This window comes from Azospira oryzae (assembly GCF_004217225.1).
Classification (GTDB): Bacteria; Pseudomonadota; Gammaproteobacteria; order Burkholderiales; family Rhodocyclaceae; genus Azospira; species Azospira oryzae.
In genome coordinates, this window is sequence record NZ_SHKM01000001.1 from 906137 (window position 1) to 1021479 (window position 115343).

Genomic DNA, 115343 nt, shown 5'->3' on the forward strand with positions numbered 1-115343 from the left:
CCGCCCCCGCCCCCCGACGGCTCCGTTGTGGCGCGCCTAAGCTGCCGCCACCTGCAGGTGCAGCCCTACACCGTCATCTCCAGCGCTTCAAGTACGGATATCCCCGCTCCGGCGGGGCTGCGGCGGGGCGTAGAATTCAAGCCTTCGCCGCCGTCCCTGCCGGCGCCGGGCCGCCCCGGAACCCGGCTTCCACTCGCTGACCATGACCCCCACGTCTTCCACCGCTGCAGCCGCCGATAGCGGAGGGCTGCAAGCCGGCACCCCCGCCTTCCGTCGCGCCAACCTGGCCCTGGCCACCGGCGGCTTCACCTGCTTCGCCCTACTCTACGGCACCCAGCCGGTGCTGCCCCAGCTCACCCACGAGTTCGGCATCTCTCCGGCCAGCGCCAGTTTCAGCGTCGCCGCCGGCACCCTTTCCATGGCCCTGCTGCTCATCCCCTTGAGCCTCATCGCCGACCGCTATGGCCGGGAGCGGCTGATGCGCCTGGGGCTGCTGGGGGCCGCCCTGTTCGCCTGCGCCTCTGCCTTCATGCCGGACTTCCACCTGCTGGTGCTGTGCCGGGCCCTGCTGGGCGCCTGCATCGCCGGGGTGCCCGCCGCCGCCATGGCCTACCTGGGGGAAGAGATCGCCCCCAACGCCCGGGGCCGGGCCATGGGCCTCTACATCGCCGCCAACGCCCTGGGCGGCATGTCCGGGCGCTTTCTCTCGGCCCTGGTGACGGGCTGGTGGGACTGGCGCCACGGCCTGGGAGCCCTGGGCCTGCTGGGGCTATTGGCGGCCTTCGCCTTCTGGCGCCTGCTGCCGCCGGCCCGGCACTTCAGGCCCCGCTCCCTGGAGCCCCGCCTGCTGCTGGCGGACGTGGGCCGCATCTACGCCGACCCGGGCCTGCCCTGGCTGTTCGTCACCGCCTTCCTCATCATGGGCAGCTTCGTCGGCATCTACAACTACCTGGGCTTCCGCCTCAGCCTGCCGCCCTACGGCCTGGGCCCGGCGGCCATCGGCGCCATCTTCCTGCTCTACGCCGTGGGCAGCGCCTCCTCGGCCCTGGCCGGCCACCTGGCGGACCGCATCGGACGCAGCCGCATCGTGCTGCTGATGAGCCTGACCATGGCCGCCGGCATCGGCCTCACCCTGGCCGCCGCCCTGCCCCTGATCATCCTCGGCCTGGCCGTGTTCACCTTCGGCTATTTCGCCGTGCATGCGGTGGCCAGCGGCTGGGTGGGACGCCGGGCCGGGCCGCGGCGGGGGCTGGTATCGGCCCTGTACCTGTCCAGCTACTACCTGGGCGGCAGCGTCATCGGCAGCGCCACGGGCTGGCCCTGGATCCACGGCGGCTGGCCGGGAGTGGTGGCCACCCTGCTGGCCTGCGTGGCGGTGGTGCTGGGCATCGCCCTCTCCCTGCGGCGCCTGGGAGACGGCTGAGGAACCCGGAAAACACCCAGGCCCCAAAGGCAGAAGGGACGCCACTTTCCACCATGGCACGGTGGAGAATGGCGTCCCTTCTGCCTTGCCGGGGTGCTTGTTTTGCGGCTAGTCCGCCGGATAGAGGTGGCAGCGCACCACCACGCCGCCGGCCTGGGTGCTGGGGGCCGGGTATTCCTGGCGGCAGCGCTCGCTGGCCTGGGCGCAGCGGGGATGGAAATGGCAGCCCTGGGGCGGCCGCGCCGGGGACGGCGTTTCGCCGGGCAGGCGCACCATTTCCCGCTGACCCGCCAGACGGGGCTCGGGCACGGCCGAGAGCAGGGCCCGGGTATAGGGATGGCAGGGAGCCGCCAGCACCTGCTGCACCGGCCCCTGCTCGACGATGCGGCCCAGGTACATCACCGCCACGTCGTGGGCCAGGTATTCCACCACGGCGAAGTTGTGGGTGATGAAAAGATAGGCCAGCCCCAGTTCCTCCTGCAGGCGGCGCAGCAGGTTGAGAATCTGGGCCTGCACGGAAACGTCCAGGGCCGAGGTGGGCTCGTCGCACACCAGCAGCTCCGGCTGCACCGCCAGGGCCCGGGCGATGGCGATGCGCTGGCGCTGGCCGCCGGAAAATTCGTGGGGATAGCGGCCCAGGGCCTCCGCCGGCAGGCCCACCGATTCCAGCAGGGCGGCCAGGGCCGCCCGCCGTTCGTCCCGGCTGGCGGCCACCCGCAGGGCGGTCATGCCTTCCTCGATGATCTCCCCCACGGTGAGGCGGGGGTTGAGGGAGGCGAAGGGATCCTGGAACACCATCTGCATGCGCCGGCGCAGGGGCTTCAGTTCCCGCTCCGGCAGAGCCAGCAGTTCCCGGCCATCGAGCCGCACCGAGCCGCTGGCCGGCAGCAGGCGCAGCACGGCCTTGCCGGCGGTGGTCTTGCCGCAGCCGGATTCGCCCACCAGGGCCAGGGTGCGGCCCCGCTGCAATTCCAGGGACACCCCGTCCACCGCCTTGACGTGGCCCACGGTGCGCTTGAAGAGGCCCTTGCGGATGGGGAAATGGACCTTCAGTTCGCCCACGGCCAGCAGGTTTTCCCGGGCGGCGTCGGCGGCAGCGGCAGCAGTCGGTGGCGCGGCAGGCAGGTCCGGCAGGCGCTGCTCGCCGCCCGGCAGCTGCTGGGCCACCCAATGGCAGCGCACTTGGTGCCCCGCCTCCAGCTCGGTCCAGCCCGGGCTTTCCAGCCGGCAGCGGTCCATGGCCACCGGGCAGCGGGGGGCGAAGCGGCAGCCGGCGGGCATGGCGGCCAGGCCCGGCACCTGGCCGGGAATGGTGGCCAGCTGGGCGCCCCGCTGGCCCAGGTCCGGCAGGGCAGCGAAGAGCTTTTGCGTATAGGGGTGGCGCGGGCTGGTGAAGAACTCCTGCCGGGGCGCCGTCTCGACGATTTCGCCGGCGTACATGACGCCGACCCGGTGGGCGCTGCGGGCCACCACCCCCAGGTCGTGGGTGATGAGCAGCATGCCCATGGCCCGTTCCGCCTGCAGCCTGGCCAGCAGGTCGAGAATCTGGGCCTGGATGGTCACGTCCAGGGCCGTGGTCGGCTCGTCGGCGATGAGCAGCCGCGGCTCCCCGGCCAGGGCGATGGCGATCATGGCCCGCTGCTTCATGCCGCCGGATAGCTGGAAGGGATATTCCTCCAGCCGCCGCTCCGGGTCGGCGATGCCGACGGCGGTGAGCAGGGCCAGCGCTTCCCGGCGGGCCGCCTCGCCCTTCATGCCCCGATGCCGTTCCAGGGATTCGCCGATCTGGCGGCCGATGGTCAGCACCGGATTGAGGCTGGTGGCCGGTTCCTGGAAGATCATGGCGGCGGCGCTGCCGCGGCGGTCGCGCATGGCCGCTTCGGGCAGGGCGAGAATCTCCTCCCCTTCCAGCCACACCTCGCCGCCCTGGATGCGCCCGGCGTTGGGCAGCAGGCGCAACAGGGCCAGGGCGGTGGCGGACTTGCCGCAACCGGATTCGCCGAGCAGGGCGAAGGTCTCACCGGGGGCCACGGCGAAGGAGACGCCGTCCACGGCGGTGAGCACCCGGCCGCCGGCGAGGAAGCCGGCCTTGAGGTTGCGGACGGAAAGCAGGTCGGACATCAGGCGGCCCTCGGATCGAAAGCGTCCCGCACCACGTCGGCGAAGAGGTTGGCGGCCAGGACCAGGATGAACATGAAAACGAAGGCGGCGGCCAGGGACCACCACACCATGGGCTCCCGGGCCAGTTCCATGCGGGCGTTGTTGATCATGGTGCCGAAGCTGATCATGGTCGGGTCCACGCCGATGCCGACGTAGGAGAGCACGGCCTCGGCCAGCACCAGCCCGGAGAAATCCATGACCAGGGCGATCAGCACGATGTGCATGACGTTGGGCAGGATGTGACGCAGCAGGATGCGCCAGGAGGAAACGCCGAAGGCCTGGGCCGCCTGGATGTATTCGAGCTGGGACAGCTTCAGGGTCTCGCCCCGCAGCAGGCGGGCCAGGCCGGTCCAGCTGGTCATGCCGAGGATGAAGCAGAGGGCCAAGAGGCGCAGGTCGGCCCGCTCGGCGGCGGTGGCGAACCACTCCGGATGGGTGTCGATCACCACCTGCATCATCAGCACGGCGGCGGCGATGAGCAGCACCCCGGGAATGGAACTCAAGGTGGTGTAGAGATACTGGATCAGGTCGTCCACCCAGCCGCGGAAATAGCCGGCGGCGATGCCCAGCAACACCCCCACCGGCAGGGTCACCAGGGTGGTGACGAGGCCGATGACCAGGGCGGTGCGGATGCTCTTGAGGATCTGGTAGAGCACGTCCTGGCCCACCTTGTCGGTGCCCAGCACATGGTATTCCGGCGCCAGGGCCAGCAGGGGCGTGAGCAGCAGGAAGAGCCCGGCCAGGGTCAGCAGCAGGGCATCCCAGGCCGGCGCCGTGCTGGTGGGCGGCCGCCGCCACAGTTCCCGCCAGGACTGCCGGAAGGAACACTGCCGGCGCCGGGCCAGACGGCCGGCGAGAAAAATCGCCAGGGCCGCCCACAGCAGGATCGCCAGACCGTACCCCTGCAGCAGGCGCCGGGCCACGTCGCCGGCCCAGGCGGATTCCTCCGACCCCAGGTGGGCGCCGCCGAACTTGAGGCGGGGAAAGTCCCGCTGCTGCACCAGGCTGCCGTCGGGCTGGCGGACTTCCTGCATTTCCTTGGCGTAGGCCCGGGTGGCCAGGGGCGCCGAATAGGTCTTTTCCACCTGGGTGCGCAGGGGCGTCAGGAGGGCGTCCAGGAGCGAGAGGACTTCGACCCCGTAGGCCGGTGCCGCCCCGGCGCCGCTACCCTGGCCGTTCTGCGGGGCATCGGCCAGGCGGGGCCGGTAATGGGCGGAGTCCAGCAACCCCACCGCCACGAACAGCGCCAGTACTGCCAGAGAGGCCATGCCGGTACGGCTGTGCAGCACCCGGCCCCAGGCGGCGCCCAGGGGCGGCGTGCGGGCCACGCCCCAGGCCAGCAGGCCCAGGGCCGCCACCAGCAGCCAGATGACCAGGTCGGACCAGAGGAAGACGGGAAGGAAGGCCATGTCAGTCGAAGCGAATCCGCGGGTCCACCAGGGTGTAGGAAATGTCGGTCAGGATCAGGCCGGCGATGTACAGCACGGAGCCGATGAAGACCATGGAGCGGACCACGGCGAAGTCCTGGGCGTTGATGGCGTCGATGGTGTAGCTGCCCAGGCCGGGAATGCCGAAGAAGGATTCGGTGAGCAGGGAGCCCATGAAGAGCAGGGGAATCACCACCACCACCCCGGTGAGGATGGGGATCATGGCGTTGCGCAGCACGTGGCGGAACATCACGACGCTTTCCGAGAGGCCCTTGGCCCGGGCGGTGCGCACGTAGTCCTTGCCCATTTCCTCGAGGAAGATGGTGCGGTACCAGCGGGCGCTGCTGCCGATGCCGGCGACGACGCCGATGGCCACCGGCAGGAGCAGGAATTTCCAGGCGTCCAGGCCCTCCACGTAACCGGAGATGGGCACCAGCCGCCACACCTTGGAGATGAGCCACTGGCCGCCGATGATGTAGAACAGGCCGGAGATGGACATCATGGCGACGCAGGCGACGACGCCCCAGAAATCCAGGGCCGTGGCGCGGAAAAAGGCCAGCAGCAGGGCCAGGGAAACGGTCACCAGCAGGCCCAGGATGAAGGTGGGGATGGCGATGGCCAGGGAGGGCCCCATGCGGGTGCGGATTTCGGTGGCGATGTCGCGGCCGTCCTCCGCCGCGCCGAAGTCGCCGACGAAGAGCCGGGCCGACTTGGTGAAGAAAATGGTACGGGTCGCCTTTTCCAGGCCGGCGGCCTCGCCGTTCCAGAAGAGGGGGGCATCGTAGCCCCGCTCCGCCTTCCACTTGGCGATGGCTTCCGGGGTCACCCGTTTCACGCCCAGCTGCATGCGTGCCATGTCGTCCGGCGTATTGACGACGAAGAAGAGGGCGAAGGTGAGCAGGTTCACCCCGATGAGAATGGGGATGGCGTAGAGGAGGCGACGCAGGAGGTAGGCAAGCATGACCCCGCGACTATACCAAGGCCGCCCCGCCCCTGACCACCAAAGCGCTTTGCCCGGACCCGGCGCCGGCCCTAGAATGGCGGCCGGTTTGCCTTCTTTTGCTCCTGCCCGAGTCCAGCCCATGACCCCCATGCCCTCCCCTCCTCCCCACGTCGCCGTCATCGGCGGCGGCCCGGCCGGGCTCATGGCGGCGGAAGTGCTGGCCCGGGACGGCGCCCAGGTCACCGTCTACGAGGCCATGCCCTCGGTGGGACGCAAGTTCCTCATGGCCGGCAAGGGCGGCATGAACATCACCCACAGCGAGGACTTCGCCGCCTTCCAGGAACGCTACGGCAGCGCCCGGGAACGGCTGGCGCCCCTGCTGCAGGAATTCGGCCCGGAGGCCCTGCGGGCCTGGATCCACGGCCTGGGCGTCGACACCTTCGTCGGCACCTCGGGCCGGGTCTTCCCCACCGAGATGAAGGCGGCGCCCCTGCTGCGGGCCTGGCTGCACCGGCTGCGCCAGGACGGCGTCGCCTTCCAGGTGCGGCACCGCTGGCTCGGCTGGAGCGCCGACGGCGCCCTGCGCTTTGCCACGCCGGCAGGGGAAATTGAAGTAAAGCCCGCCGCCACGGTGCTGGCCCTGGGCGGCGGCAGCTGGGCCAAGCTGGGCTCGGACGGCGCCTGGGTGCCCACCCTGACCCGGGCCGGCATCGCCGTGGCGCCCCTGCGGCCGGCCAACTGCGGCTTCGACGCCGCCTGGAGCCCCCATTTCCGGGAGCACTTCGCCGGCCAGCCGGTGAAGCCGGTGGTGGCCGCCTGCAGCGGCCCCGACGGCCGGGCCTGGCGCCGCCAGGGGGAATTCGTGGTCAGTGCCGACGGCGTCGAAGGCGGCCTCATCTACGCCCTCTCCGCCCCCCTGCGGGACCTCATCGAGCGGGACGGCAGCGCCACCCTGAGCCTGGACCTGCTGCCCGGCCACAGCGCCGAGCGGGTGCTGGCCGAGGTGCGCCATCCCCGGGGCTCCCGTTCCCTCTCCAGCCACCTGCAAAGCCGCCTGGGCCTGAAGGGGGTGAAGATGGGCCTGCTGCGGGAATGCCTGGACAAGGAGCGCTTCCAGGACGAGACCGCCCTGACCGCCGCCATCAAGGCCCTGCCCCTGCGGCTGGTGGCTCCCCGTCCCCTGGACGAAGCCATCAGCAGCGCCGGCGGCGTGCGCCTGGAGGAGCTGGACGAGCAGCTCATGCTGCGGCAGCGGCCCGGCCTCTTCTGCGCCGGCGAAATGCTGGACTGGGAGGCGCCCACCGGCGGCTATCTGCTCACCGCCTGCTTCTGCACCGGCCGAAAAGCTGGCATGGGAGCCGGGCAATGGTTAAAGTTGAGGCAACGGGCGGCCAGCACAACAACATAAGGGCCGCCCCAACGCCAGACGCCGCTCCCGGCCGCCCCTGCGCCATTCCCGGGAGTCTCCCGTCGCCATCAAGGAGGGACTTATGCTGCACGAAGATGTCGAACAGTTCGGGAATTTCCTGTTCACCCTGGAATGGCTGCTGGAAGTCTCCGCCCGCTACGACAGCAATATCCACTTCCACCTGGTGCATGTCGACTTCGGCTCCCCCCACATCCTGGGCGAGACCTACGGCGCCCAGGCAGCCAGCCTCAAGCTGCACGAAGTCCAGGACGCCCTCGGCCAGACCCTGCGCAAGACCGACCTGGTGGCCCGGCACGGCGTCGATTTCTGGATCATCATGCCCAGCGACCCCAGCATCGACCCCCTCTCCACCCGCCTGCGGGAGATCATCGAGGTCGCCTCCCAGTGCGGCCTGGAGATCGTGGGCCGGGACATTTCCTTCTTCTCCCTGAAACAGGGCCATCCGGAACTGGGCCTCAACTGTTCCGGCATGGATTTTCTCGCCTACCTCAAACACAACCACAGCCGCCTGGCCCTGCACGAGCTGGAATTGCCGGCCCAGAACTGAAAAAGGGCGCCGCCGGCGCCCTTTTTCTTCCGCCCCTCCGCTTCAGGTGGTGGCGATCACGTAGCGGCCGCGGCCGCTTTCCTTGGCCCGGTACATGGCCTGGTCCGCCTGCAGCAACAGGGTATTGGCGGCGCTCTCGCCGTCACCCAGGGCGATACCGATGGAAACCCCGAGACGGCAGCTCTGATCCTGGACCGGGAACGGCTCCGCCAGAGCTTCGATGCACTTGGCGGCGACCCGGGCCGCGGCCTGCTCCGCCTGGCTATCCAGATCGCCCATGAGGATGACGAATTCGTCGCCGCCGACCCGGGCCAGGGTGTCGCTGGCCCGCACGCAGCCGCTGAGGCGGCCGGCCACCAGGCGCAGCACCTCGTCCCCGGCCTCGTGACCCAGGCTGTCGTTGATCGGCTTGAAGCCGTCCAGGTCGAGGAACAGCAGGGCGATGCGGCTGCCCTTGCGCTGGGCCAGGACCCGGGCCTGGCTCAGGCGGTCGGCCAGCAGCATGCGGTTGGGCAGGCCGGTGAGGGCGTCGTGGTGCGCCGCCTGGGCCAGGGCCGCCTGGCTCTCGCTGAGCTTGCGCAGGAGCCGGTTGAAGGCGGCGGTGAGATGGCCCACCTCGTCGTTGCGCAGCACCGGCAGGGGTTCCAGGGGGCACTCGCCGCGGGTCATGCGGTCGGCGTGCTCCGCCGTGCGCCGCAGGGGGCGGAAGACGTGGGCCAGGCCCAGGGAAGCCAGCACCAGGAAGACCAGGGACACCACCACGCTGTTGCGCAGGATGTACTGCTGCACCCGGGTCACCGGCTCGAAGGCTTCCGCGGTGGGCAGGCGGGCCACCACGAACCACTCGGCGCTGGGCACGGAGACGATGGCCACCGCCTCTTCCACGCCCTTGGCGTTGACGGTGATGCCGGTGCCCCGGTAGCCGGCCATGGCCCGGTCGTGCAGGGGATTGACGCCGGCCGGCGGCGTCGGCTTGAGCACCAGTTCCGGCTCGGTGGCGGCGACGAAGACCCGGTCCCGCGGAGAAATGAGGAGGAAGCCGCCGCTGCGGCCGATCCGGCTCTGCAGCAGCAGGTTGAGGAAGCCCGGGGTGGCCAGGGGCGTCAGGCCCACCAGGGCCGCCTGCACCCGGCCCTGCTCGTCCCGCACCGGGGCCGCCATGGGCAGCACCGGCTCCCGGTCCAGCCAGTCCGGCGCCGGCCGGCCCAGGCTGGCTTCGCCGGCCAGGGCGGCCTGCACATATTCCCGATCCGCCAGGTTGATCCTGGCCTGCAAGGGCCGCTCGGGGAAATCGGCCAGGATGGCACCCCGGGAATCCACCAGCAGCAGCCCCTGGTTGAACAGGGGATGCAGTTCATGCCGCTCCTGCAGCCAGGCCCGCAACTGCCGGGGCTGGCCCAGCAACTGCCGCGGCAGGCTGGCCGCCAGGCGCTGCAGCAGGTCGCGCCGCTCGACCAGCTTGCTGTCCACGTCCCGGGCCACATAGCTGGCCAGGGCCTGCTGCTGGGACGCCACCACCTTGTCCAGATCCTCGCGCAGGAACTGGCTGAGGATGAAATAGCGGGCCGTCGTGCCGACGACCACGATCCCCAGCCCCAGGAGCAGGATGCGCAGGATGATGCTGTGGGAAAGCTGGCGCAGTCTCATGGTGCCCATCATAGCGGAAGGCGGCGGACCGCAATCTGACTTGAAGTCCCCATCAGGCTGCCGCCGCCGCAAAACGGCCGCGTCCCCAGCGGTTCAACCAGAGGGAGACGAGGATGACGCTGCCGCCCAGAGCGATGCGTTGCAGGTCCGCGTCCCGGTTCCAGATCAGCAGATTGACCACCAGCCCCAGGGGCACGTGCAGCTCGTTCATCACCGCCAGGGTGCCGCCATCCACCCGGGTGCTGCCCTTGACCCACCAGAACATGCCCAGGGCCGTGGCGAACAGGCCCATCCACAGCAGCACGCCCCACTGTACGGCGGTCGTGGGCAGCCGGGCCGGATTGCCAAAGATGAGGAAGGACGGCAGGGCCAGCACCAGGGCGCCGAGGAAGAAATGGCCAAAACAGCGGGACAGGGGGAACTGCAGCGGATAGCGGGCCAGCAGGTGGCGGCACAGCACCTGCCCGGCGGCAAAGGTGGCGTTGGCCAGCTGCAGCAGCAGGAAGCCCGCCAGGTATTCCCCCGCCACCAGCTGGAAGCGGATCACCACCCCGCCCCCCACCGCCACCAGGGCGGCCACCAGGGCCCAGGGATTGAAGCGCCGGGCCAGGGCGTCGTCGAGCATGGTGACGTAGATGGGGGTGAGCACGGTGAACAGCAGTACCTCGGGCACCGTCAGCACGGTGAAGCTGCGGTAGAGGCAGAGGTAGGTGACACCGAACTGCAGGGCCCCGGCCAGCCACAGCCCGGCCACCAGGCGCCCGGGCAGGCCGCGCCAGCGGGTGAAGGGAATGAACACCAGGGCGGCGATGGCCACCCGCACCAGCACGGCGAAATCGCTGTCCACCCGCCCCGCCAGGTATTCGCCGATGAGGCTGAAGGAAAAGGCCCAGAGCAGGTTGACGGTGATCAGGTAAGGCATGGGAGAAAACGACGGCCCGGGGCCATCCGGCTAATGGAGGCGGGAGTATGCCATCACCGGGGCGCGCTGGCAGCCTCGGTCCCCTCCTCCGGCCTGGGCTTGGCCTCGATGGGCAGCCAGACGGTGAAGGTGCTGCCCCGGCCCGGCTCGCTCTCCACCTCCAGGCGGCCCTGATGCTTCTGCACGATGCTGTAGGCCAGGGAGAGGCCCAGGCCGGTGCCCTTGCCCACGGGCTTGGTGGTGAAAAAGGGCTCGAACAGGCGGTGCAGGTACTCCGGGGCGATGCCGCAGCCGCTGTCGCTCACGGCCACGAACACCTCGTCGCCGCGGCGGCCGGTGCGCAGCCAGATGTCGCCCTTCTTGGGAATGGCCTGGGCCGCATTGACCAGCAGGTTCATGAAGACCTGGTTGATCTGGGACGGCTCGCACCACACCAGGGGCAGTTCGCCGTATTCCTTGTGCACGGCGCACTTGTACTTGAGCTCGTTCCAGACGATGTTGAGGGTGGAATCCAGGCCCTGGTGCAGGTCGGCCCACTGGCTCTCGGCCTCGCCGGCCCGGGAGAAGTCCTTCAGGTCCCGGGCGATCTTGGCCACCCGCTCCAGCCCGTCCCGGGACTCGGCCAGAAGCTGGACGATGTCGCTGCGGAGGAAATCGAAGTCCTTCTCCTGCTTCAGCTGGCGGGCGCTTTCCAGCTGCCGGCAATCGCGGCAGGGACCGCTGTCCGCCGCCTCATAGGCGGCGATGATGGCGAAGATCTCCCGCAGGTAGTGGTCCAGGGTGCCCAGGTTGGAATAGACGAAGCCGATGGGGTTGTTCATCTCGTGGGCCACCCCGGCCGCCAGCTGGCCGATGGAGGCCATCTTCTCCGACTGCAGCAGCTGGCTCTGGGCCTCGGCCAGCCGCTGGTTGAGGGCCTTGGCCTCGGCCAGGGCCTGCTGCAGTTCCTGTTCCGCCCGCTTGCGCCCGTCGATGTCCCGCACCACGGCCAGTACCCGCTGGCCGCCGGAGAGACGGAATATCTGCAGGTTCACCAGGACCCAGAACTGCCGCCCCGAACTGCCCCGGGCCATCCACTCGAAGGACTGGGGCCCCTCCTCCCGCACCCGCCGCATGTAGTCCCGGGCCGCCTGGGGCGGGAAAGCCGGGTCGTCGGCGGTGATGCCCTGCACATCCAGGGACAGCAGCTCCTCCCGGCTGTAGCCGTACATGCGGCAGGCGCCGCCATTGACGTCCAGGATGCTGCCGCTGGCGACGTCGTGCACGAAAATGGCATCGCCGATGGTGTCGTAGATGGTGCGGAACTTGTCCTCGCTCTCGGCCAGGGCCGCCTCGGTGGCCCGGCGCTCGGTGATGTCCTCCTTCACCGCCAGGTAATGGGTGATGCTGCCGTCGGGCTGGCGGATGGGGTTGATGCTGGCGTCTTCCAGGTACTCGCTGCCATCCTTGCGCCGGTTGAACAACTCGCCGCGCCAGCCCTCGCCCCGGGACAGGCAGCGCCACATCTCATCGTAGCTGGAGCGTGGCGTGCGCCCGGACTGCAGGATGCGCGGATTCTGCCCCAGCACCTCCTCCCGGCTGTAGCCGGCGGTGCGCACGAAGGCCTCGTTCACGTATTCGATTTCTGCCGCCAGGTTGGTGATGACGATGCTCACCGGGCTCTGCTCCGCCGACAGCAGGAACTTGTGCAGCTCGGCCTCGGCCCGCTTGCGTTCTGTGATGTCCCGGGAAATGCCCTGGATGTGGGTGACCCGTCCCTGGGCATCGGTGATCAGGGTCATCACCGCCTCGGTCTGGATCAGGGAACCGTCCTTCCTCGGCTGCACCAGTTCGTAGTGGCGTGAGGCGGCAGCCTCCTGGCCCGTATCCACGGCGGCGATCCAGCGCCCCAGCTCCCCGTCCAGGTGCTGGTGGCACTCCGGCGTCAGCAGGTCCGCCATGGTCTGCTGCAGGGCCTCGTCCACGGTGATGCCGCGCATGGCCTGCACCGAGGGGCTGACATAGGCGAAGCGGCGGGAAGCCAGTTCGTACAGCCACACCACGTCGCTGCCGCTCTCTGCCAGCAGGCGGAAACGGGCTTCCTGCTCCCGGGCCTGCAGGGCGGCGCTGAAGACCCGCCCCAGCAGCAGCAGCACGGCCATCAGCACGACGCCCGCCGCCGTCAGCCAGGCGAAGTTGCGCCGGGCCTCGCGATAGATTTCGCTGTCGTCCATTTTCGCCACCAGCAGCCAGTCGGTCTGGCCCACCGGCAGCACCACGCCCAGCACCGCCAGGCCCCGGTAATCCCGCCCCGCCAGCACCTCGCCGACGCCATGCAGGGCCATGCCCGAGATCAGCCCCGGCGTGTCCAGGGGCAGGCGCAGCTTGAGGGGAGCCCCGGCCTGCCGCCCCAGGGGAGAAAGAAACAGTACCTCGTCCCCGTCCCGCCGCACCAGCAGGCTTTCCCCGGTGGCGCTGGGGACGGGCCACTGGCTGACCATGGGATAGAGCACCCTGGCCGGGTCGATCTCGAACAGGGCGTAGCCGATGAGGCGCCCCGTCTCCCCCTCGGCGAAGAGGGGCACCAGCAGGTCGAGGACCACCTCGCCCTCGCGTCCGGCCTTGCGATGGAAGTCCACCAGGCGCGGCCTGCGGCTCTCCAACAGGGCCTGCACCGCTTCCTGGTGCAGGGTGTCGTCCCGCAGATGATCGTCCGCCGGGTCGGCCAGATAGCTGCGGCCGGCCAGGTCATGCAGGCCGATGGCGGAGATTTCGGGAATGGTCTGCTGCAGGTAGCGGAAACGCTGACGCAGGCCGGCCGCGGCCCGGGCGTCGCCCGGTTGCTGCAGGAGGCGGGCGAAATGCTGGGACATGACGCTGCCCGGCGGCTGGCTGAGAAAGATCAGGCGATCCTCGATCCAGCGCTGGATTTCCTGGGACTTGAGGGCCGCCACCGCCTGTAGCTGCTGTTCCGCCGTCTCCCGGGCGGCGCCGAACAGCACCTGGTGGCTGCGGTAGAGCCCGCCCGCCAGGAGCAGGACGAAGCCGATGATGGCCACCAGCCAGTGCCTTGCGGTCGGCACGAAGGCCGTCTCAACCCTATCACCTGCGGACATGGCGTTCACTCTCTCCCCTGCCTGTGCGGCGCCAGGCCCCGGCCGGCGAATCTCCGGCCATGGGGCATCCTACCGCGGCAGGGCCGGGAAAGTCCCGGCTGCAGGACATTTCCGGCCCTGTCGGGCCCGTTCAGGCGGCCTGCCAGACCGGCTTGCGCTTTTCGATGAAGGCGTCGATGCCCTCGGCGGCATCGCCGGCCATCATGTTGCAGGCCATGACCTCGCCGGCATACTGGTAGGCGGCTTCGATGCCCATTTCCAGCTGCTTGTAGAACATCTGCTTGCCCGTGGCCACGGCCACCGGGCTCTTGGCCAGGATGGACTGCACCAGGTGCTCCACCGCCTCGTCCAGATCGCCCAGGGCCACCACCCGGTTCACCAGGCCCCGGCGCTGGGCTTCCCCGGCATTGATGAACTCGCCGGTGAGCAGCATTTCCAGGGCCTCCTTGCGCCCCATGTTGCGCGCCAGGCCGACGGCGGGGGTGGAGCAGAAGAGGCCCACGTTGATGCCGGAAACGGCGAACTTGGCCACGTCGGCGGCCACCGCCAGGTCGCACATGGACACCAGCTGGCAGCCGGCAGCGGTGGCGATGCCGTGGATGCGGGCAATCACCGGCTGGGGCATTTCCTGGATGGTCAGCATGACCTTGGCACACAGCTTGAACAGGGCCTGCATGAAGGCCTTGTCGTGGTTGCTGCGCATCTCCTTGAGGTCGTGGCCGGCACAGAAGGCCTTGCCGGCGCCCTGCAGCACCACGACGCGGACCGTCTTGTCGGCGGCGATGCTCTGCAGTTCGGCCAGCAGGGTTTCCAGCATGGCGTTGGAGAGGGAATTGAACTGGGCCGGACGGTTCAGCACCAGGGTGGTACGGCCGTCGGGGCGGTCTTCACGCAGCAGGATGGGTTCCTGGTTTGTCATTTTTTGTCTCCTACAGAAAAAAGCCGGAGGCTGTGCTGTCTGCCCCCGGCTTGGTTATGGATGCGGCTGGTTTACTCGATGGCGGCGGTGGACTTGGCCATTTCCCGCAGCACGTACTTCTGGATCTTGCCCGTGGAAGTCTTGGGCAGGGGTCCGAAGATGACCTTCTTCGGCACCTTGAAGCGGGCCATGTGCTCGCGGCAGAACTCGATGATTTCCACCTCGGTGATGCTGACGCCGTCCTTCAGTTCGATGAAGGCGGCCGGCACCTCGCCCCACTTGGGATCGGGGGTGGCCACCACGGCCGCAGCCATCACCGCCGGATGGCGGTAGAGGGTGTCTTCCACCTCGATGGAGGAGATGTTCTCGCCGCCGGAGATGATCACGTCCTTGGAACGGTCCTTGATCTTCACGTAGCCGTCGGCCTGCATCACCGCCAGGTCGCCGGTGTGGTAGTAACCGCCGGCGAAGGACTCTTCCGTGGCCTTGGGGTTCTTCAGGTAGCCCTTCATCACCAGGTTGCCGCGGAACATGATCTCGCCCATGGTCTCGTTATCCCAGGGCACCGCCTCCATGGTGGCCGGGTCGAGCACGGTGATGGCTTCCTGGGCGTGGTAGCGCACGCCCTGGCGGCCGTTCAGGTTCACCTGCTCGCCCACCGGCAGGTCGAACCACTCGGGCTGCTGGGCGCAGACGGAAGCGGGACCATAGGTCTCGGTGAGGCCATAGACGTGGGTAATCTTGAAGCCGATCTTGGCCATGCCTTCGATGACGGCGGCGGGGGGCGGCGCGGCGGCGATGAGGCCGGACACGCCGTGGTTGATGCCTTCACGCCATTCGGCCGGCGCATTGGCCAGCATGGAATGGACGATGGGGGCGCCGCAGTAGTGGGTCACCTTGTTTTCCCGGATGGACTGCAGGATCAGCTTGGGATCGACCCGGCGCAGACAGACGTTGGTGCCGGCATTGGCCGCCATGGTCCAGGGGAAGCACCAGCCGTTGCAGTGGAACATGGGCAGGGTCCACAGGTACACCGAGTGGGGCGGCATGCCCCAGGAGACGATGTTGGACATGGCGTTGAGGTAGGCGCCCCGGTGGTGATAGACCACGCCCTTGGGGTTGCCGGTGGTGCCGGAGGTGTAGTTGAGGGAGATGGCGTCCCATTCGTCCTGGGGGCCCTTCCACTCGTAGTCCGGGGTGCCTTCGGCCAGCAGGGCCTCGTAGTCCTTCTCTCCCAGCAGGTCGCCGGGGCCGGTGTATTCGCTGTCGTTCACATCGATGACGACGATGCTGCGGCCCAGTTTTTCCAGGGCCGGCCCGACGATGTGGGAATACTCCTTGTCGGTGATGAGGATCTTGGCCTCGCCGTGGTTCAGCATGAAGGCCACGGCTTCGGGATCGAGACGGGTGTTGAGGGTGTTGAGCACGGCCCCGGTGACGGGCACGCCGAAGTGGCATTCGTACATTTCCGGCGTGTTGTTGAGCATCACGGCGACGGTGTCGCCTTCCTTGATGCCCCGGGCTTCCAGGGCGGAGGCCAGGCGCCTGGCGCGGTTGAAGGTTTCCAGCCAGGTATAGCGGCGCTGGCCGTGGATCACGGACACCCGGTCCGGGTAGATGTAGGCGGAACGGGCAATGAAGGTTAGCGGCGACAGCGGCACATAGTTAGCCGCATTCTTTTCCAGACCCTGCTTGTAGATGTTGCTGCTGTTGTCGTTATGACCTGCCATGAATATCCCTCTTATGTGTTTGCGTTGGTATTTTTCATGAACTCCCTGCCCCCGGACTGCTAACGGCAGGGAGCCAGTCTGGCCTCCCGCTCCAGGTCGGCCAGCCGACGTCCGATTTCCTGGCCGAAGGCATCGGCAGCCAGGCTCAGCGCAACCACCCCACCCCGCGCATCGGGGCTAGGAGCGGGCTTCTCCACGCTGAACGGACGCTCGAATATGAGTTTGCGCTGTTTGTCGAACAATGTCATGCGGCCCTGCAACACGCCGCGGCTCTGGGTCGGGCTGTCGAAGACCTGGGTGAATTCATCCACCTCCAGGCGCAGGGCGCAACCGCCGTTGCCGCCGCCCAGCTGCTGACGCAGGCGCAGGTTGAGCAACTGCCCCGCCGGCGCCGCCCAGCGGCTCTGGCTGTAGGCCATGAGGCGGCTGGCGTCGTCGTAGGCCAGACGGTAATTCACTGCCGGCGTATCGAGCCAGGGGACCAGGCGCAGCTCCAGGCTGACGGGCCTGGCCACGGCGCTGGCGGCGCCATCGACGCCGGCCTCGGCCGGGCGCGGCCCGAAATCGTAGGTGGCGGCCGGCGGGGCGCCGCGGCCGCCGGCGCAGGCGGCCAGGGTCAGCAGCAGGGAACAGGCGGCGAGGCGCCCGGTGGTGGCGAAGGTCATGGATTTCTCCCGGGATGGGGCAGGAAGCCGGGCTCCCCGGGGCCGGGCACGGGGGCCGGGGCGCCGAAGATGAGGCTTTGGGGGTCCCGTTCCACCTGGTTCAGGACCCGGTTGAGCTGGCGCGTGCTGGCGGCGATGTCGCCGGCCAGGTCGCCCCAGCGCGGCGACAGCAGCCCGGCGCCGGATTCGCCGCCGCCGGACTGTTCCAGCCGCTCCGACAGGCGGCGCAGGCTGGCCACCAGTTCCTTGGCTTCCCTGGCGGTGCCGGCGCTGCCTTCGAGGGCGCTGCTGAGGTGTTTCAGGTTGTCGTCGGCCAGGGCCTTGCGCAGCTGCACCAGGGTCGGCCCCAGCTCCTGGGCGGCGGGTTTCAGGCCGGCGGAGATGCTTTCCAGGTTGGCCAGGGTGTTGCCGACCCGGCGCTGGTTCTCCTCCCCCACCAGCTGGTTGGCGGAAGTCAGCAGTTCCCGCGCCTGGCGCAGGGTCTCGGCGCCGGCATCGGAAAGCTCCTGGATCAGGGAAGGCTGCATGGGAATGCGCGGCAGGCCGTCGCCGGCCGCCAGGGGACGGTCGTCGTCGCCCCGCTCCTCCAGCTGCACCTGGGCCAGGCCGGTGACGCCCTGGTAGTTGAGCAGGGCCACGGTGCTGCGGGTCACCGGCACCTCGTCGAGGATGCTGATGCGGATGAGGATGTCGTCCGGCTGGTTCTTGTCCAGGCGGATATCCTCCACCCGGCCGACGCGGATGCCCCGGTAGCGCACCTGGGCCTGCAGGTTGAGGCCGGTGACGTTGCCCTGGGTCACCACCAGGTAGTCCCGGGTGACGTCGTGCTTGCCGCCGAACCACCACACGGAGAACAGGACGGCCGCTGCCAGGAGCAGGGTGAACAGTCCGGCAACGAGGGCATGGGCGCGGTTTTCCATAAACGACTCCTGCTGATGCCTAGAGGGGCGCGGGGGCGGCCGGGCCTGGGGCCGCGGCGGCGCCGCCGAAAAAACTCGAAATGAAGGGATGCTCCACCCGGCGCACCTCCTCCGGCGTGCCGAAGGCGACGATGCGCTGGTCGGCCAGTACGGCGATATGGGTGGACAGGCCGGTCAGGGTGGCCAGGTCGTGGGTCACCATGATCACGGTGAAGCCCAGCTCGGCCTGCAGTTCCCGGATCAGGCGCACGAAGCCTTCGCTGCGGTCCGGATCCAGGCCGGCGGTGGGCTCGTCCAGGATCAGCAGTTCCGGCTCCAGGGCCAGGGCCCGGGCCAGGGCCACCCGCTTGACCATGCCGCCGGAGAGTTCCGCCGGCTTGAGCAGGCCGTGGCGCGGGTCCAGTTCCACCATGGCCAGCTTCAGGTGCACCAGGTCCCGGATCAGGCTCTCGTCCTCCAGGCCGAATTCCCGCAACGGGAAGGCCAGGTTGTCGAAAACGGAGAGGGCCGAATACAGGGCGCCCTGCTGGAACAGCATGCCGAAGCGCTGGCGCAGGGCCCGGTCCACGCCCGGGTCCCCCGAATAGAGGGGGCAGTCGAAGAGATGGACCCGCCCCTTCCACGGTCGCAGCAGCCCCACCACCTCCCGCAGCAGGGTGGTCTTGCCGCTGCCGGAGCCGCCCACCAGGCCCACCATCTGGCCCTGCTCCACCACCAGGTCCAGCTCCCGGTGGATCACCGTGTCGCCGTAGCGGCTCCACAGGCCATGGACTTCGATGACCGGCCGGCTCATTTGGGCAGCCCGATCTCGCGGGTGGCGATGGCGAACAGGGCATCCACCAGGATGACGATGGTGATGGCGGTGACCACGGCGGCGGTGGTGCGGGCCGAGAGGCTCTCGGTGTTGGGTTTGACGTGGAGGCCGAAGTGGCAGGCCACCAGGGAAATGAGCAGGCCGAAGACCCAGCCCTTGGCCAGGCCGATCCACAGGTTGGCCAGGGGCACGGCCTTGGGCAGCTGGTCGAGGAAGAAGCCGTAGGACAGCCCCAGCTGCAGGTTGGCCGAGACCATGCCGCCCAGGATGCCGGCGGCGGAGGTCCACAGCACCAGCAGGGGCAAGGCGGTGGTGAGGGCGGCGATTTTCGGCAGCACCAGGCGCTGGGTGCGGGAGATGCCCATGGTGGCCAGGGCGTCGATTTCCTCGGTGACCCGCATGACGCCGATCTGGGCCGTCATGGCCGAGCCGGAACGGCCCGCCACCAGCACCGCCACCAGCACCGGCCCCAGTTCCCGGATGATGCTGATGCCCAGGATGTTCACGATGAAGATGTCGGCGCCGAACATCTTCAGTTGCAGGGCCGACAGGTAGCTCATCACCACGCCGATGAGAAAGCCCACCAGGGCCGTCACCGGCAGGGCCTTGGCGCCGCTCTTGTAGAGGGTGGCCGAGTACTCGACCCAGGGCAGTTCCCGGGGATGGCGCAGCAGGTAGGCCAGGTCCAGCACCAGCTGGCCCAGCAGGGCCACCAGGCCGAGCAGGTTGTGGCTGAACTTGAGGACGAAGACGCCGAGGGCTTCCACCGCTTCGAAGGGGCGGGCCGGCGGCAGGGCCGCAGCCGCCGGCGGCAGGGCCGCCACCCGTTCCAGGGCGCGCCGGTGATCAGCTGCCAGGGCCACGCCGGGCGGCCACTGGCGGCCCCAGGCGCGCCACAGGAGGAGCGCCCCCAGGCTGTCGAGACGCCCCAGGGCAGTCAGGTCCCAGCCGGCACCGGCGGCGGCCAGGGCGGCCAGGCGATCTTCCAGCTCGGCCAGGGAACGGGGCAGGGAGGCCAGGGTCCAGTCCCCGCTGATGCGGGCGATGGGGCCCGCGTCGCCCTGTACCGTTTCCAGGCCGCCCGCGTTCATGGCTTCAGGCCGCCTGCCTGCCGCCGCCCTTGGCGGCGTTGAGGCGCTTCAGGCGGAATTCCAGGCCGGCCCGCTGCCAGGCCTGGATTTCTTCGGCGAAGGCCGCCGCCGTCAGGGGATTGGCGGCCAGCCAGTCTGCCGGCAGTTCCAGGGTGGCGCCCTTGTCGCCCATGGCGATGCTGTAGGGCGGCCGCCCCTGGTCGCTGCGGGAGCGGTGGAAGAGTACGGCCAGGCGCAGGGAGAGGATCAGCAGCCAGTTCACGTCGCCCTTGGGCAGCACAGCCACCTTGTCCAGCTTGCCCCGGTGCCCCAGCACCAGCATGGCCAGGCGGGCCTGGTCCTTCTTGGAGAAGCCGGGCATGTCGGCGAAGGTGAGGATGTAGGCGCCGTGCTTGTGGTAGCCGTTGTGGGCGATGGAAATGCCGATCTCGTGCAGCTTGGCGGCCCAGCGCAGGAAATGCTCCGCATTGTCCCGGTCCGTGCTGTCGCCGCCGCAGCCGCCCGCATCCAGGTGGCTGAAGATTTCCCCGGCGGTCTGCTCCACCCGCTGGGCCTGCCACAGATCCACCTGGTAGCGGCGCATGAAGCTGGCCACGGTGGCGTCGCGCATGTCGTGGTGGTGGAAGCGGCCCAGCAGGTCGTAGAGCACCCCCAGGCGCAGGGCGCCGTCACCGTAGGTCATGTGCTCCAGCTGCAGGGTCTCGAAGATGGCGCCCATGATGGCGATGCCGCCGGAAAGCACCGGCGTGCGGTCGTTGCGCAGGCCTTCCAGGGGCATGGCCTCGGCGGAGCCGGCCTTGAGCAGGATGGCGCGCAGCTTCTGCAGGCCCTCCCGGGTGATGCCGGCGACGCCGCCCGGATTGAGGTTGTTCAGCTCCAGCACGTCGGCGATGGCCCGGGCCGTGCCGGAGGAGCCGACTGCCTCGTTCCAGCCCAGGCGCTGGTAGTCGTGGGCAATGGTCTGGATTTCCTTGCCCGCCGCCACTTCGGCTTCCCGCAGGCGCTTCTTGTCCACCTTGCCGTCGGGGAAGAAGCGCACCGTGTAGCTGACGCAGCCCATGTACAGGGATTCCAGCAGCAGGGGCTCGGCGCCGCGGCCGATGATGAATTCGGTGGAGCCGCCGCCGATGTCGAAGACCAGGCGCTTGTGCTCCGCCGGCGGCAGGGAATGGGCGGCACCGATGTAGATCAGGCGTGCCTCTTCGCGGCCGGCGATGATTTCGATGGGGAAGCCCAGGGCCTCCTCCAGCCGGGGCAGCAGTTCGGGAGCGTTCTTCGCCACCCGCAGGGTGTTGGTGGCCACCACCCGCACGGCGTCGGGGGCGAAACCCCGCAGGCGCTCGCCGAACAGGCGCAGGGCGGCGATGGCCCGATCCTGGGCGGCTTCGTTGAGGTATTTGTCGGGGGACAGGCCGGAAGCGAGCCGGACCGGCTCCTTGAGGGAATCCAGGGGATAGATCTGGTCGTCCACCACCCGCCCGACCTGCAGGCGGAAGCTGTTGGAGCCCAGATCGACGGCGGCAATCAATTCATAGCGCATGCAGCGGGCAGCCTTTTCAGTGGCTCTTGTTCTGTCGGAGAGCCGTCATTCTAGCACCCGCAATGTGGGCGTCTCGTGACAGCGACCCGGAGCGCCCCGCACGGCACCAACCGTGGGAAAGGGCGCATACTGGTCGTTTGCGGTCATATTCCCTTAACATTAACGTAACAAAATGGCGTTTGTCCGTAATCCGGCAATCACGCCACTCCCCTGCCCCGCGCCACCGCCGCCATGAACCTGAACCGATCCCACATCTACCGCCGCTTCCCCCCGGAAAATTTCATCAACCGGGAACTGGGCCTGCTGGCCTTCAACCGCCGCGTCTTCGCCCAGGCCCAGGACGTCTCCATGCCGCTGCTGGAGCGCCTGCGCTACCTGTGCATCGTCTCCTCCAACCTGGACGAGTTCTTCGAGATCCGGGTCGCCGGCCTCAAGGAGCAGCTCAAGCTCGGCTCCAACACCCGCACCACCGACGGCAAGACGCCCCAGGAGGTGTACCGCCAGGTATCCGCCGAAGCCCACCGCCTGATGCACGAGCAGTACGAGCTGCTCAACGCCGACGTGCTGCCGGCCCTGGAAAAGGAGGGTATCCAGTTCCTGCGCCGCACCCGCTGGACCGACGCCCAGCGCGAATGGGTGCGGGACTACTTCTTCCGCGAAGTGATGCCGGTGCTCACCCCCATCGGCCTGGACCCTTCCCACCCCTTCCCCCGGGTGCTCAACAAGAGCCTCAACTTCGCCGTGGAACTGGAGGGGCGCGACGCCTTCGGCCGCAACTCCGGCGCTGCCATCGTCCAGGCGCCCCGGGTGCTGCCCCGGGTCATCCGCCTGCCCCAGGAACTGAGCGAGGGCGAATACAGCTTCGTCTTCCTCTCCTCCATCCTCCATGCCTTCGTCGGCGAGCTGTTCGCCGGCATGAACGTGCTCGGCTGCTACCAGTTCCGCGTCACCCGCAATTCCGACCTGTTCGTGGACGAGGAAGAGGTGAAGAACCTGCGCACCAAGATCCAGGGCGAACTGCCGCAACGCCACTTCGGCGACGCGGTGCGCCTGGAGGTGGCGGACAACTGCTCGCCCACCATGAGCGAATTCCTCCTCGGCCAGTTCAACCTCTCGGAAAGCGACCTGTACCGGGTCAACGGCCCGGTGAACCTGGTGCGCCTGATGCAGATTCCCGACCAGGTGGACCGGCCCGACCTGAAGTTCGCCCCCTTCCCCCCGGGCATGCCCAAGACCCTGGAGAAGCGCACCAGCATCTTCGCCAGCATCCGCAAGAACGACATCCTGCTGCACCACCCCTACCAGAGCTTCACCCCGGTGATCGACCTGCTCAACCAGGCAGCCACGGACCCGGCGGTGGTGGCCATCAAGATGACCGTGTACCGCACCGGCACCGACTCGGTGCTGATGGAGTCCCTCATCCGCGCCGCCGAGAACGGCAAGGAAGTGACCGCCGTGGTGGAACTGATGGCCCGCTTCGACGAGGAGGCCAACATCAACTGGGCCACCAAGCTGGAAGAGGTGGGGGCCCACGTGGTGTACGGCGTGGTCGGCCACAAGACCCACGCCAAGATGATCATGATCGTGCGCCGGGAGGAGGATAAGTCCGGCCAGAGCCGCCTGCGCCGCTACGTGCACCTGGGCACCGGCAACTACCATCCGCGCACCGCCCGCCTGTACACCGACTTCGGCCTGCTCACCGCCGACGAGGAAATGGGCGCCGACGTGAACGAGGTCTTCAAGCAGCTCACCGGCCTGGGCCGGGCCCAGGCCCTGCACCACCTGTGGCAGGCGCCCTTCACCCTGCACTCCAACATCATCGCCGCCATCCGCCAGGAGACGGAGAACGCCAAGGCCGGCCTGCCCGCCACCATCATCGCCAAGATGAACTCCCTGCTGGAGCCGGAAACCATCATGGCCCTCTACGAAGCCTCCCAGGCCGGGGTCAAGATCGACCTCGTGGTGCGCGGCGTCTGCGCCCTGCGCCCCGGGGTGCCGGGGCTGTCGGAGAACATCCGGGTGCGCTCCATCATCGGCCGCTTCCTGGAGCACCACCGCATCTTCTACTTCCACGCCGGCGGCGCCGAGAACGTCTATCTCTCCTCCGCCGACTGGATGGAGCGCAACTTCTTCCGCCGCATCGAGCTGTGCTTCCCGGTGCTGGACCCGAAGCTGAAAAAGCGGGTCATCAGCGAAGGCCTGCGTCCCTATCTGGTGGACAACCAGCAGGCCTGGGAGATGGACGGTTCCAGCGGCACCTACACGCGCAAGAAGAACGCCCGGGCCAAGCCCCGCTGCGCCCAGAGCGAACTGCTGCACGGGCTTTCCAGCGGGGTCTGAGCCGTCACACCACCCCTGCCAGGAAGTAGAAGGGACGCCACTTTCCAGCCACTGCCGGCCGGTAACGGCGTCCCTTCTGCCTTCCAGGGCAGCACCATGGAGCGACGCTGCGCCATCTTTTCCCGTTCCGGACTTGCGCTGCCGCGCCGGGGGAACGAAGCTGTGACTTTCCTTGCCTCACCCTGGGCAAACGCCCCATCCACCGTTGCACCGAACTCAAGGAGAAGAGCAAATGAGCACCGCCACTCCGCTGCGCCTCGTCACCCTGGTCGGCAGCCTGCGCCAGGCTTCCTATAACCGCATGGTCGCCAACACCCTGCCGGAACTGGCCCCGGCCGGCGTCGGCATCAACACCCTGCCCGCCCTGCACGACATTCCCCTCTACGACGGCGACGTCGAGGCCAAGGGCATTCCCCCGGCCGTGACTGCCCTGGCCGAAGCCATCCGGACCGCCGACGGCCTCATCATCGTCACCCCCGAATACAACTACTCCGTGCCCGGAGTGCTGAAGAACGCCATCGACTGGCTCTCCCGGGTGCCCAACCAGCCCTTCGCCGGCAAGCCCGTGCTGCTGCAGTCAGCCTCCATGGGCCCCTTCGGCGGCGCCCGGGCCCAGTACCACCTGCGCCAGGTGCTGATCTATCTCAACCCGCGGGTCTTCAACGTGCCCGAGGTGATGGTGGGCGGCGTGCAGAACAAGGTGGATGCCGCCGCCGGCAAGCTCAACGACGCCAGCACCCGGGACCACATCGCCGGCCAGCTGGCCAGATTCGCCGACTTCATCCGCGCCGGCGCCTGAGCGGGCAGTCGGCGGCACCAACGAAAACGCCCTCCGAGGAGGGCGTTTTTTCTTGCCGCCGGGACGAGCGGCCGGGGGATTGGCGGACGTCAGCCGCGCCGCGCCCCCACCACGCCCTGGACCTCGTGGATCAGCTTCAGGGTACGGGTCAGCTGGGGCAGGTTGAGAATTTCCACGGTGAAGCCCATGTGGGCCTGGCCCTGCTTGGAGAGGGTCTGCACGCCGATGACGTTGATCTTCTCCCGGGCGAAGACGTCGGAGATGTCCCGCAGCAGGCCCTGGCGGTCGTGGGCGTCCACCGTGATGTCCACCGGGAAGATGCCGTGGGGATGGCCGCCCCACTCGGTCTCGATCACCCGCTCCGGGTGCAGGGCCTGGAGGTTGGCAAAGTCCGGGCAGTCGGCCCGGTGGATGGAGACGCCCTTGCCCCGGGTGACGAAGCCCTGGATCGGGTCCGGCGGCGCCGGCTTGCAGCAGCGGGCCAGCTGGGTCAATAGCTTGTCCACGCCGACGATGAGAATGCCCCGGTCGCCGGCGCCCTCCCCTTCGGCCGGCTTGGGCCGGCGCACCGGCATGGGCTCGGCACCCCGCTCGTCCACCGGCGGCTCGGTGCCACGCACGGCAGCCTGGAACAGGCGCAGATTGAGTTCGTTGCGGGCGGCGGCGATGTAGAGATCGTCCGCCTTGGCGTAGCCCAGCTTGCCCGCCAGTTCTTCGAGGTTGGTGCCGCCGCCGCCGACCCGCTGGATTTCCTTGGCCACGATGCCCCGGCCTTCGGCCAGGGATTCTTCCAGGGCCAGGTTGGAGAACCAGGCCCGGGCCTTGGTCCGTGCCGTCTTGGTGGCGATGTAGCCGAGGGAGGGATTGAGCCAGTCCCGGGAGGGGCCGCCCTGCTTGGCGGCGACGATCTCCACCCGCTGCCCGGTCTTCAGGGCCGTGTCCAGGGGCACCAGGGCCCCGTCCACCTTGGCGCCGCGGCAGCGGTGGCCCAGGTCGGTGTGCAGGCGGTAGGCGAAGTCCACCGGGGTGGCGCCCTGCGGCAGGTCCACCACCTTGCCCTGGGGCGTCATGACGTAGATGGTCTCGTCCAGGGCGGCCTGCTTGTAGTGGTTCACCCAGTCGGAGGAGTCGGAGACTTCGTCCTTCCAGGTCAGCAGCTGGCGCAGCCAGGCGATCTTGTCGTCGTAGTTGTCCTCGGAGCTGTGCTTGGTGCCTTCCTTGTAGCGCCAGTGGGCGGCCACGCCCAGCTCGGCGTGGCGGTGCATTTCCCAGGTGCGGATCTGCACTTCCAGGCTGCGCCCGTCGGGGCAGCGCACGGCGGTGTGCAGGGAGCGGTAGTTGTTGCCCTTGGGATTGGAGATGTAGTCGTCGAATTCCTTGGGGATCGGCGTCCAGATGTTGTGCACGATGCCCAGCACCGTGTAGCAGTCCTTGACCTCGTCCACGATGACGCGCAGGGCCCGGATGTCGTAAACCTCGGAGAAATCCACGCCCTTCTTGCGCATCTTGTTCCAGATGGAATAGATGTGCTTGGGCCGGCCGTAGATTTCCGCCTTGTGGATGCCCACCGCCGCCAGTTCGGACTTGACCCGGTCCACCGCGTCAATGATGAACTGCTCCCGCTCCAGACGCTTCTCGTCGAGCATCTTGGCGATTTTCTTGTAGGTGTCCGGGTGGATGAAGCGGAAGGAGAGGTCCTCCAGCTCCCACTTCAGCTCCCACACCCCCAGGCGGTTGGCCAGGGGCGAATACAGTTCCAGGGTTTCCCGGGCCACGTGCACCCGCAGGTCGTCCGGCTCGGCGGCGTAGTAGCGCAGGGTCTGGGTACGGGAGGCGAGGCGCAGCAGCACCACCCGGATGTCTTCCACCATGGCCAGGAACATCTTGCGCAGGACTTCCACCTGGGCCTTCATTTCCTGGGGATTCTGGGTGGTGTCGGCGACGAAGCCGCGGGAGATGGGGCGCAGCCGGTTGAGGCGGGAGATGCCGCCCACCAGGTGGGCGACGCCGCCGCCGAAGCGTTCGTTGAGGGTTTCCAGGCCCTTCTCGTCGTAGGTGGCCACGGCGAAGAGCAGGGCCGCAGCGCGGGAGTCCGCGTCCAGCTTCAGGCCGGCGATGATGAGGGCCATCCCCAGGGCGTGGGAGAGGATGCCCTCGCCGCTGCCCAGGGTGTTGTCGCCATAGGCGTCACGGGCGAAGAGGGCCGCCTCCCGGATAAAGGCCGTCTCGTTTTCGGAGAGACCATCGGTGAGGGTCAGGAGGGACTGTTCGAAGTCGCTCTGGGCGGCGACGGAATGGACGACGGAAACCATGGCGCGGATTATACGCCCCTGGCGGCAAATACGCCGGGACCCGCGCCGGGCCGCCTCCCGGGGCCGGCAGTGCCGCCAACCCAGGCCCGCCGCGGCCCCGGGCACTGGCCCGCCGTTGGGGCATAATCCACGCTCCAGCCAAAGACAAAGGCCGCGCCCCCAGGTAGCGGCCGGACAGAGAGACATGAACCCCAACACACCCCTTTACCGGCATCCCTACCTGCTGCTGACCCTGACCGCCCTCTTCTGGTCCGGCAACATGGTCCTGGGCCGCGGCATCCGCGCCGACGTGCCGCCCATCGCCCTGGCTTTCTGGCGCTGGGTCATCGCCCTGGCCCTGATCGCGCCCCTGGCCCTGCCCCACCTGAAGGAACAGTGGCCCCTGCTGAAAAAGGGCTGGAAGCCGGTGCTGCTGCTGGGCATCCTCGGCGTCGGCTGCTACAACACCTTCGCCTACGTGGCCCTGCAGTACACCGCCGCCACCAACGCGGTGCTGCTCAACTCCTTCATTCCCATCGTCACCATCGCCCTCTCCTGGCTGTTCCTGGGCAAGCGCCTCAAACCCATCGAAGCGGTGGGCGTGGCCATTTCCTTCCTCGGCGCCACCACCATCATCGCCCGGGGCGACCTGGCGGTGCTGCTGGGCCTTTCCCTCAACCTGGGGGACGTGTGGATGCTGGGGGCAGTGCTGACCTGGGCCATCTACACCGTAGGTCTGCAGTGGCGCCCGGCCGGGGTGCATCCCATGCTCATGCTGGGCGCCCTGACCCTGGTGGGGGTGCTGGCCCTGGCGCCCATCTACGCCCACGAGCTGGGGGCCTTCGGCGGCCCGGCCCGGCACATCAACCTGCACTGGGGCTCCCTGGCCGGCATCGCCTACGTCGGCGTCCTGCCCAGCTTCGTCGGCTACATCTTCTACAACCGGGGCGTGGCCGAGGTGGGGGCCAACAAGGCCAGCCTCTTCATCCACCTCATGCCGGTCTTCGGCACCCTGCTCTCCGCCCTCTTCCTGGGCGAACTGCCCCACCTCTACCACTTCGTCGGCATCGGCCTCATTTTCAGCGGCATCTACCTGACCATGGCCCGCCTGCCCCGTCTCAAGGGCGCCTGATGGGCTGGCTCGACCGACTGCTGGGACGCCGCCGGCCCCGCCCCATTCCGCCGCCCCTGTGGCAGCAGACCGTGGCCCGCCTGCCCTTTCTGCAATGGCTTCCGGCGGCGGACCTGGCGCGCCTGCAGAGCCTCAGCGAAGCCTTCCTGGCGGCCAAGCAGTTTTCCGGCGCCGCCGGCCTGGAGGTGGACGATGCCATGGGCGTGCACATCGCCGCCCAGGGCTGCCTGCCCATCCTCAACCTGGGCCTGGAGTGGTACGACGACTGGGTCGAGATCATCGTCTATCCGGACGAGTTCGTGGTGCCCCGCCAGGAGATGGACCCGGACGGGGTGGTGCACGAATACGACGAGGTGGCGGCGGGCCAGGCCTGGGACGGCGGCCCCCTGATTCTCTCCTGGCAGGACAGCCAGATGGCGGGGGACGGCTACAACGTGGTGATCCACGAATTCGCCCACAAGCTGGACATGATCAACGGCGCCCCGGACGGCCTGCCGCCCCTGCATCCGGGCATGGACCGGGAAGCCTGGGTGGCCGCCCTGGACGGGGCCTACGACGATTTCCTGGCCCGGGTGGAGCGGGCCGAAGCCAGGGGCGAAGAAGCCCTCGAGCAGTTGCCCATCGACCCCTACGGCGCCGAGCATCCGGGGGAGTTCTTCGCCGTGGTTTCGGAGAGCTTCTTCGAACAGCCCCAGGTAGTCGCCGCCGAGTATCCGGCCCTCTACGCCCAGCTGGCCCTGTTCTACCGCCAGGATCCCCTGGCCCGGGCTCAGGCCGCCGGTTCCAGCCGCTCCAGGTAGCGCACCAGGGCCTCCAGCACCGCCTCCGGCTGGTCCCGGTGGGGCGAGTGGCGGCAGTCCGCCAGTTCCAGCAGTTCCACCTCCGCCGGCACCTGCTCGGCGATGACCTCGATCTGGCGCAGGGTGGCGTATTCGTCGTCCTTGCCCTGGATGGCCAGCACCGGCACCCGGATGCCCGACAGGTAGGACTCGATGTTCCAGTCGCGGAACTGGGGCGAGAGCCAGGTATCGTGCCAGTCGTGGAAGACCCGGAAGGCATCCCGGTGGTAGCGCCCCAGGCGGGAGGGCCAGTCGGTCTGGCGCCACGCTTCGCCGGCCTGGCGGATGCCGGCCAGGGCCTCCTCCTCCACCCAGGCGTGGGGCGCCAGCACCACCAGGCCGGAGACGGCCTCGGGATAGGTGCCGGCGTGGATCAGGGCGATGGAGCCGCCGTCGGAATGGCCCACCAGCACGGGCCGTTCGATGTCCAGGGCGGCCAGGGTGGCGGGCAGCATCTCCAGAGCCTCGTCGTGCATGTAGCGGGGCGTGCGCGGTGACGGCGCCGGGTCCGAATCGCCGTAGCCCTGGCGGGAAAAGACCAGGGTGCGGCAGCCCGTGGCCTGGGCCACCTTGTGCGGGAAGTCGCGCCAGAAGCCGACGCAGCCCAGGCCCTCGTGCAGGAACACCAGGGTCGGGCGATAGATCTGGTGGGCGCTGATCAGCTCGTATTCCAGCTCGCGCCCGAGCACATTCACTTTGGCCACATCAGGCTCCCAGCAGGAATTCCCGGACCACCGCCACCTGGGCCGGGTCCTGGAACATGGGGGCGTGGCCGACGCCGGGGATTTCCCGGGTCCACGCCTGGGGACCGCGCCGGGCCATCTCGGCCAGGGCCTCCCGGGGCAGCAGGTCCGACTCGGCGCCGCGGATGACCAGGGTCGGACAGCGGATGGCGTCGTAGTAGGGCCACAGGATGACATCCTGGTGCATGACGAAGCCGAGCTGGAAGGCCTCGGCGATGGCCGGGTCGTAACGCATCTCCCACTGGCCGTCGTCGGCCTGGCGCACGCTAGTCTCGGTCAGGTGGCGCCATTGGGCATCCGTCAGCGAGCCGAAGGGGGCCGAGACCTGGCGGATGAACTGCTCCGCCGCCTCCAGGCTGGGGAAGCGGGGCGCCTTGCCCACGTATTCGCCGATGCGGCGCAGGGATTCGTTGGTGATCACCGGCCCCACGTCGTTGAGGATGAGACGGGTGATGGGGCTGCGCTCCATGGCGGCGATGCACATGCCGATGAGGCCGCCCATGGAGGTGCCGAGCCAGTGCACTTCGGCCACGTCGAGGCGGGCGATGAGGCTCACCATGTCCGCCACGTACTGGGGAAAACCGTAGCCGGACGCCTTTTTCAGCCAGTCGCTGCGGCCCCGGCCGACCACGTCCGGGCACACCACCCGGTAGTGCCGGCTCAGCTGGCGGGCGAGGAAATCGAAGTCGCGGCCGTTGCGGGTGAGGCCGTGCACGCACACCAGGACCCGGGGATTGGCGGGATCGCCCCACTGGGTATAGGCCATGCGGTGCAGGCCGGAGCCGTCCAGGGCGGCGCAGAGCACCCGCTTCTCGACCATGGCCGGCGCGGGGGAAAACAGGCGGCGCAGACTGTTGCAGATATTCATGGGCCTCGTCTCCTGGCAGAGGGTATGGCCCAAAGTCTAGCACTCCCGCGGGGGAGCGCCCCGCCGCCTAGCCGATCATTTCCAGCAGGGAGGCTTCCAGCTCCTGTCGCCCCAGGGCCGAGGCCATGGCGACGATGACGTAGCCGGGCTTCAGTTCGTAGTCCTTGGGCGGGTTGAAGACCCAGTCCAGCTTTTCCCGCACCGCCAGCAAGACGTACTCGTTGCTGCGCAGCTTCAGGTTGCCCAGGGGCGTCGGCGGGAAATGGCCGGGCACCGCCACCTCTTCCACCCGCAGCCGCTTTTCCGACTTCAGCATCTCGTCGAGGAAGGAGACCACGTGGGGCCGCACCATGAGGGAGGCCAGGCGCATGCCGCCGGTCAGGTCCGGGGAGAAGATGGCGTCGGCGCCGGCCTTCTTCATCTTCTCCACGTTGCGCGACTCCTGGCAGCGGGCCACCACCCGGATGGCCGGATTGAGCTGCTTCACCGTGATGGTGATCATCAGGTTGCGCGAATCGTCGCCGGTGACGGCGAAGACGCCCCGGGCCGATTCCAGCCCGGCGCCCAGCAGCACGTCGTCGTCGGAGGCGTCGCCGTGCAGGTAGAGCAGGCCCGGGCTTTTTTCCCGCTGGGCCTCCAGTCCTTCCAGGTTTTCCTCGATGGCGACGAAGTGCCGGTTGGTGGCTTCCAGCTCCCGCGCCACGTTGCGGCCCACCCGTCCGAAACCGCAGACGATGTAATGGCCGGTGAGCTTCTTGATCATCTTTTCCATGCGCCGTCTCCGCAGCGTGCCGTTGAGATCCGATTCCACCAGGGTCACCGTGACCGTGGAGAAGAGAAAGGACAGGGTGCCTGCCCCGAGAATGCCGATGAACACCGTGAACATCCGGGCCGCCGGATTCTGGGTCATCTCGATGATTTCGCCGTAGCCGATGGTGGCCACGGTGATGAAGGTCATGTAGAAGCAGTCGAACCAGGTGTAGCGCCCCCCGGTCAGCAGGTGGTAACCGAAGGTGCCGATGACATGCACGGCCACCAGCATGATCAGGGCTCCATAGAGGTAACGCTGGACCTGGAGCGGCTGATTGCTGGTGCTGGCACTCATGGGGATGGATTCGGGGGCGGCGGCGGTGGTTGGCGATAGCGGCGGCGGCGCCATGCGTAGAGCAGGTATGCGCGCCATGCCGTACGGACAATACCATATCCCGCCAGGGCCAGCAGCAGGCCCAGGCACACCAGGCCTAGGGCCAGGGGCTCGCCCAGGGCCAGCAGCCAGTCGCCCAGGGCGCCGATCCAGGCCAGCATGCCCCCATCCCCCGGCTCCGGCGGCGCCACGAAGGCGCCTCCTTCCCGCAGCAGCACCAGCCGGCCAAGATGGTAGGCGACGAAGTAGAGCGGCACGATGGTCAGGGGATTGGTGTACAGGGTGGTCACCAGGGCCAGGGGCAGATTGACCCGGAACAGGGTGGCCAGGATGGCCGCCCCCAGCATCTGGAAGGGCCCGGGAATGAGGCCGCAGAAAAGGCCCACGGCCACGCCGCCGGCGGCGGAATGGCGGTTCAGGTGCCACAGGCGGGGATGCAGCAGGGTGCCGGCAAAGGGCGCCAGCCAGCGGTTGCCGATCAGGGCCTGGTGGTCGGGCAGAAAACGCTTCAGATGTTTGCGCACCATGGATTCATTCTACTGCGCCGGCCCCCGGACGGCCCAGGGCCAGCCCGGGGGCGAAAGTGGCTATGCTATTGCCATGAACTGGCCCCTCTATTCCTTCGCCCTGGGCATCGTCATGCTGCAACAGCAGCCGGCCCTGCCGCCCTGGCCCTGGCTGCCCCTGGGGGCGGCGGCGGCCCTCGGGCTGCTGGCACTGGGACGGCGGCCCGGCGCCCTGCCCCGCCTGGGAACAATCCTGCTGGCCGCGGCCCTGGGTTTCCTGTGGGCCGGCTGGCGGGCCGAGACCCGCCTTGCCGAACGGCTGGCGCCGGCCCTGGAAGGGCAGGATCTGCAGCTGCAGGGCCGCATCGCCGCCCTGCCCCAGGACTTTGGCCGGGGCCAGCGCTTCGAGTTCGCCGTGGCGCCCGGGGCCGGAGTGAGCCTGCCGCCGACCCTCCTGCTCTCCTGGTACGACCGGCCGGAAACGCCCCGGCCGCGCCTGGAGCCGGGCCAGGAATGGCAGCTGACGGTGCGCCTGAAGCGCCCCCACGGCCACGCCAACGGCGCCGGCTTCGACTACGAGGCCTGGCTCCTGGAACGGGGCATCGGCGCCACCGGCTATGTGCGCGAAGCTGCGGACAACCGCCTGCTGGGCCGCAGCGACGGCTTCTTCAGCCGCATTGAGCGGCTGCGCCAGGCGGTGCGGGAGGACTTCCAGGCCCGCCTGCCGGAAGCCGACTATCCCTACGCCGGCATCCTCACCGCCCTGGCGGTGGGGGACCAGAAGGCCATTCCCGGCGACCAGTGGAAGGTCTTCGCCGGCACCGGCACCACCCACCTGATGAGCATTTCCGGGCTCCACGTGACCATGATGGCGGCCCTTGCCGCCGCCCTGGCCGGCGGCCTGTGGCGCCGCTCGCCAGCCCTCATGGCGCGCTGGCCGGCCCAGCGGGCGGCGCTCCTGGCCGGCTGGCTGGCGGCAGCCGGCTACACCTTGCTGGCCGGTGCCGGGGTGCCGGCCCTGCGCACCCTGGCCATGCTCGGCGCCGCCGCCCTGGCCCTGGCCAGCGGCCGCCGGGTGGCGCCCGGCAACGTCCTCGCCTTCGCCCTGCTGGCGGTGCTGCTGCTGGACCCCTGGGCCGTCCTGGCGCCGGGCTTCTGGCTGTCCTTCGTCGCCGTCGGTGCCCTGCTGCTGGCCGCCCGCCCCCTGGCGGAGGAGCCGCCACGCCAGTCCTGGCGCCGCCGCCTGGGGCGGCACCTGGAACACTGGAGCCTGACCCAGTGGGTCGCCACCCTGGGCACCCTGCCTCTGCTGCTGCTCTTCTTCCAGCAGTTCTCCCTGGTCTCGCCCCTGGCCAACGCCCTCGCCATTCCCCTGGTCAGCCTGGCGGTGACGCCCCTGGCCCTGGCGGCGGCCCTGCTGCCCCTGCCCGGGCTGGCTGCCGCTGCCCACGCCCTGCTGCACGGACTGATGCTCTGCCTGCAGTGGCTGGCGGCCCTGCCCGGGGCCCTGTGGACGCCGCCGGCGCCCACCCTGCCGGCCCTGTTCCTGGCCGCCCTCGGCTGCGTCTGTGTGCTCCTGCCCCGGGGCTTTCCCGGCCGCTGGCTGGGGCTGCTGATGCTGCTGCCCCTGCTGACCACGCCCCAGCCCCGGCCGCCGCCGGGCCAGGCCTGGGTGACCCTGCTCGACGTGGGCCAGGGGCTGGCAGTGGCGGTGCGCACGCAAAAGCACACCCTTCTTTACGACGCCGGGCCTTACTACAGCCCGGAATCGGATGCGGGGGAGCGGCTGGTGCTGCCCTGGCTGCGGTCCGTCGGCGTGGATCGGCTCGACACCCTGGTGGTGACCCACCGGGACTGGGACCACTCCGGCGGCGCCCGCTCGGTGCTGGAAAGCCTGCCGGTGACGCTGCTGCTCGATTCCCTGCCCCCGGCGTCCCCCGAGGCCAGGGACCTGCAGCCCCTGGCCCAGGAACGGCGGGCCTGCGCCGAGGGGCAAGGCTGGGAATGGGACGGGGTGCGCTTCTCCATGCTGCATCCGCCAGCAGGCAGGGTGGATGCGCCCCAGGGCAGGAGCAACCACCAGAGCTGCGTCCTGCTGGTGCAAGCGGAGGGGCAACGGCTGCTGCTCACCGCCGACATCGAGGCCGCCGACGAAGCCTGGCTGCTGGCCCGTCACCGTGCGGAACTGGCGAGCCAGGTGTTACTGGTGCCCCACCACGGCAGCCGCAGCTCATCCACGGCGCCCTTCGTCGCCGCCATCGGCGCCCGGGAGGTGCTGTATCCGGTGGGCTACCGCAACCGCTTCGGCCATCCCCGGCAGGAGGTCGTGCAGCGCTATGCCGCCAGCGGCGCCCGGGCCTGGCGCACGGACCGGGACGGGGCCATCGGCCTGGTCCTGGGCGCAGCCACGGCCAACGGCAAGCCGGAACTCTGGGCCGAACGGCAGCGCCGGCCCCGCTACTGGTACGACCGCTACGCCTGGAAGGAGAGCGGCCAGGGTGGGCCGGACGAAGAAGAGAACGGTAACGACGGCAAGGCCCCGGCACCAACGACAACGGCCCCGCAGGGCCGTTGAAGAAGGCGGGCCGGCAGGCCGGCGGGGCAGGATCAGCCGGCCTGGAAGCGGGCCGCCTCGGTCTGCAGGGCCTCGGCCAGTTGCTCCAGCTGCCCGGCGGTATTGGCGTTTTCGCTGACGGCGGCGCTGTTCTCCTCCGCCATCTGGGCGATGCGCTCCACGTTCTTGGCGATCTCGGTGCTGGCGGCGCTCTGTTCCCGCAGGGAGGAGGAAATGTCGCTCACCATGTCCACCACCTGCTGGGCCCCGGCCTGGATCTGGCCCATGGCGTCGCCGGCCTCCCGGGCCAGTTCGACGCCCTGGGAAACCCGCTCGACACCGTGCTTCATGCTGACCACGGCCTCCTGGGTGCCGCCCTGGATGGCGGCCACCATGTCGGTGATCTCCTGGGTGGAATGGGCGGTGCGTTCGGCCAGCTTGCGCACCTCGTCGGCCACCACGGCGAAGCCCCGACCTGCCTCGCCGGCCCGGGCCGCCTCGATGGCGGCATTGAGGGCCAGCAGGTTGGTCTGGTCGGCGATTTCCTTGATGACGCCGACGATGGTGGAAATCTTCTCCGAATGCTGGCCCAGGTCCTCCACGATGCAGGCGGACTGGTTCACGGCGCTGGCGATCTGCTCGATCTCCTGCACCACGTTGCCGACGATCTGGGCGCCCCGGGCCGACAGGTCGCCGGACTGGGACGAAAGGGCGTGGGCGTCCTGGGCGTTCTTGCTGATGTGGTCCACGCCCACGGTCATCTGCTCGATGGCGGCCGCCATGGAGGAGGCGGCCTCGCTCTGCTGCTGGGTGGACAGGGTGATCTGCTCGCTGGCGTCGGCCATGCTGCGGGCCGAGGCGGAGAGCTGGTTCACGCTCTGCTGTACGCTGGTGGTGAGGCTGGCGAAAGCGCCGGCCACCTCGTTGAAGCTGCCGGCCACCTGCTGCAGTTCATCCTTGGACTGGAGCTGGATGCGGGCCGTCAGGTCGCCCTGGGCGATGCGGTGGGCGCTGGCGGAAAAGCCGGTGATGCAGGAAACGATGGCCAGGTAGGCGCCGGCGGAAAGGTAGATGAAGACCAGCACCATCACCAGGGACAGGCCCAGGTTGAGCAGCAGGCCCCGTTCGGCCTTGGCCTTGCGCTCGCCGATGAGCTGCTTGGCGGTGGGCAGCAGGGTGTCGTATAGCTGGGCGTAGCCCTTGTCGATGACGGCGGTGGACTGCTTGAAGAAGTCGCCGGAATCGGTGACGAACATGCCGGCGATGATGTCCTGGTTCACGATATTCACCAGTCCGCTCACCGCCTCGTTGAGATCCTTGGAGGAAGTACCCAGGGTGTCGCGGATGGCCGGGTTGTGGCGGGCCGTCTTCTGCAGGTTCACATTGAGGGCAGCCAGGGTGTCGGAAACCTGGGCCATGAGGATGCCGATATCGACCCGCTGGTGATCGTTGATGCTCTTCTTGGCCAGGATGCCGGTGCCCTTGGCCCGGGTCTGGCCGAGACGCTCCAGCATGGAGGGCAGCTTGACCACGGCGGTTTCCAGCAGATAGTAGGAATCCATGTTGGGGTCGATGGTGAGGCCGCTCTCGTCGGCCACGTCCACCTTCAGCTGCAGGATGGCGGCGATCAGCCGGGTGTGGGCCGCAAAGCTCTCCGTGGCGGTCCAGGAAAGGCCGTCGGCGGCAATCAGGTTCCACTCCTCGTTGATCTTCTTCCACTCTTCGGAAGCGGCAACGGAGGCCGGCAGGATCGGACCCAGGCCCTGCAGGGCGGTCTTCACTTCGCCGGTCTTGGCCTCTCTCTTGGGCAGCAGGCTGGCGTCGCCATTGATGACGCCGGAGGAGAGGCCCCGGTGTTGCTGGGCCGCCTGCACCAGGCGGTCCATGGGCACGATCACCTCCAGGGCCGCCAGTTCGTCGTTGGCCAGGTGGATCTGGCTCTGCAACTGGCGCGACAGATTGACGAAGAGCACGGCGATGGCGATCAGGGCCACCAGGCCGATGAGGGCGAATTTCTTCGGATAGGTCAGCCGATGCATCAAGGCAATGGCCGGTGCAAACAGGATTTGCATCATTTTTTTAGGCTCCAGGTTGAACAGCGTCTTGCGGTCTGCGCCGCCTTTCTCCCTCGGGTCTTTTTTTAGTATTTGCTACGGGCAATGCCAAAACAGGTCGCTTACCGGGGCTCCTCCAGGAACATGCCGTCGGCCAGGTGCACCGTGCGGTCGGCCCGGGCCGCCAGGGCCGGATCGTGGGTGACGATGACGAAGGCGGTGCCCTGCTCCCGGCTCACTTCCAGCATCAGGTCGAACACCTGCTCCGCCGTATGACGGTCCAGGTTGCCCGTCGGTTCATCGGCCAGCACGCAGGCCGGGCGGGTCACCAGGGCCCGGGCGATGGCCGCCCGCTGCCGCTCGCCGCCGGACAGTTCCGACGGCAGGTGGTGCAGGCGATGGCCCAGCCCGACTTTCTGCAGCATGGCCTCGGCCTGGCTTTCCGCCTCGGCCCGGGGCAGGCGGCGGATGAGCAGGGGCATGGCCACGTTCTCCAGGGCCGTGAATTCCGCCAGCAGGTGGTGGAACTGGTACACGAAGCCCAGGTAGCGGTTGCGCCACTCGCCCCGGGCCGCCTCGGACAGGCTGAAGGGATCGGCGCCCTTGAGCCTCACCGTGCCGGCGGTGGGCCGGTCCAGCCCGCCCAAGAGGTGCAGCAGGGTGCTCTTGCCCGAGCCGGAGGAACCCACCACCGCCAGGCGCTCGCCGGGCTGCAGGGAAAGGTCGATGCGGGTCAGCACCGGCACTTCCAGGTCGCCCTGGCGATAGACCTTGGACAGGCCCTGGCAGGCCAGTACGGCCGCATCGCTGGCCGTATCGCCGGCCCTATTCTCCATCGCACTTTCCGCTACTGCTGCCGCACTTGCCATCGCTGCCTCATTCATAACGCAGGGCCTCCGCCGGATTGACGCGGGAAGCGCGCCAGCTCGGGTAGAGGGTTGCCGCCAGGGCCAGCACGAAGGCGATGGCGGTGATACCGGTGACGTCGCCCCACTGCAGTTCCGACGGCAGCTGGGAGATGTAATACACGTCCTTGGCCAGGAACTGGGTGCCCAGCACCCGCTCGATGAAGGGCACCACCACGTCGATGTTCAGGGCCAGGGCGACGCCGCCGACCACCCCCAGACCCAGGCCGATGACGCCGATGAGGGCGCCCTGGACCACGAAGACCGCCATGATGCTGCGGGGGCTGGCCCCCAGGGTGCGCAGGATGGCGATGTCCGCCTGCTTGTCGGTGACGGCCATGACCAGGGTGGAGACGATGTTGAATGCTGCCACGGCCACAATCAGGGAAAGAATGATGAACATCATGTTTTTCTCGATTTGCACGGCGCGAAAGAAGTTGGCGTGGCTGCGGGTCCAGTCGGAGATGTAGGCATCCTCCTGGATCAGGGGCACCAGTTCCCGGGCCACCCGGGGAGCGCGGAACAGGTCGTCCAGTTTCAGGCGCACGCCGGAGACGCCGTCGCCCAGGCGGTACAGCAGCTGGGCGTCGCTCATGTCGATGAGGGCCAGGCCCGAGTCGTATTCATACATGCCGGCCTCGAAGATGCCGACCACGGTGAAGGAGCGCAGCCGGGGCACCACCCCGGCCGGGGTCACGGTGCCCTGGGGCGCGATCAGGGTCACCTTGTCCTCCAGGGTGACGCCCATGGCATTGGCCAGGTCGCTGCCGAGGACGATGCCGAAACCGCCGGGCTGCAGGTTCTCCAGCTTGCCCGCCTTCATGAAGCGGCCAAAGTCCGCCACCTTGTCCTCCAGCTCGGGAATGACGCCCCGCACCAGGGTGCCGCGCACCGTCTCGTCCCGGGAGAGCATGGCCTGGGCCTGGACGAAGGGCGCCGCCGCCTTCACTTCCGGATGCTGCAGGGTCTGCCGCCCCACCTCCAGCCAGTTGTGCAGCTCGCCGTTGATGGCGGTGACCTGGATGTGGGAAGCCACCCCCAGGATGCGGGTGCGCAGTTCCTTCTGGAAGCCGTTCATCACCGACAGCACCACGATCAGGGCCGCCACGCCGAGGGCGATGCCGGCCATGGAAATGAGGGAAATGAAGGAGATGAAATGGTTGCGGCGCTTGGCCCGGGTATAACGCAGGCCGACCAGGAGTTCGTAGGGCAGTTTCATGCCGAGGGGAGGCCCGCGGGAACGGGCTGAAAAGCAAAGGCGCTATGCTACACTTTTGCCCGCTTTTGGCCACTTGCGGCAATACGCAGCGGGCAGGTGCCGGCGGCCCCGGACCCGGCTCAAAGGCTGGCCGCAGCTCCCGGACCAGCACCAAATGTCGCCTCGATCGGCCCCGCCGCATTCTCCTTGTTTTCCCCCATATTCTTCTTTTCCAGCCAGGCTTTGCCCATGCGCCTCACCCTCCTCGTTCCCGAACTGCTGTGGCCCGAACCGGAAGACGACCTGGCCTGGCAGGCCCTGGATTGCCCGGCCCTGGACACCCTGCTGCAACGGAGCGAACTGCAGCGCCGCCCGGCCCTGGCCGCCGAGGCCCAGGCGGCCCGCTGGCTGGGACCGACACCGCAACCCCTGGGCGCCCTGCGCCTGCTGGGAGAGGACGGTGCCGCCCTGGCACCGGACGCAGGCGTCTGGCTCTGTGCCGACCCCATCCACCTGCGCCTGCACCAGGAAGAGATCATCGTCGCCGACAGCCGGGAACTGGACCTGGAAGCCGCCGAAGTCGAAACCCTGGCCGCCAGCCTCAACGCCCACTATGCGGGCGAGGCCAGCTTCCACCCGGTGACGGCCAGCCGCTGGTATGTGCGCCTGGAGACGCCCTGGGCGGCCGAACTGCCCGGGGACACCTTGCCGCCCCTTTCCGCCGCCGCCGGCCGCCGCCTCAACCTGCCGACCCCGGCGGACCTGCCGTCGCGCCGCCTGCTGGCCCTGATGAACGAAATCCAGATGCTGCTGCACAGCCACCCGGTGAACGAAGCCCGGGGCGAACGGGGCCTGCCCGCCGTGAACGGCCTCTGGCTGTGGGGCGCCGGCAGCCTGGGGCCGGCGGCAGCGGCCCCGGAGGCAGGCGCCATCTGGAGCAACCAGCCCCTGCCCCGGGGACTGGCCCGGGCCGCCGGTCTGCAGCACCACCCCCTCCCCGCCTCCGCCCACTCCCTGTTGCAGGCCGGGCCGGCTGAAGAACGCCATCTGGTGTGCCTCGACGACCTGCTGCAGGCGGCCCAGGACCAGGATGCCCAGGCCTGGCGCGACGCCCTGGCAGACCTGGAAAACCGCTGGTTCGCTCCCCTCAAGACAGCCCTGGCCAGGGGGCGCCTCAGCCAGCTGGAAGTGGTGGCCGGCACCAGCTACGGCGACCTCACCTGGCAGGCGAGCCCGCGCCAGATCAAGGGCGGCCTCTTTTCCTTCCTCGCCGGCAAGCCCGAAGCCCTGCAGCAGCTGGCCCGCCGCCTGGCCGCCGCCTAGGCCCCGACCGCCCCCAATTTCCCCAAAGTCACTGTCATGACCCAGCTCATCGCCCGCCCCGTCCCGCCCCGCCCCCAGTGGCAACTGGAGCAGGAAGGCCTGCACCCGCTCCTAGCCCGCATCTATGCCGCCCGGGGCATCAAGCACAAGGCCGAACTGGATTACGACCTGAAAAGCCTGATTCCCCCGAGCCAGCTCACCGGCACCGAAGAGGCCGCCATCCTCCTGGCCGATGCCATCGAAGCCGAGGCCCGCATTCTCGTCGTCGGCGACTACGACTGCGACGGCGCCACCGCCACCGCCGTGGCCGTGCGCGCCCTGCGCCTCCTGGGCGGCACGGTGGACTACCTGGTGCCCGACCGCTTCGTCCACGGCTACGGCCTCTCGCCCCAGATCGTCGAACTGGCGGCAGAGCGCCAGCCGGACCTGCTGGTCACCGTGGACAACGGCATCGCCAGCATCGAAGGGGTGGAAGCGGCGCGCCAGCTGGGCATCGCCACCCTCATCACCGACCACCACCTGCCGGCCGAGACCCTGCCGGAGGCGGACTGCATCGTCAATCCCAACCAGCCCGGCTGCACCTTTCCCAGCAAGGCCCTGGCAGGAGTCGGCGTCATGTTCTACGTGGCTCTGGCCCTGCGCGCCGAGATGCGCCGTCGCGGCGCCTTCGGCCCGGAGCGCCCGGAGCCCAACTTCTCCTGCCTGCTGGACCTGGTGGCCCTGGGCACGGTGGCCGACGTGGTCAAGCTGGACCACAACAACCGCATCCTGGTGGCCCAGGGTCTGAAGCGCATGCGCGAAGGCAAGCTGACGCCGGGCATCCGCGCCCTCTTCCGCGCCGCCGGACGCAATCTGCAGACCGCCTCCGCCTTCGACCTGGGCTTCACCGTCGGCCCCCGCCTCAACGCCGCCGGCCGCCTCTCGGACATGAGCTTAGGCATCGAATGCCTCATCACCGACGACGAGGCCCGGGCCGCCAACATCGCCCAGCAGCTGGACCAGCTCAACCGGGAACGGCGCGAAATCGAGGCCGGCATGCAGGAGCAGGCCCTCATCCACCTGGAAAACTTCGACCTGGAAGCCAGCGGCGCCGGCGTCGCCCTTTTCGACCCGGACTGGCACCAGGGCGTGGTCGGCATCCTGGCCTCCCGCATCAAGGAAAAGCTGCACCGCCCGGTGTTCGCCTTCGCCCGGGGCGACGACGGCCAGATCAAGGGTTCCGGCCGCTCCATTCCCGGCCTGCACCTGCGGGATGCCCTGGATCTCGTCTCCAAGCGGGCCCCCGGCATCCTGCTGCGCTTCGGCGGCCACGCCATGGCCGCCGGCGCCACCTTGATGGAAGAACGCTTCGAGGAATTCAAGAGCCTCTTCGCCCAGGTGGCCGACGAACTGCTCAACCCGGCGGACCTGACCCGCACCCTGGAGACGGACGGCGCCCTGGAGGCCGGCTACATCTCCCTGCAGGTGGCGGAAATGCTGGCCGGCGAAGTGTGGGGCCAGGGCTTCCCGGCACCGTTGTTCGAGGACGTGTTCGAGGTGGAAAGCCAACGGGTGCTGAAGGACAAGCACCTCAAGCTGCGCCTGAAGAAGGAGCGGTCGTTGCTGGAGGCGATCCAGTTCAACGCCACGGAAAATCCCGGCCCCCGGGCCCGCCTGGCCTACCGCCTGACCATCAACGACTACAACGGGGTGCAGACGCCCCAGCTGGTGGTGGAGCACTGCGCCCCGGCCTGAGGGGCATAAGGGACGGGCCTTTCCAGGCAGCCTACCGGGAAAGTCGCATGAATGCTGGCTCCCAGGGTAGGTGATTTCCAGCCTTCGCCCCGGGCCGCGACGCCTGCCCGGGCGCCGGTCGCCGTCTAGCTGCGCTTCAGGGACACCGCCCCCACCGCCGCCAGGATCAACAGGGCCGCCACCCCTTCCCGCCAGCCGGGCTGCTCCCCCAGTATCAGGGCGCCGCCGAGGACGCCGATGAGGGGCGTCACCAGGGAGGACAGGGAGGACACCGCCACCGGCACCATCAGCACGATGCGGTTCCAGGCCCAGTAGCAGAACATGAAGGCGACGAAGACGTTGTAGGAGACGCCGAAGGCCGGCCAGAACGAGGGCCAGGCCAGGCGCGAAGTTTCCAGGGGAAGCGCCACCGCCAGCATGGGCAGGCCGCCCAGGACCATCATCCAGCCCGTCAGGGCGGTGGTGGACAGCCCCACCGGCAGACGCTTCAGCAGCACCACCCCGAGGGCCCAGCTCCACGCCGCGCCAACCATGCAGGCCACCCCCACCGGCGCCCGCAGCATACCTTCCAGGCTGTCGCCCATGAGCACCCCGACCCCGGCCAGGCCCAGCAGCAGGGCCACGATGCGGCCCGCCGTCAGCCGCTCGCCGAGAAGCCACACCGACAGCAGCACGCTCCACAGGGGCATGGTGTAACCCAAGAGGGCCGCCCGTCCCGAGGGCAGCAGGCCGACGCCGTAGATGGCGAGGACATTCCAGCCGACGATGTTGGTCAGGGTCACCAGGGCCAGGCGGCCCCAGCGGCTGCGGGGCACCCGGATGCTGCCGCCGCCGGCCCGGGCGATGGCCAGGATGCCGAGGCCGCCCAGCAGCAGGCAGCTGCCGCGGAAATAGAGGGGCGGCACTTCGGACAGCACCACTTTCATCACCGGCCAGTTGAAGCCCCAGCCCAGGGCCAGGGCGGCCAGCAGCAGGAGCCCCTGGCGGGGCAGACGTTCGAAACTGGAGGTGGGGAGGGACACCGGCGGCAACCCGGAAGAAAAGGGGCTACGGAGTTTACTCCTTTGCCCGCCTTCCTTGCATCGTCGCGGCCACCGGGAGCCCGGTGCAAAGTGTATAATTGCCGGTTTTCCCAGCAGAACAGCCAAGAACATGGAAGCGGAACAGCTCAACGCCATCGCCAACAAGCTTGCCGACCTGGAATCCCGGTCGGCGGAACTTCGGAGGTATCTTTGACTACGACACCAAGGAAGTCCGTCTAGTCGAAGTCTCCCGCGAACTGGAAAGTCCCGACGTCTGGGACGACGCCAAGCGCGCCCAGGACCTGGGCCGGGAAAAGAAGGCCCTGGAAGGCGTGGTGGTGACCCTGCAGGAAGTGGCCCAGGGTCTGGCCGACGGCAAGGAGCTGTTCGAGATCGCCCGTGAAGAAGGCGACTTCGACACCGTGGCCGCCGTGGCCGCCGACAACGAGGCCATCGAGGCCAAGGTGGCGGCCCTGGAATTCCGCCGCATGTTCAACAATCCCCAGGACCCGAACCCCTGCTTCCTGGAAATCCAGGCCGGCGCCGGCGGTACCGAGGCCCAGGACTGGGCTTCCATGCTGCTGCGCATGTACCTGCGCTACACCGAGCGCAAGGGTTTCGACGTGCAGGTGCTGGAAGAATCCGAAGGCGACGTGGCCGGCATCAAGAGCGCCACCCTGCGCATCGCCGGCGACTACGCCTACGGCATGCTGCGCACCGAAACCGGCATCCACCGCCTGGTGCGCAAGAGCCCCTTCGACTCCAACGCCCGCCGCCACACCTCCTTCACTTCCGTGTTCGTCTATCCGGAAGTGGACGACTCCATCGAGATCGACATCAACCCGGCGGACGTGCGCACCGATACCTACCGCGCCTCCGGCGCCGGCGGTCAGCACATCAACAAGACCGACTCCGCCGTGCGTCTGACCCACGTGCCCACGGGCATCGTGGTGCAGTGCCAGAACGACCGTTCCCAGCACCGCAACCGGGACGAAGCCTGGCAGATGCTGCGGGCCCGCCTCTACGAATTCGAACTGCGCAAGCAGCAGGCCGAGCAGCAGAAGCTGGAAGACGCCAAGTCCGACATCGGCTGGGGCCACCAGATCCGCTCCTACGTGCTGGACCAGTCCCGCATCAAGGACCTGCGCACCAACTTCGAAACGGGTAACACCCAGGCCGTACTCGACGGCGACCTCGACGACTTCATCCAGGCCAGCCTCAAGCAAGGCGTGTAAGCGAATAAAACATCAGGCAGACGACCATGACCGAACAGACCGCACAACCCCAGGACGAGAATCAGCTCATCGCCGAGCGCCGGGCCAAGCTGGCCAAGTGGCGCGAGAGCGGCAAGGCCTACCCCAACGATTTCCGCCGCGAAAACACCGCCGGCCGCCTCGACGAGCTGTACAGCGAGAAAACCGCCGAGGAACTGGAAGCGGCCCCCATCAGCGTCAAGGTTGCCGGCCGCATCATGCTGCGCCGCCTCATGGGCAAGGCCAGCTTCGCCACCATCCAGGACGTTTCCGGCCGCATCCAGCTCTACGTCAAGGTGGACCTGGTGGGCGCCGAAGCCTATGACGACTTCAAGCACTGGGACATCGGCGACATCGTCGGTGCCGAAGGCACCCTGTTCAAGACCCGCACCGGCGAACTGACCATCCAGGTCTCCGAGATCCGCCTGCTGTCCAAGGCCCTGCGCCCCCTGCCGGAGAAGTTCCACGGTCTGACCGACATGGAACAGCGCCACCGCCAGCGCTATCTCGACCTGATCATGAACGAGTCCTCCCGGTTCACCTTCGTAGCCCGCAGCCGGATGATCCAGTCCATCCGCAACTACATGATCAGCCACCACTTCCTGGAAGTGGAAACGCCCATGATGCACCCCATCCCCGGCGGTGCCTCGGCCAAGCCCTTCATCACCCACCACAACGCCCTGGACATGGAACTGTTCCTGCGCATCGCGCCGGAGCTGTACCTGAAGCGCCTGGTGGTGGGCGGCTTCGAGAAGGTGTTCGAAGTTAACCGCAACTTCCGCAACGAAGGCCTTTCCACCCGCCACAACCCCGAATTCACCATGATGGAGTTCTACGAGGCCTATGCCGACTACAAGCTCCTCATGGACTTCACCGAAGGCCTGCTGCGCCACGCCGCCCGGGACGCCCTGGGCACCGAGGTGTTCCAGTACCAGGGCCGGGAGCTGGACCTGTCCAAGCCCTTCGCCCGCCTGACCATGGTCCAGGCCGTGCGTGCCCAGTGCCCCGGCTACTCCGAAGCCGAACTGAACGACGCCGAGTGGCTGAAGAAGAAGCTGGGCGAGATGAAGGTCGCGGTGAAGCCCGGCATGGGCCTGGGCGCCCTGCAGCTGCTGATGTTCGAGGAAGTGGCCGAAGCCAACCTGTGGGACCCCACCTTCATCATCGACTACCCGGTGGAAGTCTCCCCCCTGGCCCGGGCCTCCGACAGCAATCCGGAAATCACCGAGCGTTTCGAGCTGTTCATCGTCGGCCGGGAAATCGCCAACGGCTTCTCCGAGCTGAACGATCCGGAAGACCAGGCCGCCCGCTTCCTGGAGCAGGCCAAGGCCAAGGATGCCGGCGACGAGGAAGCCATGTTCTACGACGCCGACTACATCAAGGCCCTGGAATTCGGCCTGCCCCCCACCGGCGGCTGCGGCATCGGCATCGACCGTCTGGTCATGCTGCTCACCGACACCGCCAACATCCGGGACGTCATCCTCTTCCCCCAGATGCGCAAGGAAGACTGAACACCGAACCCTATCGACTCCGCCCGGAGTCGATAAAAAAGGCGCGGTGGCCGCAAGGCCCCGCGCCTTTTTTCTTGCCTGCAGCCGCGGCCCGGACTCCGGCCCGGCAGGCGCTCCGCCGCCCTAGTGGCCGCCCTGCTCCATGTAGCGTTCCAGGGCACTGCGGGTATCGGCCAGGAGTTGGGGCAGGCTCTCGCCCAGGCGCCGCACTTCGGCCGCCTGCCCTTCCCGGGCGGCCGCCTCGACCCGGGCCGCCAGTTCGGACAGGGGCCGGGCACCGATGCTGGCAGCGGCAGACTTGAGGCTGTGGGCCGCCTCCCGGGCCGCCGCCAGGTCGTCCTGGGCCATGTTCTGCAGGGCCTGGCTGGCCTGGGCAAGGAAGGTGAAAACGAAGCGGGCCAGGAAGATGCTGCGCACCTCCCCCGCCTCTTCCTGGCGCGCGGCAATGGCGTCCAGCACCGCCGCGTCCAGCAGGGCTCCCGCCTCCCGCTCCGGCCGGGCCTGGACCCGCACCTGGGCGCCGCCTTCCGGCGGTCCCAGCCAGTCGGTGAGCAGGGCCACCAGGGCCAGCTCGTCGAAGGGTTTGGGCAGGAAGCCGTTCATGCCGGCGGCCAGGCAGCGCTGCCGGTCCTCGGCGAAGGAATTGGCGGTGAGGGCGATGATGGCGGTGGGCAGCCGGCCCGCCTGGATCTCCCGCTGGCGCAGCTCCCGGGAGGCGGTGAGGCCGTCCATGACCGGCATCTGGCAATCCATGAGGATCAGGTCGAAATCCCGCTCGGCCCATTTTTCCAGGGCCTCCCGGCCGTGGTTGGCCACCTCCACCTGGCAGCCGAAGACCTGCAGCAGGCCCCGGGTCACCTCCTGGTTGGTCAGGTTGTCCTCCACCAGCAGCACCTTGCCGTGGAAGCGGGGCCGGTTCGGCACCGCAGCGGCGGCCGGGCGCCAGGCGGCCCCCTGCCAGCCGGCAGCCGGCGGCAGGTCGGCACCCCGGGGCGCCACCATGAAGGCCTGGCCGATGCTGCGCACGAATTCCTTGCGCGACACCGGCTTCGACAGGCGCTGGGCAAAGACCTGGGCCAGTTCCCCTTCCAGGGTGCTGGCGCCGAAGTCGGAGAGGGCGATCCACACGCCGCCGCAGCGGCGGTGCCAGTCCTGCCAGGTGGCCTCGGGCAGTTGCAGGTAGCACAGGTCGGCCAGCACCGCCTGGGCCGCGCCCTCGCCCAGGAGCCGTTCCGCCTCGGCGGCATTGCGGGCCAGACGGCAGTCCAGGCCCAGGCTCTGGGCGTAGTCCTGCAGGATCAGGGCCAGGGTAGGCTGGGGTTCCAGCAGTACCAGGCGGAAGCCCGGATAGTGGATGCCGGTGGGGTTGTCCCGCACCACATGGAAAGGCAGCTCGAAACTGAATTCGCAGCCCTCGCCGGGACGGCTGGAGACGGTCAGGTCCCTGGCCCCCATCAGACGCACCAGCTCCCGGCTGATGGCCAGGCCCAGACCCGTGCCTTCGGCCCGCCGGCTGGCGGCTTCCTCGATCTCGGCCGGGGTCTGGGAGGCGGCGCTGGTCTGGGAGTAGGCCTGGAACAGCTTGCCCTGCTCCGATTCGGGAATGCCGGGCCCGGTGTCGCGCACGGTGAAGCGCAGCAGGATCACGTCGCCCCGCTCCCGGCTGTCGCCGGCGGCCCCCGGACTGCGCTCCACCCGCAGGCAGACTTCGCCCTGCTCGGTGAATTTGACCGCATTGCCGAGCAGGTTGAAGAGCACCTGCTTGAGCCGGTTGGGGTCCCCCGCCAGGGTCACGGGCAGTTCGCCCTTGAGATGCACCGCCAGCTCCAGGCCCTTTTCCCGGGCATTGGGCGCCAGCAGCAGGGCGGCGCTCTCCACGGTGTCGGCCAGGTCGAAGGGCACCGCATCCACGGTCAGCTTGCCGGCCTCGATCTTGGAAAAGTCGAGCACGTCGTTGAGCACGTTGAGCAGGGTTTCGCCGGAACGCAGGGCGGCCTCGGTCATGCGCCGCTGGTCGCCGGAGAGGGCCGTGGTCTGCAACAGGCGGATCATGCCCAGCACGCCGTTGAGGGGGGTGCGGATCTCGTGGCTCATGGTGGCGAGGAAGCGGCTCTTGACCCGGCTTGCCTCCTCCGCCGCATCCCGGGAATGGGTCAGTTCCTCGGTGCGGGAGGCCACCATTTCCTCCAGGGATTCCCGATAGCGGGCCAGACGTTCGTCCCGCTGCTCGATCTCCGCCAGCATGGCATTGAAACTGTCGATGAGGCGGCCCACCTCGTCCTCGCTGCCGCTCTCCTCCCGCTCCACCCGCAGGGAAAAGCGCTTGTGCCGGGTGATGTCCCGGGTGGCCTGCTCCAGGCGCACCACCGGGGCGGCGATGATGTGCTGCAGGCGGCGTGCCGCCAGCACCGCGGCGAGCATGGAAAGCACCGTCACCAGCAGCCAGATGAGGGCGCCCCGGCCCACCGCATCCCAATAGCCGTCGCGGCTGGCCAGCAGCTCGATGTGGCCGACCACGCCGCTGCGGAAGACGATTTCCCGGCTCTCCCGGATGCGGTTCCAGGAGGCCGGCAGCCAGGCCAGGCGCTCCTGCTGCAGGGGGTTGCCGCGCAGGTAGCGGGCGAAGAGCTGGCCCTGGGCATCGCTGACCAGCACCTCGATCACCGCCGGGTCGGCGGAGAGGGCTCGCAGGGTATCCTGGGCCGCCTTGCCGTCGTTGAAGACCAGGGGCGCCTCCAGGTTGCGGGCGGTGACGTCGAGCAGGGCCTGCAGGTTTTCCCGGTTGAACTGCTCCACCTCGCGCAGGCCGTGGATCAGGGTCAGGCTGGCATAGACCAGCAGGGCCGAGGCGGCCACCAGCATGAGGACCAGGCGCAGCTTTTCGCCGATGGGCAGGGAGCGGAATCTACGGCGCATCATCGTGGCCTTCCGTAAATGGTGCGGGCCAGGCGCAGGAGATGGGCGCTGAGCCGGATGTTGGCGCGGCGCAGGGCCGCAAGATTGACGTCGAAGGCGACCTGGGTGCCTTCCCGGGCCAGGCCCACCATGCAGCCCTGGCTGACCAGGTCCTCGCCTTCGCACACCGTCAGCACCGGCGCCGTCGCCAGGGCCTGGGTCCACTCCAGGTCCCAGTCCCCCTGGCTGCGCCCGGGGGCGTCGCCGAGGAACAGCACCTGGCAGTCCCGGGCCTCGGCCGGGCGGCTGCGGGGAGAGACGCCGATGCGCCGCCCGAGCAGGGTCTGGCTGTCCAGGGCGAGCAGGGAATCGACCACCGGCCCCCGGCCGGCGACGCAGATCAGGGTGTGTTTGACCGACCAGTTGCCCTCGCCCCACTCCGCGTAGTTGGCCAGATTGGCTACCAGGGCCGCCTTCACCGCCGCCTCCGAGGGCGGGTTGGCCAGCGCCCACAGGGGCCAGCAGCAGAGCAGCAGCAGGCAACGCCTCACGTCAGAAGCCCCAGCTCAGCACGACGCTGAGTTCCCGGCGCAACACGGTTTCCTGGAAGAAGGGCTGGTCGCCGAATTCCCGGTGCTTGGGCCCCAGGAGATTGCGTCCGATCAGGGAGACTTCGCTGCGCCGGTCCAGGCGCCGGGTCCAGCGCAGGTCGAAGGTGCCGTAGCCGGCGACGCCGCGCTGGTCCATGGGGCCGACGCCGCGCCAGGTCAGGTCCAGGCGCTGGTTGCGGGACAGGTCCCAGAGGGAGCGGATGAACAGCTGCTCCCGGGGAAAGCCGCCCTGGAAGGAGATCAGGGCCGGGCCGACGGGCCGGCTGCTGTAGTCCAGGGCCTCCCGGTACAGGGTGAAGCCGCCGCGCAGCTGCCAGTGGGCCGCCGCCTGCCAGTCCAGCGCCCATTCCAGGCCCCGGGTGCGGCCCTGGGCGTTGTTGAAGTACATCATGGAACTGGCGCCATCGAACTCGATGGTCTGCAGGTCCTTGTAATGGTTCTGATAGACCGACACATCGCTGCTCAGGTTCGGCGTCAGCTGGGCCCGCCAGCCGGCCTCCAGGCTGCGCAGCCGCTCCGGGCGGAAGGCCGGATTGCCAACGGCCGGCAAAGGCCCGACTCCGGGGCCGTTGAAGCGGATGGCCGTATCCACCTGGTTGGGGGAACGCACCGCCCGGGCCGTGCCGGCCCACAGGGTGTGGCCGGCGGCGGCGTTCCACACCGCCCGCAGGTTGGGCTGCCATTCGCTGCCGTGGTCGGGAACCCGCTCCAGCTTGGCCCCGGCGATGATCTGCAGGGTTTCCGGGATGACGGTCCACTCGTCCTGGACAAACAGGTTGGTGACGGTGCGCTGGGAACTGACCGGGCTGAAGGAGAGCTTGGCCGAACTCACCGAGTCGAAACGGTACTGGCGCCAGCCGCCGCCCCACACCAGCCGGTGGGCCGGGTTCAGGTTGACCGTGTGCTGCAGATCCACGTCCGCCACGGTCTCTTCCAGCACCGCGCCGGAAGAGGGCTCCCGGCGCCAGGAGTGGTCCACATAGGACTGCACCTGCAACTGGGAGCCATCGCCCAGGCGGCGGCTGAGACGGCCCAGCAGGTGCTGGCCGGAAATGTCGTTGGCCGTGGACAGGGGATAGGGAGCACCGCCGCTATGTCCCTGGTAGGCCTCGCCGTTGATCATCCAGGTGTCGCTGCCGGCGGCGCTGTCGGCGCGGAAGCCGATGCGGTCGGCGCGCCAGGTGTCGCCGGCACCGCTGCCGGTGAGGGACTGGTGGTCGTCCCGGCTGCGGCTGCGGGCGTAGAGGCGCCAGGCACCGCCATCTTCCGTGGTGCTGCCCCAGCGCACGTTGGCCATGCCCTTTTCCACGTTACCCACCGCCAGGGTCGCCTGGCCGCCCTGGGTCTCGTGGGCGGAGCGGGTGACGATGTTGATCACCCCATTGACCGCGTTGGCCCCCCACAGGGCGGCCCCCGGCCCCCGCACCACCTCGATGCGGGCGATGTCGTCGAGGGCGATGTCGTAGGCGTCCCAGAAAACGCCGGAATAGATGGAGTTGTAGATGCTGCGGCCGTCGATCAGCACCAGCAGCTTGCCGCCGAAGAAGCCGTTGAAGCCCCGGGCGGAGACGCCCCACTTGTTGCCGTCGATCTGGGCCACGTGCAGGCCGGGCACGGTGCGCAGCAGGTCCGGCAGGGTGGTGGCGCCGAGGCGCTGGATGTCCTCCCGCCGCAGCACGGTGGTGGCGGCCGGCGCCTGGGCCAGTTCGGAAGGGTGTTTGAGCACGGAGCTGACTTCCGTACGCAGCAGCTCTTCGATGGAAAGGGTGGACAGGCTGGCCAGCTCGGCCGCCACAGGCTCATCCCCGGCCGCACGGGCCGGTTCCTGGAGCAAACAGGCGGCGCTGCACGAAGCCAGCGCCAGCAGCGCAGAAAAACGCGCCTTGAAAGGCATGCACACCACCCCTGAACGTTTCTTGTTGTTCGATGCTCTATGGCAAGGAGCCCCCCGGCCCCTTTTTATGAAGGGTGGATTTTATCGGCTTGAAGCCCCCAGGGAAAGCGAATCGATTGTATCTACGCCGAAAAACCGGCCTAGAGGCACACCGCCCTCCCCTTGCGGCAAGAAGCATTAACAAAGGTAACAATCTGTTTCCCCGGTCGGCAAAAGGCCGGGCAAGGCGTTCTAATAGCCATGGAATCCCTCATTCGCCCCCGGAGCAACGCCATGGAAGTCAAAACCCTCCATCCCCTGATCAAGATCGCCGCCGTTTCCGTCACCGCCCTCAGCCTGGCCGGTGTCGGCGTCCTCACCGGCATCCTACCGGCCCCAGGCCAAAACAAGCCGGCGGAAACGCCCAGTGCCACCATGGCCGCCGCAGAACCTGCCCCGGCAACGATCGCAGCCCCGGCCACCGCCACGCCCCCGGCTGAAGCCGCCCCCCCGGCCGCCGCCAAGACGGCGCCGCCGGTGGCCGCCAGCAAGCCCAAGGAAAGCGTCAAGCGGGCCAAGCCCGTGACCAAGGAACAGCCGGCAGCCGCCACCGTGGCCCAAGGTGAAGCCGTGCCGGCCAAGGCTGCGGCGCCGGTGTGCAAGGACTGCGGGGTCATCGAAAGCATCATGGAAGTGAAGAAGCCCGGTGAAGGCACGGGCCTGGGCGCCGTCGCCGGCGGCGTCCTCGGCGGTCTCCTGGGCAACCAGGTGGGGGGCGGCAAGGGCCGCACCGCCATGGCCGTCCTCGGTGCCGCCGGTGGCGCCTACGCCGGGCACCAGGTGGAAAAGAACGCCCGCAGCAACATGGAATACCAGATCACGGTGCGCTTCGACGACGGCACCACCCAGCGCTTCACCGAGGCCAATCCCCCGGCCTGGCGCCAGGGCGACCGGGTCAAGGTCAGCGACGGCATCCTGCGCAGCGCCGACTGAAGCCCGGGCTTAACGGCCCCGTGGGGGCGTGCGACAATCCGCCCCCATGAGCACGCCCGCCTCCCCTGCCCCCCATTCAGTCGCCGACGCCAATCCCGATGCCTACCGGCCCCTCGTTCCCGCCCGCCTCTGCCGCAACGACGCCGGCGTGCCCTACTCGCCGGACTACGACGACATCTACCACACCGCCGCCGGGGCCCTGGGCCAGGCCCGCCACGTCTTCCTCGCCGGCAACGGCCTGCCCCGGCGCTGGCAGCAGCGGGAAAGCTTCACCATCGTCGAGACCGGCTTCGGCATCGGCCTCAATTTCCTAGCCACCTGGGCCGCCTGGCGGGACGATCCGGCCGCCTGCCGGCGCCTGCATTTCGTCTCCCTGGAAAAGCATCCCTTCAGCGCCGCCGACCTGGGCGAACTGCACGCCGCCCATCCCGAGCTGGCGGAACTGGCGGCCGAGCTGCGGGCCCAGTGGCCCCTGCTCACCCCCGGCGTGCACCGCCTGCATTTTGCCGGCGGCCGGGTCAGCCTGACCCTTTTCTTCGGCGACGCCCAGAGCCTGCTGCCCCAGTTGCGGCTGGCCGCCGACGCCTTCTACCTGGACGGTTTCGCCCCGGCCAAAAATCCGGACCTGTGGTCCCCCTTCGTCTTCCGCGGCCTGGCCCGCTGCGCCGCCGCCGGCGCCACCCTGGCCACCTGGTCGGTGGCCGCCGGGGTGCGCGAAGGCTTGCAGGCCGTCGGTTTCGTCAGCGACAAGGCCCCCGGTTTCGGCGGCAAGCGGGACATGCTGCAGGGCCAGTACCGGGGCCCGGGCGTGCGCCGGACGGTGATGCCGGGAAAGCGCATTCTGGTCATCGGCGCCGGTTTCGCCGGCACCTCCACGGCCCACCGCCTGGCGGAGCGGGGCTACCAGGTGACCCTGCTGGATCAGGCCGAGGGCCCCGGCTGCGGCGCCTCCGGCAACCGGGTCGGGGTCCTGCGCCCCCTGCCCAGCCTGGACGACAACCGCCTCTCCCGCCTTACCCGCAGCGCCTTCCTGTACACCCGCCGCCACCTGCTGGCCCTCTCCGCCGCCGGCCTGCCGGTGCGCTGGGGCGCCAGCGGCGTCCTGCACCTGGCCCGGGACAAGACCCACGAAGCCACCCAGCGCCAGGTGGCCGAAACCTTCGCCGCCCCCGAGCTGTTCCGTTACGTGGACGCGGCCGAGGCCTCCCGCCTCATCGGCTGGCCGGTATCGGTGGGCGGCTGGCATTTCCCCGGCGGCGGCTGGGGCATGCCCCCCAGCCTGTGCCAGGCCAACCTGCAGGCCCATCCGGCCATCGAGCAACGCTACGGCCAGCGGGTGGAAAAACTGCAGGCCGGCGCCGACGGCTGGGCCGCCTACGCCGCCGACGGCACCCTGCTGGCTGAGGCCGACCAGGTGGTGCTGGCCAATGCCGCCGACGCCAGGCGCCTGGGAGGCTGCGACTGGCTGCCCCTGCGCAGCGCCCGGGGCCAGGCCACCCTGGTGCCGGAGACGGCCACACCGCCCCTCGACATGGTGGTGTGCCGCCTCGGCTACGTGACGCCGGCCCTGGACGGCCTGCGGGTCTGCGGCGCTTCCTTCCTGGCCGGGGATGAAGACCCCCAGCCGCGCCTGGAAGAGCAGCAGGACAACCTGGCCAAGCTCAATTTCATCCTGCCCGGTTTCGCCAAGGACCTGGCAGCGGCAGACCTGGGCAGCCGGGTGGGCTTCCGCCCCATTTCCCCGGACCGCCTGCCCATGCTGGGCCCCCTGCCGGAAAACACCGCCCCGGCAATCGGCGCCCGCCTGCAGACCCTGCCGCGCCGCCCCGGCCTGTGGCTGGCCAGCGGCTTCGGCGCCCGGGGCTTCGTCTGGTCCGCCTGGGCCGGCGAATTCCTGGCCAGCCAGATGGCTGGCGATCCCCTGCCCCTGGAAGGGGATCTGGCGGACGCCCTGGACCCGGCCCGCTTCCTGCTCAAGCCGGTGAAGGCCGCACGCTTCAACGACCGGGAATAGCCCCTGCCACCGCCAGGGCCAGACGCTGGCCCGCCTCGGCCTCGAGCCGGGGAGCCCGTTCCTGCAGATAGTCCAGGAAGGCCTGGGCCAGGGGCGTCAGGCGCTTGCCTGCCGGCGCCACCACCTGCCAGCGGGCCGGAATGGGCGTGCCCCGCACCGGCAGCACGGCGATCCCCAGTTCTTCCGGATGGGGCCCCAGGGCGTGGGCCGACAGCACGGACAGGCCCAGCCCCCCCGCCACCGCCTGACGCACCGCCTCGTTGCTGCCCAGCTCCAGCCGGGGCCGCAGCTGCACGCCCCGGGCGGCAAAGAACTCCTCGGCCGCCAGCCGGGTACCGCTGCCCGGTTCCCGCAGCACGAATTCCGCATCGGCCAGGGCCCCTGCTGCCACCTGCTTGCGCTTGGCCAGGGGATGGTCGGCCGCCGCCACCACCACCAGCGGATTGGTCAGGAAGGGAACGGCGCTCACCGGCGTCTCCGCCGGCGGCTTGGTCATGATGTACAGGTCATCCTGGTTCTCCAGCAGCCGGCCGACCACCGCCTGCCGGTTCAGGACCACCAGGGACACTTCCACCGCCGGCCGGACCTTGCGGAACTCCCCCAGCAGGCGGGGAATGAAGGCTTCGGCGGTACTGACCACTGCCAGCCGCAGCCGCCCCCCCTGGTCGCCCCGCAGCACGGCCAGCTCGTTTTCCAGCTGCCCCAGCTCCTCCGCCACCCGGGCGGCGGCGGCCGCCACCAGGCGCCCCGCTTCCGTCAGGTGCAGGCGGCGTCCCACCCGCTCGTGCAGGGGGAGGCCAACCTGCTCGGCCAGCTGCTTGAGCTGGGCCGAGAGGGTGGGCTGGGTCAGGTGCAGGCGCTCCGCCGCCCGGGAAACGCTCCCTTCCTGGGCAGTGGCCAGCAGCAGGCGCAGTTGATGGAGGGTCAGGTGCAGGGAACCGCCAAGCCGATACATATATTGATCTTTATCTATGCAATATTTAGAAATATATGATTTTTACAAATACATGAAAAGACTCAGAATGCGCCACACCAAAACAAACGGAGTCTGTTCGTGCTTGATGCCGTCCCCTTTTTCTTCGCCCTCGGCGCTGTCGCCAGCCTGGCCCGCAGCGAGCTGAAGCTGCCGACTGCGGTTTTCGAGGCCCTCTCCATCTACCTGCTGCTGGCCATCGGCCTCAAGGGCGGCAGCGAAATCGCCCATAGCAGCGACCCGGCCCTGCTGACCCATGCCGCCCTGGCCATCGGCCTGGGAGCCCTCATCCCCCTCTTCGCCTTCCCCCTCTTCCGCCTGCGCTTCAACCGCTTCGATGCGGCCTCCCTGGCCGCCCATTACGGCTCCATCAGCGTCGTCACCTTTGCCGTCGGCACCACCGTACTGGCCAGCCGTGGGGTGGCCTACGAAGGCCATCTGGCCCTGCTGGCCGCCCTCATGGAGGCGCCCGCCATCCTGGTGGCCACCGTGCTGGCCCGGCTTGGCGGCGAAGAGCGCCCGGACTGGCGCAAGCTGATCCATGAAGTCTTTGCCAACAAGAGCGTGCTGCTGCTCCTGGGCGGCATCCTCATCGGCTGGGCGGCCGGCCCCCACGGTACCGAGCCCCTGAAGCCCCTCTTCACCGACCTCTTCAAGGGCGCCCTGTGCCTGTTCCTCCTGGAAATGGGGCTGGTGGCGGCTTCCCGCCTGGGGGACCTGCGCAAGGCCGGGTTCTTCCTGGTGGCCTGCGGCATCGCCCTGCCCCTGGGCAACGCCGCCCTGGGCTGGCTGGCCGCCAGCTGGATGGGGCTGTCCGTGGGCGGGACCGTGCTGCTCATGACCCTGGCGGCCTCCGCCTCCTACATCGCCGCACCGACGGCCATGCGCCTGGCGGTGCCGGAAGCCAACCCGGCCCTGGGTATCGCGGCGGCCCTGGCCCTCACCTTCCCCTTCAACGTGCTCTTCGGCATTCCCCTTTACCTGTGGGTGGCCCAGCAGCTGGCCTGAAATCCGGCCTTCCGCCCGCCAAAAAAAACGGCAGCCCTGGGGCTGCCGTTTTTTTTCGTGAAGCCGGGATCAGCGGTAAAAGACCTGGAAGCGCACCTTGCCCTGGTCGCCCAGGATCACCACATCCCCGTCCTGCAGGGTCACCTCGCCCACGCGCTGGGCCATGTTGCCGTTGTGGAAGGTGCCGTTGGTGGACTGGTTGTCCCGCAGCAGTAGCTTGCCGCCGATGGGGCTGACCCAGGCGTGGCGGTTGGAAACGTGGGGATCGCCGATGACCACGCTGGCCTCCACCGAGCGCCCCAGCATGAGGCCCTGGCCCACGGGGAATTCCTGGCCCTGCAGGGGGCCGGCAATGCAGCGCAGGCAGGCCACCGGCTCCGGCCGGGAAACCAGAGTGGCATCGCTGCCCGGCATTGCCTCGGCAACGGCAGCAGGAGCGGCAGGTGCCGGTGCCACCGGCGGCAGGGTCGCCACCGGCGACGGCACGGCAGGCTCGACGCGGCCAGCCCCAGGCTGGGACGCCTCGCCGGCCAGCAGGCGGCGGTAGGTGGACACCTTGTTCCAGTGGATGATCCAGCACACCAGGCTGACCAGGCCGAACAGCAGGCCGAGGAAGGGAATGGGCGAAAGCAGGCCGAAGATGCAGCTGATGAGGCCCACGGTCAGGCCGCCGTCGCCGAAGGCCTGGGTCTGCCGCGCCTCGCCCTCCCGCTTGAGGGCGCTGGAGAGGATCACCACCGCAGCCAGCCAGACGATGAAGCCGATGGCAGGAATCAGGGTCAGCCACACCAGGGCCGAGGGAATGGCCGGGCGGAATTCGGGACGGGTGGCATCCAGGCAGCGCTGCAGGTTGAGCAGATAGAAGACCATGGCGACGATGACGCCGATGGCGAACAGCAGGACCAGACCGACAACGATGAAGCCCAATCCCACCATGGCATTGGCTGCGGAATCGTGCATGGAGTTCTCCCTGAAACGGCCCGTGGCCCGGGCCTGTCAATGATTTGAGTGCAACGCGGCAACTGGCTCGGGACTATAGACCAGCCCCCCGAGCTAAGCAAACGGCATGACCGGCGCCCCATGAAAAAAGGCCCTGCAGCAGCAGGGCCCTTTCACGGCACGGAAGCGGGACGGGATTACTCGTCGTCGCACTCGCCGTCGTCGTGCACGTGACCGTGTTCCAGCTCGGTGGCGCTGGCGGGGCGCACGGCGGTGACGGTGCAGGTGAACACCAGGGCGGTACCGGCCAGGGGATGATTGCCGTCCAGGACCACCTTGCCGTCGGCGATGTCGGTGACGCGGTAGAGGATGAAGTCATCGTCGTCGCTGCCTTCCGGGGCGCCTTCGAACTGCATGCCCACTTCCAGGGTCTCGGGGAAGTTTTCCCGGGGCTCCATCTGCACCAGTTCGGAATCGTATTCGCCGAAAGCGTCGTCCGGCTGCAGCTTGACCTTGACGGTTTCGCCCACGCTCTTGCCCTGCAGGGCCTCTTCGATCTTGGGGAAGATATCGTCGTAACCGCCGTGGATGTAGACCAGCGGATCCTTGCCCGCATCCACCAGGACGCCGTCCGGATCGGTGACGTTGTAGTCCAGGGTGACGACGGTATTCTTAGCTACTTGCATGGGGAATTTCCTAAAGTTCCTTGGCCAGGCGCAGCATTTCCAGCGCATGGCCCTTGGCGTTGACGCCGTAGAAGGCGTGGCGAACAAGGCCCTGTTTGTCGATGACGAAGGTGGAGCGGAGGATGCCGTGCTTTTTCACGCCGTCCACTTCCTTCGCCTGCCACACCCCGTAACGACGGCAGACCTGGCCCTCCTCGTCCGACAACAGGCGCACGGAAATGCCGTGCTTGTCGCGGAACGCGGCGTGACGCAGACAGTCGTCCCGGCTGATGCCGAGCAGGGTGCAGTCCCGGCGCTCGAACTCGTCCTCGTGATCGGAAAAGTCCGTGGCCTCCAGGGTGCAGCCCGGGGTGTCGTCTCTGGGGTAGAAGAAGAGAATGATGTGGCGCTTGCCCTTGTATGCCGCAAGCTCCACCAGCTCCATGTCTGCATCCGGAAGCGCGAACTCCGGCGCAGCCTGACCAGGTTTCAGCATTGCTGTCTCCTCAAAGACGCCTCAAGGACCTTGCCCGAGGTGAGCCGATTCTAGCCGAGCTTGAAGGGCCGTGCCAGCGACCGAACAAATGTCCGGGAGGGCCGGCGGCGGCGTTAGAATGACCGATTGCACCGGGCCGGCGGCATCGCTATTCATCCAGCATTGACGGAACCTTCATTCGCCTGCCCGGGTCAGCCTCTCTTTGCCGTCGAAAGGAAAGCCATGCATCCCTCCCGCCCGACCTCCCGCCTCAGCTTCGCCCTGCTCGCCCTCGGCCTCGCCGCTGCCGCCCAGGCCGGCACCACGGTGGACCTTTCCGCCAGCGCCAGCCGCAGCGCCCCCAACGACCTGGTCCTGGCCAGCGTCTTCGCCGAAGCCAGCGGCCCCACCACCGCCGACCTGGCGCAGAAGGTGAACACCCAGATCGCCGAAGGCCTGCGTACCGCCAAGGCCTACAAGGACGTCAAGGTGCGCAGCGGCGGCACCCACACCTATCCGGTCTACGGCAAGAGCGGGCGCATCGAGTCCTGGCGCATGCGCTCCGACATCGCCCTGGAAGCCCGGGACGCCGGCGCCCTCTCCGAGCTGCTGGGCAAGCTGCAGGCCACCATGGGCGTGGGCGGAGTGCAGTTCATGCCGACCCCGGAAACCCAGAAGAAGGCCGAGGACGAAGCCACCGTGGAGGCCATCGCCGCCTTCAAGGCCCGGGCCAAGCTGGTGGGCGACACCCTGGGCAAGTCCTGGCGCATCAAGCAGCTCAGCGTCGGCAGCAGCGGCGGCCGCCCCCCCGTCTATCCGCGCATGAAGAGCGCCCTGATGGCCGCCGAGGCCGTTCCCATGCCCCTGGAAGGCGGCGACTCGGCCGTCACGGTGAACATTTCCGGCCAGATCGAACTGGCCGATTGAGGCCGCCACGCCCCCGCCCGGCAGGATGGCCGGACGGGGGCCGATGCAACATCCGGTAACAACTTGCCGTCCCGGTACGGCCCAGGGGCCCGCTATACTTCGGCTCAAAATTCCTAAGGCTTCGGCCGCGCCCCGATGAAACCCGCAACCATGCCCGTGACGGCACCTGCCCGCTCCGCTTTCGCCCCCCTTCCCCTGGCCCTGGCGTTCGCCTCGGTCCTGGCCGCCGCCCCGGCCCTGGCCCTGGACCCCCTGGGCAGCGACGCCCTGGCGCCGCCCCGACCGGCCCTCGGCGGCAGCGAGGGCCAGGGCGCCAATCCCTGCCCCGAGCAGCCGGTGAGCGGTGCCCTGTCCCTCACCGAGGTGGTGGAGCGGGCCCTTTGCCACAATCCCCAGACCCGGGAAGTGTGGGCCAACGCCCGGGCCCAGGCGGCCCTGGTGGGCGTGGCCCAGGCGGCCTACCTGCCCGGCCTCAGCCTCAGCGCCGGCCAGAGCCGCAACCGCAACGACAGCCGCAAGCCGGAGAGCTACACCCAGAAGAATGCCGGCCTGACCCTTTCCTACCTGCTGTTCGACTTCGGCGCCCGGGCCGCCACCCTGGAGAATGCGCGGCAGTTGCTGGCCGCCGCGGCCGCCACCCAGGACAGCACGGTGCAGGCCGTGTTCCTCGCCGCCCTGCAGGCCTACTACCAGGTCCAGGCCACCGAGGCGGCCCTGGTGGCCGCCCGGGAATCGGAACGGGCCAGCCTGGAAAGCTTCAACGCCGCCGATGCCCGCTACAAGGTGGGCACCGCCACCCCGGCGGACCGGCTGCAGGCCCAGACCGCCTACTCCCAGGCCTCCCTCAAGCGCATCCAGGCTGACCGGGATTTCAAGAATGCCCAGGGCACCCTGGCCAACGTCATCGGCGGCGAGGCCCACCGTCCGCCGGCCCTGGTGCCCGCCACGCCGGTGGTCGCCCCGACCCGGGAATTCACGGCGGATGTGGACGCCCTGGTGGCGGAAGCCCGGCGCCGCCGGCCCGACCTGGTGGCGGCGGAAGCCCAGTACCAGGCGGCCCAGGCCAATGTGGAGGCGGTGCGCGCCGCCGGCCTGCCCACCCTGTCCCTCACCGCCGGTCCGGCCTACCAGGACCTGGGCGGCAACGTCAGCAATACCTCGAGCATCGGCGTCACCCTCAACGTGCCCCTGTTCACCGGTTTTTCCACCACCTACAAGGTGCGCAACGCCGAATCCCTGAAGGAAGCCCGGGAAGCCCAGCGGGAGCGCATCCGCCAGCAGGTGGCCCTGGACGTGTGGAAGGCCTATCAGGGCCTCATCACCGCCGGCCAGTCCCTGCAGACCACCGCCGACCTCCTGGTCTCCGCCGAAGCGGCGGAAAAGGTCGCCCTGGGCCGCTACAAGGCCGGCCTGGGCAGCATCCTGGACGTCCTCAACGCCCAGAGCGCCCTGGCGGCGGCCCGCCAGCAGCGGGTCCAGGCCACCTTCGAGTGGAACGTCTCCCGCGCCACCCTGGCCCAGTCCATGGGCAACCTGGACATTTCCCTGCTGCAAAGCCTCCCCGACGCAGCCACCGCCAATGCCGGCCAGCCCGCCGCCAGCGGCTCCATCCAAGGCTCCAACTGATCATGAAACGCCCCCAGAAGAAAACCGTCGTCCTGATTCTGGCCGCCCTGCTCCTCGCCGGCGGCGGCTACGTCGCCTACCAGAAGCTCACCGCCCCGGGCCTGGAGCAGCGCTACAAGCTGCAGACCCTGGAAAAGGGGGAACTGACCCAGAGCGTCTCGGCCAACGGCACCCTCAACCCGGTGACCCTGGTCAATGTGGGTACCCAGGTTTCCGGCACGGTGAAAAAGCTCTACGTGGATTTCAACGACCAGGTGAAGCAGGGCCAGATATTGGCCGAGCTGGACGACTCCCTCTATTCCGCCCAGGTACACCAGAGCGATGCCAACATCGCCAGCGCCAGGGCCTCCCTGGACCTGGCCATCGCCAGCGAGGAACGCATGAAGTCCCTCTTCGCCCAGGAATACGTCAGCCGCCAGGAACTGGACCAGGCGGTGCAGGCCCGCCGCAGCGCCCAGGCCCAGCTCAACCAGTACAAGGCGGCCAACGACAAGGACCGGGCCAATCTGGGCTACTCGGTGATCCGCTCCCCGGTTTCCGGCGTGGTGGTGGACCGGCAGATCGACGTGGGCCAGACCGTGGCCGCCAGCTTCCAGACCCCCACCCTGTTCAAGATCGCCCAGGATCTGACGGCCATGCAGATTTACACCAGCTTCGCCGAGGCCGACATCGGCAACATCAAGGTGGGCCAGCCGGTGAAGTTTAACGTGGATGCCTTCCCCAACCGCCAGTTCAAGGGCGAGGTGAAGCAGGTGCGGCTCAACCCCACCACCCAGCAGAACGTGGTCACCTACAACGTGGTGGTGGTGGTGGACAACCCGGAGCAGATTCTCCTGCCGGGCATGACCGCCTATGTGAACATCGCCGTGGCCAAACGCAACGAGGTACTGCTGGTGCCCAACGCGGCCCTGCGCTACAAGCCCAACGGCGGCCAGAAGCCGGCCCCGAATGCCGCCAGCAATGGCGCCCCGGCCGGCGGCCCGCCGGGAACGGCCGGGCCCGGCGCCGGCCGTGAAGGCGGCCCCGGCAACGGCGGCAATGGTGGCAAGGGTGCCGGCGAGCGCCAGCGCAAGCGGGACAGCGCCAGCGGCACCGTCCATGTGCTGCGCGGCGGCGAAGTGGTGCCGGTCAGTGTCAGCCTGGGCATCACCGACAACCGCAACACGGAAATCGTCGGTGGCGAACTCAATGCGGGGGACCAGGTGATCGTCGGCGAGAACCTGCCGGACGGCGCCAATGCGGGCGGCAGCAGCGGCGGCACCATGCGCATGAGGATGTTCTGATGAGCGCTGCGACGGCCTCCGCCGACGCGGCGGCGGTGATCGAGGTGGCAGGCCTGGACAAGGCCTACGACACGCCCATGGGCCCCTTCCCGGTGCTCAAGGGCGTCAGCCTTGCCATCCATGCCGGCGAGTTCGTCGCCATCATGGGCCCCTCCGGCTCCGGCAAGTCCACCTTCATGAACATCCTGGGCTGCCTGGACCGGCCCAGCGGCGGCGACTACATCCTCGACGGCAAGCACGTCTCGGCCCTGGACAAGGACCAGACCGCCCTGCTGCGCAACCGCACCATCGGCTTCGTCTTCCAGGGCTTCAACCTGCTGCCGCGCATGAGCCTGGAGGACAACGTGGCCCTGCCCCTGGTCTATTGCGGCGTGGACAAGGAAGAGCGGCGCCAGCGGGCCCGGGAACTGCTGGCCAAGGTGGGCCTGGGCCAGTACGCCAAATCCCTGCCCAACCGCATCTCCGGCGGCCAGCAGCAGCGGGTGGCCATCGCCCGGGCCCTGGTGAACCGGCCCCGCCTGATCCTGGCCGACGAGCCCACGGGCAACCTGGACAGCCACACCAGCGAGGAGATCATGGCCCTGTTCGAGGAACTGAACCGGGAGGGCATCACCATCGTCCTGGTCACCCACGAGCCGGATATCGCCCAGCACGCCAAGCGCCAGGTGCGCTTCCTCGACGGCCGCATCGTGCACGATGCGCCGACCCACCACGACCTGCCCGCCGGGGAGGTCCAGCCATGCTGACCGCCATGCTCGGCGAAGCCTGGCGCGCCATGGGCGCCAACCGGCTGCGCACCTTCCTCACCATGCTCGGCATGGTCATCGGCGTCGGCGCCGTGGTGCTGATGCTGGCCATCGGCCAGGGCGCCCAGTACGCCGTGGCCCAGTCCATCAACTCCATGGGCAGCAACCTGTTCATCGTCCTCTCCGGCTTCACCAACGCCGGCGGCGTGCGCAGCGGCAGCGGCAACGCCCCCACCCTGACCGTCACCGATGCGGAAGCCATCACCGAGCTGGACGGGGTGGAAACGGCGGCGCCGGTGCACCAGGGCTCGGCCCAGCTGGTGTATGGCTCGAGCAACTGGAACTCCTATGTCATCGGCACCACGCCGGCCTATCTGGACGTGCGCTCCTGGGCCCTGGTGGACGGCTCGCCCTTCACCGATTCGGACCTGCGGGCCTCGACCCGGGTGGCCCTGATTGGCAAGACCGCGGCCCAGAACCTGTTCGGCGCCGAGAACCCGACGGGCAAGACCCTGCGCATCGGCCAGGCCCCCTTCCTCATCCTCGGCGTGCTGGCGCCCAAGGGCCAGAGCCTGGACGGGCGGGACCAGGACGACGTGCTCATCGTTCCCCTCACCACGGCCCAGCGCAAGCTCTTCGGCACGCCCTTCCAGGGCTCGGTGCGGGCCATCATGGTCAAGGCCGCGGCGCCCGAGGTGATGCCGGCGGTGGAAAATTCCATGAACGCCCTGCTGCGCCAGCGGCACCGCATCCGCCCCGGCCAGGACGACGACTTCAACGTGCGCAACCTCACCGCCGTGGCCGATTCGGCGGCGGAAACCACCCGCATCATGTCCCTGCTGCTGGGCGCCATCGCCTCCGTCTCCCTGCTGGTGGGCGGCATCGGCATCATGAACATCATGCTGGTCTCGGTCACCGAACGGACCCGGGAGATCGGCATCCGAATGGCCATCGGTGCCCGGGAGAAGGACATCCTGACCCAGTTCCTGCTGGAGGCCATCGTCATCTCCATCGCCGGCTGCCTCATCGGCCTGCTGCTGGGCATCGGCGGCGCCGTGCTGACCAACCTGCTCACCGGCACCGCGGTGATCATCTCCGGCAGTTCGGTCATCGTCGCCTTCAGCGTCGCCGCCGGGGTCGGCATCTTCTTCGGCTACTACCCGGCCCGCAAGGCCGCCCGCCTGGACCCCATCGAGGCCCTGCGCTACCAGTAGATCTTCACAAAGCCCTGCCATATGAGGCAGAGGGGACGCCACTCTCCACCGCATCATCGCGGAGAATGGCGTCCCTTCTTCGTTTCAGGCCTGGTCATAAAGGCGGGCCACAGAGGGCACAGAGAACACAGAGTATAAGCGTCGCCGTGGCAAAAGTTGGTGGCAAAAAAAACGGCGGCCCATGGCCGCCGTTCTTAATCTCTGTGTTCTCTGTGCCCTCTGTGGCTAAGCTTTCCCGCCTCAGTCGATGCGGAAGAAAGCGATGTTCTGCTTCAGCCGCTCGGCCTGGGAATGGAGTTCCTGGGCCGTGGCCGCCAGTTCCTCGGAGGCGCTGGCGTTGTGCTGGGTGGTCTGGTTCACCTGGCTGATGGCCTGGCTGATCTGGCCGGCGCCGATGGCCTGCTCCTCGGAGGAGGCGGCGATTTCCTTGACCAGCTGGGCGGTCTTTTCGATGTTGGGCATCATGTCCTGGAACAGGCGCCCGGCGTTTTCCGCCTGCTCCACGCTCTTGCCGGCCAGTTCGCCGATCTCGTGGGCGGCGGCCTGGGAACGCTCGGCCAGCTTGCGCACCTCGCCGGCCACCACGGCGAAGCCCTTGCCGTGCTCGCCGGCCCGGGCCGCCTCGATGGCGGCGTTGAGGGCCAGCAGATTGGTCTGGTAGGCGATCTCGTCCACGATGCCGATCTTGTCGGCGATCTGCTTCATGGCCTCCACCGTGGCGCCCACGGTCTTGCCGCCGACCTGGGCGTCGCTGGCGGCCCGGGCCGACATGTCCTGGGTCAGGTGGGCGTTGTCCTTGTTGTGCTCGATATTGGCCGACATCTGCTCGATGGAGGCGGAGGTCTCCTCGACGCTGGCGGCCTGCTCGGAGGCGGACTGGGAGAGGCTGTGGGAGGTGACGCTGACCTGATCCGAGGCATTGACCAGGGCATCGGCGCTGACCCGCACCTCCTGGATGACCTTGCGGGTGCGGTCGATCATGCGTTCGGCCGCCTGCAGCATGAGGCCGATTTCATCCTTGGCGTCGGAGGAGGCATGGACCGTCATGTCGCCCTCGGCCAGGGCCTCCATCACCTTCTGCATGCGCTGCACCGGCCCGACGATGGTCTTCATCAGATAGACGGAGAAACCGATGAGCAGGATCAGGCCGCCGATGGCCAGGCTGCCCTGGGTGGTGGCGGCCTTGAAGAAGACCGCATCCACGTCGTCGATGTAGATGCCCGAGCCCACCAGCCAGCCCCATTCCTTGAAGGCCTTGACGTAGGAGATCTTCTCCACCGGCTCGCTCTTGCCCGGCTTGGGCCAGAAATAGGCGTAGTAGCCCTGGCCCACGTCCCGGCCGATGCGGGACATTTCCGAGAACAGGCGGTTGCCCTTGGGGTCCTTGGTCTCGGCGAAATTCTTGCCATCCATCTCCGGCTTGATGGGATGCATGACAATGTTGGCGTTGAAATCCATGAGGAAGAAGTATTCCTCGCCCTCGTAACGCAGGCCCTTGATGGCGGCGGCGGCGGTCTGCCGCGCGTCCTCCTCGGAGAGGCGGCCGGCCTGCTGCTCCCGGTAGTAGTAGGCCAGGATGCCGTGGGCCGTTTCCACCACGTTCTTGGTCTTCAGCTTGCGGTCTTCCAGCAGGTTTTCCTTGAGCAGGAACAGCCCCTGGCCGGAATTGACGAGGAAGCCGGCGACCGCCAGGGCCACCAGCAGGAAAAGCTTCCAACCCAGCTTCATGTTTTTCATCGATTGTCTCCCGCCTCTCAACCCTTAGTTGTGCCAGCGATATTGTTTTGGTCGGCCCCTCCCCGCCTCGGTCGGCGGGGCTGCCGCAGGCTATTCTAGCCATTTTGTCGCCGTCTTTGCGCATCGCTTTTGGCACTGGCCTGCCGGGGCGGGTAAAATGGCGGGCTTGAGGTGGTGGCCCCGGCGCCGCGACCTGTCCACCATCCCTGCCCACCATCCCGCCCACGCCCCATGTCCGCAAACCGCCGCCTCCTGGACCGCAGCCTTGCCGCTGTCTGGCATCCGTGCACCCAGATGCAGCACCACCTGGCGGCCGACGGACTGCCCCTGATCCCCGTCCAGAGCGGCGAGGGGGTATGGCTGACGGACTTCGACGGCCGCCGTTACCTGGACGGGGTCAGCTCCTGGTGGGTCAATCTCTTCGGCCACCGCAACCCGCGCATCAACGCCGCCCTCAGGGACCAGCTGGAAACCCTGGAGCACGTGATCCTGGCCGGCTTCACCCACGAGCCGGTGGTGCAGCTCTCCGAGCGCCTCTCCGCCCTTACCGGCGGCGCCCTGGGCCATGCCTTCTACGCCTCCGACGGCGCCTCGGCCACCGAGATCGCCCTGAAGATGTCGCACCACTACTGGCGCAACACGGGCCAGCCGGAAAAGACCGATTTCCTTTGCCTGGAAGGCAGCTACCACGGCGAGACCGTGGGCGCCCTGGCGGTCACCGACGTGGCCCTGTTCAAGGATGCCTACGCTCCCCTGATCCGCCCCGCCGCCGTGCTGCCCTCCCCCGACGCCCGCCTAGCCCGGGACGGCGAGACCGCCGCCGACATGGCCCGGCGCGCCGCCGCGGCCCTGGAAGCCCATCTGCAAGCCCACCACGGCCACATCGCCGCCCTCATCGTGGAACCCCTGATCCAGTGCGCCACCGGCATGGCCATGCACGATCCGCTCTACCTGAGCCTGGCGCGGCAGGCCTGCGACCGCTACGGCGTGCACCTCATCTGCGACGAGATCGCCGTGGGCTTCGGCCGCAGCGGCACCTTCTTCGCCCATGAGCAGGCCAACATCCGGCCGGACTTCCTCTGCCTCTCCAAAGGCATCACCGGCGGCTACCTGCCCCTCTCCGTGGTGCTGACCACCGACACCGTGTATGAAGCCTTCCTCGACGATGCCGTGACCCGGGGCTTCCTCCACTCCCATTCCTACACCGGCAACGCCCTGGCCTGCCGGGCCGCCCTGGCCACCCTGGACATCTTCGAGCAGGACGGCGTGATCGCCGCCAACCGGCAGCTCTCGGAGCGCCTGCACCAGCTGCTGGAACCCCTGCGCCAGCATCCCCGGGTGCGCCACTACCGGCGCCGCGGCATGATCCTGGCGTTCGACGTGGAAGGGGCCGACGCCTCCTTCTCCCGCCGCTTCTACAAGGCCGGCCTGGAGCGGGAACTGATGCTGCGCCCCATCGGCAACACGGTCTATCTGATGCCGCCCTACGTGCTCTCCGAGGACGAGGCTCGCCATCTCTGCCAGGGCACCCTGGCCACCCTGGAGGCCACACTCGCATGATCTGGGAAAGCCTGGACGCCGAACTCAAAGCCATCGAAGCCGAAGGCCTGACCCGCCGCCGCCGCATCGTCGATTCCCCCTGCGGGCCGGACATGGTGGCGGACGGCAAGCCGGTGCTGGCCTTCTGCAGCAACGACTACCTGGGCCTGGCCAACCACCCGGAAATCGCCGAGGCCATGGCCGAAGGCGCCCGGCAGTGGGGCGCCGGCTCCGGCGCCTCCCATCTGGTGAGCGGCCACCTGCGCCCCCACCACCAGCTGGAAGAAGCCCTGGCCGCCTTCGTCATGCGCCAGCGGGCCCTGTATTTTTCCACCGGCTACATGGCCAACCTGGCCATGATTCCGGCCCTGGTGGGCCGGGGCGACGCGGTCTTCGCCGACAAGCTCAACCACGCCTCCCTCATCGATGCGGTGCAGCTCTCCCGGGCCGACAGCCACCGCTACCGGCACCTGGACCTGGCCCATCTGGAAAGCCAGCTGGCCGCCAGCCAGGCGCCGCGCAAGATGATCGTCACCGACGCCATCTTCAGCATGGACGGCGACATCGCCCCCCTGGAAGAACTCTACGAACTGGCCGAGAAATACGACACCTGGCTGGTCATCGACGACGCCCACGGCTTCGGCGTGGTGGGCCAGGGCCGGGGCAGCGCCGCCGCGGTGAAGCTCATTCCCTCGCCCCGGGTCCTCTACATGGGCACCCTGGGCAAGGCCGCCGGCGTCTCCGGCGCCTTCGTCGCCGGCAGCGCCAAGGTCCTGGAATGGCTGCTGCAGAAGGCCCGCACCTACATCTTCACCACCGCCGCCAGCCCGGCCGTGGCCTGCGCCCTGCAGAAGAGCCTGGAGCTGATCGCCGCCGGCAGCGAGCGCCGGGCCCATCTGGTGACCCTCATAGCCCGCCTGCGCCTGGGCCTGGAACCCCTCTGCGCCGAGCGGGGCTGGCAGCTGCTGGATTCCCCCACCCCCATCCAGCCCCTGGTCATCGGCGACAACGAACCCACCCTGGCCCTGAGCCGGGCCCTGCTGGAGCGGGGCATCTGGGTGCCCGCCATCCGCCCGCCCACCGTGGCCAAGGGCCAGGCCCGGCTGCGCATCACCCTTTCCGCCGCCCACACCGTGGGCCAGGTGGACGCCCTGGTGGCGGCCCTGGCCGAATGCGGGCCGCTGAAAAATTGAGTCCGACGCCATGAATTCCCCCGCCAAGCGCCCCCTGGCCCTGCTCCACGGCTGGGGCCTGGATTCCCGGGTGTGGGAGGCCCTGCTGCCCCACCTGACGCCCCATTTCTCCGTCACCCGGCTGCAGTTGCCCGGTTATCCGGGCCGCCCCGACGGCGCCGACTCGGTGGCCGCCACCGTGGACACCCTGCTGACCGACGTGCCCGAGGGCGCCCTGCTGCTCGGCTGGTCCCTCGGCGGCCAGCTGGCCCAGCTGATGGCGGCCCGGGCCCCCAAGCGCATCGCCGGCCTGGTACTGGTGGCCACCTCGCCCCGCTTCCTCGCCGGCAAAGGCTGGAACGCCGGCCAGCCGGCCAGCCTGCTCGGCGGCTTCTCCGCCGCCGTGGGCCTGGCCCCGGGCCCGGTGCTGCCCCGCTTCGCCACCCTGATGAACCAGGGCGACAGCCTGGCCAAGGACATCAACCGCCAGCTGGCGCCCCTGACCAAGGCCCCCCTGGCGGAAAAGGCCGCCCTGCTGCGGGGCCTGGACTGGCTGCGGGACCTGGATCTGCGCCCCCTGGCGCCCAAGCTGCCCCATCCGGCCCTGGTCATCCACGGCGAGGCCGATTCCCTGATGCCGGTGGAGGCCGCCCGCTGGCTGGCCGCCCAGCTGCCCCACGGCCAGCTGCAGCTCATGGCGGAGGCCGCCCACACCCCCTTCCTGCACGATCCGGCCGCCTTCGCCGGCCATGTGCAGGCCTGGGCGCAAGGACTGCCCGCCTGATGGAAAAACACCACATCCGCCGCGCCTTCGACCGGGCCGCCGATTCCTACGACCAGGCCGCGGCCCTGCAACGCCAGGTGTGCGACGCCCTGGAATCCTCCCTGCCGCCCGGGGACGGCCAGCTGCCCGCCGGCTTTCTCCTCGACGCCGGCTGCGGCACCGGCTACGGCGCCGGCCTGCTGGCCCACCGCTATCCAGGCCACCCCCTGCTCCTGGCCGACTTCGCCCCGGCCATGCTGGCCCGGGCCCGGGAAGGGGACAACGGCGGCCTGCCGCTGTGCGCCGACCTGGAGCACCTGCCCCTGGCCGCCGGCGGCGCCGCCCTCTACTGGTCCAGCCTGGCCGTGCAGTGGTGCGACCTGGGCCACAGCCTCAAGGAAGCGGCCCGGGTGCTGGCGCCCGGCGGCGTCCTCGCCTTCAGCACCCTGGGGCCCGGCACCTTCGCCGAACTGGGGGAGGCTTTCGCCGGCATCGACAGCCATCGCCACGTGCTGCCCTTCGCGCCCCCGGCCACCTGCGGCGAAGCCATGCTCGGCGCCGGTTTCCAGGAACTGCGGGTGGAACGGCGCAAGCTGCAGATCTTCTACCCGGACCTGCGCAGCCTGCTGCGGGCCATCAAGGACATCGGCGCCAACCAGGTGGGCGGTGCCCGCCGCACCGGCTTCCTCGGCAAGGCCGCCTGGAAGACCGTGGAAGCGCGCTACGAACGCCACCGCAGCACCGCCGGCCTGCCCGCCACCTACGACGTGGTGCTGTGTACGGCGGTGAAGTGAGCAGGCGAAAATTCTTTTTTGCCACAGAGGGCACAGAGAACACAGAGGGGAAGAACTGTCCGGCTGCCACGGCCGGCGGCAGCATTCCGTCCCCTCTGTATTTCAGGCTTTTCTCTGTGATCTCTGTGCCCTCTGTGGCCAACGCCTTTCAGTGAGGACCGCACCATGAAACAGGGTTATTTCATCGCCGGCACCGATACGGAAATCGGCAAGACCTTCTCCGCCTGCGCCCTGCTGCACGCCGCCCGGCGCCAGGGGCTGTCGGCCCTGGCCATGAAGCCGGTGGCGGCCGGCACCGAGGCCGACGGGGATAACGACGACGTGCGCCGCCTGATGGCCGCCGCCTCCGTGGCGGCGCCCCGGGACCTGGTCAATCCCTATCTGTTCGCCCCACCCATCGCCCCCCACATCGCCGCCGCCGAAGCCGGCCGGCCCATCAAGGCGGCGGTGATCCGCCATGCCTTCCAGGAGCTCAAGCCCCTGGCCGAGGTGCTGATCGTGGAAGGAGTGGGCGGCTGGCGCGTGCCCCTGGGGGATGATTTCGATGCCGCCGACCTGGCCCGGGAGCTGGGCCTGCCGGTGATCCTGGTGGTGGGCATGCGCTTGGGCTGCATCAGCCATGCCCTGCTCACGGCCGAGTCCATCGCCGCCCAGGGCCTGCCCCTGGCGGGCTGGGTGGCCAACCGCATCGATCCGGCCATGAGCCGCTTCGAGGAAAACCTGGCCTGCCTGGAGCGGGCCCTGCCGGCGCCCCTGCTGGGCGTCATTCCCCACGGCGTGGACGCTGCCGCGGCCGGCGACCTGCTGCGCCTGCCCTAGGCGCCCGGCAACAAACCCCTGGGGGCACCCGGCCAGGAGGCGCATCCCTGGCCGATGTCCGGCATGGCATGACGGAAAGCGGCGCCGGACGGGCGTCTCCGGCCTGCCGCCACACGCAACCCACGACTCCCGATCCGCAGCGGGCCGTCCGGACCCAGCTCCCCCACGGCAGGCTCCCGGCCTGCCGTTTCAGGCGGCGGGCGCGCCCGCCAAGAGTTCCTGGCGCACCAGTTCCAGTTCTTCCTGCAGTTGCCGCACCAGCACGCCCAGGGTTTCCACGTGGCCGCCCTTGGCCCGGGTTTCCAGTTCCAGGGCCAGGGCCGTGCCGCGGCCGGCGCTGAAGGTGGCCAGCAGCCCCTTCAGGGTGTGGGCCTCCCGCGACAGGGCCTCCATGTCCTGCCCCGCCAGGGCGGCGTTGAGGCGCTGCAGGTAGTTGGGCAGGTCGTCGCTGAACATTTTCACCAGCATGGCGAACAGTTCCTCGTCCCCTTCCAGGCGGGCCACGGCTTCGGCCCGGTCACAGCGGCGCAGCGCCGCCGGCGCCGACTCGAAAGGGGACGCGGCAGCCGCCGCCTGGCCGTCTGCGGGTATCGCCGCAGCGGCGCCGGCCTGGCGCAACAGCTCGGGCGGCAGCACGTCGGCCATGGCGGAGAAGAATTCGTCCCGGCGCAGGGGCTTGGAAACGTAGCCGTCCATGCCCGCCTCCAGGCACAGTTCCCGGTCCCCGGCCATGGCGTTGGCGGTCATGGCGACGATGGGCAGGTGCTGACCGTCGCCCCGGGCCGCTTCCGCCGCCCGGATGCGGCGGGTGGCTTCGAGGCCGCCCATGACCGGCATCTGCATGTCCATCAGCACCAGGTCGAAATGGTCCGTCGCCAGGGCCGCCAGGGCCTGCTGGCCGTTGTCCGCCAGGGTCACGCGGTGGCCCCGCTTCTGCAGCAGGGTCAGCACCAGCTTCTGGTTCACCGGGTTGTCCTCGGCCACCAGCAGGCGCAGGGGCGGCAGCACCACCTCGCCCCGGCCGGCGTCGGCCTCGCCACTCTCGGCCGGACCGGCCACGGCCTCCAGGCGGGCGGTGAAGTGGAAGGTGCTGCCCTGGCCCGGGTCGCTCTCCACCCACATGTGGCCGCCCATCAGGCGCACCAGCCGGGTACAGATGGTGAGGCCCAGGCCGGTGCCGCCGAAGCGGCGGGTGACCGAGCTGTCGGCCTGGGAGAAGGCCTCGAAGATGAGCTGCTGCTTGTCCGCCGGAATGCCAATACCGGTATCGCTGACGGCGAAGTGCAGGAGCCCGTCCCGGGCTTCGACGCGCACCGCAACCTGGCCTTCCTCGGTGAATTTGATGGCGTTACCCACCAGGTTGATGAGCACCTGGCGCAGCCGCCCCGGATCCCCCAGATAGCCGTCGGCCACCTCCTCCGGTACCTCGCAGCGCAGCGTCAGGCTGCGCTGGCGGGCGCGCAGTTCCAGGGGCTTGAGGGTTTCCCGCAGCAGCTGGCGCAGGTGGAAGTGGATGTGCTCCAGCTCCAGCTTGCCGGCCTCGATCTTGGAGAAGTCCAGGATGTCGTTGATGATCACCAGCAGGGCGTCGGCGGAGGACTTGACCATCTCCAGGTAGTCCCGCTGCTCCGGCGTCAGGGCCGAATCCAGGGCCAGGTCGGTCATGCCCAGGATGCCGTTCATGGGGGTGCGGATTTCGTGGCTCATGTTGGCCAGGAATTCGCCCTTGGCCCGGTTCGCCGATTCCGCCGCCTCCTTGGCCTGCTGCAGTTCCAGCTCCGCATGCTTGCGCTCCGTGATGTCGCGGAACAGCCACAGGTGGCCCCGGTAGTCCTCCGGCTGGGCCACCTGGGGGAAGAGGTAGATGGGAATGTAGTCCCGCTCCAGGACGCGCCCGTCGGCCAGGCGGATTTCCTCGCCGAGGACGGCGCGCCGGTCCTCCACCACCGCCTCCACCCGGGGCACGAACCGGGCCCCGTCGGCGCACAGGCCCTGCAGGTGCTGCAGCACCAGGCGGCAATCCACCCCCACCAGCTCCTGGGGGTCCACATCCAGTTCGAACAGCTGGCCCAGGGCCTGGTTGGCGAGCACGATCTGGCGGTTCTCGTCCTCCACCAGGATGCCCGCCTGCATGCTCTCGATCAGGGCCGAGAGACGGGAGGTGGTGGCCATGAGGAAGTCCTCGTCCCGCTTGCGCTCGGTGATGTCCTGGAAGGCGGCCACGGTGCCGGTGAAGCGCTCGCCCTCGAAGAGGGGCACGGAAACGACGGAGATGGGGAAGACGCTGCCGTCGTTGCGGGTGAAGGCATCCAGCTCGGAACGGAAGGGCCGGCTGGCCACCGCCGGCGAGTGCAGGGGACATTCGTCCTGGCTGACGTGGAAGCCGGTGGCGGTCTGGAAGTGGATGGTGTGGTGCACATCCTTGCCCAGCAGGTCCTGGCGGCTCCAGCCGAGCATGCGCTCGCCCTCGGCGTTGATGAAGGTGCAGCGCCCTTCGGCGTCGGTGGCGATGACCCCTTCCCCCAGGGCATCGGTGAGGCTCTGCAGGAAGCGGCTGTTTTCCTCGATGGTCTCTTCCTGCTGCTTGAGGCGGCGCGAAGCCCGGTTGAGGGCCTGTACCAGCTCGCCGATCTCCAGGCTGCCATGGTAGGCCGGCAGGCTCTGGCCCCGCAGCACGTCGAGGCGGGAGGCGAAATCCGTGGCCTGGCGCAGGGCTCGCAGGGGCCGCAGGAGAAACAGCAGCAACAGGGTGGTGCTGCCGATGATGGCGGCCAGGGCGGTGACGATGCTGTCCTGCCAGATGTGGCGCTGGGCGTCGGCCAGCAGGTCGAGGCCGATCTCCAGGCGCAGCCAGCCCAGCACCTGGCCGCTGACCACCGGCTGCCACAGCAGCAGGCGGCGCCCGGCCGGGGTTTCCAGCAGGTTGGAGCGGGCTTCTTCGCCGTGGGGCGGCAGCAGGCGGGAAACGCCGTATTCGGCGCTGGAGCCGCCCTGGTCGTCCTTGCGCACCGAGGCCAGGACCTTGCCCCTGGCGTCGATCAGGGTCAGGGCCTGGATATCCGGATACTCGGCGGAGCGCAGCAGGAAATATTCGAGGGCGCTCTCGTCCCCCAGCACCATCTGGGGCGCCGCGGTGAAGGCGATGTTCTCGGCCAGGGCCTGGCTGTGGCGGGTGATGGTTTCCTGGGACAGGTCGGCCTGCTCCTGCACCGTGTAGGCGGTGAAGGCGAACACGGTGAGCATGAACAGCAGGGACACCAGCAGCGCCACCTGGGAACTGATGCGGTAGGGCAGCAGGCTGAAGCGGCGGCGGACGGCAGGAGTCTGGTTCATGGGCAAGGGCCGGAAGAACGGAAAGGGCGCCAAAAGGGCCGCCACGAAAGGGTCCGGCGGGGCCGGGGAAGCGCCTGCCGGCGGCGGGCTGCAAAGCCCCGCCCCACGGTGTTTTTCGTGACGATTTGTAACCGCAAAGTATAGCAGAGGCGCCATGGACAGCCCGGGGGAAAGCCGCCATAATCCAGCGACCCCAGCACGGCTGCATGCCCCTTTCCGGATACCCATGAAGTTTCTCTTCGACCTGTTCCCCGTCCTCCTCTTTTTCATCGCCTTCAAGTTCGCCGGCATCTACGTCGCCACCGCCGTGGCCATCGCCGCCACCTTCGGCCAGATCGGCTGGCTCAAGCTGCGCCGCAAGCCGGTGGACACCATGCTCTGGGTCAGCCTGGCCATCATCGTCATTTTCGGCGGCGCCACCCTGGTGCTGCACGACGAGACCTTCATCAAGTGGAAGCCGACGGTGCTGTACTGGATGTTCGCCCTGATCCTGGGCGGCGCCACCCTGTTCTTCCGCCGCAACCTGATCCGTAGCCTGATGCAGGAAAAGATGGAACTGCCCGATGTCGCCTGGCAGCGCATGAATCTGTCCTGGATCGCCTTTTTCAGCCTCATGGGGGCCCTCAACCTCTATGTGGCCTTCCACTACCCCACGGAAACCTGGGTCAATTTCAAACTGTTCGGCGGCATGGGCCTGATGCTGGTGTTCGTCCTCATCCAGGGGGCCATGCTGTCCAAGTACGTGAGCGACGAGGAGAAAAACTGATGCTTTACATCATCATCGGCGAAGACCGCCCCGGCAGCCTGGAGGCCCGTCTGGCCGCCCGTCCCGCCCACCTGGAGCGGCTCACCCAGCTGCAGCAGGAAGCCCGCCTGATCCTGGCCGGCCCCTGCCCCGCCATCGATTCCCCCGATCCCGGCCCGGCCGGCTTCTCCGGCAGCCTCATCGTCGCCGAGTTCGCCTCCCTGGAAGCCGCCCGTGCCTGGGCCGATGCGGACCCCTATGTGGCCGCCGGCGTCTACGCCCAGGTCACGGTCAAGCCCTTCAAGAAGGTGCTGCCGGCGTGAGCGACACCCTGGCTGAAATGCAGCGGCGGCTGGCCGTGCTGGCCCCCCTGCGTCTGCACATCGACGACGAGTCGGCGGCCCACCGGGGCCATGCCGGCGCTGCCGGCGGCGGCGGCCATTACCGCCTGACCCTGGTCAGCGCCGCCTTTGCCGGCAAGAACACGGTGGCCCGCCACCGCCTGGTCTACGACGCCCTGGGCGACATGATGCAGGGGCCCATCCATGCCCTCGCCATAAATGCCCTGACGCCGGACCAAGACTCCGTATAATCGCGTTTTACCCCACCCATCACACAGCACAAGGACAAGTTCATGCAGACTATTTCCAAGTCCGCTTCCAAGCTGGCCGCCGCCCTGGTTTGCGGCGCCCTTCTCTCGGCCAATGCCATGGCCCAAAAGGCTCCCGCCGCCGTGGTGGTGAACGGTACCGCCGTGCCCCAGAGCCTGGCTGACGCCTTCATCGCCGAACAGAAGGCCCAGGGCGCCCCCGAAGGTCCGGAACTGCGCGCCGCCGTGCGCGAGGAACTGGTCCGCCGCGAAATCCTCAGCCAGGAAGCCAAGAAGAAGGGCCTGGACAAGAAGGCCGACGTCGCCGCCCAGATGGGTCTGGCCTCCCAGGCCGTGCTGATCCGCGCCTTCATCCAGGACTACCTGGCCAAGCACCCGGTCACCGATGCCCAGCTGAAGAAGGACTACGAAGAGATCAAGTCCAAGCTCGGCGGCAAGGAATACAAGGCCCGCCACATCCTGGTGGACAACGAAACCGAAGCCAAGGTGATCCTGGACAAGCTGAAGAAGGGCGAGAAGTTCGAGGAACTGGCCAAGCAATCCAAGGACCCCGGCTCCAAGGACAACGGCGGCGACCTGGGATGGTCCAACCCCAGCAACTACGTCAAGCCTTTCGCCGACGCCCTGGTGCGCCTGGAAAAGGGCAAGCTGACCGACGCCCCGGTGAAGTCCGACTTCGGCTGGCACATCATCCAGCTGGAAGACACCCGTCCCCTGAACCCGCCTCCCTTCGACCAGGTCAAGGGCCAGCTGCAGCAGCGCGCCCAGCAGCAGATCGTGGAAAACATGGTCAAGGACCTGCGCGCCAAGGCCAAGGTGGAATAAGCCTGCTGGCGGCCTCTCCCCGGAGAGGCCCGCCGATCAAGGGGGAGCGGCCCATGGCCCTCCCCCTTTTTTTCGTCCTGCGTCATCGCCATGTAACCTCCCCCGCCTACAGTGGCGATCCTGCCTCCCTGGTGGAGAAGACGATGACCGCCGCCTCCCTGCTCGAACGCCTTGCCCTCAATTTCCGCGCCCACTCCCTGCCCGGCGCCGAAGAAGCCGACATCCTGCTCGAACTGATCCGGGAAGGCCGGCTCACTCCCGTCTTCCAGCCGATCCTGGACTACCGGGGCCAGTCCTACATGGGCTTCGAGGGCCTCATCCGGGGCCCCATCGACTCCCCCCTGCACACCCCGGCCGCCCTCTTCGAACTGGCCCGCCGCCTGGACCTGACCATGGAGCTGGAGCGGGCCTGCCGCATCGCCATCTTCCGCGCCTTCGCCCAGCTGAACCTGCCCGGCAACCTCTTCGTCAATGTCAGCCCCGGCTGCCTCAAGGACCCGGAATTCCGCAACGGCGAAACCCAGGGCCTGCTGCGGGAACTGGGCCTGTCCCCCAGCCGCATCATCATCGAACTGACGGAAAACCAGCAGATCGAGGACTTCGCCGACCTCCACGACGCCCTCATGCACTACCGGGGCCAGGGCTACCGCATCGCCATCGACGACCTGGGGGAGGGTTTCTCCAACCTGCGCCTGTGGTCGGAGCTGCGCCCCGAGTACGTGAAGATCGACCGGCACTTCATCCAGGGCATCGCCGACGACGCCCTCAAGTTCAAGCTGGTCAGTTCCATGCACGAGATCGCCGAAACCTGCGGCGCCTACATCATCGCCGAGGGCATCGAGACCGAGGCCGACTTCACCACCGTGCGCGACCTGGGCATCGCCTGCGGCCAGGGCTTCTTCATCGCCCGCCCGGCGCCAACGCCGCGAACCCTGCCGGAAAGCGACACCCTGGCCGCCCTGAAGAACCGCCAGATCGCCATCTTCCCCAATGCCGGCGGCGCCGGCGGCAGCACCGCCCGGGCCCTCAGCCACTTCATCGAGCCCATCGCCCCGGACGCCTGCAACGACATGGTGTACCAGCGCTTCGAGGACAACCCGGAACTGCACGTGCTGCCGGTGGTGCACCAGGGCCAGCCCCTGGGCCTGATCAACCGTCACAACCTGATTGACCGCTTCGCCCGCCCCTTCCGCCGGGAGCTGTACGGCAAGAAGCCGTGCACCCTGTTCATGGACCCGGCGCCCCTGGTGGTGGACCAGAACCTGTCGGTACAGGAGGTGGGGCTAATGATCGCCCGGGCCGCCAAGCACTATCTCTACGACGGCTTCGTCATCACCGACCAGGGTTCCTACGTCGGGGTCGGCAGCGGCCAGGACCTGATGGCCATGATCACGGAAATGCAGATTTCCGCCGCCCGCTACGCCAATCCCCTGACCCAGCTGCCGGGCAACGTGCCCATCAACGAGCATGCCGAGCGCCTGCTGGAGAGCCAGACGGCCTTTGCCGCCTGTTACTACGACATCGACAACTTCAAGCCCTTCAACGACGCCTACGGCTACCGCAAGGGCGACGACGTGATCCAGATGCTGGGGCTGCTCATGGCGGAAGTGGCGGACCCGCGCCTGGACTTCATCGGCCACATCGGCGGCGACGATTTCATCATCCTGTTCCAGAGCCCGGACTGGGAGGAGCGCTGCGCCCGCGCCCTGCGCCTGTTCGACCAGCGCATGCCGACCCTGGTGGCGCCGGAAGACCTGGCCCGGGGCGGCTTCGTCGGCGAGGACCGCAAGGGCCGCACCGTATTCAATCCCCTGCCCTCCCTTTCCATCGGCGCCCTACGGGTGGAGCCGGGCCTCTTCAGCTCCCACCACGAGGTGGCGGCGGCGGCCAGCATGGCCAAGAAGCAGGCAAAAAGACAGGCCGGGAGCACCCTTTTCATCGAGCGCCGCCGGCCTGGCCTGGCGGCCGCAGCCGCCATCTGATTACCGTATCGTTGGGGGCGGCTAGAGGGCGCCCTTGGACTTGAGGAAAGGCACGTAGGCCCGGTCCACCTGGCAGATGTGGTGCACCAGCCATTCCTTGAGGAAATCCAGGGCTTCCATGGTCACCTCTTCCCCGTCCTCGAAACGCATCAGCAGATCCATGGCCTTGCCCGTGAAACCGTCGTGTTCGGCCTTGTGGGCCGGGGTTTCCGGGTAACCGAACTGCTGGAACAACACCTCCTCGACGATGAAGTGGTTGTGGGTGTAATCCACCAGCCCCTCCAGAATCTGTCCCACCTTGTCCCGGCTGGGGGCCGGGGCGGACAGCTCGTCGTGCAGCGCGTTGGTCTGATCCACGAGCCAGTGGTGCTGCCGGTCGATCTCGGCCAGCCCCAGTTCCAGCTCCTTGGTCCATGGCATGAATGCCATCGCATACCTCCCTGAAAGTTGAGGGCCGTTCCTGTGGTGCGGCGCCGGATCTTCTGTCCGGCTGCCGCTCCCGGCCCTGGGTGTTCCTAGCCCACCCAGCGGCGGGCGTTGCGGAACATGCGCATCCAGGGGCTGTCTTCGCCCCAGGCGCTAGGATGCCATGACATTTGCACGGAGCGGAAGACCCGTTCCGGATGCGGCATCATGATGGTGAAGCGACCGTCGGCGGTGGTGAAGCCGGTGACGCCGGCAGGCGAGCCGTTGGGGTTGTAGGGATAGACCTCGGTGGGCGCACCCTTGTTGTCCACATAGCGCAGGGCCACCAGGGCCTTGGCCTGGTCCTGGGCGTTGGCGAACTCGGCCCGGCCCTCGCCGTGGGAGACGACGATGGGCATGCGGGAACCTGCCATGCCGGCGAAGAACAGGGAAGGCGACTCGGTCACTTCGGCCATGACGAAGCGGGCTTCGAACTGCTCCACGATGTTGCGCTGCAGGGCGGGCCAGTGCTCGGCACCGGGCACCAGTTCCTTGAGGGCGCTCATCATCTGGCAGCCGTTGCAGACACCCAGGGCGAAGGTATCGGGGCGCTGGAAGAAGGCGGAGAACTCGTCCCGGGCCTTGCCGTTGAACAGGATGGTCTTGGCCCAGCCCTGGCCGGCGCCGAGCACGTCGCCGTAGGAGAAGCCGCCGCAGGCCACGGCACCCTTGAAGTCCTGCAGGGAGACCCGGCCGGCCAGGATGTCGCTCATGTGCACATCGACGGAATGGAAGCCGGCCCGGTCGAAGGCGGCGGCCATCTCGTAATGGCTGTTCACGCCCTGCTCGCGCAGGATGGCCATCTTCGGCTTGGTGCCGCTGTTGATGAAGGGGGCGGCCACGTCTTCGGCGATATCGAAGGTGAGGCTGGCGGAGAGGCCCGGGTCCTGGGTGTCCAGGATGCGGTCGAATTCCTGCTGGGCGCAGTCCGGGTTGTCGCGCAGGGACTGCAGCTTGTAGGAGGTCTCGGACCAGGCCCGTTGCAGGTCCACCCGGCTCTCGGAGAAGAGGGGCTTGGCGTTGCGGAAGACGCGCACCTGGTCCCGGTCGTTGGGGTAACCCACCAGGGCGTAGCACTGGCCCAGGCCGGCCTCGCGCAGGATGGCGGTGATCTTCTCCCGGTCGGCCCGGCGAATCTGCACCAGGGCGCCCAGTTCCTCGTTGAAGAGGGCCTTGACCAGCAGCTCCATGGAGCGGCCCTCGAGCAGGTCGGGGCGCTTCTCGGCACCATCCACATCGTTCTGCAGGGGGTCGTAGGCCAGGATGTCGGCGTTGATGGTGATACCACAACGGGAAGCAAAGGCCATCTCGCAGGCAGCGGCGAAGAGGCCGCCGTCGGAACGGTCGTGGTAGGCCAGCAGCAGGCCGTCCTGGTTGAGCTTCTGCACCACGGCGAAGAAGGCTGCCAGCAGCTTGGGCTCATCCAGATCGGGCACCTGTTCGCCGGTGGCGTTGTACACCTGGGCCAGGGCGGAGCCGCCCAGGCGGTTCTTGCCGGCGGAGAGGTCCAGCAGCAGCAGTTCGGTTTCGCCCTGGTCCAGCTGCAGCACCGGGGTCAGGGTGCGGCGCACATCCGGGCTGTGGGCGAAGCCGGTGACGATGAGGGACAGGGGGGAGACCACCTGCTTCTTTGCACCGCCCTCTTCCCAGGCGGTGCGCATGGAGAGGGAATCCTTGCCCACGGGGATGGAAAGCCCCAGGGCCTGGCACACCTCGGAGGTGGCCTTTACGGTATCGAAGAGGCGGGCGTCCTCGCCCGGGTAGCCGGCAGCGGCCATCCAGTTGGCGGAGAGCTTGACGTCGGAGAGCTTGTTGATGGGGGCTGCGGCCAGGTTGGTCACCGCCTCGCCCACGGCCATGCGGCCGGAAGCGGGGGCGTCGAGCACGGCCAGGGGGGTGCGCTCGCCCATGGCGAAGGCTTCGCCCTGGTAGCCCTGGTAGCCCATCAGGGTCACGGCCACGTCGGCCACGGGCACCTGCCAGGGGCCGACCATCTGGTCCCGGGCGGTCATGCCGCCGACGGAACGGTCGCCGATGGTGATGAGGAAGGTCTTGTCGGCCACGGAGGGCAGCTGCAGCACCCGGTAGCCCGCATCCTTGAGATTGATGCTGTCGGCGGCGAAGGGCACGGCGGCGGGCGCCTGGTGTACGGCCTCCCGGGTCATGCGCGGCGGCTTGCCGAGCAGGGCTTCCATGTCCATGTCCACCGGGTCCTCGCCCAGCTTGGCGTCGGTCACCTTGAGGCGGCCATCGGCGGTGGTGACGCCGACCACGGCGAAGGGGCAGCGCTCCCGCTCGCACAGGGCCTTGAATTCTTCCAGGCGGGAAGGCGGCAGGGCCAGGACGTAGCGTTCCTGGGATTCGTTGCTCCAGATTTCCGCCGGGCTCATGCCCGGTTCCTCGATGGGCACGGCGCGCAGGTCGAAGGTGGCGCCGCACTGGCCGGAGTGGGCCAGCTCGGGGAAGGCGTTGGACAGGCCGCCGGCACCCACGTCGTGGATGGAAAGGATGGGGTTGCCGTCGCCGGGAGCGGCGATGTCGTTCTTGGGCACGCCCATCTGCCAGCAGCGGTCGATCACTTCCTGGGCGCGACGCTGGATTTCCGGGTTGCCCCGCTGCACGGAGGCGAAGTCCAGGTCCTCGTTGTTGGCGCCGGTGGCCATGGAGGAAGCGGCGCCGCCGCCCAGGCCGATGAGCATGCCGGGGCCGCCCAGCTGCACCAGCAGGGTGCCGGCGGGGAACACTTCGGCCTTGAAGGACTGGCCGTCCTCGATGTTGCCCAGGCCGCCGGCGATCATGATGGGCTTGTGGTAGCCGCGCACTTCCGGACCCACGTTTTCTTCATAGGTGCGGAAGTAGCCGGTCAGGTTGGGGCGGCCGAATTCGTTGTTGAAGGCAGCGGCGCCGATGGGGCCTTCCAGCATGATGGAGAGGGCCGAGGCGATGCGGGAGGGCTTGCCGATGCTGGTTTCCCAGGGCCGTTCGGCACCGGGCACGAACAGGTTGGAGACGGAGAAACCGCAGAGGCCGGCCTTGGGCTTGGAGCCGCGGCCGGTGGCGCCCTCGTCGCGGATCTCGCCGCCAGAGCCGGTGGAGGCGCCGGGGAAGGGAGAAATGGCGGTGGGGTGGTTGTGGGTTTCCACCTTGGTCAGGATGTGGGTCAGCTCTTCCCTGTAGGCGTAGGAGCCGTCGGCCTGGGGGTAGAAACGGGGCACCGTGGCACCCTCGATGATGGAGGCGTTGTCCGCATAGGCCATCACCGTGCCCTGGGGATTGGCTTTGTGGGTGGCCTTGATCATGCCGAACAGGGTCTCGTCGCGGGCTTCCCCATCCACCACCCAGGCAGCGTTGAAGATCTTGTGGCGGCAGTGTTCGGAGTTGGCCTGGGCGAACATCATCAGTTCCACGTCGGTGGGGTTGCGCCCCGCCTTCTGGTAGATGTCCAGCAGGTAGTCGATTTCGTCCTCCGACAGGGCCAGGCCCAGGTCGGTGTTGGCCGCCACCAGGGCGGGCCGGCCGCCGGCCAGCAGGTCCACGCGGGACAGGCGCTGGGCTTCGAAATGGCGGAACAGGCCGGCGGTCTCGTCAAAGTCGGCCATGACGGATTCGGTCATGCGGTCGTGCAGCTGGGCCGCCACGGCAGCCCGCTCCTCGGCGGAAAGGCTGCGGCCGCCCGGGGTGCGCACCCAGTAGGCGATGCCCCGCTCGATACGTTCGACGGCGGCAAGGCCCGCATTGATGGCAATGTCGGTGGCCTTGGAGGACCAGGGGGAAATGGTGCCGATGCGGGGCGTTACCAGGAACAGTTCCAGGTCGTCGCCGCGTTCCTCGCCGTGACGCTCTTCGAGCAGTCTGGCCAACTGGCCGCGGGCATCGTCGGCCAGGGGCTGGTCGAGCTGCACGAAGTGCCAGTAGTCCGCTTCCACCCCGGCCACGGCGGGCACGGCAGCGCTCAATCGAGCCTGGAGACGTTGCAGACGGAAAGCGGAAAAGGCGGGAGCGCCACGCAGGAAGATGATGTCGGCCATGGGATTTCGAGAGGGAGTGGCTGAAGGGGTAAGGCGAAAGGCGGGATTATACCCGCTTGGCGCCCCCCTAGCCCGGGGTAACGACGGTGTCTGCGGGGAGCCCGGCAGGCGGCGCCGCCACCACCCGGTTGCGCCCGGCCCCCTTGGCGGCGTAGAGCGCCCGGTCGGCCTGCAGCAGCAGTTCTTCCGCCGAGGCCAGATCGCTGCTGTAAGCGGCAATGCCGATGCTGACGGTGAACTGCACCACGCCCTGGGGCGTCGGGATGCGGATCTCGGCCACCTTCTGGCGCAGGCGCTCGGCCACGGGCTGGGCCTGTTCCACCGTGGTCACCGGCAGCAGGATGCCGAATTCCTCGCCCCCCAGGCGGGCGAACTGGTCGGACTGGCGCAGGCAGGACTGGGCAGCGGCGACAAAGGCGCCGAGGGCCTTGTCGCCCACCGCATGGCCGTAGCCGTCGTTGATGCGCTTGAAGAAATCCAGGTCCAGCACCATCAGGCTGAGGTCGTCGCCGTGGCGCTGACTGCGGGAAAACTCCCGGGTCAGGGAGGCCATGAAATGACGCCGGTTGAGGCAGCCCGTCAGGTCGTCGGTGCTGGCCATGCGGAACAGTTCGCAGCGGGCCCGTTCCTGGTCCCGCAACAGCCAGATGAGGCGGCCGGAAGCGGCCAGGGCGAAGACGGTGAGGATCAGCCCCACCAGGGTGATGACCGTGGCGTCCAGCTCCCAGCGGGCCAGGATGTCGTCGGTGGCGGCGGCCACCACCACCACCAGGGGAAAATCGTCCATGGCGGCATAGGAGGTGAGCTTGCTGACGCCGTCGGTGGCGCTGGAGGAAGAAAACTCCACCCCCCGGGGCGCCCGGGGCAGGAAGTCGGCAAAGACGTCGGTCTGGGCCGCCGACTTGCCCAGCAACTGGGGCAGGTGGGGAGCCCGGGCCAGCAGGGTACCGTCCCGGCGCAGCAGGGTGATGGCGCCGTTGGGGCGGATGCGCTCCTGCTCGAAGACGCCGGCGAAATAGTCCACCCGGATGGAGGCGAGCAGCACCGTCACGTCGTGGCTGCTCCGCTGCAGGGGCACGGAGATGGGGATCAGCCAGTGGCCGTTCTCCCGGCTCTGCACCGGGGTGCCGATGTAGAAGCCGCGCCGTCCGGCGTCGCCCTGGGCGAGGAAATAGTCCCGGTCGCCGACCCGGGCGTTGGGCTTGGGGCCTTCTGCGGGAATGCGGTAGAGGGCGCCGTCGCGCTTCACCAGGCGCAGCTGGATGGCATTGCCGGAAGCCCGGTAGAAGCCTTGCACCAGGGCGGAGAACTGGGGATCGGTGAGGGGATCGGCCTGGGGATGGTTGGCCAGCCACAGGTCGGAGGTGTCGAGAAAGACTTCCACCAGCTTGAACATGCGCCGCACCTGCTCTTCTGCGGCGGTGGACAGGCGCACCAGGGTGACCCGGGTGCTGTCGATTTCCAGATCGCGGCTGCGCAGGCTCCAGTAGGCGACGAAGGCCCACAGGCAAAGCAGGAAGACGGCGGTGAGTCCCACCACCAGCCTGATCGAGATACGCTCCGTATCCTTCCCCATGCTCCCCGCCCCTGCCCGTCTGCGCCCTGGATACCGCATTGTATCCACGACCCCGGGCTCTTCTGCTGGAGAGAACGCAAAAAACGCGAAAAGTTCGCCGGCCTCAGGCCGCCGGCGACGGCAGGATCGAATAGACGCCGGCCTCGCCATTGACGTGACGGGCCTCGCACACCGCCAGCCAGTCCTCGAACAGCTGGGGCGGATCGAACCAGGTGCCCTGCCCCAGCTCGATGCCAATCTCCCGCACCATGGCGAAAACCGCGGCATCGTCCACCATCTCGGCCACGGCGGCCACGCCCAGCTGGCGGCTGATGTCGTGGATGGCCCGCACCAGGGTCTGGCTGACCCGGTCGTCGGTCATGCGGTGGATCAGGTCGCCGTCGATCTTCACATAGTCCGGCGGCAGGGCCCGCAGGTAGGCGAAGGAAGAGAGGCCGCTGCCGAAAGCGTCGAAGGCAAAGCCGCAGCCCAGCTGGCGCAGGCCCTGGGCGAAGGTCTGCACCTCGGCGAACTGGCGGCTGGCGGCAGCCTCGGCCACTTCGAAGCAGAGGCAGGCCGGGGCAATGTCGTAGTGCTGCAGGCGCTCGCCGATGTATTCCAGGGTCTCGGGCCGGCCCACGGTCTGCACCGAGAGGTTGATGCCGCACTGCAGGCTGGGGTGGCTTTCCTGATCCAGCAGCCGGCGCAGGCCGGAGCAGGCCGCATCGATGGCCCAGCGGTCCAGCCGGGGCATCAGGTTGAAGCGCTCCGCCGCCGGCAGGAACACCTCCGGCAGCACCACCTCGCCCCGCTCGTTGAGCAGGCGCAGGAAGACCTCGAAGCGCAGGCAGGAGGAAATGCCGGAAACCAGGGGCACCACCGGCTGGGCGTAGAGCAGCAGGCGGTTTTCCTCCACCGCCTGGGTCAGGCGGGAGGCCCAGTCCATTTCCCCCTGGTGCCGCACCACCTCCCGATCGTCGGCCTGGTAGACGTGGATGCGATTGCGGCCCAGGTCCTTGGCTGCGAAGCAGGCCTGGTCGGCGGCGGCCAGGGCCTCCTCCAGGGTCTGGATGCGGGAATCCAGTTCCACCAGGCCGATGCTGGCGCCAATGCCGAAGGCCCGGTTGTTCCAGACGAAGCGGAAGTCTTCCACCAGCTGGCGCAGGGATTCCACCACCCGCAGGCCGTCTTCCAGGCTGCAGCGTTCCAGCAGCAGGCCGAACTCGTCGCCGCCCAGGCGGGCCAGCAGATCCTGCCCCCGCACCCGCTGCCGCAGCAGCTGGGTGATCTGGCGCAGCAGTTCGTCGCCGGCGGCGTGGCCGCAGGTGTCGTTGACGACCTTGAAGCGGTCCAGGTCGATGTAGCACAGCACGTGGTGCAGTTCTTCGCCACCGCGCCCGTCCAGGGTGGCCTGCAGATGCAGTTCGAATTCGCGCCGGTTGGCCAGGCCGGTGAGGGGATCGTGGCTGGCCTGGTGGGCCAGCTGGGCAGTGGCGGTGGCAATGCGCTCCTGCATGGATTCGTGCATGTCCTGGAGACGGCTGGCCATGTGGTTGAAGCCCCGTTCCAGGGCCCCCAGCTCGCCGGCGGAGGCCTGCTCCACCCGGGCCTCCAGCTCGCCGGCGGCCATGCGCCCGACGGCCTTCAACAGGCGCCCCACGGGACGGGACAGGGAACGGGCCATGCGCAGGGCCACGTAGGCGCCGGCCCCCAGGCCGGCCGTCAGGATCAGCAGGGTATGCAGCAGCAGGGCCGACTTGCGCGCCTGCAGGTCTTCGCTGGACAGTTCCACATAGACCCAGCCCAGGCGGTCGCTGCCGGGGGGCTGGGGCGGCATCGGCTCGAGGCTGAGGAAATCGTCGATATCCAGCTGGCTGCGGCGCACCGGGGCGACGAAGCCCAGGGTGTCGTGACTGCTGGCCAGCAGCCCCACCAGGTCGCCGGCCTGCTCCGCCAGGCGCACCGGCAGCTGGGTGCGGCCGCTGATGGCCAGGACCCGGCCCTGGAAGTCCGTCACCACGGCGGCGCGCACGTCGGGCTGCTGCATGGCGGCCTGGACCAGGGCCTGCAGACTGGGCCGGTTGCCCGAGATGAGGCCGTACTCGCTGGCCGGCGCCAGGTACTGGACGATGGTGTGGCCACGCCGGCGCAGTTCCTCGTCCAGTTCGCCCATGCCGGTGATGGAGAAATAGGAGGCCAGGGCCGTGGCCACCAGCACGGCCGGCAGCAGGGCCAGCCACAGGGCCCGCTGGCGGATGCTGCCGACCAGACGCAGATAGAGGTGCTGCATCATTCGCCCTCCCCCGCCTTTTCCAGGGCTTCCCGCAGCACGCCCTCGTCCGGCAGGTCCAGTCCCAGGGAACGGGCCACGTTGCGATTGACGGCGACGCTGAAGTAGCTCGGGTACAGGGGCGCCCCCAGGGTCACCCGTCCCGCCGGCAGGCCGCGCAGGAACTCGGCCGTCTGGCGCCCCATCTGGGCCGGGGTGGAGAACACCGCCGCCAGGGCTCCGGCAGTCACGTAGGCCTGGGAAAAGCCCACCACCGGGCGCTGGTGGCGATAGGTGGTGAGCAGCACCGGCCGGGCCGTGTTGCGGTTGAACACCAGGCCGTCGGGCAGGGCCAGCAGCACGTCGGTACCCGGCAGCAGGCGGTTGAGGGCGGGCACGATGTCCCCCTCCTCGGCCACCTGCTCCATCTGCAGTTCAAAGCCGGCCCGGGACACGGCACTGCGCAGGCGCGGCGCCAGAGCGGCGGATTCGGGCCCCAGCAGCGCCGCCACCCGCTTGCGTCCGGGCAGGGCGAAGCGCAACAGGTTGAGCTGGCGCGACAGGGGCTGGTCCAGGTAGAGGGCGGAAAAGCTGCCGGGCCGGGCACGGCGCCCGGATTCGGCAGCGATCCGCTCGAAGGTCAGGCGGGGCACCAGAACGCTCAACACCGGCGGCGTCCCTTCCATCCGCGCCAGGGCCCGGGCGGCGCCGGCCCCTACGGCCAGGACCAGGGAGGCATCGCCCAGTTCCGCCTCGTCGATCTTTTCCCCGGCTGCCGCCACCCCGGTCAGCCGCACCACCCGCCGGCCCGGGGACTGGGCCATGCCGGCATTCAGGGCGTCAAGGAATTCGGCGTAGACACCGCCCCGCTCGCTCAGGACCACGGCCACCGTATCCGCCGCCGTGGCCGGTGCAGCACCTGCCGTCAGTCCCAGCCACAGCAATGCCAATGCGATATGACAAAGCATTCGCAGGCGAGGCAGAGCCGGGGAAGGGAACAGGCGCGACATGGGAAATCAGAATTCCAGCCGCAGATTGACGTAGGAACGACGGCCGATGAGGTTTTCGTAATAAACCTCCTGATAGGGCTTGTCGAACAGGTTCTGCACGATGAAGGCGACCTCGCCCTGGTAGGCGCCGTCGCGGAAGCGGTAGGCCAGACGGGCATCGACCCGCTCGTAGGGATTCTGCACGTCGCCGTCGCCCTGCACCGCCATGCGCCCCATCTGGTAGTAGGCCAGGCTGCCGGTCCAGCGGCTGCCGAAATCGTGGGCCAGCAGCATGCTGCGGCTGTGCAGGGGGGCGGAGTCGCTGTAGATGCTGGCACTGTCGCGACTGGCCCCATTGCCCGTGACCTTGGTCATGGACCAGGCCACATGCAGCCGGGTCGCTTCCGTGAATTTCTGCTGCCACTGGGCCTCCAGGGCCCGAATGTCGGCACTCCCCAGGTTGTTGTACTGGACTCCGGGCAGGATCTGGCCGGTGAAGGGATTGATCATGGAGCCGGAGAAGCCCCGGGCTTCCGTTTCCAGCAGATGGGTCAGGTGGTCCAGGGAATACTTGATATCCAGGGAGCCGCCGGGCAGTTCCATGACGTAGCCGACCTCCCGGGAGGTGATCTGTTCCGACTGCAGGTCATCGCGGTGACCGTAGGCCCGATAGGTGCAGGACTTGAGGATCAGGCAGTTGATTGGCGACAGGGGAAAGGTCCAGCGCGAATCGGCCTTGGCTTCCAGCATCACCGGGGTATGGGTGGCGCGGCTGGCGGAAACGCGCAGGGTATGGCCGGGCACGACATGGTAGTTGGCGGCCAGGCGGGGCGAGGCATGGGAGCCCGTATAGCTGTTCTTCTCCAGCATCAGGCCGCCGTTGAAAACCCACCTGGCGCTGGGCCGCCATTCCAGGTTGGCGAACAGGTTGCTCTGGCGGAAGGACTGGGCCTGGTCCGAATTGAAGAAGAAGCGGCTGGTGAAGCGGTCGATGCGCACCCCCGCCCCCCACACCAGGCGCGTGGTGCTGGTGGGTGCCAGGGTATGCTGGGCTTCCAGGTCGTAACGCTCGCCCAGCAGGCGCATGGGGGAATCGAAGGGCGCGGGAACCACGCCGAAATGGGGCACCACCAGGCTGGCCAGGTCGTAATTCTGCTCGTCCCGATTGGCGTAGGCCTTGATCGACAACTGTTCGTCGGCACTGAAACTGCGCTGCCAGCGCAGCAGGCCGTAGTAGCTGTCCAGCTTGCGCACATGTTCCGGCGAGTAGGTGGTGCTGCCGGGCAGCTCGTTCTTGCCCGACTGGTGGTCGCCCTGGGAGATGCCGGCCTGGATTTCCAGGGCGTCCCGGTCGCTGATCTGCAGATCGCCGCGGAAGGTGAAGTTGCTCAGGCGCTTGTTGTCGAAGCGGTTGGGCACCGTCGAATGGCTGGCATCCGGGGCCGCGAAATCGGTGATGCCCTGGTCCCGCCGCTGACTGCCGGTGACCCGGTAATCCAGGGCACCCGCCTTGCCGCCCCAGCGGAAGGTGGCATCGGAGCCGCGCTTGCTGTCGGTGAGGGACACCATGGCGCCCTGGGTCTCGGTGGCATGGCGGCTGATGATGTTGATAATGCCGAGGAAGGAGTTGGCGCCGTAGGTGGCCGAGTTGGGACCGCGGATCACCTCGATGCGCTCGATATCCTCCAGCGCCAGGGGCAGGGTGCTCCAGACGGCGCCGCCGAAGAGGGGGGTGTAGATGGAACGGCCGTCCACCAGCACCTGCATGCGCCGTGAGAAACCATCGGTGAGGCCGTGGTAGCTGACCACGGAATTGGGGACGAAGGTGCCCCGGTCGGCGCTTTCCCCCACGTACATGCCGGGCACCAGGCGGAACAGGTCGGGGATGCTCCAGGCGCCGGAATCCCGGATCATCTGGCGGTCGATCACCGTCACCGCCGCCGGCGCATCTGCTACATTCTGGCGCAGGCGGGAAGCGGTCAGCACCACCGGCACGTCGGCGAGGAAATCCTGTTCGGAAAGGTCGGCAACCGACTCAGCCCCCTGGCCGGGCAGAGCAGAAATCATCAGGAGCATGGGCAGAATGCTGGCCCGGGACAGGTATTTCATCATTATTGGGGCGCGGTGACAGGTGACCAATGCCGGTTGCCAGACCCGCTTCCGGTACAGCTGATTGGCGGCAAAAACTGACAGCAGCATATTGTAAATTTTTGTAGTTGCCACCTTAACGGGAATCCCCGTATCGAACAAGCGCAGAAATCACTACTAGGCATGCAGCTCTTCTACTCCGACACCTTCGTCCTGCCCCTGCCCCCGGGCCACCGTTTCCCCATGGAAAAGTACGCCCGCCTGCGCCAGACCCTGCTCGACGAAGGCTACCCGCCGGCGGACTTCATCCTGCCCGAGGCCGCTAGCCGCGAGGACCTCTGCCGGGCCCACGATCCGGCCTACGTGGAACGGGTCTGCAGCGGCCAGCTGACGCCAGAGGAAATGCGCCAGATCGGCTTTCCCTGGTCGGACGCCATGGTGGAGCGCTCCCGCCGCTCCGCCGGCGCCACCCTGGGCGCCTGCCGGGCAGCCCTGGCGGAGGGCTGGGGCGTCAATCTGGCGGGCGGCACCCACCACGCCGCCCATGCCGCCGGCGCCGGCTTCTGCGTCTTCAACGATGCCGCCGTGGCCGCCCGGGCCCTGCAGGCGCAGGACGGGGTGGGCCAGGTGGCGGTGATCGACTGCGACGTGCACCAGGGCGACGGCACCGCCCGCATCCTGGAGGGGGATGCCAGCGTGTTCACCTTCTCCATCCACGGCGCCCGCAACTATCCCTTCGCCAAGGCCCGCAGCGACCTGGACATCGAACTGCCCGACGGCTGCGACGATGCCTCCTATCTGGCGGCCCTGGAACAAGGACTGGCGGACCTCTTCAGCCGCTGCCGGCCCCAGCTGGCGATCTACCTGGCCGGCGCCGACCCCTACGCCGGGGACCGCCTGGGGCGCCTTTCCCTGACCATGGCCGGCCTGGAGGCCCGCGACGAGCGGGTCCTGGCGGCCTGCCGGGAGCGGGGCATCCCCGTGGCCATCGCCATGGCCGGCGGCTACGCCCGGGACATCGGCGACACCGTGGCCATCCATGCCAACACGATACGTTGTGCCCGCCGGCACTTCGAGCAGCGCTAGAATCCAGCCATGACCGCCACCCTGACGCCCCCGCCCCCCGCCCTGCCCCTCTACCGCAGCCAGGGCCTGCGCGCCCTCGAAGCCGCCGCCGGCAAGCAGCCCCTGATGGAACGGGCCGGCCTGGCCGCCGCCGACCTGGCCGCCAGCCTGTGCCGCCCCGGCCCGCTGCTGGTGCTGGCCGGCCCCGGCAACAACGGCGGCGACGCCTACGTGGCCGCCCGCCACCTGCAGGCCCGCTTCTTCGCCGTACAGGTGGTGGCCTGGGACGACGGCCAGCGGGCCCCGGCCGACGCCCGGGCCGCCCGCCAAGCCTTCCTCGAGGCCGGCGGCGCCATCCTCGACGCCATCCCCCCCTGCCCCCGCTGGGGCCTGGTGCTGGACGGCCTCTTCGGCATCGGCCTGCAACGCCCCCTGAGCGGCGCCTACGCCGATGCCGTGGCCGCCGCCAACCATCTGGCAGAGCGGGACCATTGCCCCCTGCTGGCCCTGGACTGCCCCTCCGGACTCGATGCGGACAGCGGCCGCGCCCTGGGGCCGGCCATCCGCGCCAGCCACACCCTCACCTTCATCGCCCACAAGCCGGGCCTGCTCACCCTGGACGGGCCGGACCACTGCGGCGCCCTGCATCTGGCCGCCCTGGAGCTGGACGCCCCCGCCCTGGTGCCGGCAGATGGCTGGAGCATCGGCCGGGAACACTTCGCCGCCCACTTGCAGCCCCGCCGCCGCAACAGCCACAAGGGCAGCTACGGCAGCGCCGGCATTCTCGGCGGCGCCGCCGGCATGGTCGGTGCCGCCCTCCTCGCCGGCCGCGCCGCCCTGCTCCTGGGCTGCGGCCGGGTCTTCGTCGGCCTGGCAGACCGCCACGGCCCCGCCTTCGATCTCCAGCAGGCGGAACTGATGCTGCGTCCGGCCGCGGCCCTGGAGGCCGCCCCCCTCACCGCCCTGGCCGTGGGCCCGGGCCTGGGCCAGGCGCCGGAGGTCAGGGAATTCCTGTCCCGGGCCATTACCGGCCCACTGCCCCTGGTCCTGGATGCGGATGCCCTCAACCTGCTGGCGGCCGACCCCACCCTGGCCCAGGCCCTGGCCACCCGCCAGGCGCCGCGGCTGCTCACGCCCCACCCGGCGGAAGCGGCGCGCCTGCTGGGCACGGAAGTGGCCCCAGTGCAGGCTGACCGCATCGGCGCCGCCACGCAGCTGGCCGAGCAGTTTGGCGCCTGGGTCGCCCTCAAGGGAGCCGGCACCGTGGTCGCCGCGCCGGACGGGCGCTGGTGGATCAATACCAGCGGCAACCCGGGCCAGGCCGCCGCCGGCCAGGGCGACGTGCTCACCGGCATGACGGTGGCGCTCCTGGCCCAGGGCTGGGAGCCGGGCGCAGCCCTGCTGGGGGCGGTGCATCTACACGGCGCCGCCGCCGACACCTTGCCGGGAACCGGCGTCGGCCCCATCGGTCTGACTGCCTCGGAGACGGCAGTGGCGGCCAGGGCCCTGTTCAACGCCTGGTGCCGGACGGCCGTCTGACCCTTACCGCGGAGTGCCGCTCCGCCCAGCAAAAGAAAAACGATGTCCCATCCCAGCCATCCCCTGCGGGGCGTGCTGCTCATGCTCGCCGCCGTCTTCTTCTTCGCCCTGCTGGATGCCACCTCCAAGACCCTGGCCGCCACCTATCCCATTCCCTTCCTGGCCTGGGCCCGCTACCTGGTGCATTGCCTGCTGATGCTGGTCTTTCTCGGTCCCCGCCTGGGCCGGGGCCTGCTCAGCACCCGGCGGCCCGGGCTGCAGATCCTGCGCGCCCTGCTGCTGGTGGGCGTCACCGCCTGCATGATGGCGGCCCTGCGCAACATGCCCCTGGCCGAGACCACTGCCGTGGTCTTCATCACGCCCCTGCTGGTGGCCATCCTGGCCCGCCCCTGGCTGGGCGAGAAGATCGGCCTCAACCGCTGGCTGGCGGTGGGCATCGGCTTCATCGGGGTGCTCTTCATCGCCCGCCCCGGCGGCGACCTCAACCTGGAAGGCATTGCCTGGGCCCTGGCCTGCGCCGGCTGCTACACCGTTTATCAACTGCTGACGCGCCAGCTCTCGCCCACCGAGAACACCCTGACCATGCTTTTCTACACCGCCCTGGTGGGCACCCTCACCATGACCCTGGCGGCACCCTGGTTCGGCGCCGTCCCGGCCATCCGGGGCTGGGACTGGGCCCTGCTGTGCGCCATGGGGCTGTTCGGCGGCAGCGGCCATTTCCTGCTCATCGCCGCCTTCCGCCACGCCCCGGCTTCCACCCTGTCGCCCTTCCTCTACGTGCAGCTGCTGTGGGCCACCCTGCTCGGCTGGATCGTCTTCGGCCACCTGCCGGACGGCCTCACTACCGCCGGCATGGCCGTCATCGCCGGCAGCGGCCTGTGGCTGGCCCTGGCCCAGCGGCGGGAAAGCCGCCGCGGCTAGGCCGGGCGGGGATAGGGATAGAGCATGTTGAGGGCCACGCTCTCGCCGTTGGGCTGCACCATGCGCACGTGCTCCCGCTGGAATTCCCGGGCGTGGCGCAGGCCGCAGGAGTGGGCAATCATGTCCATCTCCTTGCCCATGTTGCGGCAGTAGGCGGCGACCCGCTCGGCCTTGTCCTCCACGTCCAGGCCCCGCTGCAGGCGCGGATTGTGGGTGGTGATGCCGGTGGGACAGGTGTTGCTCTGGCAGCGCAAAGCCTGGATGCAGCCCAGGGAGAACATGAAGCCCCGCGCCGAATTGACGAAATCGGCGCCGCAGGCCAGGGCCCAGGCGGCCTTGGCCGGGGTCACCAGCTTGCCGGCGGCGATGACCCGCACCCGGCCCTTGAGGTCGGCCTCCAGCAGGGAATCCACCACCCGGGGCAGGGCCTCCATGATGGACAGGGCCATGTGGTCCGCCAGGGCCTGGGGCGCCGCCCCGGAACCGCCCTCGCCGCCGTCGATGGCGAGGAAATCGGGAGCGCAGTGCAGCCCCCGGCGCAGCACCGCCTCGTTGAGCAGGTGCATGAACTGCCAGCCGCCAATGGCGGTCTTGATGCCCACCGGCTTGCCGGTGACGTCCCGCACCCGCTGCACCATGTCCAGCAGCTGCTCCATGTCGGCGATGTCCCGGTGCCGGTTGGGCGAGAGGGAATCCTGGCCCAGGGGAATGCCGCGGATGGCGGCGATCTCCGGCGTCACCTTGGCCGCCAGCAGCACCCCGCCCTTGCCCGGCTTGGCCCCCTGGGACAGCTTGATCTCGAAGGCCCGCACGTTGTCGTGGGCCGCCAGCTCCCGCAGTTTCTGCTCCGACAGGCGCCCCTGGTCGTCGCGGCAGCCGTACTTGGCGGTGCCGATCTGGAAAATGATGTCGCAGCCCCCTTCCAGGTGGTAGGGCGAAAGGCCGCCCTCCCCCGTATCCATCCAGCAGCCGGCCATCTGGGCGCCCCGGGCCAGGGCCTGGACGGCGGGCTTGGAAATGGCGCCGAAGCTCATGCCGCTGATGTTGATCAGGGAGCGGCCGGTGAAAGGCTTGTCGCACCAGCCCTCGCCGATGACCAGGGGCGGCGTCGGCAGGCGTTCCTCGTCGAGCACGGGGAATGGCGCATTGACGAAGAGGATGGCGCCGGTCTGGTGCAGGTCGTAGGTGGAGCCGAAGCCCAGGATGCCGCCCTCGTTCTTGGCCAGGCGGTAGATCCAGCCCCGGGTGGCCCGGTCGAAGGGGCGCTCCTCCCGGTCGTTGAGGAAGAAGTACTGGCGGAAGTACTCCCCCAGCTTCTCGAAGAAATAGCGCAGGTGGCCGACGATGGGATAGTTGCGCAGCACCGTGTGGCGCTTCTGGGTGATGTCCTGCACATACCAGTACACCAGCCACGCCGCCAGGCCCAGGGCGAGCAGGACGCCCAGGCTGACATGCAGGATACCCATTGCTTCGCTGCCCATGGCGCCTCCTTTGCGGATGTTAGAATTGCGTCCGGTCAATCTAACATGAACGAAAGCCTGCCGTGCCCAAGCCCGTGGATTCCCAACTCACCCTGCAACTGCCCCCCGCCGCCGAAATCGAGCGCAATGTGGATGGCGCCCTGGCCGAGGACGTGGCCGGCGGCGACCTGACGGCCCAGCTGATCCCGGCCGGCCAGCCCGGCACGGCCACGGTGATTTCCCGTGAAGCGGCCACCCTGTGCGGCACCGCCTGGTTCGAAGCCGCCTTCCGCAAGGTGGATCCGGCCTGCCGCATCACCTGGCACGCCCAGGACGGCGACCGGGTCCAGCCCAACCAGCTGCTGTGCGACATCGCCGGCCCGGCCCGGGCCCTGCTCACTGCCGAGCGCACCGGCCTCAATTTCCTGCAGCTGCTCTCCGGCGTCGCCACCCGCACCCGCCGCTTCGTCGATACGGTGGCCGGCACCAGGGCCCGCATCGTGGACACCCGCAAGACCCTGCCCGGCCTGCGCCTGGCCCAGAAATACGCGGTCACCTGCGGCGGCGGCGACAACCACCGCATCGGCCTCTACGACGCCATCCTGATCAAGGAAAACCACATCATGGCCGCCGGCGGCATCGCCCAGGCCGTGGCGGCGGCCAAGGCCGTGGCCGCCGCGGCAACCGTGCCCTGCAAGTTCATCCAGGTGGAAGTGGAAAACCTGGAGGAGCTGCGCCAGGCCCTGGCCGCCGGCGCCACCATGGTCCTGCTGGACAACATGAGCCTGGCCGACATGGCGGAAGCCTCCCGCCTGGCCGCCGGCCAGGCCGTGCTGGAAGCCTCCGGCGGCATCAGCCTGGAAACGGTGCGGGCCATCGCCGAAACCGGGGTGGACCGCATCTCCATCGGCGGCCTGACCAAGGACGTGCAGGCCCTGGATCTCTCCATGCGCTTCAAGGCGGGCTGAGGGGCCGCCGCAGCGGCTCTCCACCGCCTCTCCCCGGCTTCCCCAGCGCCTTACCCGTCCGCCTGGGGCCTGCCCTCCGGCAGGCCTGCATCTCTTTGTTCCCGGGCCGGCCGGGAGCCAAATATGTCACGGCAGCGCCGGAGCAGGTGGCTATAATCGGCCGAAGAACCCCGGTTCCGCCGCCACGGCGGGCCATCCGCCGGGGTCGTCACCGGGGGAACGACATGCTGTTCGCGCTTTTCTACGTCATCGCCATCGCCGTGCTGGTGCTGCACTTCACCGGCTTCCTCGCCCGTCACAATCTGGAATGGCTGGTCCTGGTCCTGGCTGCCGCCGTGTTCCCGGCCGTCATCTACCTCTAGCCGCGCCTCGCCATTCCTGCCGGGCTGAATCTCAGCCCGGCTTTCTCGCCACCAGGTCAATCAGGGCCGAACGGCCCCGATGGGCCAGGCCTTCATACAGTTCCGCCTCATACTCCCGCAGTTCCTCGATCTCCAGGCCGGCGAAGGCCTGGCGCAGCAGTTCCGGCGTGTACAGGTTCTCTACCGCACTGGGGCCGCCAGTGCGGTATTCCAGCTGCTTGGGGGTGTAGCCGTGCAGCAGCAGGCGACCGCCCGGCTTCAGGGCCTGGGCCATGCCGGCAAAAATCCGCTCCTGTTCCGCCGGATTGGCGAACTGGATGAACACGGCCAGCACCAGGTCGTAGGCGGCCTCGGGCCACACCCAGGCCAGCAGGTCCGCCACCTGGAAATCCACCAGGACGCCCCGGCCGGCGGCCAGACGGCGCGCCTTGTCCACCGCCACCGGCGACACTTCCACCGCCGTCACCTGCAGGCCCTGCTCCGCCAGCCAGACGCTGTTGCGTCCCTCGCCGTCGGCCACGGACAGGGCGGTGCTGCCCGCCCCCAGGAGGAATTCGTGGAGGGCGAGAAAACGGGTGGGAGCGGTACCGAAAAGGTAGTCCTCGCCGGCGGCGCTGAAGCGCTCGCTCCAGAATTTTTCGTGTTGGCTCATCTTGATCGCTCCATCAAAGAAAAAGGGCACCCGCAGGTGCCCCGTTCGGCAATGGCCGGCCGTTATCAGGCCCGCCAGACCTGTCAGACCCGGGCCTGGATGAAGGCCTTCACCGCATTCACGTCCGGGTCCATGACCTCGACGCGCTGGGCTAGCTTTTCCAGGCCCTGGAGATCGGCGGGCACTTCCGGTTCCCGGCCCAGGGCTTCGCGGATGGTCTCGGCGAACTTGGCCGGCAGGGCCGTTTCCAGCACCACCGTGGGCATGCCGGCGACGGGGTTTTCCCTGGCCACCTTGAGGCCGTCGGCGGTGTGGGTGTCGATCATGACGCCGTAGGTTTCCCAGCAGGAACGGATGGTGGCCAGGCGGTCGGCATGGCTGCTGGCGCCGGAGACGAAGGCGAAGCCGGCCAGCTTGTCCATGTAGGGGGTGCCGCGCAGATCGAAGGCATTGCCCGCATCCACCTGGGCCCACAGTTCCCGCACCTTGGCCGGGTCGCGACCCACCAGATCGAAGACGAAACGCTCGAAGTTGGAGGCCTTGGAAATGTCCATGGAGGGGCTGGAGGTGACGAAGGTCTCGGCGGTCTTGCGGGGACGATAGACGCCGGTTTTGAAGAACTCGTCCAGCACATTGTTTTCGTTGGTGGCCAGGATCAGCTTGCCGATGGGCAGGCCCATCATGCGGGCGATATGGCCGGCGCAGATGTTGCCGAAGTTGCCGGAAGGCACGCAGAAGGCCACCTGCTGGTCGTTGTTTTCGGTGGCGCCGAAGTAGCCCTTGAAGTAATAGACGATCTGGGCGGCGACCCGGGCCCAGTTGATGGAATTGACGGCGCCGATCTTGTACTTGGCCTTGAAGGCGGCGTCGTTGGAGACGGCCTTCACGATGTCCTGGGCGTCGTCGAACATGCCGCGCACAGCGATGTTGTGGATGTTCTCGTCCTGCAGGGAATACATCTGGGCCCGCTGGAAGGCGCTCATCTTGCCGTCCGGGGAGAGCATGAAGACACGCACGCCCTTCTTGCCCCGCATGGCGTATTCGGCGGCGGAACCGGTGTCGCCGGAGGTGGCGCCGAGAATGTTGATCTCTTCGCCGCGCTTGGCCAGCACGTACTCGAAAAGGTTGCCCAAGAGCTGCATGGCCATGTCCTTGAAGGCCAGGGTGGGGCCGTTGGACAGTTCCTGCAGGGCCAGCTTGCCCTGCTCCAGCCAGTGGATGGGGGTCACATCGGCGGCGTTGTCGCCGGGACGGGCATGGCAATAGACCTGGGCGGTGTAGGTCTTGTCGCAGATGGCCTTGAGGTCGGCCGGGGGAATGTCGTCGATGAACTTGGACAGCACGGCAAAGGCCAGCTCGGCGTAGGACAGCTGACGCCAGGCATCCAGCTCGGCCCGGCTCACCTGGGGATAGGTTTCCGGCAGGTAGAGGCCGCCATCGGGGGCCAGGCCGCCGAGGAGGATGTCGCAGAAGGACTGGGTCGGGGAGGAGGCTGCATCACCGCGGGTAGACAGATAGCGCATGGAAAATCCGGGACGTTCAAGGACTTAAGGAAGGGCCGAAGGATACCACGGCCGCTCCCCTTGCCGAAGCCTGGCGCCCCAAGGGCATAACGTAAGGACGAATACGGGCAACACCCTCAAGTTGGCGGGCCCAAGGCCGATAGGGATGGGTAGCCCCCTGCTCCGCAAAAAATACGGAATAGCCGCCCATCCCGATGGTACGAACGCCCGATGCCGCTGATCATTAACACCAACGTTCTCGCACAGACCGTGCAGCAGAACCTGGCGCGCTCGTCCGGGACCCTCGCCCAATCGCTGCAGCGCCTGTCATCGGGCCTGCGCATCAACAGCGCCAAGGACGACGCCGCCGGCATGGCCATCGCCGAGGGCCTCAGCACCATCATCCGCGGCGGCAACCAGGCGGTGCGCAACGCCAACGACGGCATTTCCCTGAGCCAGGTGGCCGAGTCGGCCCTGGGCCAGATCAGCGGCAACCTGCAACGCATCCGGGAAATCGCCATCCAGGCGGCCAACGGCTCCATGGTGGACAGCAACCGCTCCCAGCTGCAAAAGGAAGTGGACCAGCTGACCCAGGAAATCAGCCGCACCGTGCAGACCACGGATTTCAACGGCTCCCGCCTGCTCTCCGGCGCCTCCACCCTGACCTTCCAGGTGGGCTACAGCGGCAGCGGCGACAACCGCATCCAGGTCAGCACCACGGACCTGGCCCAATCCCTGGGCAGTCCCAGTCCGGCGGCCAAGGCCTCCAGCGCCATTCTCGGCGCCGTCCAGGGCGGCAGCTCGCCCCTGGCCGCCATCACCGCCGCCGACCAGGCCCTGCGCAAATTCGTCACCAGCGGACTCACCACCACGGTGGGCAGCAACACCTACAACGTCAGCGGCTTCACCAGCGGCAGCCCGGCCCAGAATGCGGCCTGGGCCACCTACCAGGCCGCCGAAGCCGCCTATAACGCCAATGCGGGCGCCAAACCGGCAGTCGTCCTGGCGGCAGTGAACAACGCCGCCGCCAACGCCGCTGCAGGTTACGGCTGGGTAGGCGCCGGCACCGGCCTGTATTCCTACTACCAGAGCATGACCGCCACCGGCACCATCAACATCACCAACCAGGCCCTGGCAGCGGCGGCGGTCGGCAGTGTCGATGCGGACATCGCCAAGATCGCCAACCTGCGGGCCACCTTCGGCTCGGTGCAGAACCGCTTCGAAGCGGTGGTGGCCAATGTGCAGGCCTATGTGGAAAACACCAGCGCCGCCCGCAGCCGCATCACCGATGCGGATTTTGCCGAAGAGACCGCCCGGCTGACCCGCAATCAAATCCTGCAACAGGCCGGAACAGCAGTTCTCGGCCAAGCCAACACCGCCCCCTCCACCGCCCTTCGCCTGTTGCGATAAAAAAGGCCGGCGCAAGGCCGGCCTGGTGGGATCGGGCGGCGCCGGGCTGGCCGGCGCGCTGCCTCAGCCCTGCTTGGTGAAGTCGATGACGATGGCGCCCGGCTCGCGCTGCACGTAGGCAATGGAAATGCCGTCGCCGTAGCGGGTGAGCAGCTGGTCCAGCAGCGGCAGGGGGTCGTGGTCGTTGCAGAAGCGCATGGTCTCGCCGGGGAACAGGGCGTCGAAGGCGCCGAAGATGGCGGCGTGGCGGAAGCGCTTGGCAACGCCCCGGGCGTCGAAGGGATAGAGGGCCAGGGGAGTGGGTTGGTCGCAGGCGTGCATGGATGTCCTCGCAGGGATCGGAGTAAAAACAGGAGCGCCCATTGTGTCCAGGCGGCACCGCTCCGTCTTTGATCCAGACAGGCAAAACCCCTGAGGCGGCCAAGGCCTTTTGCCCCATCCTGCCAAAAAAAAGGACGGGCACCTTCACCGCACCATCCTGGAGACCCGCACGGGGCGGACATTTCCGGGAAGGCAGGCTGAAGATGCCCGTCCTTGTTGCATCGCAGCCCGTCAGGGCTGCGCGGTGCCGCTTACTGCAGTTCTTCCAGGCGCAGGCGGGTGACCTGGCCCTGCACGGCGGCCAGGGCTTCGATCTTGGCGATGGCCGCGTCCACGTTCTTTTCCCGGGTCTGGTGGGTGAGCAGGATGATGTCGGTCTGCACTTCGCCCTCGCCCGGCTCCTTCTGGATCATGGCATCGATGGAGATGGACTGGTCGGCCAGGATGCGGGTGATGTCGGCCAGCACGCCGGGCTTGTCTTCCACCCGCAGGCGCAGGTAGTAGGCGGTCTGCACTTCGGCCAGGGGCAGGATCGGCAGGTCCACCACGGCGTCCGGCTGGAAGGCCAGGTGGGGCACCCGGTGTTCCGGATCGGAGGTGTGCAGGCGGGTGACATCCACCAGGTCGGCGATGACGGCGGAAGCGGTGGGCTCGGCGCCGGCGCCCTTGCCGTAGTAGAGGGTGGCGCCGACGGCGTCGCCCTTCACCAGGACGGCGTTCATGGCGCCTTCCACATTGGCGATGAGGCGCTTTTCCGGGATCAGGGTGGGATGCACGCGCAGTTCCACGCCTTCCGGGGTGCGCTTGGTCACGCCCAGCAGCTTGATGCGGTAGCCCAGCTGCTCGGCGTACTTGATGTCGATGGCGTCCAGCTTGGTGATGCCTTCCACGTGGGCCTTGTCGAAGCTCATGGGGATGCCGAAGGCGATGGCGGACATGATGGTCAGCTTGTGGGCCGCGTCCACGCCTTCCACGTCGAAGGTGGGATCGGCTTCGGCGTAACCCAGGCGCTGGGCTTCCTTCAGCACGTCGGCAAAGGACAGCCCCTTGTCGCGCATCTCGGAGAGGATGAAGTTGGTGGTGCCGTTGATGATGCCGGCCACCCACTCGATGCGGTTGGCAGAGAGGCCTTCGCGCAGGGCCTTGATGATGGGGATGCCACCGGCCACGGCGGCTTCGAAGGCGACGATGACGCCCTTCTTCTGGGCGGCGGCGAAGATTTCGTTGCCGTGGGTGGCCAGCAGGGCCTTGTTGGCGGTGACCACGTGCTTGCCGTTTTCGATGGCCTTCATGACCAGGTCCTTGGCCACGCCGTAGCCGCCGATCAGCTCGACGACGATGTCCACATTGGGGTCGCTGACCACGGCGAAGGCATCGTCGGTGACCTTGCAGGCGCCGCCGGTGACCTGGCGGGCCAGGTCCAGATTGCGATCGGCCACGATGGAAATCTCGATGGGACGGCCGGCCCGGCGGGTAATTTCTTCCGCATTACGTTTGAGGACGGTGAAGGTGCCGCCACCGACGGTACCGATGCCGAGCAGGCCGACGTTGATCGCTTTCATATGCAAGATCCCTAGTTGCTGAGTTAATTATCGTGGTTGGAAAAATCAGGTGCGGTCAGGTGCCGTGACGTTTGCGGTAGCCGGCCAGGAAGCGGTCGATGCGGCCGACGGCTTCCTTGAGGTCGTCCACATGGGGCAGGAAGACCAGGCGGAAGTGGTCCGGCTCGGGCCAGTTGAAACCGGTGCCCTGGACCAGCAGCACTTTTTCTTCCTGCAGCAGTTCGGCGATGAACTGCTGGTCGTCCTGGATCGGATAGACCTTGGGGTCCAGGCGCGGGAACATGTACAGGGTGGCCTTGGGCTTGACGCAGGTGACCCCGGGAATGGAGGTGATCAGCTCGTGGGCCACGTCCCGCTGGCGGCGCATGCGGCCGCCCTCGGCCACCAGGTCGTTGATGCTCTGGTAGCCGCCCAGGGCGGTCTGGATGGCCCACTGGCCGGGCACGTTGGCGCACAGGCGCATGGAGGCCAGCATGTTGAGGCCTTCGATGTAGTCGGCGGCGGGACGCTTGTCGCCGGAGACCATCATCCAGCCGGCCCGGTAGCCGCAGGAACGGTAGTTCTTGGAAAGGCCGTTGAAGCTGATGGTCAGCACGTCTTCCGAAAGGGAGCCGATGGCGGTGTGTTCGACGCCGTCGTAGAGCACCTTGTCGTACACCTCGTCGGCGTAGATGATCAGGTGGTGCTGGCGGGCGATCTCGACGATTTCCTTGAGCAGGTCATCGGGATAGAGGGCGCCGGTGGGGTTGTTGGGGTTGATGATGACGATGGCCCGGGTGTTCTCGGTGATCTTGGCCCGGATGTCGTCCAGGTCGGGCAGCCAGCCGGCGCCCTCGTCGCAGATGTAGTGCCGCGGCGTGCCGCTGGAAAGGCTGACGGCGGCGGTCCACAGGGGATAGTCGGGGGCCGGCACCAGCACTTCGTCGCCCGGGTTGAGCAGGGCGTTCATGGACATGACGATCAGTTCGGAAACGCCGTTGCCCACGTAGATGTCTTCCAAGCCGACGCCCTTGACCTTCTTCTGCTGGGCGTAGTGCATGATGGCCTTGCGCGCCGCGAAGATGCCCTTGGAGTCGGAATAGCCCGCCGAATTGGGCAGGTTGCGGATCATGTCCTGCTGGATCTCTTCCGGCGCATCGAAACCGAAGGAGGCCAGGTTGCCGATGTTGAGCTTGATGATCTTGTGGCCGTCCTCTTCCATCTGCTTGGCCTTTTCCAGCACGGGGCCGCGGATGTCGTAGCAGACGTTGTCGAGCTTGGCGGATTTCTTGATGGGTCGCACTTTGTTTTCCTGCGGGGTTGCCGGCGGGGCCGGACGAAGATCAATTCGGTTTTGTCTGGCGGCCGGCTTACTTGAGCAGGCCGTCCTTGCGGAACATGTCCTTGATGCCGCGGATCGCCTGGCGGGTACGGGCCTCGTTCTCGATCAGGGCGAAACGCACGTGGTCGTCGCCGTAATCGCCGAAGCCGATGCCCGGGGAGACCGCCACCTTGGCCTCCGCCAGCAGCTTCTTGGCGAATTCCAGGGAGCCCAGGTGGGCATAGGGCTCGGGGATTTTGGCCCAGATGTACATGGAGGCCTTGGGCACCTCCACCATCCAGCCCGCCTCGTGCAGCCCCTTGGCGAGCACGTTGCGGCGCAGTTCGTAGGTCTGGCGCACTTCTTCCACACAGTCCTGGGGGCCGTCCAGGGCGATCACCGAGGCCACCTGGATCGGCGTGAAGGTGCCGTAGTCGTGGTAGCTCTTGATACGGGCCAGGGCGGCGCACAGCTCCTTGTTGCCGACCATGTAGCCGACACGCCAGCCGGCCATGTTGTAGCTCTTGGACATGGTGAAGAATTCCACCGCCACATCCCGGGCGCCGGGCACTTCCATGATGGAGGGGGCCCGGTAGCCGTCGAAGACGATGTCGGCGTAGGCCAGGTCATGCACCACCAGGATGTCGTGCTCCTTGGCCAGGGCCACCACCCGTTCGAAGAAGTCGAGCTCGACGCAACGCGCCGTGGGATTGCTGGGGAAGCCCAGGATCATCATCTTGGGCTTGGGCGTGCATTCCCGGATGGCCCGCTGCAGTTCTTCGAAGAAATCTACATCGTCGGTCATGCGCACGGAGCGGGTGTTGGCCCCGGCGATGATGGCGCCGTAGATGTGGATGGGGTAGCTGGGATTGGGCACCAGCACCGTGTCGCCCCGGTCCAGGGTGGCCAGCATGAGGTGGGCCAGGCCTTCCTTGGAGCCGATGGTGACCACCGCCTCGCTGTCCGGGTCGAATTCCACGTTGTAGCGGCGCAGGTACCAGTCGCAGATGGCCTTGCGCAGCCGGGGAATGCCCTTGGAGACGGAATAGCCGTGGGTGTCGCCGCGCTGGGTGGCGTCCACCATCTTGTCCACGATGTGTTTCGGCGTGGCGCCGTCCGGGTTGCCCATGGACATGTCGATGATGTCCTCGCCCCGACGGCGGGCAGCCATCTTCAGCTCGCCGGTGATGTTGAACACATAGGGCGGCAGACGCTTGATGCGGGGAAAGTCTTTCATGGGCGCAGGGGAATTCCGGCAGTCGGCACCAGCGGCCGGACGGTCCGGACGGGCGCGTAAAAAGGCTATAATCCTACCCTTTCTTACCCCGTTTGTGCACCGCAGCCGACCATGAAGCTCCACAGAGACAGTACAGACGGCCATTATTCCTTCACCGGCTACGGTGACGACTACGTGGCCATCAACGGTAAGAACCACCAGGGCAATCTGGTGCTGCTGCCCCGGCGCCTGATCCAGGACTGGACCGACGCCACTTTCGACAGCCTGACCCAGGCCGATTTCGACTTCCTCGCCGAGCTGAAGATGGAAATCATGATCCTCGGCACCGGCGCCAAGCAGCGCTTTCCCCATCCCCAACTGCTGCAGGGCCTGATGCGGGCCGGCGTCGGCCTGGAGGTGATGAACACCCAGGCCGCCTGCCGCACCTACAACATCCTGGTGGCGGAAGGCCGCAGCGTCGGTTGCGCCCTGCTGCAGGGCTGAGGGGCATGAACGCCATCAGCTTTTCCCTGATCCTGGCCGGCGTCATCCTCAACGCCGCCGGGCAACTGCTGCTCAAGGCCGGCACCAACGCCGTCGGCCACTTCGATTTCCACCTGGACAACGTCCTGCCCATCGGCCTCAAGCTGGCCTTCAACCCCTTCATCCTCTCCGGCATGGTGGCCTACGGCGTCAGCCTGGTGGTGTGGATCATGGCCCTCTCCCGGGTGCCCGTCTCCATCGCCTACCCCATGCTCTCCATCGGCTACGTCATCAATGCCTTCATCGCCTGGCACTGGTTCGGCGAAGCCCTCAGCGCCCAGAAGCTCCTCGGCATCGGCTGCATCGTCCTCGGCGTGTACGTCATCACCCGCTCCGCCTGAAGTCCGTCAGAAAGGCGTCAGTAGATATCCTTACAATTGAGGCTGTCCTCTCCTCCAAGACGGACAGCTGTACTTTCAACGCGCTCCGGACCCAACGCCGGAGCGCGTTTTTTCATTGGCGGATAGCGTTGCCCGCGTTGTTCCCGCCCATTTCCGTCCACACGGCCACCGCAAACGGCCGGAATGAAACTACAATCTCCCCCCGGCCGCTGCGCAAGACGGCGCCAATCCCATTGTCGGCCGCGACGGCCTCTCCAGTCAGACCCGAAATCGCCCCATGTCCCAGCCCAAACTCGCCCTCAAGATCAATGTCGACACCCTGCGCGGCGCCCGCGTCGGCGTGCCCCGCCTGGTGGAAGCCCTGCAGAAGCACGGCGCCCAGGCCACCTTCTTCTTCTCCCTGGGCAAGGACAACACGGGCTACGTGCCGCCCCGCACCACGCCGGCCGGGCAGAAGAGCTTCTCCCGCCTGGAGCGCTACGGCTTCACCAGCCTGCTCTACGGCGCCTGGATTCCTGCTCCCGAGATCGGCCGCCGCGCTGCCCACATCCTGCGGGCCGTGCATGAGGCCGGCTTCGAGACCGGCATCCAGAGCTGGGACCGGGTGATGTGGCAGAAGAAGCTGGCCCAGGCCGATAACGAATGGGTGGAAGTGGAAATAGCCAAGGCCGCCAAGCGCTACGAGGACATTCTCGGCCAGCGCCCCGCCGCCGGCGCCGCCAGCGGCTGGCAGACCACCCGCCACGCCCTGCGCCTGACCCAGCGGCTGGGCCTGGCCTACGCCAGCGACACCCGGGGCACCGGCCCCTACCTGCCGGTGATCGAGGGCGAGCTGGTCAATTGCCCCCAGCTGCCCACCACCCTGCCGACGGCGGAAGAAATGGTGGGCCGGGACGGCATCACCGCCGAAACCTATGCCGACCGCCTGCTGGCCCTGACCCACGACGCACCCGACAACGGCCACGTATTCACCCTGCACGCCGAACTGGAAGGCATGAAGCTGCTGCCCGAGTTCGAGCGTCTCCTGGTCGGCTGGAAGGAACAGGGTTACGAACTGGTGGCCTGCCGCCAGATGGTGGACGCCCTGGACCGGGACATGCTGCCCCGTTGCCAGGTGACCCGGGGCGAAGTGCCGGGCCGGGCCGGCCAGCTCATGCAGCAGGGGCCGGAATTCCTCATGGGCTGAAGGCCTGCCACCCGGGCGATGCCAGATCAAATCGCCGCGCCGCCCGGGCCGTTATACTGGCGCCTTCTTTCCCCATCCCCGCGCCAGAAGCCATGATCCGACCCGCCCTGCCCTGGGTTGCCCAGGCCGACTACTCCGACATCCGTTACGAAACCTGTGACGGCATCGCCAAGATCACCATCAACCGGCCCGAGCGGCGCAACGCCTTCCGCCCGGAAACGGTGATGCAGCTCATCGACGCCTTCCACCTGGCCCACCGGGACAACGCCGTGGGCGCCATCATCCTCACCGGCGAAGGGCCCGACGCCTTCTGCGCCGGCGGCGACCAGAAGGTGCGCGGCGACGACGGCGGCTACCACGACGAAAGCGGCACTCCCCACCTCAACGTGCTCGACCTGCAGATGCAGATCCGCCGCCTGCCCAAGCCCGTGGTAGCCATGGTGGCCGGCTATGCCATCGGCGGCGGCCACGTGCTGCACCTGGTGTGCGATCTTTCCATCGCCGCCGAAAACGCCCGCTTCGGCCAGACCGGCCCCCGGGTCGGCAGCTTCGACGCGGGTCTCGGCGCCGGTCTCATGGCCCGCACCATCGGCATGAAGCGGGCCAAGGAAATCTGGTTCCTCTGCCGCCAGTACGACGCCGCCCAGGCCCTGGACTGGGGCCTGGTGAACACGGTGGTGCCGGTGGAAAAGCTGGAGGAGGAAACCGTGGCCTGGTGCCAGGAAATGCTGCGCCTCTCGCCCATGGCCCTGCGCATGCTGAAAGCCGGCTTCAACGCCGACACCGACGGCCTGGCCGGTATCCAGGAACTGGCGGGCAACGCCACCGGCCTCTTCTACATGACCGAGGAAGGCCGGGAAGGGCGCGACGCCTGGCTCGAACGGCGCCCGCCGGACTTCGGCAAATACCGCAAGCGGCCGTAAAAAAAAAGGGACCCGCCGGGTCCCTTTTTTCATACCGCGGATTGCGCCTACTGCGACTCGTCCGCCACCCGGTACTGGTAGCCGCTGACCATGGACTGGGCCATGGGCGCGCCGCGACGCTCGTGCCAGATCAGGGCGCCGATATGCACGGCGATGAAGGCCCACACCAGATTGGCGCCCAGTTCATGCACTTCCTTGAAGCTGTGGGCCAGTTCCCTGGTGATGCCGCCATCGGCCAGGGGCCCCAGCTGGAAGTAGCCGGCAGCGGCCACCAGCCCGGTGGCGCCCATGCCGATCAAGACCGCGTAAAGCCCCAGGTAGGCCAGGCTGGCCCAGGCGTCATGGCCGAAGGCGCCGGCGTCGGCCTTCTGGCGGCGCAACCACACGGAGACGTGGAAAAAGTCGCTCCAGCGGGCCCGTTGCGGCCCCACCAGGCCCCACAGCAGACGCAGCCCCAGGCCGGCGATGAGGCCGTAGCCAAGCAGCACGTGGCCGTGCCACACCGCTTCCCGGACCGGCCCCTTCTCCAGGGCCTCGGCCCCCAGTTCGGTGGCGAACAGCAGCACGATGGCCAGGGCGTTGAACCAGTGCAAGAGGCGCAGCAGGGGGTCGAACACCCGCTGGCGGCGGTAGGTCACGGTTTCCATGGAACACTCCACAACAGGATGATGCCTGCAGCCTAAGGCCCGATCCTTAAGCCCGCCTTAAGCGCACCGCATCCGCACTCATCCGCCCCGCCGGCCCCTCCCGGCGGCCGGAGCAACCCGCTACACTCCGCCCATGACCCTTCGCACCTTCACCTTCGAGCCCTACCGCCTGCCCTTCCGCCAGCAATGGCGCAGCGCCGCCGGCGGCCTCGACCAGAGGGAAGGCTGGCTGGTGCGCCTGGAAGACGACTACGGCGGCGTTGGCTACGGCGACTGCGCCCCCCTGCCCGGCATCGGTACGGAACCCCCCGCCGCCGCAGCCGCCGCCCTGGTCCAATGGCAGCAACGCTTCAGGGGGCTGGAGGCAGCCACCGCCCTGGAAGCCCTCAACGACGCCGCCAGCTTCGACACCCCCGCCGCCCGGGCCGGGGTCGAAAGCGCCCTGCTCGACCTGCTGGCCCGGCGCAACGGCCGCTCCCTCAACGCCAGCATCCGGGGCTGCGACTGCCGCCAGCGGGTGCGGGTCAACGCCAGCCTGGGCAGCCTCGGCCCGCATACGGCAGATGCCCTGGAATCCGCACTGGAAGCCGGCTTCCAGGTACTCAAGCTGAAGATCGGCCTGGCGCCTGCCTCCCAGGAGATACCCCTGGTCCAGGCCCTGTGCCGACGCCTGCCCGCCGGCAGCACCCTGCGCCTGGACGCCAACCAGGCCTGGCAGGAAGGCGATGCCCGATCCTGGCTCGACGCCCTGGCCGGCCTGCCCATCGACGCCCTGGAAGAACCCCTGGCCCAGCCCAGCGCCCCGGCCTGGGCCGCCCTGCAGGCCCGGGCCGCCTTCCCCCTGGCCCTGGACGAATCCCTGGCCGACCTGCCCCAGGCCGCCCTCTTCGACGGCACCGTGCGCCGCCTCATCCTCAAACTGCCCCGCCTCGGCGGCTTCCTCCCCGCCGTCGCCCTGGCCCAGCGCTTCGCCGCCGCCGGCGGCGACTGCATCGTCACCAGCAGCCTGGAATCCGCCTGCGGCCTCCTCGCCGCTGCCCATCTGGCCGCCGCCCTCGGCGGCGATCTGGCCCACGGCCTGGCCACCGCCGAATGGCTGGCGACGGACCTGGGCGCCCCGCCCCCCGTCGCCGCCGGCTACCTGCCCCTCCCCGCCGGCCCCGGCCTCGGTTTCCAGCCCTTCGCCACGCCGGCCTGAGGCGTCCGCCCGCCGCGGCGAGCGCCGGCAGTTGCGTCCCGGCCTCGACATCCATGCCAATGGCAAATATGCTGCATTCCTGTCGCCTCCCGGGATCGACCCGCAGCCGTCCGGAGAAATAGCGGCCAATGGCGCCACGAACGGCAGCCAACAAAACCCACCTTCCGCCCCATGCTTGAAATCATCATCCAGATCGTCGGCGAATTTCTCCTGCAAGCCATCCTCGAAGTGCTCGGCGAACTGGGCCTGCGCGCCGTGGCGGAACCCTTCAGCAAGCCGCCCAATCCCTACGTGGCAGCCTGGGGCTACGCCATCTTCGGCCTCCTGGCCGGCGGCCTGCTCATGTCCCTGTTGGGCACCTGGCGCGCCGGACGGAGCCAGTCCCTGCTGCGCATCGACCGCTTCGCCTACGGCTTCCTCTTCGCCCTGGCCCTGGTCCGTTTCCGGTTCGCCCAATGACGGCCGCCCCCATGCTGCGCGAACTCGCCAACGTCAGGCAGGTCGCCGGAGAACCCCGGCGCCGCTGGTTCTTCTGCCACGAAATCGATCTAGTCCTGTTCGAGGACGAGCAGGGTATCTGCGCATTCCAGCTGGCCTACGACAAGCCCCGCCGCGAACGCTCCCTGAGCTGGCAGCGGCAGGGTGGATTCCGTCACTACCTGGTGGATGACGGCGAACCCCTGGCGGGAGCCAACCGCACGCCCCTGCTCTACGCCAACGGCCCCGCGGACCACGGCGCCATCATCGACACCTTCCTCGCCCTGGCGGCGGAACTGCCGCCGGAACTGAAGGATTTCATCGTGCACAAGCTGCGGGAAGGCGCCGCAGCAGCCGTTCCAGAAGCCCCCTAGTAAACCTCCCGCCCCCCCCAGGAACCACCATCCATGCGCCATCTGCACCTGATCGCCCTTGTCGCCCTCGTCCTGCTCCTGGGCACCGGCGCCCATGCCCGGGAATACGGAACCCACGATCCCAAACGCCTGCTGACGGTGACAGAAACCCCCTCGGGCAAGCAATACGGCTTCGACGGCGCCTATCTGGACCAGATGCTGAACGACCTGGCCACCCACGCCAAAAACTACCCGCCCCAGTTCGACACGCCCCAGGACCGGCAACGGGCCACCCAGGACGTCAAGGTCATTTCCGGCATGCTCGACACCCTGGTCAATGTGCCCACCCCCAATCCCGACCTGCTGCTCCGCGCTGCCCATCTCGGCAGCATGGGCCACAACCTGGAGATTCCCGGTGCCGCCGACAAGGCCAACGCCCTGTTCCAGCGCCTGCTGCAGCTGGAGCCGGCCCATCCCCGGGGCAACTACCTGTACGGGACTTTCCTGGCCGGTGCCGGCAAACCCCGGGAAGCCCTCCCCTACCTGGAAAAGGCCCTGGCTGCCGGCATCGCGGATGCCGCCTTCACCCTGGGCATGGCTCACCTCAGCCTCAAGGACCAGGACGGCGCCCTCAAGTACCTGGAAGACTACAAGCGCCGCCGCCCGGGCGACGCCAATGCGGACCGCTTCATCGACGCCATCCGCAACGGCCGCATCGAGATCAGGAGCCGCTAGGCCCCGGACACGGTTTGCTCCACCCGAGCAAAAAAGCCGGGGCGACTTCCCAACATTCTTCCTGAACAAGGACTGAGCACCCTCTCTGCATCAAGCTATCGACATACTCCAACCGAGAACTTATGCTAATGGCAACTTAACTGCGGACCCGGAGCAGTATCACCCGAAGTCATTGACTCGAGATTCCCATACTCCCCCACAGTCCCTTCTTGTGGTTTTCGCCATCCTGCCACTTGCCGGGAGCCATGGATCTCTCCAACAATCCACGCAAGTCGACCGCAAAAGCACAATGACTTTTGCCGCCGGCTAAGCCTTCACGTAAAGCACCTATATGCTCAGAACCCTATTGCGCATGCTGCGGAGAGAAACCTGTCGTGACCGAGAATATGGTCCGATTGTTGTTCAAGGACGCCAGCTAAGTTGCAATGTTTGCGCACATACGACTTTCTGGGCACACCAAGTCCAGCTCCATACGCCGCTGATGACGTTTCTAGATTTGGAAGAGTGGAATCGTGTCGCAGATTGTGCAGTTTGTGCCCGATGTGGACATATGCACTGGTTTATTCCACCGGACTCGTTACCGCAGGAAAATGAACGAGATCAAGGGCAGGCAAGATAAGGTACACATCCCTGATGGAGTTCTTGTGCTGAGGCACGCTTTCATCAGAAGCAATGGGTAACTAACAACATGGTTGGAGATCACTAGGGCATCCCATGGGGGCAACAGTGATGCAATCAAGCCCCCTTTTTTTGCCTAGGCTTGCATCTCCGGTTGCAAGGGCCATGCAAACACACGGAACGGCCCCCGCCCGCCATTCCCAGATTTGACCCACATCGTGTAGCCCCCCGCCGGCCCTGCGTATAATCAGGCGCTGATGAACCCCGCGCCTTTCATTGATCCCCACGAGCCCCTGGACTGGCTCGGTCCCCTGTCCGAAGATCCGCTCCAGCTGGTCACCTCCGACGGTGCCTGGCGGCGTGGGGCGCTGGTGGCGGATGGCGGGGCATTGGCCGCTGCGCTCCTTGCCTGGGGCGCTGCTCCCGGCACCATCCTCCTCGCTCCCCTGCCCGCCCCGGACCTGGCCCGGCTGTTTTTCGCCTGCGCCCGGGCCGGCATCGCCCTCTTTCCCCTGGACCCGGCCACTTCGCCGCAACGCCGCGCCGCCCTGCTGGCCCTGGCCGGCCCCCGGGGCCGTCTGCTGGAGGCCTTGCCGTCTGCCGCTGCGATTGCGGCGGCTACCGATCCCTTGCCAGCGGTGCCGGTGGCAGCCCAGCCGGCCCTGGTCATCGCCACCAGCGGCAGCGAGGGCGAACCCAAGGGCGTGGTGCTGACCCACGCCAACCTGGCGGCGGCGGCGGATGCCTCGGCCGAGCGCCTGCCCCTGAGCCCGGGCGACACCTGGCTGGACTGCCTGCCCCTGCACCACATCGGCGGCGTCTCCATCCTCGCCCGCTGCGCCCGCAGCGGCGCCACGGCCCGGGTGCTGGACCGCTTCACGGTGGAAGCGGTGGCCGCGGCCCTGGCCGCAGGAGACATCACCCACCTGTCTCTGGTGCCGGCCATGCTCGACCGGCTGCTGGAGGCCGGCGTCCCGCCGGGCCCGCTGCGCTACGTGCTGGTGGGCGGCGCCGCCCTTTCCGCCCCCCTCTTCCGCCGCGCCATGGCTGCCGGCTGGCCCCTCTGCGTCAGCTACGGCCTTTCCGAATGCGCCGCCCAGGTCGCCACCTGGATCCATCCGCCCCCCGATGCCTGGCAGGAAGGCCGGGTCGGTGCGCCCCTGGCCGGCTGCCGTGTCGAACTGGATCGGCAAGGACGGCTGCGCCTGGCCGGGCCCCAGGTGATGTGGGGCTATCTCAATCCGGACCTGGAGCCGGGCCGGGGCCTGACGGACGGCGCCCTGGTCAGCGGCGACCTGGCCCGCCTGGAGGCGGATGGCAGCCTGACCCTGCTGGGCCGGGCCGACGACATGCTGGTCAGCGGCGGCGTCAATGTGCATCCGGCCGAGGTGGAAGCAGTGCTGCTGGCCTGCCCCGGCGTGCGCGACGCGGCGGTGACGGCCCTGCCCGACACGGTGTGGGGCGACCGGCTGCTGGCCCTGGTGGTGGGGGACTCCGCAGCCATGGACGACGCCGGCCTGCACCGCTGGTGCGCCGAACGCCTGCCCTCGCCGCGCCGGCCCCGGCTGATCCAGCGGGTCGCCACCCTGCCGCGCAATCCCATGGGCAAGCTGCAACGTCCGGCCCTGCGGCAGCTGGCCCAACAACTGGCCCAGGACGGGCTGCTGGCCCCAGGGGAAGCTCCATGAGCCGCCCCCAGGCCCGCCCCGCCGCCGGCACCGCCAGTCTCGGCCAGCGCTATCCCGGCCTGGCCGGGGAACTGGCGGCCCTGGCCGCCCGGGCCCGTCCCACGGACCTCCTCAGCCTGTGCCTGCCGGCGCCCCCGTTGCCCATGGCCGGCCCCCTGCCTTACATCGCAGCCCCCGACAGCCTGGCCTGGCAGCGGCCGGACGACGCCTGGCTGGCCCTGGGCGCCGCCTGCACCGTGGAAAGCGCCGGGCCGGGTCGCTTCACCGCCCTCAACGGCGCCTGGCAGGGCCTGGCGGCCCGCTGGCAGATTGCCGCCACATCGCAGGACAGTGGTGGCAGCGGCGACCTCCAGGCGCCCCTGGCCCACCTGGGCTTTGCCTTTTACGACGCCAGCGGCGACAGCCCCCTGCCGAACGCCCGCCTGCGGGTCCCCGCCCTGCTGCTGAGGCGCCGGGCCGGTCGCCAGACCCTGGTCCTCACCTGCCCCGCCCATGGCGCCGCCCAGGCCATGGCCGGCTGGGAGGCCCTGTGGCAAACGCTGGAACGGACCCTGCTGTCCCAACCCGCGCCGCTGGCCGCGCTCCACCTGCAACGGCCGCCGGCACCCCTGCCCGAGCAGGCCTTCGTCGCCCGCACCCGGGCCGCCCTGGCCGCCATCGCCCGGGGCGAGCTGGACAAGGTGGTGCTCTCCCGCCGCGTCACCTTCGAGGCCGACAGCGCCCTGGAAGCGGCCGCCGTCTTCGCCGCCCTGGCAACCCAGCAGGCCGACAGCAGCGTCTTCGCCGTCGGCCACCGGGCCGGCACCTTCCTCGGCGCCACGCCAGAGCGGCTCCTCAGCCTGCAGGACGGCCAGCTGCACACCGAAGCCCTGGCCGGCACCGGCTGGGGCCGGGCCGACGCCCCCCTGACCTCGGACAAGAACCAGCGGGAACACGGCTGGGTGGCCGAGGCCATCCGCCACACCCTGGCCCCCCTCTGCGCCGAACTGCAGGCCGCCCCGGCGGAAGTGCTGCAGCTGCCCGGCGGCAGACGCCACGCCGGCCTCAGCCATCTGCGCACCCCCTTCCACGGCCGTCCGGCGCCCGGAGTCGGCCTTTTCGACCTGGCCGCCAGGCTCCATCCCACCCCCGCCGTCGGCGGCTGGCCGGCGGCCCCGGCCCGGGAATGGCTGCAGGCCCACGGCGAGGAGCGGCCCCTGTGGTACAGCGGCGGCCTGGGCTGGATCGACGCCGCCGGCAACGGCACCCTGGCCGTGCCCCTGCGCTGCGCCGACCTGCGCGGCAACCGGGCCGAACTCCAGGCCGGCGCCGGCATCGTCGCCGGCTCCGCCGCGGAACAGGAACTGGCCGAAACCGAGGCCAAGCTCGCCACCATGCTGGAGGCCCTGGCACCCTCGGCCCCAGCCCCTGCCGCCGCCAGCCGCCGCGGCGCCTAACCTCACGATCCTTCGCCCATGAACGCCACCGGCACCACCAACTATCTCTGGTCCCGCCACTTCGCCGCCGCCCTGGCCGGCGCCGGGCTGGCCCATGTCGTCATTTCCCCCGGCGCCCGCTCCACCCCCCTGACCCTGGCCTTCCTGCGGCAGGCGGGCGTGTGCTGCCACGTGCTGGTGGACGAGCGCTCCGCCGCCTTCTTCGCCCTGGGTCTGGCCAAGGCCACGGAACTGCCGGTGGCCCTGGTGTGCACCTCCGGCTCCGCCCCGGCCCACTGGCTGCCCGCCGTGATCGAGGCCGACGCCGGCCGGGTGCCGCTGCTGCTGCTCTCCACCGACCGGCCGGCGGAACTGCACGGCTGGGGTGCCAACCAGACGGTGGCACAGGCCGGCCTGTTCACCGGCTTCGTGCGCGCCGCCCACGCCCTGTCGACGCCGGAGGAAGGTTTCCTGCCGCGCCAGGTGCATACCCTGGCGGCCCGGCTCCTGGCCGAATGCCGCTGGCCCTGTCCGGGGCCGGTGCATGTCAATCTGCCCTTCCGCGAGCCCCTGCTGCCGCCCGCCGCCAAGCTGGCGGCCAGCCCGGACCTGGGCCCGGTCCATCCGCCGGAGGCGCCGCCGCCCCTGGTGCTGCCGGCGCCCCACGCCGTGGCCCAGGCCGCGGCCCGTCTCTCCGGGCGCCCCGGGCTGATCCTGGCCGGCGCCCTGCCGCCGGGCAGCGCCGGCCCCGACTACGCCCGGGCCGTGGCCGCCCTGGCCCGGGCCCTGGATTGCCCGGTACTGGCCGAGCCCCTTTCCGGCCTGCGCCACGGTACCGCCGGGCTTGAGGCCGACAGCCGCCCCGACAGCCATCATTTCCTCGCCCACGGCGAAGCCCTGGTGCGGGATGCCGCCTTTGTCGCCGCCCAAGCCCCGGCCTGGATCCTGCGCTGCGGCGACGCCCAGGTGAGCCGCTCCCTGCAGACCTGGCTCAGCCAGTGCCTGGACCAGGGCACCGAACTGCTGCTGCTGGAAGGAGAAGGCCGCTGGCCCGACCCGGAACGGGGCACCACCCTGCTGTTGCGGGGCGACACCGCCGCCACCCTGGCGGCCCTGGCCCAGGCTGTGGCGGCCAAGGCGCCGCCGGCCTGGATGCAGGCCTGGCGCGCCGCCGAGCAGCGGGCCGGGGACCTGGCCCGGGCCGCCCTCGACGCGGCCGGCGACGACCTGTGGGAAGGGGCCGTGGTGGCCGACCTGCTGGCGGCCCTGCCGGCGGAGAGCCGCCTCTTCTGGGGCAATTCCATGGCGGTGCGGGACGGCGATTCCTTTTCCGGCCTCTCGGCCAAGCCCCTGGAGGAGCACGGCAACCGGGGCTGCAGCGGCATCGACGGCCAGCTGTCCACGGCCCTGGGCCTGGCGGCGGCAGGCAGCGCCGAAGGCCGTTACAGTGCCGCCCTCCTCGGCGACCTGGCGGCCCACCACGACCTCAATGCCCTGG

Annotated in this window: 92 protein-coding genes (1 of these 92 cut by a window edge); 47 read left to right on the forward strand and 45 right to left on the reverse strand. The window is 68.6% G+C overall.

Going from position 1 to position 115343, the window contains the following annotated elements; all coding sequences use genetic code 11:
• Window positions 1-202: 202 nt before the first annotated feature.
• Entirely contained in the window at window positions 203-1423 is a 1221-nt protein-coding gene (locus EV678_RS04205; protein ID WP_207222165.1) for an MFS transporter, read from the forward strand.
• 108 nt (window positions 1424-1531) lie between these two features.
• On the opposite strand, the gene EV678_RS04210 is transcribed toward EV678_RS04205, so the two are convergent.
• Genes EV678_RS04210 through EV678_RS04220 form a run of 3 tightly spaced genes read right to left on the reverse strand, consistent with a single transcriptional unit; the run spans window position 1532 to window position 5971 of the window.
• A complete protein-coding gene (locus EV678_RS04210; RefSeq protein ID WP_130458610.1) occupies window positions 1532-3544 on the reverse strand; it encodes an ABC transporter ATP-binding protein in 2013 nt (670 codons plus the stop codon).
• Window positions 3544-4992, reverse strand: a complete 1449-nt coding sequence (locus EV678_RS04215; protein ID WP_130458611.1) for an ABC transporter permease — start codon at window positions 4990-4992, stop codon at window positions 3544-3546. The genes EV678_RS04210 and EV678_RS04215 overlap by 1 nt, the downstream gene beginning before the upstream one ends.
• A gap of 1 nt (window position 4993) precedes the next feature.
• On the reverse strand, window positions 4994-5971 hold the full coding sequence (locus tag EV678_RS04220) for an ABC transporter permease (protein WP_130458612.1): 978 nt from the start codon (window positions 5969-5971) through the stop codon (window positions 4994-4996).
• A 121-nt stretch (window positions 5972-6092) separates the two neighbouring features.
• Between EV678_RS04220 and EV678_RS04225 the strand changes: the two genes are divergently transcribed.
• Complete coding sequence (locus tag EV678_RS04225) at window positions 6093-7361, forward strand: TIGR03862 family flavoprotein (protein WP_130458613.1); 1269 nt, start codon at window positions 6093-6095, stop codon at window positions 7359-7361.
• Window positions 7362-7443: 82 nt separating this feature from the next.
• A complete protein-coding gene (locus EV678_RS04230) occupies window positions 7444-7929 on the forward strand; it encodes a nucleotidyl cyclase domain-containing protein (RefSeq protein ID WP_014237823.1) in 486 nt (161 codons plus the stop codon).
• A gap of 42 nt (window positions 7930-7971) precedes the next feature.
• On the opposite strand, the gene EV678_RS04235 is transcribed toward EV678_RS04230, so the two are convergent.
• The 10 genes from EV678_RS04235 to ppx form a co-directional block, all read right to left on the reverse strand.
• Window positions 7972-9576 carry a sensor domain-containing diguanylate cyclase gene (locus EV678_RS04235; RefSeq protein ID WP_043799383.1) on the reverse strand — a complete coding sequence of 535 codons (1605 nt, stop codon included), beginning with the start codon at window positions 9574-9576 and terminating at the stop codon, window positions 7972-7974.
• Window positions 9577-9628: 52 nt separating this feature from the next.
• Window positions 9629-10498, reverse strand: a complete 870-nt coding sequence (locus EV678_RS04240; RefSeq protein WP_130458614.1) for an EamA family transporter — start codon at window positions 10496-10498, stop codon at window positions 9629-9631.
• Window positions 10499-10551: 53 nt separating this feature from the next.
• The gene (locus EV678_RS04245; RefSeq protein WP_130458615.1) at window positions 10552-13560 is read right to left on the reverse strand and encodes a PAS domain S-box protein; all 3009 of its coding nucleotides are present in this window, start codon (window positions 13558-13560) and stop codon (window positions 10552-10554) included.
• A 163-nt stretch (window positions 13561-13723) separates the two neighbouring features.
• A complete protein-coding gene (locus EV678_RS04250; RefSeq protein ID WP_130458616.1) occupies window positions 13724-14512 on the reverse strand; it encodes an enoyl-CoA hydratase in 789 nt (262 codons plus the stop codon).
• Between the two features lie 71 nt (window positions 14513-14583).
• Window positions 14584-16242, reverse strand: coding sequence for an acyl-CoA synthetase (locus EV678_RS04255; RefSeq protein WP_130458617.1), 1659 nt, complete (start codon window positions 16240-16242; stop codon window positions 14584-14586).
• Window positions 16243-16301: 59 nt separating this feature from the next.
• Window positions 16302-16907 (reverse strand): ABC-type transport auxiliary lipoprotein family protein, encoded by a 606-nt coding sequence (locus EV678_RS04260; protein ID WP_130458618.1) that lies wholly within the window; start codon window positions 16905-16907, stop codon window positions 16302-16304.
• Window positions 16904-17827 (reverse strand): MlaD family protein, encoded by a 924-nt coding sequence (locus EV678_RS04265; RefSeq protein WP_130458619.1) that lies wholly within the window; start codon window positions 17825-17827, stop codon window positions 16904-16906. The genes EV678_RS04260 and EV678_RS04265 overlap by 4 nt, the downstream gene beginning before the upstream one ends.
• A 19-nt stretch (window positions 17828-17846) precedes the next feature.
• A complete protein-coding gene (locus EV678_RS04270; protein WP_130458620.1) occupies window positions 17847-18620 on the reverse strand; it encodes an ABC transporter ATP-binding protein in 774 nt (257 codons plus the stop codon).
• A complete protein-coding gene (locus EV678_RS04275; RefSeq protein ID WP_130458621.1) occupies window positions 18617-19732 on the reverse strand; it encodes an MlaE family ABC transporter permease in 1116 nt (371 codons plus the stop codon). The genes EV678_RS04270 and EV678_RS04275 overlap by 4 nt, the downstream gene beginning before the upstream one ends.
• A gap of 4 nt (window positions 19733-19736) precedes the next feature.
• Entirely contained in the window at window positions 19737-21272 is a 1536-nt protein-coding gene (gene ppx, locus EV678_RS04280; protein ID WP_130458622.1) for an exopolyphosphatase, read from the reverse strand.
• A gap of 231 nt (window positions 21273-21503) precedes the next feature.
• Between ppx and ppk1 the strand changes: the two genes are divergently transcribed.
• Window positions 21504-23612, forward strand: a complete 2109-nt coding sequence (gene ppk1, locus EV678_RS04285) for a polyphosphate kinase 1 (RefSeq protein WP_130458623.1) — start codon at window positions 21504-21506, stop codon at window positions 23610-23612.
• 232 nt (window positions 23613-23844) lie between these two features.
• Window positions 23845-24411 carry an NADPH-dependent FMN reductase gene (locus tag EV678_RS04290; protein WP_130458624.1) on the forward strand — a complete coding sequence of 189 codons (567 nt, stop codon included), beginning with the start codon at window positions 23845-23847 and terminating at the stop codon, window positions 24409-24411.
• 89 nt (window positions 24412-24500) lie between these two features.
• Here EV678_RS04290 and EV678_RS04295 read toward each other — a convergent pair whose 3' ends face one another.
• Entirely contained in the window at window positions 24501-26723 is a 2223-nt protein-coding gene (locus EV678_RS04295) for a RelA/SpoT family protein (RefSeq protein ID WP_130458625.1), read from the reverse strand.
• 184 nt (window positions 26724-26907) lie between these two features.
• On the opposite strand from EV678_RS04295, the gene EV678_RS04300 reads away from it, so the two are divergent.
• Together EV678_RS04300 and EV678_RS04305 are read left to right on the forward strand one after the other, a co-directional pair.
• On the forward strand, window positions 26908-27834 hold the full coding sequence (locus EV678_RS04300; protein ID WP_014237837.1) for a DMT family transporter: 927 nt from the start codon (window positions 26908-26910) through the stop codon (window positions 27832-27834).
• Window positions 27834-28634: a M90 family metallopeptidase gene (locus tag EV678_RS04305; protein WP_130458626.1), complete on the forward strand. Its 801-nt coding sequence runs from the start codon at window positions 27834-27836 to the stop codon at window positions 28632-28634. Before EV678_RS04300 ends, EV678_RS04305 begins: the two co-directional genes overlap by 1 nt.
• Here EV678_RS04305 and EV678_RS04310 read toward each other — a convergent pair.
• The 4 genes from EV678_RS04310 to EV678_RS04325 form a co-directional block, all read right to left on the reverse strand.
• Complete coding sequence (locus EV678_RS04310) at window positions 28604-29377, reverse strand: alpha/beta fold hydrolase (RefSeq protein WP_130458627.1); 774 nt, start codon at window positions 29375-29377, stop codon at window positions 28604-28606. The two genes, EV678_RS04305 and EV678_RS04310, sit on opposite strands and share 31 nt — an antisense overlap.
• 1 nt (window position 29378) lies before the next feature.
• Window positions 29379-30284 carry an alpha/beta fold hydrolase gene (locus EV678_RS04315; protein WP_014237840.1) on the reverse strand — a complete coding sequence of 302 codons (906 nt, stop codon included), beginning with the start codon at window positions 30282-30284 and terminating at the stop codon, window positions 29379-29381.
• Window positions 30285-30351: 67 nt separating this feature from the next.
• Complete coding sequence (locus EV678_RS04320) at window positions 30352-31389, reverse strand: potassium channel family protein (RefSeq protein ID WP_130458628.1); 1038 nt, start codon at window positions 31387-31389, stop codon at window positions 30352-30354.
• On the reverse strand, window positions 31386-31952 hold the full coding sequence (locus EV678_RS04325) for a DUF2062 domain-containing protein (protein WP_130459271.1): 567 nt from the start codon (window positions 31950-31952) through the stop codon (window positions 31386-31388). Before EV678_RS04325 ends, EV678_RS04320 begins: the two co-directional genes overlap by 4 nt.
• Window positions 31953-32028: 76 nt before the next feature.
• On the opposite strand from EV678_RS04325, the gene EV678_RS04330 reads away from it, so the two are divergent.
• Complete coding sequence (locus EV678_RS04330) at window positions 32029-34509, forward strand: DNA internalization-related competence protein ComEC/Rec2 (RefSeq protein ID WP_130458629.1); 2481 nt, start codon at window positions 32029-32031, stop codon at window positions 34507-34509.
• 32 nt (window positions 34510-34541) lie between these two features.
• On the opposite strand, the gene EV678_RS04335 is transcribed toward EV678_RS04330, so the two are convergent.
• From EV678_RS04335 to EV678_RS04345, 3 genes are all read right to left on the reverse strand, one after another.
• Window positions 34542-36563 carry a methyl-accepting chemotaxis protein gene (locus EV678_RS04335; RefSeq protein WP_130458630.1) on the reverse strand — a complete coding sequence of 674 codons (2022 nt, stop codon included), beginning with the start codon at window positions 36561-36563 and terminating at the stop codon, window positions 34542-34544.
• A 101-nt stretch (window positions 36564-36664) separates the two neighbouring features.
• Window positions 36665-37378, reverse strand: a complete 714-nt coding sequence (lolD, locus tag EV678_RS04340; RefSeq protein ID WP_130458631.1) for a lipoprotein-releasing ABC transporter ATP-binding protein LolD — start codon at window positions 37376-37378, stop codon at window positions 36665-36667.
• A gap of 40 nt (window positions 37379-37418) precedes the next feature.
• Window positions 37419-38660, reverse strand: a complete 1242-nt coding sequence (locus tag EV678_RS04345; protein ID WP_130459272.1) for a lipoprotein-releasing ABC transporter permease subunit — start codon at window positions 38658-38660, stop codon at window positions 37419-37421.
• Between the two features lie 234 nt (window positions 38661-38894).
• Here EV678_RS04345 and EV678_RS04350 point away from each other — a divergent pair, with 234 nt between their 5' ends.
• Together EV678_RS04350 and recJ are read left to right on the forward strand one after the other, a co-directional pair.
• Window positions 38895-39968, forward strand: coding sequence for a hypothetical protein (locus EV678_RS04350; protein ID WP_130458632.1), 1074 nt, complete (start codon window positions 38895-38897; stop codon window positions 39966-39968).
• A 36-nt stretch (window positions 39969-40004) separates the two neighbouring features.
• Entirely contained in the window at window positions 40005-41702 is a 1698-nt protein-coding gene (recJ, locus tag EV678_RS04355; protein ID WP_130458633.1) for a single-stranded-DNA-specific exonuclease RecJ, read from the forward strand.
• A gap of 125 nt (window positions 41703-41827) precedes the next feature.
• Here recJ and EV678_RS04360 read toward each other — a convergent pair whose 3' ends face one another.
• On the reverse strand, window positions 41828-42724 hold the full coding sequence (locus EV678_RS04360; protein ID WP_130458634.1) for a DMT family transporter: 897 nt from the start codon (window positions 42722-42724) through the stop codon (window positions 41828-41830).
• Window positions 42725-42854: 130 nt separating this feature from the next.
• Between EV678_RS04360 and prfB the strand changes: the two genes are divergently transcribed.
• A protein-coding gene (gene prfB, locus EV678_RS04365) for a peptide chain release factor 2 (protein WP_014237878.1) occupies window positions 42855-43959 on the forward strand; the annotation gives its coding sequence in 2 pieces (ribosomal slippage) (window positions 42855-42935 and window positions 42937-43959; 1104 coding nt in all).
• Between the two features lie 26 nt (window positions 43960-43985).
• Window positions 43986-45488 carry a lysine--tRNA ligase gene (lysS, locus tag EV678_RS04370; RefSeq protein WP_014237879.1) on the forward strand — a complete coding sequence of 501 codons (1503 nt, stop codon included), beginning with the start codon at window positions 43986-43988 and terminating at the stop codon, window positions 45486-45488.
• A gap of 123 nt (window positions 45489-45611) precedes the next feature.
• Here lysS and EV678_RS04375 read toward each other — a convergent pair whose 3' ends face one another.
• The 3 genes from EV678_RS04375 to EV678_RS04385 are packed head-to-tail and all read right to left on the reverse strand — an operon-like array spanning window position 45612 to window position 50789.
• The gene (locus EV678_RS04375) at window positions 45612-48407 is read right to left on the reverse strand and encodes a response regulator (RefSeq protein WP_130458635.1); all 2796 of its coding nucleotides are present in this window, start codon (window positions 48405-48407) and stop codon (window positions 45612-45614) included.
• A complete protein-coding gene (locus tag EV678_RS04380; RefSeq protein ID WP_130458636.1) occupies window positions 48404-48934 on the reverse strand; it encodes a YfiR family protein in 531 nt (176 codons plus the stop codon). The genes EV678_RS04375 and EV678_RS04380 overlap by 4 nt, the downstream gene beginning before the upstream one ends.
• Window position 48935: 1 nt before the next feature.
• On the reverse strand, window positions 48936-50789 hold the full coding sequence (locus EV678_RS04385; RefSeq protein WP_165397445.1) for a TonB-dependent receptor plug domain-containing protein: 1854 nt from the start codon (window positions 50787-50789) through the stop codon (window positions 48936-48938).
• 372 nt (window positions 50790-51161) lie between these two features.
• Here EV678_RS04385 and EV678_RS04390 point away from each other — a divergent pair, with 372 nt between their 5' ends.
• Window positions 51162-51860 carry a glycine zipper 2TM domain-containing protein gene (locus EV678_RS04390; RefSeq protein WP_130458638.1) on the forward strand — a complete coding sequence of 233 codons (699 nt, stop codon included), beginning with the start codon at window positions 51162-51164 and terminating at the stop codon, window positions 51858-51860.
• 46 nt (window positions 51861-51906) lie between these two features.
• Window positions 51907-53874 (forward strand): bifunctional tRNA (5-methylaminomethyl-2-thiouridine)(34)-methyltransferase MnmC2/FAD-dependent 5-carboxymethylaminomethyl-2-thiouridine(34) oxidoreductase MnmC1, encoded by a 1968-nt coding sequence (mnmC, locus tag EV678_RS04395; RefSeq protein WP_130458639.1) that lies wholly within the window; start codon window positions 51907-51909, stop codon window positions 53872-53874.
• Here mnmC and EV678_RS04400 read toward each other — a convergent pair.
• Window positions 53858-54808, reverse strand: a complete 951-nt coding sequence (locus EV678_RS04400; protein ID WP_130459273.1) for a LysR family transcriptional regulator — start codon at window positions 54806-54808, stop codon at window positions 53858-53860. The two genes, mnmC and EV678_RS04400, sit on opposite strands and share 17 nt — an antisense overlap.
• Window positions 54809-54928: 120 nt before the next feature.
• Between EV678_RS04400 and EV678_RS04405 the strand changes: the two genes are divergently transcribed.
• A complete protein-coding gene (locus EV678_RS04405) occupies window positions 54929-55855 on the forward strand; it encodes a sodium-dependent bicarbonate transport family permease (RefSeq protein WP_130458640.1) in 927 nt (308 codons plus the stop codon).
• Window positions 55856-55924: 69 nt separating this feature from the next.
• Here the strand turns inward: EV678_RS04405 and EV678_RS04410 are convergent, their stop codons facing one another.
• The 3 genes from EV678_RS04410 to EV678_RS04420 all read right to left on the reverse strand — a co-directional run bounded on the left by EV678_RS04410 (window position 55925) and on the right by EV678_RS04420 (window position 57955).
• The gene (locus EV678_RS04410) at window positions 55925-56815 is read right to left on the reverse strand and encodes an FHA domain-containing protein (protein WP_130458641.1); all 891 of its coding nucleotides are present in this window, start codon (window positions 56813-56815) and stop codon (window positions 55925-55927) included.
• 176 nt (window positions 56816-56991) lie between these two features.
• Window positions 56992-57480, reverse strand: coding sequence for an FKBP-type peptidyl-prolyl cis-trans isomerase (locus tag EV678_RS04415; protein WP_014237888.1), 489 nt, complete (start codon window positions 57478-57480; stop codon window positions 56992-56994).
• Window positions 57481-57490: 10 nt separating this feature from the next.
• Entirely contained in the window at window positions 57491-57955 is a 465-nt protein-coding gene (locus EV678_RS04420; protein ID WP_014237889.1) for a peroxiredoxin, read from the reverse strand.
• Window positions 57956-58177: 222 nt separating this feature from the next.
• Here EV678_RS04420 and EV678_RS04425 point away from each other — a divergent pair, with 222 nt between their 5' ends.
• The 5 genes from EV678_RS04425 to EV678_RS04445 all read left to right on the forward strand — a co-directional run bounded on the left by EV678_RS04425 (window position 58178) and on the right by EV678_RS04445 (window position 63730).
• The gene (locus EV678_RS04425; protein WP_130458642.1) at window positions 58178-58861 is read left to right on the forward strand and encodes an SIMPL domain-containing protein; all 684 of its coding nucleotides are present in this window, start codon (window positions 58178-58180) and stop codon (window positions 58859-58861) included.
• A gap of 135 nt (window positions 58862-58996) precedes the next feature.
• Window positions 58997-60487 (forward strand): TolC family protein, encoded by a 1491-nt coding sequence (locus EV678_RS16455; RefSeq protein WP_268907594.1) that lies wholly within the window; start codon window positions 58997-58999, stop codon window positions 60485-60487.
• 2 nt (window positions 60488-60489) lie between these two features.
• Window positions 60490-61770: an efflux RND transporter periplasmic adaptor subunit gene (locus EV678_RS04435; protein WP_130458643.1), complete on the forward strand. Its 1281-nt coding sequence runs from the start codon at window positions 60490-60492 to the stop codon at window positions 61768-61770.
• Window positions 61770-62516 carry an ABC transporter ATP-binding protein gene (locus tag EV678_RS04440; RefSeq protein ID WP_130458644.1) on the forward strand — a complete coding sequence of 249 codons (747 nt, stop codon included), beginning with the start codon at window positions 61770-61772 and terminating at the stop codon, window positions 62514-62516. The genes EV678_RS04435 and EV678_RS04440 overlap by 1 nt, the downstream gene beginning before the upstream one ends.
• Complete coding sequence (locus tag EV678_RS04445) at window positions 62510-63730, forward strand: ABC transporter permease (protein ID WP_014237894.1); 1221 nt, start codon at window positions 62510-62512, stop codon at window positions 63728-63730. The genes EV678_RS04440 and EV678_RS04445 overlap by 7 nt, the downstream gene beginning before the upstream one ends.
• 240 nt (window positions 63731-63970) lie before the next feature.
• Here the strand turns inward: EV678_RS04445 and EV678_RS04450 are convergent, their stop codons facing one another.
• Window positions 63971-65467 carry a methyl-accepting chemotaxis protein gene (locus EV678_RS04450; RefSeq protein ID WP_130458645.1) on the reverse strand — a complete coding sequence of 499 codons (1497 nt, stop codon included), beginning with the start codon at window positions 65465-65467 and terminating at the stop codon, window positions 63971-63973.
• A gap of 231 nt (window positions 65468-65698) precedes the next feature.
• Between EV678_RS04450 and EV678_RS04455 the strand changes: the two genes are divergently transcribed.
• The 5 genes from EV678_RS04455 to bioD all read left to right on the forward strand — a co-directional run bounded on the left by EV678_RS04455 (window position 65699) and on the right by bioD (window position 70554).
• Window positions 65699-67027: an adenosylmethionine--8-amino-7-oxononanoate transaminase gene (locus EV678_RS04455; RefSeq protein WP_130458646.1), complete on the forward strand. Its 1329-nt coding sequence runs from the start codon at window positions 65699-65701 to the stop codon at window positions 67025-67027.
• Window positions 67024-68199 (forward strand): 8-amino-7-oxononanoate synthase, encoded by a 1176-nt coding sequence (gene bioF / locus EV678_RS04460; RefSeq protein WP_130458647.1) that lies wholly within the window; start codon window positions 67024-67026, stop codon window positions 68197-68199. The genes EV678_RS04455 and bioF overlap by 4 nt, the downstream gene beginning before the upstream one ends.
• Before the next feature lie 10 nt (window positions 68200-68209).
• The gene (locus EV678_RS04465; protein ID WP_130458648.1) at window positions 68210-68962 is read left to right on the forward strand and encodes an alpha/beta fold hydrolase; all 753 of its coding nucleotides are present in this window, start codon (window positions 68210-68212) and stop codon (window positions 68960-68962) included.
• Window positions 68962-69735 carry a malonyl-ACP O-methyltransferase BioC gene (gene bioC, locus EV678_RS04470; RefSeq protein ID WP_130458649.1) on the forward strand — a complete coding sequence of 258 codons (774 nt, stop codon included), beginning with the start codon at window positions 68962-68964 and terminating at the stop codon, window positions 69733-69735. Before EV678_RS04465 ends, bioC begins: the two co-directional genes overlap by 1 nt.
• Before the next feature lie 165 nt (window positions 69736-69900).
• A complete protein-coding gene (gene bioD, locus EV678_RS04475; RefSeq protein WP_130458650.1) occupies window positions 69901-70554 on the forward strand; it encodes a dethiobiotin synthase in 654 nt (217 codons plus the stop codon).
• Between the two features lie 189 nt (window positions 70555-70743).
• Here the strand turns inward: bioD and EV678_RS04480 are convergent, their stop codons facing one another.
• Window positions 70744-73887: an ATP-binding protein gene (locus EV678_RS04480; protein WP_165397446.1), complete on the reverse strand. Its 3144-nt coding sequence runs from the start codon at window positions 73885-73887 to the stop codon at window positions 70744-70746.
• A 226-nt stretch (window positions 73888-74113) separates the two neighbouring features.
• Here EV678_RS04480 and EV678_RS04485 point away from each other — a divergent pair, with 226 nt between their 5' ends.
• The 5 genes from EV678_RS04485 to EV678_RS04505 are packed head-to-tail and all read left to right on the forward strand — an operon-like array spanning window position 74114 to window position 78049.
• On the forward strand, window positions 74114-74653 hold the full coding sequence (locus EV678_RS04485; protein WP_014237902.1) for a septation protein A: 540 nt from the start codon (window positions 74114-74116) through the stop codon (window positions 74651-74653).
• Window positions 74653-74955 carry a YciI family protein gene (locus tag EV678_RS04490; protein WP_014237903.1) on the forward strand — a complete coding sequence of 101 codons (303 nt, stop codon included), beginning with the start codon at window positions 74653-74655 and terminating at the stop codon, window positions 74953-74955. Before EV678_RS04485 ends, EV678_RS04490 begins: the two co-directional genes overlap by 1 nt.
• Entirely contained in the window at window positions 74952-75224 is a 273-nt protein-coding gene (locus EV678_RS04495) for a BolA family protein (RefSeq protein ID WP_235832403.1), read from the forward strand. The genes EV678_RS04490 and EV678_RS04495 overlap by 4 nt, the downstream gene beginning before the upstream one ends.
• A 42-nt stretch (window positions 75225-75266) precedes the next feature.
• Window positions 75267-76067, forward strand: a complete 801-nt coding sequence (locus EV678_RS04500; protein WP_014237905.1) for a peptidylprolyl isomerase — start codon at window positions 75267-75269, stop codon at window positions 76065-76067.
• A 53-nt stretch (window positions 76068-76120) separates the two neighbouring features.
• Entirely contained in the window at window positions 76121-78049 is a 1929-nt protein-coding gene (locus EV678_RS04505; protein WP_130458652.1) for a GGDEF domain-containing protein, read from the forward strand.
• Window positions 78050-78070: 21 nt separating this feature from the next.
• Here EV678_RS04505 and EV678_RS04510 read toward each other — a convergent pair whose 3' ends face one another.
• The 6 genes from EV678_RS04510 to EV678_RS04535 all read right to left on the reverse strand — a co-directional run bounded on the left by EV678_RS04510 (window position 78071) and on the right by EV678_RS04535 (window position 89467).
• The gene (locus EV678_RS04510) at window positions 78071-78478 is read right to left on the reverse strand and encodes a bacteriohemerythrin (RefSeq protein ID WP_130458653.1); all 408 of its coding nucleotides are present in this window, start codon (window positions 78476-78478) and stop codon (window positions 78071-78073) included.
• An 86-nt stretch (window positions 78479-78564) separates the two neighbouring features.
• On the reverse strand, window positions 78565-82542 hold the full coding sequence (gene purL, locus EV678_RS04515) for a phosphoribosylformylglycinamidine synthase (RefSeq protein WP_130458654.1): 3978 nt from the start codon (window positions 82540-82542) through the stop codon (window positions 78565-78567).
• A gap of 67 nt (window positions 82543-82609) precedes the next feature.
• Window positions 82610-84118 (reverse strand): sensor domain-containing diguanylate cyclase, encoded by a 1509-nt coding sequence (locus EV678_RS04520; RefSeq protein WP_165397447.1) that lies wholly within the window; start codon window positions 84116-84118, stop codon window positions 82610-82612.
• A gap of 103 nt (window positions 84119-84221) precedes the next feature.
• The gene (locus EV678_RS04525; RefSeq protein ID WP_014237910.1) at window positions 84222-86390 is read right to left on the reverse strand and encodes an EAL domain-containing protein; all 2169 of its coding nucleotides are present in this window, start codon (window positions 86388-86390) and stop codon (window positions 84222-84224) included.
• A complete protein-coding gene (locus EV678_RS04530; protein ID WP_165397448.1) occupies window positions 86387-87334 on the reverse strand; it encodes an ABC transporter substrate-binding protein in 948 nt (315 codons plus the stop codon). The genes EV678_RS04525 and EV678_RS04530 overlap by 4 nt, the downstream gene beginning before the upstream one ends.
• A 48-nt stretch (window positions 87335-87382) precedes the next feature.
• A complete protein-coding gene (locus EV678_RS04535) occupies window positions 87383-89467 on the reverse strand; it encodes a TonB-dependent receptor plug domain-containing protein (RefSeq protein WP_165397449.1) in 2085 nt (694 codons plus the stop codon).
• A gap of 159 nt (window positions 89468-89626) precedes the next feature.
• Here EV678_RS04535 and EV678_RS04540 point away from each other — a divergent pair, with 159 nt between their 5' ends.
• From EV678_RS04540 to EV678_RS04550, 3 genes are read left to right on the forward strand one after another with little or no spacing between them, the layout of a single operon-like run.
• Window positions 89627-90529, forward strand: coding sequence for a histone deacetylase family protein (locus tag EV678_RS04540; protein WP_130458658.1), 903 nt, complete (start codon window positions 89627-89629; stop codon window positions 90527-90529).
• Window positions 90530-90538: 9 nt separating this feature from the next.
• Window positions 90539-92047, forward strand: a complete 1509-nt coding sequence (locus EV678_RS04545; protein ID WP_130458659.1) for an NAD(P)H-hydrate dehydratase — start codon at window positions 90539-90541, stop codon at window positions 92045-92047.
• Window positions 92048-92089: 42 nt separating this feature from the next.
• Window positions 92090-92968, forward strand: coding sequence for a DMT family transporter (locus EV678_RS04550; RefSeq protein WP_130458660.1), 879 nt, complete (start codon window positions 92090-92092; stop codon window positions 92966-92968).
• Here the strand turns inward: EV678_RS04550 and EV678_RS04555 are convergent.
• Window positions 92965-94449 carry an FMN-binding glutamate synthase family protein gene (locus tag EV678_RS04555; protein WP_130458661.1) on the reverse strand — a complete coding sequence of 495 codons (1485 nt, stop codon included), beginning with the start codon at window positions 94447-94449 and terminating at the stop codon, window positions 92965-92967. The genes EV678_RS04550 and EV678_RS04555 overlap by 4 nt on opposite strands.
• A gap of 62 nt (window positions 94450-94511) precedes the next feature.
• On the opposite strand from EV678_RS04555, the gene nadC reads away from it, so the two are divergent.
• Window positions 94512-95396, forward strand: coding sequence for a carboxylating nicotinate-nucleotide diphosphorylase (gene nadC / locus EV678_RS04560; protein WP_207222167.1), 885 nt, complete (start codon window positions 94512-94514; stop codon window positions 95394-95396).
• A gap of 224 nt (window positions 95397-95620) precedes the next feature.
• The gene (locus EV678_RS16025; RefSeq protein ID WP_014237918.1) at window positions 95621-95758 is read left to right on the forward strand and encodes a hypothetical protein; all 138 of its coding nucleotides are present in this window, start codon (window positions 95621-95623) and stop codon (window positions 95756-95758) included.
• Between the two features lie 31 nt (window positions 95759-95789).
• Here EV678_RS16025 and EV678_RS04565 read toward each other — a convergent pair whose 3' ends face one another.
• Both EV678_RS04565 and thrC read right to left on the reverse strand, forming a co-directional pair.
• On the reverse strand, window positions 95790-96410 hold the full coding sequence (locus EV678_RS04565) for a class I SAM-dependent methyltransferase (protein WP_130458662.1): 621 nt from the start codon (window positions 96408-96410) through the stop codon (window positions 95790-95792).
• A gap of 83 nt (window positions 96411-96493) precedes the next feature.
• Window positions 96494-97933, reverse strand: a complete 1440-nt coding sequence (gene thrC / locus EV678_RS04570; protein ID WP_130458663.1) for a threonine synthase — start codon at window positions 97931-97933, stop codon at window positions 96494-96496.
• 210 nt (window positions 97934-98143) lie between these two features.
• Here thrC and EV678_RS16280 point away from each other — a divergent pair, with 210 nt between their 5' ends.
• Entirely contained in the window at window positions 98144-99322 is a 1179-nt protein-coding gene (locus EV678_RS16280; protein ID WP_130458664.1) for a flagellin N-terminal helical domain-containing protein, read from the forward strand.
• 63 nt (window positions 99323-99385) lie between these two features.
• On the opposite strand, the gene EV678_RS04580 is transcribed toward EV678_RS16280, so the two are convergent.
• The 4 genes from EV678_RS04580 to alaC form a co-directional block, all read right to left on the reverse strand.
• Window positions 99386-99643, reverse strand: a complete 258-nt coding sequence (locus EV678_RS04580; protein ID WP_014237922.1) for a DUF2249 domain-containing protein — start codon at window positions 99641-99643, stop codon at window positions 99386-99388.
• A 251-nt stretch (window positions 99644-99894) separates the two neighbouring features.
• The gene (locus EV678_RS04585) at window positions 99895-101205 is read right to left on the reverse strand and encodes a homoserine dehydrogenase (RefSeq protein WP_014237923.1); all 1311 of its coding nucleotides are present in this window, start codon (window positions 101203-101205) and stop codon (window positions 99895-99897) included.
• 55 nt (window positions 101206-101260) lie between these two features.
• On the reverse strand, window positions 101261-102487 hold the full coding sequence (locus EV678_RS04590; RefSeq protein ID WP_130458665.1) for a pyridoxal phosphate-dependent aminotransferase: 1227 nt from the start codon (window positions 102485-102487) through the stop codon (window positions 101261-101263).
• Between the two features lie 67 nt (window positions 102488-102554).
• A complete protein-coding gene (gene alaC / locus EV678_RS04595; RefSeq protein ID WP_014237925.1) occupies window positions 102555-103742 on the reverse strand; it encodes an alanine transaminase in 1188 nt (395 codons plus the stop codon).
• Between the two features lie 111 nt (window positions 103743-103853).
• Here alaC and EV678_RS04600 point away from each other — a divergent pair, with 111 nt between their 5' ends.
• The 4 genes from EV678_RS04600 to menB all read left to right on the forward strand — a co-directional run bounded on the left by EV678_RS04600 (window position 103854) and on the right by menB (window position 106714).
• Window positions 103854-104225 (forward strand): Mth938-like domain-containing protein, encoded by a 372-nt coding sequence (locus EV678_RS04600; RefSeq protein WP_130458666.1) that lies wholly within the window; start codon window positions 103854-103856, stop codon window positions 104223-104225.
• Between the two features lie 5 nt (window positions 104226-104230).
• A complete protein-coding gene (locus EV678_RS04605) occupies window positions 104231-104605 on the forward strand; it encodes an SMR family transporter (RefSeq protein WP_014237927.1) in 375 nt (124 codons plus the stop codon).
• 277 nt (window positions 104606-104882) lie between these two features.
• On the forward strand, window positions 104883-105791 hold the full coding sequence (locus EV678_RS04610; protein WP_130458667.1) for a polysaccharide deacetylase family protein: 909 nt from the start codon (window positions 104883-104885) through the stop codon (window positions 105789-105791).
• Between the two features lie 92 nt (window positions 105792-105883).
• Complete coding sequence (menB, locus tag EV678_RS04615; protein ID WP_130458668.1) at window positions 105884-106714, forward strand: 1,4-dihydroxy-2-naphthoyl-CoA synthase; 831 nt, start codon at window positions 105884-105886, stop codon at window positions 106712-106714.
• 47 nt (window positions 106715-106761) lie between these two features.
• On the opposite strand, the gene EV678_RS04620 is transcribed toward menB, so the two are convergent.
• Entirely contained in the window at window positions 106762-107361 is a 600-nt protein-coding gene (locus EV678_RS04620) for a cytochrome b/b6 domain-containing protein (protein WP_130458669.1), read from the reverse strand.
• A 133-nt stretch (window positions 107362-107494) separates the two neighbouring features.
• Between EV678_RS04620 and menC the strand changes: the two genes are divergently transcribed.
• From menC to menD, 7 genes are all read left to right on the forward strand, one after another.
• A complete protein-coding gene (menC, locus tag EV678_RS04625) occupies window positions 107495-108559 on the forward strand; it encodes an o-succinylbenzoate synthase (protein WP_130458670.1) in 1065 nt (354 codons plus the stop codon).
• Window positions 108560-108730: 171 nt separating this feature from the next.
• Window positions 108731-109018 (forward strand): hypothetical protein, encoded by a 288-nt coding sequence (locus EV678_RS04630; protein ID WP_130458671.1) that lies wholly within the window; start codon window positions 108731-108733, stop codon window positions 109016-109018.
• A gap of 11 nt (window positions 109019-109029) precedes the next feature.
• Window positions 109030-109410, forward strand: a complete 381-nt coding sequence (locus EV678_RS04635) for a hypothetical protein (protein ID WP_165397450.1) — start codon at window positions 109030-109032, stop codon at window positions 109408-109410.
• Window positions 109411-109443: 33 nt separating this feature from the next.
• Window positions 109444-110124 (forward strand): tetratricopeptide repeat protein, encoded by a 681-nt coding sequence (locus tag EV678_RS04640; RefSeq protein WP_130458673.1) that lies wholly within the window; start codon window positions 109444-109446, stop codon window positions 110122-110124.
• A gap of 875 nt (window positions 110125-110999) precedes the next feature.
• Complete coding sequence (locus EV678_RS04645; protein ID WP_130458674.1) at window positions 111000-112430, forward strand: class I adenylate-forming enzyme family protein; 1431 nt, start codon at window positions 111000-111002, stop codon at window positions 112428-112430.
• Window positions 112427-113866 carry an isochorismate synthase gene (locus EV678_RS04650; protein ID WP_130458675.1) on the forward strand — a complete coding sequence of 480 codons (1440 nt, stop codon included), beginning with the start codon at window positions 112427-112429 and terminating at the stop codon, window positions 113864-113866. Before EV678_RS04645 ends, EV678_RS04650 begins: the two co-directional genes overlap by 4 nt.
• 18 nt (window positions 113867-113884) lie before the next feature.
• Window positions 113885-115343 carry the 5' portion of a 2-succinyl-5-enolpyruvyl-6-hydroxy-3-cyclohexene-1-carboxylic-acid synthase gene (gene menD / locus EV678_RS04655; protein WP_130458676.1) on the forward strand. It continues 317 nt past the right edge of the window, so only the first 1459 of its 1776 coding nucleotides appear in the window; the start codon lies at window positions 113885-113887; its stop codon lies beyond the right edge, outside the window.

Bases quoted from the DNA above. Each gene is read 5' to 3' on its own strand.
- EV678_RS04220 (WP_130458612.1), bottom strand. From the start codon at position 5,971: ATGCTTGCCTACCTCCTGCGTCGCCTCCTCTACGCCATCCCCATTCTC.
- EV678_RS04490 (WP_014237903.1), top strand. From the start codon at position 74,653: ATGCTTTACATCATCATCGGCGAAGACCGCCCCGGCAGCCTGGAGGCC.
- thrC (WP_130458663.1), bottom strand. From the start codon at position 97,933: ATGCGCTATCTGTCTACCCGCGGTGATGCAGCCTCCTCCCCGACCCAG.
- EV678_RS04290 (WP_130458624.1), top strand. From the start codon at position 23,845: ATGAGCACCGCCACTCCGCTGCGCCTCGTCACCCTGGTCGGCAGCCTG.
- EV678_RS04465 (WP_130458648.1), top strand. From the start codon at position 68,210: ATGAATTCCCCCGCCAAGCGCCCCCTGGCCCTGCTCCACGGCTGGGGC.
- EV678_RS04420 (WP_014237889.1), bottom strand. From the start codon at position 57,955: ATGCTGAAACCTGGTCAGGCTGCGCCGGAGTTCGCGCTTCCGGATGCA.
- EV678_RS04230 (WP_014237823.1), top strand. From the start codon at position 7,444: ATGCTGCACGAAGATGTCGAACAGTTCGGGAATTTCCTGTTCACCCTG.
- EV678_RS04545 (WP_130458659.1), top strand. From the start codon at position 90,539: ATGACCGCCACCCTGACGCCCCCGCCCCCCGCCCTGCCCCTCTACCGC.
- EV678_RS04215 (WP_130458611.1), bottom strand. From the start codon at position 4,992: ATGGCCTTCCTTCCCGTCTTCCTCTGGTCCGACCTGGTCATCTGGCTG.
- EV678_RS04540 (WP_130458658.1), top strand. From the start codon at position 89,627: ATGCAGCTCTTCTACTCCGACACCTTCGTCCTGCCCCTGCCCCCGGGC.
- EV678_RS04585 (WP_014237923.1), bottom strand. From the start codon at position 101,205: ATGAAAGCGATCAACGTCGGCCTGCTCGGCATCGGTACCGTCGGTGGC.
- EV678_RS04485 (WP_014237902.1), top strand. From the start codon at position 74,114: ATGAAGTTTCTCTTCGACCTGTTCCCCGTCCTCCTCTTTTTCATCGCC.
- bioC (WP_130458649.1), top strand. From the start codon at position 68,962: ATGGAAAAACACCACATCCGCCGCGCCTTCGACCGGGCCGCCGATTCC.
- EV678_RS04610 (WP_130458667.1), top strand. From the start codon at position 104,883: ATGTCCCAGCCCAAACTCGCCCTCAAGATCAATGTCGACACCCTGCGC.
- EV678_RS04335 (WP_130458630.1), bottom strand. From the start codon at position 36,563: ATGATGCAAATCCTGTTTGCACCGGCCATTGCCTTGATGCATCGGCTG.
- EV678_RS04255 (WP_130458617.1), bottom strand. From the start codon at position 16,242: ATGGCAGGTCATAACGACAACAGCAGCAACATCTACAAGCAGGGTCTG.
- EV678_RS04210 (WP_130458610.1), bottom strand. From the start codon at position 3,544: ATGTCCGACCTGCTTTCCGTCCGCAACCTCAAGGCCGGCTTCCTCGCC.
- EV678_RS04320 (WP_130458628.1), bottom strand. From the start codon at position 31,389: ATGAGTGCCAGCACCAGCAATCAGCCGCTCCAGGTCCAGCGTTACCTC.
- EV678_RS04550 (WP_130458660.1), top strand. From the start codon at position 92,090: ATGTCCCATCCCAGCCATCCCCTGCGGGGCGTGCTGCTCATGCTCGCC.
- mnmC (WP_130458639.1), top strand. From the start codon at position 51,907: ATGAGCACGCCCGCCTCCCCTGCCCCCCATTCAGTCGCCGACGCCAAT.
- bioD (WP_130458650.1), top strand. From the start codon at position 69,901: ATGAAACAGGGTTATTTCATCGCCGGCACCGATACGGAAATCGGCAAG.
- EV678_RS04580 (WP_014237922.1), bottom strand. From the start codon at position 99,643: ATGCACGCCTGCGACCAACCCACTCCCCTGGCCCTCTATCCCTTCGAC.
- purL (WP_130458654.1), bottom strand. From the start codon at position 82,542: ATGGCCGACATCATCTTCCTGCGTGGCGCTCCCGCCTTTTCCGCTTTC.
- EV678_RS04435 (WP_130458643.1), top strand. From the start codon at position 60,490: ATGAAACGCCCCCAGAAGAAAACCGTCGTCCTGATTCTGGCCGCCCTG.
- EV678_RS04240 (WP_130458614.1), bottom strand. From the start codon at position 10,498: ATGCCTTACCTGATCACCGTCAACCTGCTCTGGGCCTTTTCCTTCAGC.
- EV678_RS04415 (WP_014237888.1), bottom strand. From the start codon at position 57,480: ATGCAAGTAGCTAAGAATACCGTCGTCACCCTGGACTACAACGTCACC.
- EV678_RS04375 (WP_130458635.1), bottom strand. From the start codon at position 48,407: ATGATGCGCCGTAGATTCCGCTCCCTGCCCATCGGCGAAAAGCTGCGC.
- EV678_RS16025 (WP_014237918.1), top strand. From the start codon at position 95,621: ATGCTGTTCGCGCTTTTCTACGTCATCGCCATCGCCGTGCTGGTGCTG.
- lolD (WP_130458631.1), bottom strand. From the start codon at position 37,378: ATGGAGAATAGGGCCGGCGATACGGCCAGCGATGCGGCCGTACTGGCC.
- ppk1 (WP_130458623.1), top strand. From the start codon at position 21,504: ATGAACCTGAACCGATCCCACATCTACCGCCGCTTCCCCCCGGAAAAT.
- EV678_RS04645 (WP_130458674.1), top strand. From the start codon at position 111,000: ATGAACCCCGCGCCTTTCATTGATCCCCACGAGCCCCTGGACTGGCTC.
- EV678_RS04260 (WP_130458618.1), bottom strand. From the start codon at position 16,907: ATGACCTTCGCCACCACCGGGCGCCTCGCCGCCTGTTCCCTGCTGCTG.
- EV678_RS04450 (WP_130458645.1), bottom strand. From the start codon at position 65,467: ATGAAAAACATGAAGCTGGGTTGGAAGCTTTTCCTGCTGGTGGCCCTG.
- lysS (WP_014237879.1), top strand. From the start codon at position 43,986: ATGACCGAACAGACCGCACAACCCCAGGACGAGAATCAGCTCATCGCC.
- EV678_RS04390 (WP_130458638.1), top strand. From the start codon at position 51,162: ATGGAAGTCAAAACCCTCCATCCCCTGATCAAGATCGCCGCCGTTTCC.
- EV678_RS04605 (WP_014237927.1), top strand. From the start codon at position 104,231: ATGAACGCCATCAGCTTTTCCCTGATCCTGGCCGGCGTCATCCTCAAC.
- EV678_RS04315 (WP_014237840.1), bottom strand. From the start codon at position 30,284: ATGAATATCTGCAACAGTCTGCGCCGCCTGTTTTCCCCCGCGCCGGCC.
- ppx (WP_130458622.1), bottom strand. From the start codon at position 21,272: ATGCGCTATGAATTGATTGCCGCCGTCGATCTGGGCTCCAACAGCTTC.
- EV678_RS04525 (WP_014237910.1), bottom strand. From the start codon at position 86,390: ATGATGCAGCACCTCTATCTGCGTCTGGTCGGCAGCATCCGCCAGCGG.
- EV678_RS04455 (WP_130458646.1), top strand. From the start codon at position 65,699: ATGTCCGCAAACCGCCGCCTCCTGGACCGCAGCCTTGCCGCTGTCTGG.
- EV678_RS04440 (WP_130458644.1), top strand. From the start codon at position 61,770: ATGAGCGCTGCGACGGCCTCCGCCGACGCGGCGGCGGTGATCGAGGTG.
- EV678_RS04650 (WP_130458675.1), top strand. From the start codon at position 112,427: ATGAGCCGCCCCCAGGCCCGCCCCGCCGCCGGCACCGCCAGTCTCGGC.
- alaC (WP_014237925.1), bottom strand. From the start codon at position 103,742: ATGAAAGACTTTCCCCGCATCAAGCGTCTGCCGCCCTATGTGTTCAAC.
- EV678_RS04425 (WP_130458642.1), top strand. From the start codon at position 58,178: ATGCATCCCTCCCGCCCGACCTCCCGCCTCAGCTTCGCCCTGCTCGCC.
- EV678_RS04535 (WP_165397449.1), bottom strand. From the start codon at position 89,467: ATGATGAAATACCTGTCCCGGGCCAGCATTCTGCCCATGCTCCTGATG.
- EV678_RS04640 (WP_130458673.1), top strand. From the start codon at position 109,444: ATGCGCCATCTGCACCTGATCGCCCTTGTCGCCCTCGTCCTGCTCCTG.
- EV678_RS04445 (WP_014237894.1), top strand. From the start codon at position 62,510: ATGCTGACCGCCATGCTCGGCGAAGCCTGGCGCGCCATGGGCGCCAAC.
- EV678_RS04555 (WP_130458661.1), bottom strand. From the start codon at position 94,449: ATGGGCAGCGAAGCAATGGGTATCCTGCATGTCAGCCTGGGCGTCCTG.
- EV678_RS04275 (WP_130458621.1), bottom strand. From the start codon at position 19,732: ATGAACGCGGGCGGCCTGGAAACGGTACAGGGCGACGCGGGCCCCATC.
- EV678_RS04565 (WP_130458662.1), bottom strand. From the start codon at position 96,410: ATGAGCCAACACGAAAAATTCTGGAGCGAGCGCTTCAGCGCCGCCGGC.
- EV678_RS04235 (WP_043799383.1), bottom strand. From the start codon at position 9,576: ATGAGACTGCGCCAGCTTTCCCACAGCATCATCCTGCGCATCCTGCTC.
- EV678_RS04480 (WP_165397446.1), bottom strand. From the start codon at position 73,887: ATGAACCAGACTCCTGCCGTCCGCCGCCGCTTCAGCCTGCTGCCCTAC.
- EV678_RS04350 (WP_130458632.1), top strand. From the start codon at position 38,895: ATGCGCCTCACCCTCCTCGTTCCCGAACTGCTGTGGCCCGAACCGGAA.
- EV678_RS04270 (WP_130458620.1), bottom strand. From the start codon at position 18,620: ATGAGCCGGCCGGTCATCGAAGTCCATGGCCTGTGGAGCCGCTACGGC.
- EV678_RS04505 (WP_130458652.1), top strand. From the start codon at position 76,121: ATGGCCCTCCCCCTTTTTTTCGTCCTGCGTCATCGCCATGTAACCTCC.
- EV678_RS04205 (WP_207222165.1), top strand. From the start codon at position 203: ATGACCCCCACGTCTTCCACCGCTGCAGCCGCCGATAGCGGAGGGCTG.
- EV678_RS04510 (WP_130458653.1), bottom strand. From the start codon at position 78,478: ATGGCATTCATGCCATGGACCAAGGAGCTGGAACTGGGGCTGGCCGAG.
- EV678_RS04530 (WP_165397448.1), bottom strand. From the start codon at position 87,334: ATGCTTTGTCATATCGCATTGGCATTGCTGTGGCTGGGACTGACGGCA.
- EV678_RS04410 (WP_130458641.1), bottom strand. From the start codon at position 56,815: ATGCACGATTCCGCAGCCAATGCCATGGTGGGATTGGGCTTCATCGTT.
- EV678_RS04265 (WP_130458619.1), bottom strand. From the start codon at position 17,827: ATGGAAAACCGCGCCCATGCCCTCGTTGCCGGACTGTTCACCCTGCTC.
- EV678_RS16280 (WP_130458664.1), top strand. From the start codon at position 98,144: ATGCCGCTGATCATTAACACCAACGTTCTCGCACAGACCGTGCAGCAG.
- menC (WP_130458670.1), top strand. From the start codon at position 107,495: ATGACCCTTCGCACCTTCACCTTCGAGCCCTACCGCCTGCCCTTCCGC.
- EV678_RS04630 (WP_130458671.1), top strand. From the start codon at position 108,731: ATGCTTGAAATCATCATCCAGATCGTCGGCGAATTTCTCCTGCAAGCC.
- EV678_RS04305 (WP_130458626.1), top strand. From the start codon at position 27,834: ATGGGCTGGCTCGACCGACTGCTGGGACGCCGCCGGCCCCGCCCCATT.
- EV678_RS04330 (WP_130458629.1), top strand. From the start codon at position 32,029: ATGAACTGGCCCCTCTATTCCTTCGCCCTGGGCATCGTCATGCTGCAA.
- EV678_RS04225 (WP_130458613.1), top strand. From the start codon at position 6,093: ATGACCCCCATGCCCTCCCCTCCTCCCCACGTCGCCGTCATCGGCGGC.
- EV678_RS04520 (WP_165397447.1), bottom strand. From the start codon at position 84,118: ATGGGGAAGGATACGGAGCGTATCTCGATCAGGCTGGTGGTGGGACTC.
- EV678_RS04620 (WP_130458669.1), bottom strand. From the start codon at position 107,361: ATGGAAACCGTGACCTACCGCCGCCAGCGGGTGTTCGACCCCCTGCTG.
- EV678_RS04250 (WP_130458616.1), bottom strand. From the start codon at position 14,512: ATGACAAACCAGGAACCCATCCTGCTGCGTGAAGACCGCCCCGACGGC.
- EV678_RS16455 (WP_268907594.1), top strand. From the start codon at position 58,997: ATGAAACCCGCAACCATGCCCGTGACGGCACCTGCCCGCTCCGCTTTC.
- EV678_RS04500 (WP_014237905.1), top strand. From the start codon at position 75,267: ATGCAGACTATTTCCAAGTCCGCTTCCAAGCTGGCCGCCGCCCTGGTT.
- EV678_RS04600 (WP_130458666.1), top strand. From the start codon at position 103,854: ATGAAGCTCCACAGAGACAGTACAGACGGCCATTATTCCTTCACCGGC.
- menB (WP_130458668.1), top strand. From the start codon at position 105,884: ATGATCCGACCCGCCCTGCCCTGGGTTGCCCAGGCCGACTACTCCGAC.
- recJ (WP_130458633.1), top strand. From the start codon at position 40,005: ATGACCCAGCTCATCGCCCGCCCCGTCCCGCCCCGCCCCCAGTGGCAA.
- bioF (WP_130458647.1), top strand. From the start codon at position 67,024: ATGATCTGGGAAAGCCTGGACGCCGAACTCAAAGCCATCGAAGCCGAA.
- EV678_RS04635 (WP_165397450.1), top strand. From the start codon at position 109,030: ATGCTGCGCGAACTCGCCAACGTCAGGCAGGTCGCCGGAGAACCCCGG.
- EV678_RS04300 (WP_014237837.1), top strand. From the start codon at position 26,908: ATGAACCCCAACACACCCCTTTACCGGCATCCCTACCTGCTGCTGACC.
- EV678_RS04295 (WP_130458625.1), bottom strand. From the start codon at position 26,723: ATGGTTTCCGTCGTCCATTCCGTCGCCGCCCAGAGCGACTTCGAACAG.